Consider the following 111,836-nt stretch of genomic DNA (forward strand, 5'->3'; position numbering starts at 1 on the left):
CGTCAAGATCCTCACCACCCTCGCCCGCCCCGACTCCGGCGCCGCGAGCGTCGCCGGACACGACGTGCTGCGCCACCCCGACCGGGTCCGCCGCGCGATCGGCGTCGTCGCCCAGAAGTCCGGCGCCGACCCGGTCGCCACCGGCCGGGAGAACCTGCTGCTGCAGGGCAGGCTGTACGGGATGCGGGGCGCCGCGGTCCAGCGCCGCGCCGATGAACTGCTGGACCGCTTCGACCTCGCCGACGCGGGGAAGCGGCAGGTCAAGGGGTACTCCGGCGGAATGCAGCGGCGCCTGGACGTGGCGCTCGGCCTGGTCCACCGCCCCGAGGTGCTGTTCCTGGACGAGCCCACCACCGGACTCGACCCCGAGGCACGTACGGCCATGTGGGACGAGATCGCCCGGCTGGCCGGCGACGAGGGCCTGACCATCGTGCTCACCACGCACTACCTGGAGGAGGCCGACCGGCTCGCCGAACGCATCGCGATCGTCGACCGCGGCCGGATCGTCGTCGAGGGCACCCCCGACGAACTCAAGGGCGAACTCCGCGGCGACGCCGTCCACATGGAGCTGCGCACCGACGCGGACCGTGCGGCGGTCACCGCCGCGCTCACCGGACTGCCCGGGGTGTACGAGGTACTGGCCGAGGGCCGACGGGTCAGCGTCCGCGCCGAGGACGGCGCCGCCGCCGTCCCCGTACTGCTTGGCGCCCTGGACCGGGCCGGCGCCACGGTGGCCGCCGCCACCGTCGCCCGCCCCTCTCTCGACGACGTTTATCTGCGCTACGCCGGACGCCGCTTCTCCGAGGCCGAGGCCGCAGACGCCCAGCAGATCCCCGCCACGGTCGCCGCAGGAGGTACCCGATGAGCAGTCCCGGCATCGCCCAGACCTGGTACATGACCCAGCGTCAGCTCATGGCGATCATCAGACAGCCGGTATTCCTGGCGATCTCCCTGGTCCAGCCGGTGATCTGGCTGTTCCTGTTCGGCAACCTCTTCAAGAAGGTCGTCGAGCTCGGCGGCTTCGGCACCACGTCCTATCTGGACTACCTGATCCCCGGCATTGTCGTGATGAGCGCCCTCGGATCGAGCATGTGGGCCGGAATGGGCACCCTGGAGGAGATCGAGCGGGGCACGCTCAACCGCTTCCTGACCACCCCGGTCAGCCGGAACGCGCTGATGAACGCCAACGTCGTGCAGAACGGCATCAGTACCGCCGTCCAGTCGGTCATCATCGTGCTGCTCGGCTGGGCCGCCGGTGCGACGTACCCGGGTGGTGCGGGCGGGCTGCTGATCCTGCTCGTCGCCTCGATCCTGCTCGGTACGGTCTTCGGTGCGCTCTCCAACGCGCTGGGGATGCTGGTCCGCCGGCGTGAGTCGATCATCGGTATCAACACGTTCCTGCTGCTGCCGCTGACCTTTCTCTCGTCCTCGTTCATGGCGCCGAGCCAGATGCCGTCCTGGATGCGTCAGATCGCCGACTTCAACCCGGTCAACTGGGCGATGGTGGCGGGCCGCTCGGCACTGACCGCCGATCCCGACCGGTGGCTGGTGCTCAGCCGCGGGGGAGCACTGCTCGTCCTCGCGGTGGTGGCGGTCTGGCTGTCGACCCGCACCTTCCGCTCCTACCAGAAGTCCGTCTGACGGCGCGTGCGGCCGCGGGGTCAGGAGAGCGCCGCGTCGTGGAACCGGCCCGGGAAGGTCTCCCCGGCCCGGCTCTTCGGCTTCCGGACCGCACGCAGCACCAGAAAGACCAGCAGGCCGAACGGCGACAGCAGAATAGTCAGCACCAGCAGAGGGCTCATCACCAGCGCGGGGACACCCAGCCGACGGCCCTCCAGGAACATCCACTGGCCGAGCAGCAGATCCCACGCGATGACCTGCGCCCAGATCGCCCCCGCCCCGTTCGCCAGCACGGTCAGGTCGCGGAACGTTGTCGATGTCGGGGCTGCGCACGGCAGTCCACAGTTCGGGGAAGACCGGCACGGCCATCATCAGATACACGGCCAGCACCGGCAGGACGGTCAGAGGGGACGCCGCGAGGCGCGCGGTGGGCCGCCAGTGCGGCGCCAGGATCATGAGCAGCCAGAAGGGCGCTGCCAGCCAGAACGAGACCTCGAAGAGTGCACCGGTCATGCCGTGAGCTCCTTCTCGACGGAATCCGTGGTGCGGAATACGGGAATCATGGGGTGCGGGGTTGGCAAGGACGGAAGGGGAGAACGCAGCGTGCGCGTCAGCGAGTTGAGCCGCAGGTCCGGAGTTTCGGTGACGACGATCAAGTTCTACGTACGGGAAGGGCTCCTGCCCCCGGGGGAGTTGACCAGCCCGAACCAGGCGTCCTACGACTCCGGGCACGAGCGCCGGCTGAAGCTGATCCGTGCCCTTCTGGACGTGGGCGGACTCTCGCTCTCCGCGATCAGTGACGTACTCCGGGCGATCGACGACCCCGTGCAGCCGGTGCGCGAGGTGCTGGGCGTGGCGGCGAAGCGGATCACGGCACTGGAGGGCAACGAGCCCGGGCCCGAACTGGACGACGCCCGCGAAGAGGTGGCCGAGCTGCTGGAGCGGCGCGGCTGGCGGGTGGAGGCGCGAAGTCCGGCCGGTGAGGCCCTGGCCGGCGTGCTGGCCGCGCTGCGGCGGGTCGGGCACGGAGGCTTCTGCGAGCTGCTCGACGACTACGCGAGCGCCGCGGAACCGGTCGCCCGGGCCGACCTCGACTACGTGGGACGGCGGGTGGCGCGCGAGGACCTGGTGGAGAGCGTGGTCGTCGGCACAGTGCTGGGCGAGGCGATGTTCAGCGCGCTGCGCCGGCTCGCGCACGTGGACGCGTCGGCCAGGGCGTACGGCGACGAACAGGGGGAGCGGGTCGGGGGCGGGTGAGAGGGACACATCCGACCCGTGGGCGCCCGGGTCACTGTCCGCCGGCACCGCCGCTTCGTATACGGACGACCCCGTCGCGTGCACACCGCCGCCGCACGCCGACGCCCCGGTCACCGTCCAGGGCGGACGGTGACCGGGGCGTGAAAATGCACCACAGGTGCCCGGCCGGGCGGCCTACGCCGCGCTCTCCTGCTCCCGCTCCACCTGCTGGTTCCACTCGCGCTTCACCGAGCGCCACGCGTCGTCGTTCTGGCCGAGGCGCCAGTAACCGGAGATCGACAGCTGCGGCAGCGGGATCTGCCGGTCAAGCCGCAGATGGCGGCGGATCTCCTTCACGAAGCCCGCCTCGCCGTGCACGAACGCCTGCACCCGGCCCACCGGGAACTCCAGGGACTTCACGGCCGCGGTCAGCGCGTCGCCGACCGGGCGGTCGCCACGGTGCAGCCAGGTCAGCTCGACCCCGTCGGCCGTCACGATCTTCTGCTCCTCGGACGCGTCCGCCACCTCGATGTAGGCGTGCGCCACCGCACCCACGGGCATCTGCTCCAGAGCCGCCGCGATCGCCGGCAGGGCGCTCTCGTCACCGGCCAGCAGGTGCCAGTCCGCCGACGCGTCGGGTCCGTAACCGCCGCCGGGACCCAGGAAGGTCACCGGGTCACCCGGAGACGCGCGGAGCGCCCACGGGCCCGCCAGGCCCTCGTCGCCATGGACCACGAAGTCGATCGCCAGCTCCCGGGCGACCGGGTCCCAGGAACGCACCGTGTAGGTACGGGTGGTCGGCCACAGCTCGCGCGGATACTCCTCGCGGATCCGGGCCATGTCGAAAGGGTGCGCGTAGTCGGCGCCCTCGGGCGCGAAGCACAGCTTGACGTAGTGGTCGGTGAACCCGGACAGCGCGAAGCCGGCCAGACCGTCACCGCCGAGCACCACCCGCACCATGTGCGGGGTGATCCGCTCGGTGCGCAGGACCTGGGCCCCCTGCGCCGTGGGTGCCTGCCGCGCCGGTCGTTCTGCCACGAGGTTCTCCCTGCTCCAAATGCTTAGGCTTGCCTAAGTTAGCACCTCAGGTCTGGAGCGTGGAGAGCAGCCGCTGCAGGGCACCGCCCAGTCCCCACTGGTCGGCCAGTGCCTCGAGGGCGGCGGGATCACGCGGCTCGGTGGGCAGCGCGGGATCGAACTCGGGCAGCGGTACGTCACCGGCGACCCGGACCACTGTCGGCGCGACGGCCACGTAGTCCCGCGCCTCGTCGAGCCGCTTGCGCTGCGAAGGTGTCAGCCTGGACGCCGGATCGTCCACCGCGGCCATGATCCCGGCCAGGTCGCCGAAGGTGTCTAGCAGTTTCGCCGCTGTCTTCTCGCCGATGCCGGGGACCCCCGGCAGCCCGTCGCTCGGGTCGCCGCGCAGCAGCGCCAGATCGACATAGCCAGAGCCGTCCACCCCGTACTTCTCGCGCAGCCACGCCTCGTCCGTGAGCTGGAGCGACCCGACACCCTTCAGCGGGTAGAGCACCCGCACCCCGCGGGCGTCGTCGACGAGCTGGTAGAGGTCCCGGTCGCCGGTGACGATGTCCACCGGGCCCGTGGCGAGGCCGGTGAGCGTACCGATCACGTCGTCCGCCTCGTACCCCGCGACACCGACCCGGGCGATGCCGAGCGCGTCGAGCACGTCCTCAATGATCGGGACCTGCGGGGCCAGCGTGTCGGGGGTCTCCTCCTCGTCGGGGAGTCCCTCGGCGGTCTCCACGGCGACGCGGTGTGCCTTGTACGACGGGATCAGCTCCACCCGCCAGTGTGGCCGCCAGTCCGCGTCCATGCAGGCCACCAGCTCGTCCGGCCGGTGGTCCTGGACGAGCCGCCCGATGAAGTCGAGCAGTCCGCGCACGGCGTTGACCGGCGTGCCGTCCGGCGCGCGCACCGAGTCGGGCACGCCGAAGTAGGCGCGGTAATAGAGGGATGAGGTGTCTAGCAAAAGGCACTTCTTGGGCCTGGTCGTCATGGCATCAGCATGCCTGTAGGACGGCCGAGAACGGGAAACGCCCTCACCACATCGAGCAGGGGCGTGTAGGCGCGGCCAGCGGTCAGCCGGACGATCGCGATCCCGTTCCGGCCGACGAACCGGCGGCGGCCCTGGTGCGGCTCGGCGACCGCCGGGTTCTGCAACACATCGACCACCTCGGTAGCGCCCTGGGAGGAGCTCTCGGCGAGGAAGTGGCTGGAGCCACAGACGGCGAAGCCCCCGCCGGGCGCTGGCCAGACGGGGGCAGCGGCCTCGGAGCGGTCGGCTTCATTCTGCTCGCGGGCGACGCAGCCAAGCAACTCGACAACATAGCCGACGCGATCAAGCTCGCGTACAAGATCGCCTCCTCGCCGTTCTCCGCCAAGCTGGACCGGGTCTCCGAGCATCTGCAGATGAAGGACCTCACCGCGGCTGCGCGGGAACTGAAGGGAGAGGTGGTCGCGCGGAAGGCGGACGGTACCCCGGTGGGATCATGCCCACGAGGTTCGGGACGCCCAGAACTGCCTGCTCAACACGATCGGTGACATCAACAAGAAGCTGGCCCATCCCAAGACGGGTGGTGCCGAGCGGGACCTTCTCGTCGCTGGCATCGAGGATGCGCTGGTCGGGGACCTTGGGGGTTTTGCCTTCGGCGACGGCAGCGCGAATGTCGACTTCGGCCTTGGCGATGGCCTGTTGCGCTTCGAAGGCTTTGCCCTCGGCGGCAGCGATCGCTTCGTTCGCGGCGTCCAGGTCGGCGAGGGCCTTGCGGACGTCCGCCGGGAAAACGACGAGGACGCCGCCCCGGGGCCATCGCCCCGGAACGCCGCCCCGCTGCCGTCAGTCGGCCGTCAGTTGCGCCAGTGGATATCGACGCGTTCGGGGTCGATGCCACGCCGCCCCCGAACGCCCGGCTTGACCACGATGTGCTGAAGCGCGGACGACAGCAGGTCGCGTCGTCCGTCGGTGTCGCGCTGCTCCCACGCTTCCGCGAAGGTCATACCGAGGCTCACGTAGTCGACCTCAGGTTCGTCAGGCATGGCCAGCAGCTCACGGCGCTTGGCCTTGAGCTTGCGAAGGTCTGACATGAGCTCAGCCTCGCGCTCGTCGTCGTCCACGTCCGCGAGTTCCGCCGTGGTCGACTTGATGGCCGCTTCGGTCGCGGCGAGTTCGGCGACCTCGCGCACCGTCTCGTGGGCTTCGACGACTTCGAGTTTGCCCACCGTCGCCAGGAAAGTGCGCTCCACGTGCTCCTCGATCCGCTCGGCGACGATGGAGGTTGCCCGTACGCAGCCGGTACCGTCCGAACGGCCGTGGCAGGCGTACCGGGTCACCGGGTTGTGGCCGCCGGTCTTGTTGACCCGCATGGAGCCACCACACGAAGAGCACCGCAGTAGGCCCGACAGTAGCCGGGCACGCCGCTTGCGTTGCCCGCCCGGTGTTTTCGTCGGCGCGAGCAGTGCGCGGAGCCGCAGCACGTCCTCTTCGGGGAGTATCGGCTCCCACACCTGGACCGGCTGGCCGTCGGCGTCGGTGACGACCTTCCCCTTGTGCGTCATGTGGCCGAGCGTCGCCGCCTGCGTGAGGACGATGCGCAGCGACGTCATCGACCACGCCTTGGCCTTGCGCGGGACCGAGCCGACTGCGTTGAGCACATTGGTCGCGTAGTAGACAGACTTGCCGTTCAGCACCAGGTCGGCGGCCTTGCGGACGTACGCGGCTTCGACCGGGGCGACTTCAAGGGCCTTTCCGGCGCCGTCGGGGTTGTCGACGATGCGGTATCCGTACGGTGCCGAGCCTCCCGGCCATCGCTGGGCTTTCACCAGTGCGGCGCGGGCGGCGGTGACGCGGTCGCGGATGGTGGCCGCTTCGAACTCGGCGAACACGCCGAGCAACTGGAGCAGCATGCGACCGGCTGACGTCGTCATGTCGAACGGTTCCGTAGCGGAAACCAGCGACACACCGGCCTTCGCCCACTCCTCGGTGAGTGACGCAAGGTCGGACACGGAGCGCGCCACGCGGTCAATGCGCCAGACCATGACCGTGTCGACGCGACCAGCGGCGACGGCTTCGCGGACCCGGGCAAGGCCGGGGCGGTCGAGGCGGGTCTTGGTGGCCGATACGTCGACGTCCTCGATGATGTCGGCGAGGGCCCATCCTCGTGCGTGGCACGTAGCCTGGATGACTTCTCGCTGGCGCTCGATGGACGTGCTCTCGTCCGTGGCCTTGGAGATCCGGGCGTACCCGATGACTCGCCTCGGCACATGCGCTGCTGTCATGCGGGTGATGGTAACCCGCGGCGACGTGGCGTCGAGGAGCATTAGCCTCACACCCCGATGATGCCGCACCTCACTGACACCGACCCAAAAGTGAACTGCGTCACTGTTTTGTTTGGCTCGTGTAAGTGCGGGCAGGCGCGCCATCGGAGCGGACCACGTCGCCATTTCCACTGCAGCGCGTGCCAAGCGGACCGAATCCGCGCCGCTCCACGGTCTGCCGGAGGGGGTGGCAGACCGTTTTCGGTTCAACGCGTGAGGTGTATGTGTCAAGGCTGCAAGCCGACCATCTGTACAAGGTGTTCGGCAGACGACCCGATCAAGCCGTGCAGAAGCTCGAGAGCGGCACGGACCGCGACGCGCTGCGCGCCGACGGAACGACCGCAGCGGTGATCGACGCCTCGTTCACCGTGGAACCGGGCCAGATCTTCGTCGTGATGGGTCTGTCCGGATCCGGCAAGTCCACGTTGCTGCGGATGCTCAACGGGCTGCTGGACCCCACAGCCGGACGCGTGCTGTTCGACGGCCAGGACCTGACCGCCCTGAGCCCCCGTGAGCTCCGCGCCGTCCGCTCCTCGAAGATCAGCATGGTCTTCCAGCACTTCGCCCTGTTCCCGCACCGGAGCGTCCTGGAGAACGCCGGGTACGGCCTCGAAGTGCAGGGTGTGCCGCGCGCCGAGCGCGAGAAGCGCGCCGCCGAGGCGCTGGAGCTGACCGGCCTCGCCGGCTGGGAGAAGTCCTGGCCCGACGAGCTGTCCGGCGGTATGCAGCAGCGCGTCGGCCTGGCCCGCGCCCTCGCCACCGACGCCGACCTGCTCCTCATGGACGAGTCGTTCAGCGCGCTGGACCCGCTGATCCGCCGCGACATGCAGGACCAGCTGCTCGAACTGCAGAAGCGGCTGAAGAAGACCATCGTCTTCATCACTCACGACCTCAACGAGGCCATGCGCCTCGGCGACCGGATCGCCGTGATGCGGGACGGGAGGATCGTCCAGCTGGGCACCGCCGAGGACATCCTCGTCACCCCCGCCAACGACTACGTCGCCTCCTTCACCCAGGACGTCGACCGCTCCCGGGTGCTGACCGCGGGCGCCGTCATGGCCGAGCCGCACACCGTCATGGGCACCACGGGCGACGACGGCAAGGAACTCCGTACGCCCGACGACGTCCTCAGGGCGGCGCCGGCCACGGTCTCCGAGTCCACGCCGATCATCGAGCTGTTCACGCCGTGCTCGCGCAGTGGTGTCGCGGTCGCCGTGACCGACGCCAACGGCAAGCTCGTCGGGGTCGTACCCCGGTCCCGGCTGCTTGCCGTCCTCGGCGAGCCGATGACCCCCATCGAGCTCCCGCAGGACGCCACGACCACTGCGAAGCAGGACGCCACGACCACTGCGAAGAAGGTGGCCGCCGATGTTTAGGCTCCCGCTCGGTGAATGGGTGAACAGTGCGGTCGACTGGCTGCAGACCCACCTGGCCTGGCTGTTCGACGCGATCAGCTCCGTCGTCGGCGGCATGTTCGACGGCATAGCCGCCGTCCTCTCCGCCCCGGCCCCGCTGCTCTTCGCGGGCATCGTCGCCGTCATCGCCTGGTGGCTGCGCGGTCTGCTCGCGGGTGTTCTCGCCTTCGTGGGCTTCGCGCTCATCGACTCGGTCGAGCTGTGGGACGAAGCGATGGACACCCTCACACTGGTGCTCGTCGCGACCATCGTCACTCTGGCCCTGGCCGTCCCGCTCGGCATCTGGGCGGCGCGCTCCAGGACGGTGTCCGCGGTGACCCGGCCGGTCCTCGACTTCATGCAGACCATGCCCGCCATGGTCTATCTGATCCCCGGCGTCATCTTCTTCGGCGTAGGCGTCGTGCCCGGCATCATCGCCACCATCATCTTCGCGCTGCCCCCGGGCGTCCGGATGACCGAGCTCGGTATCCGCCAGGTCGACGGTGAACTCGTCGAGGCGGCCGAGGCCTTCGGCACCACCTCGCGCAACACCCTGCTGCGGGTGCAGCTGCCGCTCGCCCTGCCCACGATCATGGCGGGCATCAACCAGGTCATCATGCTCGGCCTGTCCATGGTGGTCATCGCCGGCATGGTCGGCGGCGGCGGCCTCGGCGGCTCCGTCTACCGCGCCATCGGCAACGTCGACGTCGGCCTCGGCTTCGAGGCGGGCATCTCCATCGTCATCCTGGCGATGTATCTGGACCGGATGACCAGCGCGCTGGGCCGCGAGGTCTCCCCGCTGGGCCGCCGCGCCCTCGCCAAGGCCCAGTCGGTGGCCGGCGGACTGAAGATCTGGAATTACCGTCCGCAGCCCGCCGTCGCGGTCGTCGGCGTCGTCGTCCTCGCACTCGTCGCCGGTGGCATGGGCATCTTCGGCTCGTCGAAGCAGGACACCGGTGCCGCCACCGACGCATCGAACGTCGGCAAGGGCAAGAAGATCAGCATGGGATACATCCCGTGGGACGAGGGCATCGCCTCCACCTTCCTCTGGAAGGAGCTGCTGGAGCAGCGCGGCTTCGAGGTCGACGTGAAGCAGTACGAGGCCGGCGCGCTCTACACCGGTATGGCGAACGGCCAGATCGACTTCGAGACCGACTCCTGGCTCCCGGTCACCCATGCCACGTACTGGAAGAAGTACCGGGACCGCCTGGAGGACATGGGCTCCTGGTACGGCCCCACCTCCCTGGAGCTGGCCGTCCCCTCGTACGTGAAGGGCGTCGACTCGCTCGACGACCTCAAGGGCAGGGCGTCCGACTTCAAGGGCCGCGTCGTCGGCATCGAGCCGAGCGCCGGTGAGACCGGGCTGCTCAAGGACAAGATCCTGCCAGGGTACGGCCTCGACAAGGAGTACAAGGTCGTCGACGGGTCCACGCCCTCGATGCTCGCCGAGCTGAAGCGCGCGTACGCCAAGAAGGAACCGATCGTCGTCCCGCTCTGGTCGCCGCACTGGGCGTACAACCAGTACGACCTCACCAAGCTCAAGGACCCCAAGAACCTCTGGGGCAAGGGCGACGGCATCCACACCCTGACCCGCAAGGGCTTCTCCGACGACAACCCGCACGTCGGCAGCTGGCTGAAGAACTTCAAGATGACCGAGGACCAGCTCACCGGTCTTGAGGCGAAGATCCAGACGACCGGCAAGGGCAAGGAGCAGGACGCGGTCCGCGCCTGGCTGAAGGAGAACCCGGGCGTCGCCGACAAGTGGACGCCCGTGGCCAAGGCGGCGAAGGGCGCGAGCGGCAAGGACGAGCGCGACCGTACGGTCGAGATGGCCTGGTTCCCCTGGGAGGAGGACATCGCCGCCACGTATCTGTGGAAGGCCGTCCTGGAGGAGCGCGGCTACAAGATCGACCTGAAGCAGTTCGAGGTCGGCCCGATGTACGCCGCGATGTCTCGCGGCCAGCTCGACGTGCAGTTCGACGGCTGGCTGCCGTACACCCAGAAGAATTACTGGAACACGTACGGCTCCCGGCTGACCGACCTCGGATCGTGGTACGGACCGACGTCGCTGGAGATCGCCGTCCCCTCGTACGTCAAGGGCATCGAGTCGTACAAGGACCTCAAGGGCCGCGGTGACGAGTTCAAGAACCGGATCATCGGTATCGAGCCCGGCACCGCCACCATGGCCAACCTGAAGAACAACGTGCTGCCCGCCTACGGCCTCGACAAGGAGTACAAGGTCGTCGACAGCTCCACGCCGTCGATGCTCGCCGAGCTGAAGCGTGCGTACGCCAAGAAGGAGCCGATCGCGGTCATGCTCTGGACGCCGCACTGGGCGTACAACGAGTACGACCTCACGAAGCTGAAGGACCCCAAGAAGGCCTTCGGCAACGGCGACACGATCCGCACGATCGCGAGCAAGGACTTCCCGAAGAACTACCCGCAGCTCACCAAGTGGTTCAAGGACTTCAAGCTCAGCGAGCAGCAGCTGGCCGGACTGGAGAACGAGATCCAGCAGCGCGGTACGGGTCACGAGGAGGAAGCCGTGAAGGCCTGGATGGACAAGAATCCGGGCATCGCCGACACGATGGCTCCCCAGTAAGGAGCCGGAACAGCCGGAACAGCCGGAAGTGTCCGTTCTCAACCAAGTCAGTCGACGGCGAGCGGCTGACTAGGGCGGACTAAGTTCGTTGAGACGGCCGCACCCGGTTCCGCCCACCCGTTTCGGCCCGGTGGCCTGCGACGAGTGGATTCGTTGAGACGGATCCGTATGCGACTCGGTTGGACGAGACGGGACAGGAAGGGGTGGGCGCCGTCATGGGGGCGGGCCCACCCCTTCCGGCTGCCGCGATGTTCATTTACCGGCTGTCCTTGCGCAACCGTGTGCGTAAGGTGCTGGCAGCCGGAAGGATGACGAGTTGGGAGGGAGCTGGACATGGACGACAAGGAATCACTCCGCGTGGGCGCCGCGGTCCGCCGACGGCGCAGATCCCTGGGGCTCACACTGGCCGCGGTCGCGAGCCGCAGCGGCCTGTCCGTGCCGTTCCTCAGCCAGATCGAGAACGAGAGGGCCCGGCCCAGCGCCCGGTCGCTGGACCGGGTTGCCGACGCCCTGGAGACCACCACGGCACGGCTGCGCGCCGCTGCCGACTCGGCGCGCGCCGTCGAGGTGGTCCGGGCGGGCGAGGGGGACGGGGTACGCCGAGTGGTGCGCGGGCGGCATCAGCTCAGCGCGCTGGAGTTCACCGGCGAGATCGACCTCGGCCGGGAGTTCCAGCACCGCAACGACGAGGTGATGTACGTGGTGGACGGCGCCGCGGAGGTGGAGGCGGAGGGGCAGGCCTACCGGCTGGAGCGCGGCGACACGCTGTTCCTGTCAGGTGGGGTACGGCACCGCTGGCGGGCCACGGTGCCGGGGACGCGGCTGCTGCTCGTCGCAGTCGCGGAACACGTCGACGCCACGAACGACCCGAGACGCTGAGACCCGGTGCCCCAACCGCTGCCTGTTCGCCCGCCACGCCGGCCCTGACGGCGTCCCGCACGCTGACCACGGCGAGCAGGCCGCGCTCGGGGCCCGCGGCGCCGACCCTCACCGGGCTTGCTCCGAATCAGGGGCCGGTCTCGGGTGGGACGACGGTGACCTTGACCGGCACCAATCTGACCGGGACGACCGCGGTGAGCTTCGGCGGTACGGCGGCGGCGTCGTTCACGGTGGTTTCCGCCACCCAGGTCACCGCCACCACACCACCCGGAACCGCAGGACCCGTCCAGGTCACGGTCACCACCCCGGGCGGCACCAGTGGCGGCCTCGCGTACTTCTACGTCAACGCGCCGACTCTCACGTCCGCGGCTCCGAGTCAGGGGCCGGTCTCGGGTGGGACCGTGGTGACCTTGACCGGCACCAATCTGACCGGGGCGACCGCGGTGAGCTGCGGAGGCGCGGCGGCGGCGTCGTTCGGGGTGGGCTCCGCCACCCAGATCACCGCTATCACGCCACCCGGAATCGCGGGGCCGGTCCAGGTCACGGTGACCACCCCGGGGGGTACCAGCAACGGTCTCTCCTACTTCTTCCTCAACCCGCCGGCTCTCACCGCGCTTTCTTCCAGTCAGGGGCCGGTCTCGGGTGGGACGACGGTGACCCTGACCGGCACCAACCTGACCGGGACGACCGCGGTGAGCTTCGGAGGCGCGGCGGCAGCGTCGTTCACGGTGGTCTCCGCCACCCAGATCACCGCCACCGCCCCAGCGGGCAGCGGATCGGTGCAGGTCACCGTGACCACCCCGGGCGGCACCAGCAACGGACTCTCCTACACCTATGTCGCGGCGCCGACCCTCACCGCGGTTGCTCCGAGTCAGGGGCCGGTCTCGGGTGGGACGACGGTGACCCTGACCGGCACCAACCTGACCGGGACGACCGCGTGAGCTTCGGCGGTACGGCGGCGTCGTTCACGGTGGTCTCCGCCACCCAGGTCTCCGCCACCACGCAGGCCGGAATCGCGGGGCCGGTCCAGGTCAGGGTCACCACCCCGGGCGGCACCAGCAACGGACTCACCTACAGCCGGATCCAGCCGCCCGGCATCTGACACTTCCGCAAGCTGTCGCACCAGACCACTCCCCGACCCACCTGGGGCGATCCGGTCGCGGCGTTCGGGGATCGTGGTGGCGATGCCCCGACGCCGCAGGATCCGGCGGATCGACCTGCTGGAGTGGGCCTTGTCGGCCAAGACCCGATCCGGTGCCATGCGGAGCCGGCCCGCTTCTGGGAACACGGATCTGGTTCAGGACCGCTTCGAACGCGGTCGTGTCGCTGACGTTTCCGGGCGTGAGCACGATCGACAGCGGCAGGCCGCGGCCGTCCACGCGTTTCCCGTGCTGCCCGCCGCACTCGTCGACGGGCGGTATCTCACGTGGCACGGGCCGTCACTGGCCGCGGCGCCTGCGGCGCTGCGAGCAGCGCTCCGCCGAACAGTCCGCGCAGTGTACGGAGCCCGGTCACGGCCCAGGCCGTCACCAGCAGCACGTACAGCGCGACGGCCAGCCAGGTGAACGCCGTCAGACCGGTGTGCCGGGCCAGCCCCGCGGCGCCCGTGACACATGTGCCGACCGGGAAGGTGAAGCCCCACCAGGTCATGCTGAACGTCATGCCGCCCCGTACCGCGCGCACCACCATCGACACGGCCAGCGCCAGCCACAGGAGCGCGAACCCCATCACCGGCACCCCGTACAGCACGGCGAACGCCCCGAGCGCGGAGGCGTACGGCGCCCCGATCGCGCCCGGCGCCGCATCGGCGAGCTGACCGACCGCGGTCGTCGACTGGCCCAGCGGACCGAGGACCAGGAACAGCGTGGGGGTCAGGGCGAGGGGCAGCGGACCCTGGTGGACGAGCCGCGCGAAGATCAGCGGCAGCATCACCAGCGTCGCCAGCAGGCTCAGTCCGAACATCGCGTAGCAGGCGAGCAGCATCGCCTCCTGCCACTGACCGGAGGGCAGCTCCGGCACCAGCAGCGGGCCGAGTGCCGCGGAGACCATCGGCGCCACCACCGGCAGCAGCCAGACCGGCGACGCGGTCCCGGGCGCCGGACGGTGGCGTACGACCATCAGATACGGGATCGCGACCGCGACGGCCAGGCCGATCGCCGTGCCCGCGCTGTAGAGCACCACGTCCACGGCGAGGGCAGCTCGATGCCCGAGAACATCCCGGCCGACCACCATGGTGGAGCCGCCGACGGCCAGCAGCGCCATCGAGAGGCAGCCGTAGAACGGGGCGACGGCCGGGTCGAGGAGATGGGCGCGGGCCTGGTCGCGGTGGGCGGACCAGTGCCCGGCACGGGCGGCGAGAACCGCGGCGAGCAGCACCGCGGCGAGCGCCCACACCACCGTGCAGGCCGCCCGCAGCCCGGGCACGTGCACGGGAAGCGCCGCGCCCGCGCCGGCCACGATGGCCGTGCCCATGACCGTCGCGTACCAGTTGGGGCCGAGGTACCGCAGAGAAGGAAGCCGCACAGCGGCGGAGTGCGGGGCGCTCGTCTGCGCGCGGGTCTGCGAAAAGATGGCCATGCCACGATCTTTGTTCCGGAGGCCGTCCCCCACCAGGGAGCTTGTCCCTATGAGGCCATAAGCTGGCTTTATGCTCAGCGACGCGCCCGCACCTGTCCTCCTGTCCCACCGGGTCCCCGACCTCGGAGCGCTGGAGCTGCTGCTCGCCGTCGCCCGGCACGGCAGCCTGGGACGCGCGGCACGGGACGTCGGCATCACCCAGCCCGCCGCCAGCAGCCGCATCCGGTCGATGGAGCGACAGCTCGGTGTGGCCCTCCTCGACCGGTCGCCGCGCGGCTCCCGGCTCACCGACGCGGGCGCGCTCGTCACCGACTGGGCGCGCCGGATCGTCGAGGCCGCCGAGGCGTTCGACGTGGGCGCGCAGGCGCTGCGCGACCGGCGCGACTCGCGGCTGCGGGTCGCCGCCTCCATGACCATCGCCGAATATCTGCTGCCGGGCTGGCTGATCGCCCTGCGCGCCGAACGGCCGGACACCGCGGTCTCGCTGCTCGCGGGCAACTCGGCGGCGGTCGCGGAGCGGCTGCTCGCCGGCGAGGCCGACCTCGGTTTCGTGGAGGGGCTGTTCATACCGGAGGGCCTCGACGGCACGGTCATCGCGCACGACCGCCTCGTCGTCGTGGTCGCCCCGTCCCACGCGTGGGCCCGCCGCCGCACACCGCTGACCCCGCAGGAACTGGCCGCGACCCCACTGATCCTGCGCGAGCGCGGCTCCGGCACCCGACAGGTCCTGGACGCGGCACTGGCGGTGCACGGCGGGCTGGCGCAGCCACTGCTCGAACTCTCCTCGACGACAGCGGTGAAGGGCGCGGCGGAGAGCGGTGCGGGACCGTGCGTCCTGAGCGAACTGGCGCTGGGGGAGGAGCTGTCCTCGCGGCGGCTGGTGAAGATCCCGGTGGCGGGGGTACGGCTCCGACGCCAACTGAGGGCGGTCTGGCCTTCGGGGCACCGTCCCACGGGCCCGGCCCGCGACCTGCTCGCGCTGACGGCGCGCGAGGCGTAGTACGGCGCGCGAGGCGTAGTACGGCAGCGGGAGGGGACCGGGGCGTCCTGTTGCCGTCCCGTGCTCGAACACCGGACGGGCCTCCTACGCGTCCGGCGCGGGACCGGCCTGATGCGCGGACGGCCTGATATTCGGTTGGCCCGGCTCCGGCTCCGGCTCCGGGCCAAGATGCGCAGATGAACGTGACCGCGCCTCCCGCAACCGGCGTCCGCCACCACTGGGCCGATCTTCCGGACGTCGTACGCAGCGCCGTTGAGGACATTCTCGGCGCCCGTGTCGTCGACGCGCGGAACCAGAGCGGCGGGTTCTCACCGGGCGTCGCCGCCCGGATCCGGCTCGCCGACGGGCGGCGCGCGTTCGTCAAGGTGGTCAGCGCCGAGGTGAACCCCGGCAGCCCCGACCTGCACCGCGCCGAAGCCCGCATCACCGCCGCTCTCCCGCCCGACGCCCCCGCACCACAGCTGCTGGGCTCGTACGACGACGGAACCCGGGTCGCCCTCGTCCTCCAGGACGTCGGCTACTTCGTCGCGCACTCGCTGATGCCGGACCCGCCGGGGCTGCCGACCTTCCGGGCGTTCCAGGGCGCGCAGGGGGGCGGCGGCACTGGGGTGGCTGCGCGGCAGGCTCGTACGGCGCACGCCGTAGCCCGCCGACCGGCGCACGGTCAGCCCCGCATCGACGCCGCCACCAGCGCCTGCATCACCCGCAAGTCGTCACCCATCTCCGGATGCCACTGCACCCCCAGCACCCACTGCGGCCCCGGGGATTCGATGGCCTCCACCGTGCCGTCCGCCGCGTGGGCCGACGCCACCAGGTCCGGAGCGAGCCGGTCCACGGCCTGGTGGTGGTAGGTCGGTACGGGGGACTCCTCGGGCACGATCGACGCGTACAGCGTTCCCGGAACCGGTGTCACCGGGTGGGCGCCGAAGACTCCGGTCGTGTCCAGCGGGCCGGTGTGGCCGTTCAGGTGCTGGATCAGAGTGCCGCCGAGCGCCACATTGAGCAGCTGCATACCGCGGCAGACGCCGAGCAACGGCGTACCGGACTCCAGCGCGGCTCCGATCAGGGCCAGCTCCCAGGCATCGCGCTCCGGTGCGGGCGGCCCGGTCCGCGGATGCCGGTCGGCTCCGTACCGTACGGGGTCCACATCGGGCCCGCCCGCGATCACCACCGCGTCGAGCCGGGCGACCACCGAAGCCGCGAGGTCCGGATCGTCCGGTGGGAGGAGTACAGCCAGACCGCCCGACTCGCGGACCAGGCGTGCGTAGTCCGCCGGCAGCAGCGTCGCGGGCAGGTCCCAAACGCCCCAGCGCGCCGAAGCCTCCAGATAAGCGCTGATTCCAATCAGCGGATGGTTCATCCGATCCCTCTCTCACACGGCACGCGGAACGCATCGGCACCGTATCCAAAGCTCTTGCGCTACCCATAGGTTTGGATCACCTATCGGCCTGCGAGGAGAGGATCCATCCGTGTCCGACCGAACAGCTCCGCTCGCCGTCGAAGAACTGCGTGTCCTTGTCAGAAGCGCTGAGATCGACACCGTGGTCCTGGCCTTCCCCGACATGCAGGGAAGGCTGCAAGGCAAACGGTTCGCGGCACCCTTCTTCCTCGACGAAGTCATGGAGCACGGAACCGAGGGCTGCAACTACCTCTTGGCCGTGGACACTGACATGAACACCGTCGACGGATTCGCGATGTCCTCCTGGGAGCAGGGCTACGGCGACTTCGCGCTGCACCCCGACCTCACCACCCTGCGTCGGGTTCCCTGGAACCCGGGCACCGCGATGGTCATCGCCGACCTCGCCTGGGAGGACGGTTCACCCGTCGTCGCCTCACCCCGTCAGATTCTCCGCAGACAGCTGAAACGACTCGCGGGCCACGGCTACACGGCGCATGTCGGCACCGAGCTCGAATTCATTGTCTTCAAGGACACCTACGAGCAGGCCTGGGACCGCAACTACCGCGATCTGACTCCGGTCAACCAGTACAACGTCGACTACTCCGTCCTCGGCACCGGCCGCATCGAGCCGCTGCTGCGCCGCATCCGTAACGAAATGGCTGCCGCGGGTCTCACCGTCGAGTCCGCGAAGGGCGAGTGCAACCCCGGGCAACACGAGATCGCGTTCCGTTACGACGAGGCCCTGGTCACCTGTGACCAGCATGCCATCTACAAGACGGGCGCCAAGGAGATCGCCGCCCAGGAGGGCGTCGCGCTCACCTTCATGGCCAAGTTCAACGAGCGCGAAGGCAACTCCTGCCACATCCACCTCTCGCTCCAGTCCATCGACGCGGCCGGGCGCAACGCCATGGCGGGCGAGGACGGCGACATGTCCCCGGTGATGCGCCACTTCCTCGCCGGACAACTGGCCGTCCTGCGCGTTTTCTCCCTCCTCTACGCACCGAACATCAACTCCTACAAACGCTTCCAGCCCGGCTCCTTCGCCCCGACCGCCGTCGCTTGGGGCCACGACAACCGAACCTGCGCGCTCCGTGTCGTCGGCCACGGCCGCTCGATGCGCTTCGAGAACCGGCTGCCCGGCGGCGACGTCAACCCCTACCTCGCCGTTGCCGGAATGATTGCAGCAGGCATCCATGGCATCGAGAACCGTCTCGAACTCCCCGAGCCGTGCGAGAGCAACGCTTACACCGCCGACTACGACCACGTCCCCACCACGCTGCGTGAAGCCGCCGAACTCTGGGGGCGGGGCGAGGTGGCGAAAGCCGCCTTCGGAGAAGAAGTCGTGGCGCACTACCGCAATATGGCGCGCGTCGAATCCAAAGCCTTCGACGCGGCGGTGACCGACTGGGAGCTCCGCAGGGCATTCGAGAGGCTCTGACCGGGCGTATCGCCGGTCCGCGCACTGCCACTTCCCGATCTTCCTCGACAGCCGGCGAAGGATCAACAACGCCAACTTGTCAGTGCGCAGTGATGGACGCCCCGTTTCTTCGAATGTGAATGAGGTAACCGTTGTCGAACGAGCGCCGCATCATCAATCCAGCGACCGAAGAGACCATTGCGACCGTCGTGGACTCGACCTCGTACGAGGTTCATGAGGCAGTCGTCCGAGCCGCGGCCGCGCAGCGCACCTGGGCGGCGGCGGCCCCCGCCGACCGCGCCCGGCTGCTGCGCCGCTTCGCCGTCGTCGTCGACGAAAACCGCGAGGAACTGGCCCGGCTGGAGGTCCGCGAGGCCGGTCACACCCTCGCCAACGCCCGCTGGGAGGCGGGCAACGTCCGCGATCTGCTCGACTTCGCCGCCGGGGGAGTGGAGCGGCTGAGCGGCCGGCAGATCCCGGTCCCCGGCGGCATCGACCTCACTCTGCTCGAACCCCTCGGTGTCGTCGGCGTGATCGCCCCGTGGAACTTCCCCATGCCGATCGCCGCCTGGGGCGCCGCCCCCGCGCTCGCCGCGGGCAACGCCGTCATCCTCAAACCCGCCGAGACCACCCCGCTCACCGCACTGCGGCTCGCCCGACTGGCCGTGGAAGCGGGCCTTCCCGAGCACCTCCTCCAGGTGCTGCCCGGCGCGGGCGACGTAGCGGGCAACGCCCTCGTCGAGCACCCCGGCGTCGCCAAGATCGTCTTCACCGGCTCCACTCGCGTCGGCAAACAGATCATGGCCAGGTGCGCCGCGCGCGTGAAGCGGCTGACCCTCGAACTCGGCGGCAAGAGCCCCAACATCGTCTTCGCCGACGCCGATATCGAGGCCGCCGCGGCCGCCGCCCCCATGGCGTTCCTCGACAATGCGGGCCAGGACTGCTGCGCCCGCACCCGCATCCTCGTCGAACGCTCCGTCCACGACCGCTTCCTCGGACTCCTCGCCCCCGCCGTCGCCTCGGTCGTCGTCGGCGACCCGTCCGACGAGAAGACCCGGATGGGCCCGCTGATCTCCGGGACCCAGCTGGAACGCGTACGGTCGTACGTCCCCGAGGGCGCGAGCGCGATCCGCGGCAGCGCCCCCGAGGGCCCCGGCTTCTGGTTCCCGCCCACCGTGCTGACCGACGCCGACCCGGACTCCCCGGTGGCCACCGAAGAGGTCTTCGGACCGGTCGCGGTCGTCCTGCCCTTCGAGGACGAAGCGGACGCCGTACGACTCGCGAACGCCACCGAGTACGGCCTCGCCGGCTCGCTCTGGACCCGTGACGTCGGCCGCGCGCTGCGCGTATCCCAGGCGGTGCGGGCCGGGAACCTGTCCGTCAACTCCCACTCCAGCGTCCGCTACTGGACCCCGTTCGGCGGCTACAAGCAGTCCGGTCTCGGCCGGGAACTGGGCCCCGACGCCCTCACTGCCTTCACCGAAACCAAGAACGTCTTCATCAGTACGGAGGCCTGAACCCGCATGACCACAGACACCGAGAACATCTGCCGCCGCCTGGTCGGCCGCGCCGCCGTCATCACCGGCGCCGGCAGCGGCATCGGCCTCGCCACCGCCCGCCGCTTGGCATCCGAGGGCGCCCACGTCGTCTGCGCGGACATCGACGAGATCGCGGGCAAGGCCGCGGCCGACGAGGTGGGCGGCCTCTTCGTACGCACCGATGTCACCGACCCCGAACAGGTCGAGGCGCTCTTCAAGGCCGCCTACGACACCTACGGCTCCGTCGACATCGCCTTCAACAACGCGGGCATCTCGCCGCCCGACGACGACTCCATCCTCACCACCGGGCTCGAGGCATGGAAGCGCGTCCAGGACGTCAACCTCACCTCCGTCTACCTCTGTTGCAAGGCCGCCCTGCCCTACATGCGACGGCAGGGCCGCGGCTCGATCATCAACACCGCGTCTTTCGTGGCGATCATGGGGGCGGCCACCAGCCAGATCTCGTACACCGCGTCCAAGGGCGGCGTCCTCGCCATGTCCCGCGAGCTCGGTGTGCAGTTCGCCCGCGAAGGCATCCGGGTCAACGCACTCTGCCCCGGGCCGGTCAACACCCCGCTGCTCCAGGAGCTGTTCGCCAAGGACCCGGAGCGCGCGGCCCGCCGGCTGGTGCACATCCCGATCGGCCGGTTCGCCGAGGCGACGGAGATCGCCGCCGCGGTCGCGTTCCTCGCCAGCGACGACTCCTCGTTCGTCAACGCCACCGACTTCCTCGTCGACGGCGGAATCTCCGGCGCGTACGTCACGCCCGTCTGATCCCGTCCGCTTCGGTGCGGGACGACCGGCCGGGCAGGCGCCCGCGTACGCCTCAAGCAGCCCGCCCGGAGCCCCCGTTGACAGCGGAACTCCAGAGTGGAGGCACGAGCGACGGGACCCCGCCCGGCCGGTATCCGGACGCCGCCGCACCGGGTACCGACCGGTGGTGGGACGGCACGGCATGGACCGCCCGGACACCGCCGCACCGCAGCAGCCGGTCCCGCCCCCGTACATGAACCACGGCAGCTGTGGTGGTGGCGGGGGCGGCGACGCCGGCCCCGACGGGCCGCCGCGCTCTCTCATGGACACCCTCACCCAGGGCATCCGGCCGATCGACGACAGCGAGCCGAGCGGCGGTGTCGGCAGCTCCGTGGCCCCCTGATCCCCGCGCCTCGGCCGGACAGGTCAGAGGAACGACTGCCTTTCGCCCCGGTACGTCGGCACGGTCGCCGTCACCCGGTCGCCCTCGATCAGCTGCAGCTCGTCGAAACGCTCGCACAGCTCACCGGCCTTCGCGTGCCGGAACCACACCTTGTCGCCGATCAGCAGATCGTCGGCCGGGGCGCCGAGCAGCGGCGTCTGCACCTCGCCCGGACCCTCCTGCGGGTCGTAGCGCAGTCCCTCCGGCAGATACGGGACAGGCAGCCGGTCCGCACCCGCGGCCCCCGATGCCGGGTAGCCGCCGCCGAGCACCGTCACCACACCCACGCCGGGCCGCCGCACCACGGGCTGCGCGAACAGCGCCGCCGGGCGGGCGGTGAACGACGTGTAGTTGTCGAACAGCCGCGGTACGTAGAGCCCCGACCCGGCCGCGATCTCGGTCACCGCGGACTCCGCCGCCGTGTGCTGCACGCTGCCCGTACCGCCGCCGTTCACGAACTCCAGGTCCGGCGCCACCGCGCGCACCGCCCGGACCACCTCCGCCCGCCGGGCCGCCAGCTCCTTGCGGGCCGTCGCCTGCATCAGCCGGATCGCCCGGGACCGCAACGGCCGGCCCGCGACCGCGTCCCCGACCCCGGCGATATGCCCCTCGTACGCCATCAGACCGACCAGCCGGAAACCGGGCCTGCGCGCCACCGAGCGCGCCAGCCCCGCCAGCTGGGCGGGGGAGCGCAGCGGCGAACGCCGCGCCCCGATCCTGACCCGGCCGCCGAGCAGCTGCAGCGAGGTGTCCAGCTCCAGACAGACCCGGATCTCCTCCTGGCCACCGGCCCGCGCCGCGTCGATCAGTTCCAGCTGTGCGTGGTCGTCCACCATCACCGTCACCGCGGCGGCGAGCTTCGGGTCGGCGGCCAGCTCGGCGAAGGCGGACCGGTCGGCCGACGGGTAGGCCAGCAGGACGTCGTCGAACCCGGCCCGGGCCAGCCACAGCGACTCGGCCAGCGTGAACGACATGATCCCGGCGAAGCCCGGCCGTGCGAGCACCCGCTCCAGCAGGGTCCGGCAGCGCACCGACTTGCTCGCGACCCGGATCGGCTTTCCCGCCGCCCGGCGGACGAGATCGTCGGCGTTCGCGTCGAAGGCGTCCAGATCGACGACGGCGATCGGGGCGTCGAGGTGGGCGGTGGCCCGGTCGTAGCGGGTCCGGTCGGCGGCACGCGCAGTCATGGCCGCAGCTTGCCAGACGCCACTACCGCTGGGTAGGGGGACGATCTGGGCAGATCCCAAGGGGCTGCGGCGCCCCGCTCCCACCTGACCCCTCCCAGCCCGTAGAGTGACGGGCACGCGGTCACCAACGGGCCTGCCTGTGAAGGTGATCCGCGAGCGGTACGGAACGTGGACCAGGGGGGCGGATGAGTACCGAGGCGCAGCGCGCTCCCGTGCCGCCCCGCCCGACGACGCCACCCCGCCCGGCCGGACCCCCGGACGAACCGGGGCACAGGGCGGAGCCGTCGGCCCCGGCCCTGCCCACCGCGTCCCCGGCCCAGGCGACCCCGGGCCCGAATCCGGCGCAGCATCCCGTTCCGCTGCAGAGCCAGAACCGGAGCCGGACCGAGAACCGGCCCCAGAGCCCGGTCCCGGAGCAGAGGCCCGTGGAGACGACCACCCGGCTCCGTCCCGTGAGCCCGATCGCCGCCCCCACCCCCAGCCCTGCCCCCGCACCCCCTCCGCCCCGCCCCGAGGCGCCGCCCGCCGCGACCCGCCGTCGGCCGGTCGGTGCCGTGGATCTCACACCGCGGCCCGGCGCGATACCGTCCCCGCCGCACCCGGGCGGCCATGTCCCGTACCCCCACGGCCACCGCCCGTACCCCGCTCCCGAGACGCCCACCGAGACCACCACCCGGCTGCGCCCCGTCCCCACCCGTCACCCGGCCAGGTCCGCGGCCGCCGCGGCCTGTGTCGTGCTCGGGCTCGGGCTGATCGGCGGCGCGGTCACCGGGGCCTGTCTCACCAGCGAATCCTCTGCCGATCCCGGCGCCCGTGACCCGTACGTCACCGGCCGCACCGCCTGGCGTGACATCCCCGTGGACACCCTTTTCCCGCGCACCCTCAAGGGCGAAGGCGCGGGTCCCGGCGGTGCGGACCGGGTCTGGACCCGGATCGGCGTCGCCCCGGACAGCGGCTGCACGAGCGGGCTCGACCCCCTGCTCCTCAAGACGCTCCGACCGGTCGGCTGCGAACGGCTGCTGCGAGCCACGTACGCCGATGCCACGTCCAGCAGCGTCACCACGGTCGGCATGGTCTTCACCGAGGGCGGAACCGACGCGATGAGGGCGCTGAGCACCCGCTTCGCCGACCAGCACCTCGACACCCGCACCGACCTCATGCCCCGTACGTACGCCGTCAAGGGCACCGCTGCCGCCGGGTTCGGCGACGGGGAGCGCGCCACCTGGACCGTCCATGTGCTGACCGAGGTGCCGGTCGTCGTGTTCGCCGTCTCCGGCTTCGCCGACGGGCGTACGGTCACCGACCCGCAGCCCGTCGCCAAGGCGCTGGCCGCGGACTCCACGACGGCCGTGGCGCAGGCAGGTCTCGGTCATGAGGCCAAGGGCATCGCCGACCGGATCGAGCGCGGGCTGCGCCGGACCGTCACCGACCTCTCGGAGAAGCCGCGATGAGCAGCCGACGCCGTCACCGCCGCGCACTCGGCGCGGCCTGCGCCGCCACCGCGTTCGCGCTGCTGCCCGCCGTCCCCGCCCGCGCGGACACGATCCGGCCCCAGCAGTGGGGCCTCCAGGCGCTCCACACCGACCGGGTCTGGCAGACCACCAGGGGCAAGGGGATCACCGTCGCCGTCGTCGACACCGGGGTCGACGACAGCCTCCCCGACCTGGCGGGCCAGGTGCTGCCCGGCAAGGACGTGATCGGTTTCGGCGCCCGGCGCGGCGACCGTTCCTGGGCCCGGCACGGCACCGCGATGGCCGGCATCATCGCGGGCCGCGGTCACGGCGTCGGCCGCGGTGACGGGGTGCTCGGCATCGCCCCCGAGGCGAAGATCCTTCCGGTCCGGGTGATCCTCGAAGCCTCCGACCCGTCCCGCGCCAAGGCCCGCGAGTCCCGCGGTACGGCCCTGGCCGACGGCATCCGCTGGGCCGCCGACCACGGCGCCGACGTCATCAACCTCTCCCTCGGCGACGACAGCGAGTCCGCACACCCCGATGGCGGTGAGGACGCCGCCATCCAGTACGCGCTGAAGAAGGGCGCCGTCGTCGTCGCGTCGGCGGGCAACGGGGGCGAGAAGGGCGACCACATCTCGTATCCCGCCGCCTACCCCGGTGTGATCGCGGTCGCCGCCGTCGACCGGTACGGCACGCACGCGGCGTTCTCCACCCGCCGCTGGTATGCCACCGTCAGCGCCCCCGGCGTCGACATCGTCGTCCCGTCCCCCGACCGTCACTACTACATCGAGTGGGGAACCTCGGCCGCCTCCGCGTTCGTCTCCGGCGCGGTCGCGCTGGTCCGGGCCGCCCACCCGGGGCTGTCGCCCGCCCAGGTCAAGACGCTCCTCATGGACACCGCGCGCAACTCACCCGAGGGCGGCCGCGACGACTCCCGGGGCTACGGCATCGTCGACCCGGCCGCCGCGATCAAGGCGGGCGGCACGCTCCGCCCGGCCGGTCTCAAAGCCGATTCGGCCGCGTCCGCCGGCTACAGCAAGCGGTACTTCGGTCCCGGCCCCATCCCGCAGCACAAGGACGGAGCTCCCGCCGGCTGGCTCGCCCCGGTCGCGGGCGGCCTCGGAGCCGTACTGCTGGCGCTGGCCGTACTGCTGTGGCGCGGCAGGAAGCCCTCCGTGCGCCGCTGAAGCAGAGCCGGGGGCGCGCTCACCGCGCCTCGTCGAGCATCCTCACCGCGGCCTTCGCGACCGACTCCACCCGCTCGATGCCCGTCTCCTTCGTCGGCTGCCCGGCGGAGAGCACCGCCACCAGATACGTGTGCCCGTCGGCCTTCACCTGCCCGATGCTGTTGATGTCCCACAGCCCGGTGGCACTCCGCGGCATCCAGCCGTTCTTCAGCGCCCAGTCGCTGCCCGCCGCCGACACCCCCCAGTGCTGGTCGGCCGCCACGTGGCGCATCAGCCCCTGCAGATACGTACGGGAGGACCAGGTCAGCTTCGAATGCGTACCGAACACCGTCTGCAGCAGCTTCAGCTGATCCGCCGACGTCGTCTGCGTCAGCCCCCAGGCGTGGGCGGCGGTCGTGCTTGTCAGGCCGAACCGCTGGTTGGCTGCGTCGAGTCCGGCGGCCCCGCCGATCGCCTGCATCAGCCAGGTCGCGGCGTCGTTGTCGCTGTTCTCGATCATGGTGACGGCCCGGCTGCGCTCGTAGCCGGTGAGCTTCCGCTCGTCGTCCTGGGCCTGCAGCAGCAGTGCCGCGAGGATGTCGACCTTGACGATGCTCGCGGTGGCGTACATCCGCTTCCCGTACACCGCGTCGGCGCCGCTGTCGGTGTCCAGCACCGCGGCCGACATGATGGAGTCACCGGTCAGCGGCGCCACCGCCGCTGCCAGCTCCGCGTCGAGATCCACCTGGGGCTCCTTGCTCGTCACCACCGGGGCCGGCGACGTCGGAGCCAGTGAGTCCGTGGCCGACGACGCGGGCGCCGTCGACGATACGGAGGCCACGGGGCGGGGCGCCGCATCCGAGGACCGGCCCACCGGATACATGCCTCCCGCGGCCGAACCTGCCGTCAGGACCACGGCCGTCATGGCGGCGGACAGCGCGGATGTACGTATTTTCGGTATCGACAGGGGCATGGAGCGGACGCTGGGAAGAGGACCTGGCAGAGGACTGTGGCGCACCTGAGGACATCGTGAGAAACCGCACCGACTACGCTCGCCCTGTGGCGCTGAAGAACATTCCGGATCCCGGTTACTCCGACGACGACGGCACGGCCGACCCCGCACTCTCCGCGGCGCTCGCCGCCTGGGCCGAGGACCGGACGGCCGTCGGCCCGGTCCTTGAAGCGCTCAAGGGAGCCAGGCTCCTGGTCCCCGTCGTCGCAGTCCTCGGAGAGGTGGAGGAGGTCGAGGAGGACAGTCGCGAGGCGCCCGGCAAGGGTGGTGGTGGGCGACGGGTGGGCGGGCTGCGCCGCGAGAAGACGAGCGACATGGCCGTCCCCACCCTCCAGGCCGGTGACCGTCGCGCACTGCCCGCTTTCACCTCCACCGCCTCGCTGGCCCGCTGGGACCCGCAGGCCCGCCCCGTCGCCGTACCCCTGCACCAGGCGCTGCAGGCGGCCGCACACGAGAAGGCGGACACGGTGGTGCTCGACCTCGCCGGTCCTGTGGCGTACGAACTGACCGGTTCCGCGCTGCTCGCCCTTGCCGAGGGCCGTACCAGCGCCGACCCGCTGGACGATCCGGCGGTCACCTCCGCGGTACGGGACGCGGTCGCCGCCGAGCCCGCCGTGCTCCGCGCCCACCTCGTCCCGGGACGGTCGGGCGGCACTCTCGCCCTGGTCCTGGCGCCCGAAGCGGCCCCCGCCGAGACGGCCCGCCGGGTCGCGGAATCGCTCGCCGCCGACGAGGTCCTGCGGGCACGCCTGGTGCGGGGCCTGGACCTTGCGCTGCTTCCGGCCGACATGATCGCGCCCGGTGAGCCCCTCTTCACACGCTGATCACCCGACCGGCCCGACGCGCGCGAACAGCCGCCCCGGCGGTGTGGTCGCGGCGCCGGTGGACCAGCTGACCCACCCCGCCCCGGGGGGTGCGGAGTTCAGCAGGGCGTGACGCGGGGATGCAGTGAGCCCCTGCCCGGACGGGCAGGGGCTCACGGTCGTACGGAGGGGAGGAGAGGGGCGGCGGCTCAGAGCCTGTCGGGTGGCCTTCGATCGGATAGCGGACGCGGTCTGGTGCGTGCGATTCCAAGGCGCCGGAAGGTCCTCGGATGGGGTCTCCCCTGCTCGAACGAAGCTGAGAGCTTGGGGAAGGAGCTACTAGGGCATTTCGTCAACGCGGGAAGCGTGCGTACCAGGGCGTGGCCGCCCGATCAGAGGTCACCCGACAGGCTCTCAGCCGAAGACGGGGCCGGTGTACTTCTCGCCGGGGCCCTGGCCCGGCTCGTCCGGTACCAGCGAGGCCTCGCGGAACGCCAGCTGCAGCGACTTCAGTCCGTCCCGCAGCGGCGCCGCGTGGAACGAGCTGATCTCCGTGGTGCTCGCGTCCAGCAGGCCGGCCAGGGCGTGGACCAGCTTGCGGGCCTCGTCGAGGTCCTTGTGGTCGTCGCCGTCCTCGGTGAGGCCGAGCTTCACGGCGGCCGCGCTCATCAGGTTGACGGCGACCGTCACGATCACCTCGACCGCGGGGACCTCTGCGATGTCGCGGGTCATGTCGTCGAAGCCGGGGGTTTCACTGCTGGGGGTCGCGTCACTCATGCGCCATACGATAGGCCCACGCCGGCACGGCTCCGTCTGCGGGAGTGGGCTGCGGCAGCCGGTTAGCGCCCGCCCTGGGGAGCTGCTAACCTGGTGTAACGACCGGCTGGGCAGCTATGAGCCCGGCCCACAAGTGGAGGCTCCGATCTCCCACCTGACCATCCTCCGGGACGGCAGGTCACCGGTCAGGTGGCGCCCATCGTTCCGTACGGACGATGGAGCCGCCCGATGCGCCCCGCGGTTGACCGCGGCGGTGTTCCGGTTTTCCAGGAGCCCCGCCTGTGTCCCGTCCGGGGCATTTTTCATGCACTGGTGCGGTTGGTCTCACGAAACAGACGTTACGTGGCTGTCTGCCAGGCGGCCGCGTGGTGCTACCGAGGAGGATCCATCAGCGCCGAGCCCCGCATCAACGACCGGATTCGCGTTCCCGAGGTGCGACTTGTCGGTCCCAGCGGCGAGCAGGTCGGGATTGTTCCGCTTGCCAAGGCCCTGGAACTCGCACAGGAGTACGACCTCGACCTGGTCGAGGTGGCGGCGACCGCCCGTCCGCCCGTGTGCAAGCTCATGGACTACGGGAAGTTCAAGTACGAGTCGGCCATGAAGGCCCGTGAGGCGCGCAAGAACCAGGCGCACACGGTCATCAAGGAGATGAAGCTCCGGCCGAAGATCGACCCGCACGACTATGACACCAAGAAGGGTCACGTCGTCCGGTTCCTCAAGCAGGGCGACAAGGTCAAGATCACGATCATGTTCCGTGGTCGTGAGCAGTCCCGCCCCGAGCTGGGCTTCCGTCTGCTCCAGCGTCTCGCTTCGGACGTCGAGGAACTCGGCTTCATCGAGTCGAACCCGAAGCAGGACGGCCGGAACATGATCATGGTTCTGGGCCCGCACAAGAAGAAGACCGAAGCCATGGCCGAGGCCCGTGAGGCCCAGGCCGCCCGCAAGGCGGAGCGTCAGGGTTACACCCCGGACGCCGAGGCTGCTGCGGAAGAGGCTGCCGAGGCTCCGGCCGAAGCGCAGCCCGAGGCTCCGGCCGAAGCGCAGCCCGAGGCTCCGGCCGAAGCGCAGCCCGAGGCTCCGGCCGAAGCGCAGCCCGAGGCTCCGGCCGAGACACCTTCCGAGGCGTGACCTCAGGGGGCGCCATCCAGGCGGCCCCGGGTCCCCTCGGAATCCCCACCAAGATCTGACGCCCCTGCTGTCCGGTGCCTGCACCGCGAGGGGCGCCACTTACGAGGAGAGAACGGCGCGATGCCGAAGAACAAGACGCACAGCGGTGCCAGCAAGCGATTCAAGATCACCGGCTCCGGCAAGGTGCTCCGCGAGAAGGCCGGCAAGCGCCACCTGCTCGAGCACAAGTCGTCCAAGAAGACCCGCTCGCTGACCGGCACGGTCGTCGTGGCTCCGGCCGACGCCAAGAAGATCAAGAAGCTTCTCGGCAAGTGAGGTTCGGCCCCCGGTGAATCCGGGGGCGCGACCTCGATCACACCGGGACCAATTCGTTTCCGGGCCGTGTGAGTCCAACCACGGCCCCGCTACAAGGAGTTAACAAGTGGCACGCGTCAAGCGGGCAGTCAACGCCCACAAGAAGCGCCGGGCAATCCTCGAGGCCGCCAGCGGTTACCGCGGTCAGCGCTCGCGCCTGTACCGCAAGGCCAAGGAGCAGGTCACCCACTCCCTGGTCTACAACTACAACGACCGCAAGAAGCGCAAGGGCGACTTCCGTCAGCTGTGGATCCAGCGCATCAACGCCGCTGCCCGCCAGAACGGCATGACGTACAACCGCCTCATCCAGGGTCTGAAGGCCGCCAACATCGAGGTGGACCGCAAGATCCTGGCCGAGCTCGCGGTCAACGACGCCAACGCGTTCGCCGCTCTCGTCGAGGTTGCCCAGAAGGCCCTCCCGAGTGACGTCAACGCCCCGAAGGCCGCCTGATCCAGGGCACACTTCTTGGCTTTTGAGCCGGACCCGCAGGCGCTCGTCGTCTGCGGGTCCGGTGCGTTGCACCCCTTGTTCCGTACCTCCGCACGCAGAGAGGCCCGCTGCCGACCATGGCCACCCCCGAACTGATCTCCCCGCGGTCGCCGCGCGTCGCCGCCGCCCGGCGCCTCGCCCGGCGTAATTTCCGGGGCAAGGAGCGACGGTTCATCGCCGAGGGGCCGCAGGCCGTGCGCGAGGCCGCCGAACACCGCGGCAGTGATGGCGAGCCGACCCTGCTGGAGCTCTTCGCCACCGTCGAGGCGGCCGAGCGGTACGCCGACATCATCGACGCCGCCCACGCGGCCGGCGCCCGGGTGCACCTCGCGGACGGCGACACGCTCGCCGATGTGTCGCAGACGGTCACCCCACAGGGACTCATCGGCGTCTGCCGGTTCCTCGACTCGCCGTTCGAGTCCGTCCTCGCCGCGAAGCCCACCCTGGTCGCCGTCCTCGCGCACGTACGCGACCCCGGGAACGCCGGTACGGTGCTGCGCTGCGCCGACGCCGCGGGCGCCGACGCCGTCGTCCTCACCGACGCCTCCGTCGACCTGTACAACCCCAAGTCCGTGCGTGCCTCGGTCGGCTCGCTCTTCCATCTGCCGGTCGTCGTGGGCGTACCGGTCGAGCAGGCCATCCAGGGGCTGCGGGACGCGGGCGTACGGATCCTCGCAGCCGACGGCGCGGGCGACGACGACCTCGACGACGAACTCGACGCGGGCACCATGGGCGGTCCCACCGCCTGGGTCTTCGGCAACGAGGCGTGGGGGCTGCCCGAGGAGACCCGGGCGCTGGCCGACGCCGTCGTCCGGGTGCCGATCCACGGCAAGGCGGAGAGCCTCAACCTCGCCACTGCGGCGGCCGTCTGCCTGTACGCCTCCGCCCGCGCCCAGCGCCCCCGCCGTACCGCCGGCTGACCGGCCCCGTGCCCCGCCGACCGGCGCACCGCAGCAGTGCGCCCCCACAGGGTGTCGCTCCGTCACCGACGACTAGTAGGGTGACGAACTCGGGGGCCCACTGCGCCGGTTCGAGAGGTGGGGTACGGGAATATGTCTGTCGGCATGAGCAGGCCGCGCGAGACACACGCGGCCTGCGTGCGCCCCGACCGGGGTCCGGACGGTGAGAGCACCCCGGCCGACGGCGAGGGCAACGGCCCCGCGGACCTCACCGCGGAGGACACCGTCGCATCCGGCATCGACCCGGACGACCTCCCCGACGGACTCGTCATCGCCGACAGGACGGGCCGGGTCATCTGCTTCAACGCGGCGGCCGCCCGGATCACCGCCGTACCCAGGACCGCCGCACTCGGCCGCCCACTGGAGCATGTACTGCCGCTGGAGGACCTCAAGGGCCGACGCTGGTGGGCCCTGACCGATCCGTACGGCGGCCTCGCCACCCGGGTCGGCCAGCCCGAGCGGAACCTGCTGCTCCCCGGCGGCCGCGAGGTCCTGGTCGCCGCCCGGTACGTCCGTGAGTACCCGACCGGTCCGGTACGCCGGCTGGTGATCAGCCTGCGCGGCACCGAGGCCCGTCGCCGCACCGAGCGCAGCCACGCCGAACTGATCGCGATCGTCGCCCACGAACTGCGCTCCCCGCTGACCTCTGTCAAGGGCTTCACCGCGACGCTGCTGGCCAAGTGGGAACGGTTCACCGACGACCAGAAGCGCCTGATGCTGGAGACCGTCGACGCCGACGCCAACCGCGTCACCCGGCTCATCGCCGAGCTGCTCGACATCTCCCGGATCGACTCCGGCCGCCTGGAGCTGCGCCGCCAGCCGGTCGACCTCTCCGCCGCCGTGGAACGCCACATCCAGGCCCTCACCGCGAACGGCCAGGCGCCCGACCGCTTCCTCGTCCGCACCCGGCAGCCGCTGCCCGCAGTGTGGGCCGACCCGGACAAGGTCGACCAGGTCCTCGGCAACCTGCTGGAAAACGCGGTGCGCCACGGCGAGGGAACTGTCACCATCGAACTCGCACCCGCACCCGCGAAGAGCGACGAGAAGGGAACAGCCGTCACCGTGAGCGACGAAGGCCCCGGCATTCCCGAGGAGTCGATGGGCCGCGTCTTCACCCGCTTCTGGCGGGGGAGCAAGCGCGGCGGTACGGGGCTGGGCCTCTACATCGTCAAGGGCATCGTCGAGGCGCACGGCGGCACGATCACGGTCGGCCGCGGCCCCGGCGGCGGCGCAGAATTCCGATTTATTCTGCCCGTGGGGGCTCCGGCCTATCTGAAATAGAAGAGTCTGCGAAGCAATCCGGCAGGGCGGCAGCGGGCGACGGTAGGGCCTGAGCGGCCCGCGGGCTTCCGCCACCCCTCGTGGCCTTTAGACTCGACCTTTGGCACCTTTGCGTCCTCCAGTCGTCGAGCGGGGCCACGGGGGTCCGGGGGTATCCCCCGGTAAGAGCATTACCAGCCAATCGGAAGCACGGGAAGAGATGTCGGCACCGAACAAGTCGTACGACCCAGTCGAGGTCGAGGCACTGAAACCGGAAGAGATCGAGCGCATGCGGGACGAGGCGTTCGCCGCCTTCGCCGCCGCGGGCGACCTCGACGCGCTCGCCCAGGCGAAGACCGCGCACACCGGTGGTACCTCGCCCCTGTCCCTCGCCAACCGGGAGATCGGCGCACTGCCGCCGCAGGCCAAGGCCGAGGCGGGCAAGCGCGTGGGCCAGGCCCGCGGCTCCGTGAGCAAGGCCCTCGCCGCCCGTCAGGCGGAGCTGGAGGCCGAGCGGGACGCCCGTGTGCTGGTCGAGGAGGCGGTGGACGTCACGCTGCCGTACGACCGCACCCCGGCCGGCGCCCGCCACCCCCTGACGACCATCATGGAGCGCGTCGCGGACGTCTTCGTGGCCATGGGCTACGAGGTCGCGGAGGGCCCCGAGGTCGAGGCGGAGTGGTTCAACTTCGACGCCCTGAACTTCGTGCCCGACCACCCGGCCCGGCAGATGCAGGACACCTTCTTCGTCCAGGGCACCACGCCCGACGGGAAGCCGACCACGGGCGACGAGTCCGGGATCGTGCTGCGTACGCACACCTCGCCGGTCCAGGCCCGCACCCTGCTCGACCGCGAGCCGCCCGTCTACGTCGTCTGCCCCGGGCGGGTCTACCGCACCGACGAGCTCGACGCGACGCACACCCCGGTCTTCCACCAGATCGAGCTTCTCGCCGTCGACGAGGGCCTCACTATGGCGGACCTCAAGGGCACCCTCGACCACATGGTCCAGGCGCTCTTCGGCCCGGAGATGAAGACCAGGCTGCGGCCGAACTTCTTCCCGTTCACCGAGCCGTCCGCCGAGATGGACATGGTCTGCTACGTCTGCCGCGGCACGTCCGTCGGCAACCCGGACCGCCCCTGCCGCACCTGCGGCAGCGAGGGCTGGATCGAGCTCGGCGGCTGCGGCATGGTCAACCCCAAGGTGCTCATCGCCTGCGGCGTCGACCCCCAGAAGTACAGCGGATTCGCCTTCGGGTTCGGCATCGAACGGATGCTGATGTTCCGCCACAACGTCGAAGACATGCGAGACATGGTCGAGGGTGACGTCCGGTTCACCCGGCCGTTCGGGATGGAGATCTGATGCGCGTCCCGCTTTCCTGGCTGCGGGAGTACGTCGACCTGCCGGCGACGGAGACCGGCCGTGACGTACAGGCCAAGCTCGTCGCCGTCGGTCTGGAGGTCGAGACCGTCGAGCACATCGGCGCCGGCCTCAAGGGCCCCCTGGTCGTCGGACAGGTACTGACCATCGAGGAGCTGGAGGGCTTCAAGAAGCCCATCCGCTTCTGCACCGTCGACGTCGGCTCCGCCAACGGCACCGGTGAGCCGCAGGAGATCGTCTGCGGAGCCCGTAACTTCGCCGTCGGCGACAAGGTCGTCGTGGTCCTCCCCGGCGCCGTGCTGCCCGGCGACTTCGCGATCGCCGCACGCAAGACGTACGGCCGGACCTCGCACGGCATGATCTGCTCCACCGATGAGCTCGGCATGGGCGACGACGGCACGCACGGCATCATCGTGCTGTCGCCGGAGCACGAGGTCGGCACGGACGCGATCGAGCTGCTCCAGCTCGTCGACGAGGTCCTCGACATCGCCGTCACCCCTGACCGCGGCTACTGCCTCTCGATGCGCGGCGTCGCCCGTGAGACCGCCATCGCGTACGGGCTGCCGCTGCGCGACCCGGCTCTCCTCGACGTGCCCGCGCCGAACGCGTTCGGCTACCCGGTGAAGGTGGCCGACCGGATCGGCTGCGACCGGTTCACCGCGCGCACCGTCGTCGGCCTGGATCCCGAGGCGCGTTCCCCGATCTGGATGCAGCGCCGGCTGCAGAAGGCCGGGATGCGGCCGATCTCGCTCACCGTCGACATCACCAACTACGTGATGCTGGAGCTCGGCCAGCCGCTGCACGCCTACGACCGCACCCGTATCGACGGGCCGATCGGGGTGCGCCGCGCCCAGCAGGGCGAGAAGCTCACCACGCTCGACGGCACGGTCCGCGTCCTGGACGCCGAGGACCTGGTCATCACCGACAACCGCGGGCCGATCGGTCTCGCGGGGGTCATGGGCGGCGCCAACACCGAGATCGCCGACGCCCGGAACGGTGAGAACACCAGCACCGAGGTCGTCATCGAGGCCGCGCACTTCGACGCGATCTCGATCGCCCGGACCGCACGCCGCCACAGGCTGTCCTCCGAGGCGTCCAAGCGCTTCGAGCGCGGCGCCGACCCGCAGGCCGCGGCCGCCGCCGCGCAGCGCACCGTGGACCTGCTGGTGCTGCTCGCGGGCGGCACCGCCGAGGCCGGCGTCACCGAGGTCACGGCTCCGTCCGCGCCCCGCACCATCATGATGCCCGCGGACCACCCCGACCGGGTGGCCGGTGTCGCGTACGGCCGCGAGACCGTCGTACGCCGCCTCCAGCAGGTCGGCTGCGACGTCTACGGGCAGGACGAGCTCCTGGTCACCGCGCCGTCCTGGCGGCCCGACCTGAGCGAGCCGAACGACCTCGCCGAAGAGGTCATCCGGCTGGAGGGGTACGAGAACCTCCCGTCGACACTGCCGACGCCGCCGTCCGGGCGCGGGCTCACCGACCGCCAGCGGCTGCACCGCAGGGTCGGCCGGGCGCTCGCCGGAGCCGGCTATGTCGAGGCGCTGAACTACCCGTTCATCGGCGATGCGGTGCTGGACCAGCTCGGATTCGACGCCGACGACGCCCGCCGCCGTACGGTGAAGCTCGTCAACCCGCTCTCCGACGAGGAGCCGGCGCTGCGCACCACGCTGCTGCCGGGCCTCCTCGGCGCGCTGCGGCGCAACGACGGCCGCGGCAGCCACGACCTGGCGCTCTTCGAGACGGGGCTGGTCTTCCGGCCGACCGGCGAGGAGACCGCGGCCGTACGGCTGCCCGTCGACCACCGTCCCGGCGACGAGCAGATCGCCGGGCTGAACGCCGCGCTGCCGCGTCAGCCGCGCCGCGCGGCGGTCGTCCTCGCGGGCGCCCGCGAGCAGGCCGGCTGGTGGGGCAAGGGCCGCCCGGTGGACTGGGCGGACTCCATCGAGGCCGCCCGTGCCATCGCCCGCGAGGCGGGTGTCGAGCTCACCGTCCGGAACGACCAGCACGCGCCGTGGCACCCCGGCCGCTGCGCCGCGCTGTTCGTCACGGCGAACGACGCGGAGGCCCTCGTCGGGCACGCCGGTGAGCTGCACCCGGGCGTCATCAAGGAGCTCCACCTGCCGGAGCGGACCTGCGCCATGGAGATCGACCTCGACCTCCTGGAGCAGGCCGTCGACGGCGCGCTCCAGGCGCCGCGGATCTCCACCTTCCCGGTGGCGACCCAGGACGTCGCGCTGATCGTCGCGCAGGACGTGCCCGCCGCTGATGTGGAGCAGGCGCTGCGGGAGGGCGCGGGTGAACTCCTCGAATCGCTGCGGCTGTTCGACGTGTTCACCGGCGAGCAGATCGGCGAGGGCAGGAAGTCCCTGGCGTACGCGCTGCGGTTCCGCGCGCCGGACCGCACCCTGACCGTCGACGAGGCCACGGCCGCCCGCGACGCGGCGGTCGCGCTGGCCGCGGAGCGGACGGGCGCGGTGCTGCGCGGCGCGTAGCGCGCCGACGGCGACCGGCCATCGAGGCCGAACCGGCCGCAGAAGGTGAGGAGGGGGCGTATCCGGCTACCGGATACGCCCCCTCCTTCTGTGCTCGCCGAACGGCGGGGGACCGCACGCGGGCCCAGGCCCGGTCCGGGGGAACCCGGTTCCGGTCCGACCCCGCAGCCACCCTCCGATCAGTGGGCAGTGGGTCGTGCGATCCGGCGTCGTCCGCGCTGCCACGGAGTGTCGGGCAGGTCGGCAGAGCGAACGACGCGGGTGCGGGTCGTCAACTGTACGAGGGGGAGCAGACGACCCGGCCGCCTCTTGCGAGGCGACTGATTCAACCGATTCGTACCCCGGCGCACCAGAGTGCGCGGCGGGACGGTTCGGGCATTCCGTTCACACCCCGTGTGAAACGTGCTCCACTGGGGCGACAGGCCTTAGACCGACCGGCAAATGGGGGGTGGGAGAAGGAGCGGGGCTGGGCACGCACATCAATCAGGCCGGGCGTTCCCGCGGACTGTCCCTGCGGTACGAACACACGGCCGTGGCCCGCTGGTTGAAGGGCCAGCGGCCCCGCGGACAGGCGCCCGACCTGATCTGCGAGGTGCTCGGCGACCGGCTGCGCCGACCGGTCTCCCTCGGCGACATCGGCATGGCGACCTGCGGCGGCGGGGGCACGGTCGTGCCGGGCTCGACGCTCACCGGCTTCGTCGAGCGGGCCACCGCGTTGTGGCGCTCGGACGAACAGCAGCGCCCGCACCTCCTCGCCGCGGCCGCCGTCACCGGTACGACAGCAGTGATGCCCGTGTGGGAGTGGGAGAACCCGCCCGAGGACGCCGATGTCTCCCGTGCCGGTCCGACACGCGTCGGCATGGCCGACATAGCGATGCTGCGTGCCGCCCGCGCCCACTACGAACTGATGTACCGCAGGGCCGGCGGCATCGCGACGCGTTCCCGCATCGTCGGCTTCCTCAACGCCGAGACCGCCCCGCTACTGCGCGGCGGCTACAGCGACGCGACCGGCCGCCAGTTGCACCGGGCGACCGGCGGGCTGGTGGCCGTCGCGGGCATCTGCGCGTACGACTCCGACGCGCACGGTCTCGCCCAGCGCTACTTCCACCAGGCGCTGCGGCTGGCCAAGGCGAGCGGGGACCGGGGGCTCGGCGGGTATGTGATCGCCCTGCTGGTCAACCAGTCGCTGTTCCTCGCCGACTACCGGCAGTCCGTCGCCTTCGCGGAGGCGGCGCTGCGGGCGGCGGGACGGCACATCACGCCCGCGCTGGCGGCCGATCTGTACGCGATGCAGGCGAAGGCGTACGCATACCTCGGCGACGGCCACAGCGCCCTGGAGTGCATCCGGCGAGCCGAGTCCGAGGCCGAGCGCATCCGCCCCGGCCATGAACCCGACGAGACGGGGTACGTCGAACCGGGCCTGGTCAATGTGCAGGTGGCGGAGGCCCTGCTCAGCCTCGGCGATCTGCCGGGGGCTCGGGAGCACGCCGCGGCGGCGGTCAGTACCCCGGCGCACGACCGTGGCCGGGTGCACCGGCTGGCCATGCTGACCCATATCGAGCTGCGGCAGGGGGAGGCGGACCGGGCGGCGGGCACGGCCGCGGAGATGGCGGAACGGGCCCGGGGGATGGAGTCGCAACGGCTGCGGGACCGGCTGCGGGCGGTGCGCGAGGATCTGGTCGGGAGCGGCTGCGCCGACGCGGAACAGGCCGCCGAGCTGATCGACGGGGCGTTGCGCGTACCGCTGTGAACGTACGGAACGTACGCCGGGAACGTTCCCCTCCGGCGCTGCTCCTGCTGCCATGTTGCCACCAACGTGTCGGAAGGTGGCAGAACTGTGCAGTGGACGAATCTGAACGAACAAACTGTGTATGAGAACCGCTGGTTCCGGGTCAATCTGGCGGATGTCGTTCTTCCCGACGGCCGTCACCTCGACCACTACCTCGTCCGGCTCCGGGCCGTCGCCGCGGCGACCGTCGTCAACGAGGCCAACGAGGTACTGCTGCTGTGGCGGCACCGGTTCATCACCGACAGCTGGGGCTGGGAGCTCGCCGCCGGTGTGGTCGAGGACGGCGAGGACATCGAGGCAGCGGCCGCCCGGGAGATGGAGGAGGAGACCGGCTGGCGCCCGGGCCCGCTGCGGCCGCTGCTGACCGTGGAGCCGTCGAACGGTCTCACCGACGCCCGGCACCACCTCTACTGGGCCGAGGAGGCGACCTGGACCGGCCCCCCGCAGGACGATTTCGAGTCGTCGCGGCGCGAGTGGATCCCGCTCAAGCTGGTGCCCGACATGATCGCCCGGGGCGAGATCCCGGCCGCCAACATGGTGGCCGGGCTGCTGATGCTCCATCACTTACGGATCGGGTGAGGCGCGCAGCCCACGCGAGCGGGGCCGGCCGGGACATCCCCGGCCGGCCCCGCAGGCGGTACGACACCAGCAGGTCAGGAGTACGGGTAGAAGCCCGAGCCCGTCTTGCGGCCGAGCCGGCCCGCGTCGACCATGCGCTGGAGCAGCGGGGGAGCGGCGTACAGCGGTTCCTTGAACTCGGCGTACATCGAGTCGGCGACCGAGGCCACGGTGTCCAGGCCGATGAGGTCGGAGAGCTTCAGCGGGCCCATCGGGTGGGCGCAGCCCAGCTCCATGCCGTTGTCGATGTCCTCGCGGCTGGCGATACCCGACTCGAACATCCGGATCGCGGAGAGGAGATACGGGATCAGCAGAGCGTTGACGACGAAGCCGGAGCGGTCCTGGGCACGGATCGGATGCTTGCCCAGCACGTCCTGCACCAGTGCCTCGGAGCGCCGGATCGTCTCGTCGGACGTGGTCAGCGCGGGGATCAGCTCGACGAGCTTCTGCACCGGGGCCGGGTTGAAGAAGTGGATGCCGATGACCTGGTCCGGGCGGGAGGTCGCCACAGCCAGCTTCACCAGCGGGATGGAGGAGGTGTTGGAGGCGAGAATCGCGTCCTTCCGGGTCACCACCTGGTCGAGCACCTGGAAGATCTCGGTCTTGACCTGCTCGTTCTCCACGACGGCCTCGATCACGAGATCGCGGTCGGCGAACTCGCCGAGGTCGGTGGTGAAGCTGAGGCGGCCGAGTGTCTCGTCGCGCTCCTCCTCGGTGATCTTGCCGCGTTCGGCGGCCTTCGAGAGGGAGTTGTGGAGCCGGGTGCGACCGATCTCCAGCGCCTCGCCGGTGGTCTCAGCCACCATGACGTCGAGTCCGCTGCGGGCGCACACCTCCGCGATGCCTGCGCCCATTTGGCCACAGCCCACCACTCCGACGCGTGCAATGTCGGCCATAGAGTCCGTCACCTCGTGCCTTTCGCTGGTCTCCGATCGGCGGGCTCCCGTCTGATTCCGGTCCCCGCCTCGCCCCCCCGACGTTACTCCGCGGCCTACGGGTCATGACGGGCCGGGGCGGGCATGCTCTGCGTTACCCCCGATGCCGGGGTGACGGACGAGAGCACAGAGACGGCAGGTGCAACGAAATGCAGCAAATGGCCCGAAGGGGCTTTGTGGCGGGTGCGGCCGGGGTGGTCGCGGGGATGATGGCCTCGGTCGCGGGTGCGGCCGAGGCCATCGCCGTACCGCGGGAAGTGCCGGTTCCGTCCGGGGCGGGTGCGTTGCCCGGGCCGGGTGTGAGCCTCCCGCGCGTCGCCCGGCGCGAGATGCGCGGTATGTGGGTCGCCACCGTCGCCAACATCGACTGGCCCTCGGCGCCCGGCCTGACGGCGGCGGCCCAGCAGGCCGAGCTGATCGCGTACCTCGACGAGGCCGTCGCCCGGCGGCTGAACGCCGTCGTCCTGCAGGTACGGCCGACCGCCGACGCCCTGTGGCCGTCCTCCTACGAGCCGTGGGCCCGGTACCTCACCGGCGTCCAGGGGAAGAACCCCGGCTGGGACCCCCTGGGCACCGCCGTCCGCGAGGCGCACCGCCGCGGCCTGGAACTGCACGCCTGGTTCAACCCGTACCGGGTCGCCAACCACACGGACCCGTCCCGGCTGGTCCCCACCCACCCGGCGCGGCTGCACCCCGACTGGGTCCTGCCGTACGGCGGGAAGCTCTACTACAACCCCGGACTGCCCGAGGTGCGCCGCTTCGTCCAGGACGCCATGCTCGACGCGGTCCGCCGCTACGACATCGACGCCGTCCACTGGGACGACTACTTCTACCCGTACCCGGTCGCCGGACAGGTCTTCGCCGACGACGCCACCTACGCGAAGTACGGCGCGGGCTTCCCGGACAAGGCCGCCTGGCGCCGCGACAACACCGACAAGCTGGTCCGTGAGATGTCCGCGCGGATCAAGAAGATCAAGAAGCACGTCCAGTTCGGGATCAGTCCGTTCGGTGTCTGGCGCAACGCGGGCACCGACCCCCTCGGCTCGAACACCAGGGCAGGGGTGCAGACCTACGACGACCTGCATGCCGACACCCGAGGTTGGGTCAAGAAGGGCTGGATCGACTACATCTGTCCGCAGATCTACTGGAACATCGGCTTCGCCGCCGCCGATTACGCCAAGCTGCTGCCCTGGTGGGACGCGGTGGTACGGGGCACGGGTGTCGACCTCTTCGTCGGCGAGGCGCTCTACAAGGGCGGTGACCCCGCCCAGCCCGCCGCCTGGCAGGACCCGGCCGAGCTCTCGCGCCACATCGACCTCGCCGCCCGCTACGACCAGGTCCGCGGGCATGTCTACTTCTCGGGCAAGGACGTGGTCACCGACCGGGCCGGCATGATGGCGCGCGTCGTGGCGGACCACTACCGCAACAGAGTGCGCCCTCCCCGCTGACCCGAGGGGTCCGAGGCGGAGGGGGCGCACCGAGGGGTGGCGCGGTCGGGGCGGTGCCGTGTGCCCGGGGAACCTACGGGGTCTCCGGGCCCCGGTGCCGGGCCCCGGTGTGCTGGACGATGGTGTCGGGACCTGGCGAAACCAGGTGTTCGTGTCCGTCCTCGGAGCGGACGCGGTACGGGGGAGCGCCCTTGTCCCCGAGCACTTCGACGATCTCTGCGACCCGGTCGTGCTGCCCCACGATCCTGCCGTGCGTCAGCAGCCGGTCGCCCGCGTGTGCCTCCATCTGGAGTGACCTCCTCACGGGTGACGGTCCATGTCGACAAGTCTATGACCGGATCCGTCCGCGCACCGGGCGTACCAGTGACTCTTTTCGGATCGGGCGGGAACCGGGCGCGGCCCCGGCCGCCGTGGCGCGTGCGTCCGGGCCGTCGTGGGCCACGCCGGAGACCCCCTGGCGCCGCGCCCCCGCCCGCTGGGTGGCCGCGATGCAGACGAGCACGGCCACCGCCGCCACCGGTGCGGCCGCCGAGACCTTCTCGCCGAGGAGCAGGAACGACCACACCAGAGTCAGCAGTGGCTGCGCGAGCTGAAGCTGGCTCGCCCGCGGGACCCCGATCTCCGCCATGCCGCGGTACCAGACGTACAGGCCGACGAAGGTGGAACCCGCCGCCACCCAGACCAGGCCGATGACCCCGTGCGTGGTCAGCCGCACCGGCTCGAAGGAGAGCGCGACCGCCGCGCCCGCCACCATCAACGGCGCCGCGAGGACCAGCGCCCAGCCGATCACCTGCCAGCCCGGCATGACCCCGGCCAGCCTGCCGCCCTCGGTGTACCCCGCCGCGCACACCAGCAGCGCACCGAACAGACAGAGATCGCCGGAGGAGAGCGCGCCGCCGCTCTGCTGCACGGTGAACACGATCACCACGGCCGCGCCGGCCAGTGCCGCGATCCAGAAGGTGCGCGGCGGACGCGACCCGGTCCGCAGTGACGAGAGGACCGCCGTGGTCAGCGGCAGCAGCCCCACCACCACGGCCGCGTGCGAGGAGGTGGAGGTCTGCAGGGCCAGCGTGGTCAGCAGCGGGAACCCCACCACCACACCGCCCGCGACGACCGCGAGCCCGCACCGGTGGCGGCGGTCGGGCACCGGGACCCGTCCCGCAAGCAGCACGGAGCCCGCGATCAGTGCGGCGAGCAGGCTGCGCAGGGTCACCAGGGACCAGGGGCCGAAGCTCTCCAGTCCCCAGACCGTGGACGGGAAGGTCAGCGAGAAGGCGACGACGCCGAGCCCGGCGAGCACTGTGCCGCGCCGGTCCGCCGATGGGGCAACCGCTGTCGAAGGGGAGCTAACCGCTATCGATATCTGACGGGTAGCGCTATCCTTTGCTGTCATGCAAGAGCGTAGCAGCGTTGCTGAGCTGGTGAGTTCCCTTCGAGGCGAGCTGAACCGCTACTCGCCTGGTGGGAAGCTGCCGTCCAGCCGGGCACTCGTGGAGCGTTATCGGGTCAGTCCGGTGACCGTCTCCCGGGCGATCGCGCAGCTCGCCGCCGAAGGGCTCGTCGTGACCCGCCCCGGCTCCGGCGCCTTCCGGGCGGAGCCCCGTACCGAGGTGCCCCCGCCCGGTGACACCTCCTGGCAGGAGGTATCCCTCAGCGGCGACGGCGGACCGGAGGTCGTGCCCCGTACCGTCGACGCGTCCGGCGTCCTGGTCACGCTCGCCGCACCGCCGCCCGGCGTCATCGAGCTGAACGGCGGTTACCTCCATCCCTCGCTCCAGCCCGAACGGGCGCTCGCCGCCGCCCTCGCCCGGGCCGGGCGCCGCCCCGGAGCCTGGGGCCGTCCGCCCACCGACGGGCTCACCGAGCTCCGTGCCTGGTTCGCCCGCGAGATCGGACCCTTGCTCACCGCCGCCGACGTACTCATCACCGCGGGCGGCCAGAGCGCCCTGGCCACCGCTCTGCGCGCCCTCGCCCCGCCCGGCGCCCCCGTCCTCGTCGAATCGCCCACCTACCCGGGCATGCTGGCGGCCGCCCGTGCCACCGGACTGCGTCCCGTCCCGGTCCCGGTCGACGCCGACGGGGTCCGCCCCGAACTGCTGGCCGCCGCCTTCCGCGCCACGGGTGCACGTGTCTTCGTCTGTCAGCCGCTCTTCCAGAACCCGACCGGCGCGGTCCTCGCCCCGGACCGCCGGCGTGAGGTCGTCCGGATCGCCCGCGAGGCGGGGGCGTTCGTCGTCGAGGACGACTTCGCCCGCCGCCTCGTCCACGACGACGCGGGCCCGCTGCCCGCGCCGCTCGCCGCCGACGACCCCGACGGCGTCGTCGTCCATGTCTGCTCCCTCACCAAGATCACCTCGCCGAGCCTGCGGGTGGGTGCGCTGGCCGCCCGCGGACCGGTGCTGGAACGGCTGCGGGCCATCCAGATCGTCGACAGCTTCTTCGTCCCGCGCCCGCTCCAGGAAGCCGCGCTCGAACTGGTCGGCTCCCCGGCCTGGGGTCACCATCTGCGTTCCGTGTCGACGGAGTTGAAGAACCGGAGGACCGCCATGACGACCGCCCTGCGGCTCGAACTGCCCGACCTGTCGCTCCCGCACATCCCCGCGGGCGGCGGCAGCCTCTGGCTGCGGCTGCCGGATGCCGAAGCCGGCCCCGACGAGGCGGCGTTGGTCTCGGCCGCCCTGCGCGAGGGCGTCGCGGTCGCGCCGGGCCGTCCGTACTACTGCGCCGAACCCCCGGCCGCCCAGGTGCGGTTGAGCTTCGCCGCGGTCGCCGGGGCGGGCGAGATCGCCGAGGGCGTACGACGGCTGCGCACCGCCTGCGACAAAACCTTCGCCGCCCCCGGCCGCCGCGACCTATCCTCCGGGCATGGCTGACATCCTCCAGGAGCGTTACGAGATCTCGTCCGACCCGGTCCGGCTGGACCCGGCCCGGATCCACCACTGGCTTTCCACCGACGCCTACTGGGCGCTCGGACGTACCCGCGAGAAGCAGGATCTGGCCATCGCCGGATCGCTCAACTTCGGCGTGTACGACACCACTTCAGGGGAGCAGGTCGGCTACGCCCGGGTGGTGACCGACCACGTCACCTTCGCCTGGCTCTGCGATGTGTACGTCGACCGGTCGGCCCGCGGCCACGGGCTCGGCACCCGGCTCGCCGCCGCCGTGCGCGACCACCTCGCCCCGACAGGCATCCGCAGACTCACCCTCGCGACCGATGACGCCCACGGCGTCTATGCGAAGGCCGGGTTCCAGCCGCTCAAGGACCCCGCGAAGTGGATGTACTTCCGGTTCGACCGTCCCGGAGCCGTCTGAAAGTCGCCCTCTTGACCTGGGCGGCGTTCGGCTCCACGATCTCGGCCATGAGTGTTCGAGTCTCGCTCGTCGCCGCGGCGCGCAGCTCTTTCCCGCTCGCCGAGCGCTTCGACGACGACCAGCCGCTCGATCAGGCCGGCTGGCACGAAGTACAGCTCGCCGCACGGGCGTTGGTGCCCCTGGGTGCCGCCGAACTGCGCTACTGCTCGCCGACCGCCCGCAGCCGCGCCACCGGCGAGGCGCTCGGCTTCGCCCCCATGGGCCAGCCCGCCCTGCGCGACTGCGACATGGGCCGCTGGCGCGGCTGGACCCTCTCCGATGTGGCGGCCCGCGAACCCGCCGCGGTGAACGCCTGGCTCGCCGACCCGCGCTCCGCACCGCACGGCGGTGAACCGCTGCTTGCCTTCATCGCGCGGATAGGGGGCTGGCTGGACACCCGGCCGGCCTGCGACGGCTCGATCGTCGCCGTCGCCGAGCCGTCCGTCGTCCGGGCCGCCCTCGTCTACGCGCTGGGGGCGCCGCCCTCGACGTACTGGAACATCGACGTCCGCCCGCTCTCCACGATCACGCTCGTCGGTCTGCCAGGCCGCTGGAGCCTGTGCCTCGAAGCGGGCGCCCGTTGAACCGACGAGCCGTCCCGGCCTGGGGGTGTGCGGCGCCTTCCCGCCAGTCCGACCAGTCGGTACGTTGGGCGCCGACCCCAGGCGTACCCCAGGCGTGAACCGGATGGGTCCGCGCATGGCCGACGACCCGCGCAAGACGGCGCTGATCGAGGTGGTGTACGAGGCGCTGTGACCCGTCGGCGGGCCGGTTTCCCGGCCCGCCGCGAGGTCACTTCACCGTGACGGCGTCACCGGTGGAGACGACCTTCATGGTCGTGGTCGTACCCCTGGAGTTCACCGCGACCAGCGAGGACAGCCGGGTGCTGGACGCGCTCGCGCACGCCCAGCGTCACCAGGCGGCCCGAGGCGAGTACATCACCGCCTTCAACGAGGAGGGCGAGGAGGTAGACATCTCCTTCGCCACCCAGAACTGGCGCAAGGCCGTCCTCGACAAGACCCGGACCGGGCAGTTCGTCCGCAAGCACTTCGAGGCGATGGTCTTTACCGCCCTCGCCGAGGAACTACGCACCGGCGACGTCGCGGTGGTCGGCTCGGAGGAGTACGCCGACTGGTCCGAGCAGCTGCTGGCCTGGGAGGCCGCTCAGGAGACGTTGGGGTCCTACCTGGTGGAGGTCGGCCTGTGCGAGCCGGGCGAGAGTGCCGAGTTCGACGCGAAGTTCTTCCGCCGGCAGCTGGAGGACAAGCTGCGGAATGCTGCCGCGGCGGCGGACGCCGGGTACCCGGAGAACGAGGGCCTGGTCATCGATCAGGAGACGGGCGTCCCGTCGCTGAAGGCGTTTCGGGCTGACGGTCAGCGGCCCTCTGCGAAGCGGCTGGAGCAGGAGATCAAGGCGAGGATGCCGGAGCGTTCCCTGATGGGGATCGTGGCCCGGACCGCGTACTGGGTGGAGTGGTGGCGCCGTTTCGGCCCGCCGTCGGGCAACGAGCCCAAGCTCACTGATCCCTTGGGCCGCTACGTGATCGTCACGTTCGTCAAGGGCACCAACATGGGCCCGTACGAGGCCGCCCGGCACATCCCTGGCGTGAGCGGGCACGAACTGTCGTACGTCGCCAACAAGCACTTCTCTATCGTGCTGCTGAACGAGGCGATCTCCGACCTGGTCAACGCGCACGCCCGCCTGGACATCTCGCAGGCGTGGGGAGATGGGACCGCGGTGGCAGCGGACGGCACCCACATGGACACCTACCTCGACAACCTGCTGTCCGAGACGAGCGTCAGGTACGGCAAGCCGGGCGGCATCGCCTACCACCACGTCTCGGACACCTACATCGCGCTGTTCACGCACTTCATCCCGTGCGGGGTGTGGGAGGCCGTCTACATCATCGAGGGCCTGCTGAAGAACACATCCGAGATGCAGCCGACCACGGTGCACGCGGATACCCAAGGCCAGAGCTTCCCTGTCTTCGCGCTCGCCCATCTGCTGGGCTTCGACTTGATGCCCAGGATCAGGAACTGGAAGGAACTGACCTTCTACCGGCCCTCCAAGCAGAGCGAGTACGTGCACATCGACGCCCTGTTCGGCGAGCCGGGCAGACACGTCATCGACTTCGACCTGATCGAGCCCCAGTTCCGCCACCTGATGCGCGTGGCCGTCTCCGTGCGCGAGGGCGCCATCTCCTCCTCCACGCTGCTCAAGCGCCTGCGCTCCGGGTCGAAGAAGAACGCCACCTACGCCGCCTTCCGCGAGGTCGGCCGCGTGATCCGCACCGTGCAGCTGCTGCGCTACCTCTCGGACGCGCCACTGCGCCGGTGGGTGACCGCGGCGACCAACAAGGTCGAGTCGTTCAACCGGTTCTCCCAGTGGATCGGCTTCGGCAACCGCGGCGTCATCGCGGACAACGACCCCATCGAGCAGGAGAAGACGATGAAGTTCAACGCGCTGCTCACGAACGCGGTGATCTTCCACAACGCCCTGGACATCGCGGAGATCGTCCGTCAGCTGCTGGACGAAGGGTGGGAGATCGACCCGGAGGACCTGGCCCACATCTCGCCGTACCTGACCGAGCACATCAACCGGTTCGGCGAATACTCCACCCACGAACTCGGCATCCAGCCCGACGCCTACGACCCGAAGCTCGACGTCGACTTCACCCCGCTGCGCGACCAGGACCTCACCACCGCCGGCCTCGGCCAGGCCGCCTGAGCCCGCTCCAGAAGAGCCCCCGTGTGCGTGGCCGTACAGAAACGGCACCCACATCCACCCCATATGGCTTCGGCTCCCGCTTCTCGTGGCGCGGGTTCAGGCTCCGGTGGCCCCACCAAATATCTGGTCCGGTCTGACGCCGGAACTACCCGCAAATCTGGTCCAGGCTCGCGCGCAGCTGCTCGACGACGGTGACCGGGGCGATGCCCGGAACATGCAGGACGGGGGTGGTCGGCGTCGGTGAAAAGCCGGTAGGTCCCGTAGCACTCGCTGTTGCTGTCGGAGAGCAGCATTGCAGTGCCCGGGGATTTGACCGTGGCGGTGGCGCTCTCCTCCCACAAGCCGAGGGCGATCCGGACGTCGTCCACGGCTCGCGCATCTGCTACACCTTGGAGGGAGTGCCTCGTAACTTCTGATCAGTGGGCGCGCTCTATGCCTGTTCGAGAGCGTTGCGCAAGGCAATATCGACATGGTCATCGAGGGTCGTGCCGAGCTGGCGCAGCTCGGCACGACGCTCCGCGTCGCCTCGCTCGGCCAGAGTGTTGGCCCACGCTGTCTTTTGCGCGTCGGTGATTCCGGCCGTCTCGTTGAACAGCGCGTACAAGGCGTACCAGCGCACCGCCTCGTTGTCGTCCTCAGACAGCTTCAGGAGGGCCTCGACAACTCTGTCCTCGGTGTGTTCGCGGTCGGCCAGAGCAGGAAGCGCGGCGGCTACCGAGAACCGGACGGGCTGCGCCGCGTGCGTCTGGTAGCTGAGTACCAGGTCGAGGGCCTCCTGGGCGTTGTGGTAACCGAGAGCGGAGATCATCCACCCCAGGATCCAGGGGTCCGGCTCGTCGGGCATCTCCGCCACGATGACCTTGATTGTCTTTGCGGTGAACGGCCGACAGCCCTCGGCGTCGTAGGGGCCCAGCTCGCGCAGGATCCGTGCTCCCAGTTCCCGTTCATCCGGCGACTCGTGTGCCAGCAGACGAGCCGCGCGTTCAAAAACATAAAGGGTCGGCCGGTCCTGCAACGCCTCCAAGGCAGGAAGGGGGTCGTCCTCTGTGTCCTCCATGCTGATCTCATGCAGAGCTTTCACGAACAGCTCGTCGTCGGTGGCTGCCTCGGCGTCATCGATTTCCATGCTGCTTTTCCCCAGGTTTCCGATGAGTTGCATTTTCCTGCAGTCACCAACGGCGAGCCCGTCAAGTACACGGAGTGCATGCGCGGGACTGCCTGTTCCATCAGTTCCGTGAAAGGTACTTCTTTACCCGGTTGTAGTCCGACGTCGGCCCCCTGAAGTAGGGCGGCCGGTAGCCTCCCTTGCGCATAACGCGGTCGACGGCTTTGGCGTCCGTGGTCAGGGTCGCGGCGCGCTTCACCTTGAACGAGCCGATGGCGTCGGAGATCCAGTAGTCCCCGTCGTTGGCCTTGACCGTCGCGTTGACCTGCCAGTTCCCCGCGACCGCGTTGGCGTCCCAGCCCTCGTTCCCGCTCCCGTAGGAGTCGATCCACGACGGGTCGATCTGCATCGTCGCGGTGCACACGGACGTCGTCATGCTGACCTTCTTGCACGACGTACCGAGGTGGTCCACCGGCCCGTAACCGTTGGTCCGGTTGAAGGCGGAGACACTGTTGACCTGCTTCACGCCCGAGTTGTCCTTGATCGTCATGGCGATCGTGAACTTCTTGACGTTCGTGACCCCGACGATCACATTGCTGCCGCCGTTCACGACGGTCCTGGTGACCCGGATGTCGCCGCGCCCCTCCGCGTGTGCGGCCGGCGCCACCACGACCGCGGTGGCCACCGCTCCCACCGCAGCGAGCACGGCAATTCTTCTGCGCATGTCCCACCCCTGTCTCCCCGCCCCGTGGCGGGGGGAGACAGGGTAGCGATCAACCGGATGTCCGCGTTCGGCATGGTGTCCACAGGGGGCGGGGTCCGGACCCCGGGGACCGCGACACACGGCCCCGGGAAGGCGTGCGCCGCGGTGGATCCGGGTGATGCGAACCGGGCCGCGTCGCGGCTCACGCGAGCTCCGTGGGCTCGTCCTGAAGCCCGGACCCGATCTGCTCCCGCAGCTCCAGTCCGTCCGCGTGACCGTGCACCCGGACGGCCAGCTCGGTGGTGGCACGGACCACTTCCTCCGGCTCACCGGCGAGGGCAAGCGTGCATTTCGTCTCGCTGGGGTATTCCCGGCAGTCGGCGACCTTCCGCATGAGGCACCTCCCTGCTCCCTTCCACTCTAGGGCGGTGTGCACGCCAGGGAGGGGGGAGCGGGGAGGCGCCAGTGCGCTCACAGCCGTACGGAACTGTCTGGCTTCGGTCGGTGCGGCTGGTCATTCACCCTTGTGTGCGGCGGCGGCGAGCGTCAGGGCCTCCGCGATGCCGGTCTCCGCGGTGACTTTGTCGATACCGAGCCCGGTCAGCACGCCCTCGCCGCCCTCGCGCTCCAGCAGCGCGAGCAGGATGTGCTCCGTGCCGACGTAGTTGTGCCCCATCCGCAGGGCCTCCCGGAACGTGAGCTCCAGCGACTTGCGTGCCCCGGCGTCGTACGGAATGAGGTCCGGGAGCTCCTCGGCCGCGGGCGGCAGCGCCTCGGTCGCGGCCTGCCGGACGGCGTCCAGCGAGACGCCCTGCGCCTTGATGAACGCCGCGGCGAGCCCGTCCGGCTCGCTGAGCAGCCCCAGCGTCAGATGCTCCGTACGCACCTCGTCGTTGCGTGCGGCGCGGGCCTCGTTCTGTGCTGCCATCACGACGTTCCGCGCCCGCTCGGTGAACCGGCTGAACCCCTGGCTGGGGTCGAGATCCGACGGCTCGCCGGGATCCTTGGCGACAAAGCGCTTCTGGGCCGCCTGCCGGGTGACTCCCATGCTCTTTCCGATCTCCGTCCAGGAGGCTCCCGAGCGGCGCGCCTGATCGACGAAGTGGCCGATCAGGTGGTCGGCCACTTCGCCGAGGTGATCGGCCGCGACGACCGCGCCCGAGAGCTGTTCGAGAGCGTCGGAGTGAACTTTCTTGATGGCTTCGATCAGTTCGTCGAGCCGTACCGGATTCGTCATGCTCACTGGTTTCGCCATGTGTCAACCGTAGGTTGACAGTCATGAAGTGTCAACCATCGGTTGACAGTGCAACGAGGGGGTGGCGACGCTCGGCCCTGTGGGCGGGTCGGTCGGCCCGCTGCTCGGCCAGGTCCAGCCATCGGCCGACCTCGTTCGGCGGGAAATGGCGGATGGCCCGGTCCGTCATCCGCGGGCCCATATGGGCCCAGGCGGGCCGCAGCACGTTCTCCGGGAAGCTGTCCAGGACGGCGTCGAGCCGAGCCGTCACCTCCGCGTCCGCCGCCCCGCGTGGAGCCCGAAGCGCAGGGTGACCAGGTCGAACCGGCGATCGCCACGGGCGGCGCCGTCCCCGGCCGATGACGCCTGTGACCGAGCCGTCGTCCAGGGCCGGCAGGTTGCCGGGATGGAAGTCCTGGTGGACCGCATCGGCCCCGGCCGGCCGGTCGGGGAATTCGGCGCCGACGGACGCGACCCGGCGTTCGAGTGCCGCAGCGCGGCGACCGTGTCCGCGCAGCGGCTCCTGGGCGCAGTAACCGGGGCCGTCGCTCCGCAGATGGAGGCGGAGCGAGGGGAGGTCGACGCGGCCGGTCAGCCGCCCGGTGAGGGACACGTTGAGGGCGAGCGCCTGGTCGAGTCCGTCTTGGTCGAGCCGGTCCATCGTCGTGCCCGGCAGCAGCTCCTGGACTGTGACCACGGCGTGGCCGACCTGGGCGGCCGGCTCGGTCGCGGGGGCCGGGAAACCCGCGGAGCGGAGTGCGTCGACGACGGCGAGCGGGCCGGCCCGGAGCTCGGCGAGCCGGGTGTGCGGCCGGCACTCCAGTACGGACCGGTGACCGTCGAGCCAGGTCACACGGTGCCCCTCCCGGGCATGGGCCCGCCACGACCGGACGGACGCCGGCCCGGGTGTGCGGGGCTGCCGCCATGGACACGGCATCCAGCCGCTCGGCGCATACCCGGCTCCGGTCGGAAGGATTCATCGGGCGATTGTCGCCGCAGATGCCGGCGCGGGTGTCGCCGCAGACCCGAACGGTCCCGTCGGGCGGGCATGGGACGGGAACGAGCGCCCGGCCCCCGCTGACCGATCAGCGAGAGGCCGGGGCGCCAGAGGGTCCCTCGTACGGTCAGAGGACGCCGGAGTCGGCGATGGTGACCTTGGCCCGGGTCTTGCCGCTCTGTGAGCCGTAGCTCTCGATCTTCTTGACCAGGTCCATGCTCTCCTGGCCGTCGACCTCGCCGAAGACGACGTGCTTGCCGTCCAGCCACGACGTCACGATCGTCGTGATGAAGAACTGGGAGCCGTTGGAGTTGGGGCCCGCGTTCGCCATCGACAGCAGTCCGGGCTTGGTGTGCGTGAGCTTGAAGTTCTCGTCGGCGAACTTCTCGCCGTAGATGCTCTTGCCGCCACGGCCGTCACCGCTGGTGAAGTCGCCGCCCTGCAGCATGAAGTCCGGGATGACCCGGTGGAAGGACGAGCCCTTGTAGCCGAAGCCCTTCTCGCCGGTCGCCAGCGCGCGGAAGTTCTCCGCCGTCTTCGGAACCACGTCGTCGAACAGGTTGAACACGATCCGCCCGGCGGACTCGTCATTGATGGTGATGTCGAAAAAAACCTTGGTCGTCATGGATCCATCCTGACATCACCGTGGTCGGCCACCAGCGGACGGGGTGGTCCGAGCGCCGGATCGCCCAGCCGGTCCTCGAACGCGAGTGCGATGCCGCGGGTATCGCCGAGGACCTGCCGACGGCGGGACCGTGGCCACGTACTGCTGAACGGGGACGAGGAGAGGGCGACGAACTCGCCTCCACGGAAAAGGAGTTGACGCACGGCTGAGTGGAGTCCCGCATCGCGGTCGGCGAACGGCGCACCCGTCGACGGAACACTGCCGGCGGTGTACCGCGACGGAAGCGGCGAGTTCGCCCGCGTCCACGGGGCGCGGGACCGGACGGCTCTTGTGCTGCGCCCGGACAGACGACGCCGTCACCCGTTCGGACGGGCGCCTGTTGCCCGGCACGTTCGACGCCGTTCGTATGGCACTGAGCCTGCCGACCGCCGGCCCCGCGCCATGAGTCACCCTGCCCAGGAAGGGTCCGCCGATGCCAAGTGTCACCATCCATCGGCAAAGGCATGGCGCCATGTGCGCTGCCGGGGTCCTGCTGCTCGCCTCCGCGGTCACGACCGGAGGTTCGGTCGTGGTCGAGTTGTCCGACGGGGGACCGTCCGCGGCCGGCGCGACGACGTTGACCTGGAAGCCCTGTGAGGGTGAGGGCCGACAGGGATTCGAGTGCGCAAAGGCGAAGGCGCCACTCGACTACGCCCGTCCCCGGTGGCGCACCATCGACCTGGTGGTGATCAGGCACCGGGCCACCGCTCCCGGGCGGCGGGTCGGATCACTGCTCTTCAACCCCGGGGGGCCCGGCGGCCCGGGAACGGTGGGGCTGCCGGTGCAGTACCACAAGTTCCCCAAGGAACTGCGCGAGCGGTTCGACATCGTCAGTTGGGACCCGCGCGGCGTCGGGCAGAGCACCGCCGTGCAATGTTTTGCCGGTGCGGAAGAGGCCGTCACATGGTTGGCGAATGTTCCCGCCTTTCCGGTCGGCACGAAAGAGCGCAGAACCTTCACTGCGGCCTACGCCGAGCTCGGCCGACGCTGTCAGAAGCGCGTTCCGGAACTGCTGCGTCATGTGTCGACGGCCGAAAGCGCCCGCGACCTCGACCGGTTGCGTCAGGCGCTCGGTGAGCGGCAGTTGAGGTACTGGGGTGTCTCGTACGGAACGTTGCTGGGGGCGACCTACGCAAACCTCTTCCCGTCCAAGGTCGGCCGCCTGGTGCTCGACGGGAACGTCGATCCTCGGGCCTGGGCCGACGACGGCTCGAAGAGCGAGCCGGAACTGAACACCTTCCTGCGGCTGGGGTCCGATCTGGGCTCGGCCGACGCCCTGCGGGAGTTCCTGAGGCTGTGCGGTCGCGCCCCGACGAGCAGCTGCGCCTTCTCCGCAGGAAACCCGGCAGCAACCCGCGCCAAGCTCACCGAGCTGCTGCGGCGCCTCCCGAAAAGGCCCGTGGGGTCCTGGACGTACGCGAAGACCGTCAGCGAGATCCGTGGCGGGCTCTACACGGTCCACCCCGGCTGGGCCGAGACGGCCCAGATGTTGCAGGCCCTCTGGGAGGGCCGCATCCCGGAGGATCCGCCGGAGCCTCCCGTTTCCTTGACGTATCCCGGTTTCGAGCAGACTCTCGGCGTACTGTGCGCGGAAAGCCCCAACCCCCGCGACCCGGCACGCTACGTCGGACTCGACAAGCTGAGCACCGCGCGAGCGGGAGACCTCGGACACTGGTGGGCCTGGGCCAACGAACCGTGCGCAACCTGGCCGGCCCGTGCCGTCAGGAACTACACCGGCCCCTGGAACAGGCACACCGCGAATCCCGTACTCGTCGTCAATGCGACCTACGACCCTGCCACCTCCTATCAGGCAGGCAAGGCGATGGCCCGTGAACTTGCCGACGCCCGTCTGCTCACGCTCAACGGGTACGGTCACACGGCACTGGACAATCCGAGCGGCTGCGTCGGCCGGCATGCGGCCCGCTACTTCCTCAGCGGTGTCCTGCCCCCCGTCGGCGCCACGTGCGAACAGGACGTCCCTCCCTTCGCGACGGAGACCCCGGGCGTCCGCGACGCAAGAGGCGGTACGGGCGCGAAGTGAGCTCCGGAACAAGGTAGGCAACGCAGCCCTTCCCCGGCAGTGCGCCGACGCGCTCCGCGTACGGGGCCACGAGCTCCCGATGAGCGACGGCCGTCGGTGCCGGGGCGCCGAGGTGTGTCACCCGCAGGGCGGGCCCGGACTCAGTTGTCTGTTCCGGCCGCCCTGCGGCGACGACGGCTGTCCGACGACCGGATCTAATGCCCCTCCCGGCAAGCTTTGCCCCGTCGCAAACATTGCCGGTCACGGCACTAGGACCGACGACGGGGCTTGCCCCGCTTGCCGGCCTTGGGACCGCCGGAGCCGCTCCGCGGGCTCTTGCCGGCCGGCTTCCCGGCCGTGGACTTTCGCTGCGCGCCGCCTGTGTCAGGGCGCTTCGGCTGTGCCGGGGTGGGGTTGCGCCCGCGCGAGCTGTTGACGGTCCGCCCGCGGACGATCCCGATGAAGTCCTCCACCAGGTCGGTGGTTTCTTCCTCCGGCCACGACAGCGCGACGCGCGACTCGGGGGCGTCCGTGAGCGGCCGGTACGTGAGGTCCTTGCGGTGGTGCAGGCGTGCGAGTGACTGAGGGACGACGAGGAGGCCCACCCCTGCCGCCACCAGCTCGATGGCGTCCGCCGTCGTGGCCGGACGCTCGATCGCGGGCCGGCCCGGCGGACGCTCCCAGTCGAGGGTGTCGTCGAGGGGGTGCAGCACGACGTCGTCGGCCAGATCCGCTCCGGACACCTCGTCGACCGTCGCCACGATGTGGTCCTTCGGGACCACGACCACCGTCGTCTCGGTGTAGAGGGGGATCGCGCTGAGGTCCGTCCGGTCGATCGGCAACCGCACGAAACCTGCGTCGGCGCCGCCGCTCCGCAACAGGTCGGATGCTTCGGCGGCGGCCACCGCGACGAGAGTCAGTGGGATGTCGGGCAGCCGCTCGTTCCAGATGCGCACCCACTTGGTCGGCGTCACGCCTGGGACGTATGCGAGCCGGAACGAGAGGGGTGCATCGGGGCCTGTCACTCCGCCAGGTTACCGGTCGTGGTCGGAGGTATCGCACATGCTCGCTACTCTTGACTCCATGACGTCGCACCAGACCACCCAGACGATGAAGCCCGCAACTGCGGCAAAGAAGCTGGGTGTGTACCTCGAGGCCACCCCCGCCGAGTTCCAGGAGGGTGTCGTCTCGCGCAGCGAGCTCAATGCGCTGCAGGCCGATCCGCCCGAGTGGCTGCAGGAACTGCGGCGCAACGGACCGCACCCCCGCCCGGTGGTCGCGGCGAAGCTGGGCGTCTCCATCGCGGGTCTCGCACGTGGCGGGGTCACGGACGCCCTCACCACGGAGCAGATCGACGCGCTGAAGAAGGACCTCCCCGAGTGGCTGCAGAAGGAGCGCGCCACCCAGGCCGAGGTCCGGAAGGAAGCGGCGCGCATCAAGGAGAAGAACGCGGAGCGAGCCGGTCAGCCGCAGCGACCGAGCTCCTGACCCGCTTCTCTCGAAGTTCGGACTCGACGACGCTGTCGGTGGTCCCCACCCAACCGGGATGAGGACCACCGACAGCGTCGTTTCTGTGAGCGCCGCGTCCGTGGGGCAGGGCTGACGCTCCACAGGGCGGCTGCGCGACGATGCCGGTCGGCGCGCGGCCGCCGGCGTTCGGACCGATGGCTTCACGCTCACCCGGCGGCCCGGAGACGACTGCCGAAAACGGGTGGCAGGCAGTGATGTGCCCCACATGGTTTGTGCGCCCGTGACCGATGATCCGAATGTGCTCATTCAGGGGCCCGCCCGCGGCACCCACGTCACTGAGTGTGCCGGCTCGCGGCGGGTGGACGACCATGGCTGATCAGGCGGTGGGGCGGTCCGAATCCACCGCGGAATGACTGTTCTCCCGGACCTGTGCGGCCGCCCCGGTAGTTTTGCCGCAGTGATGTTCCTGACCGGTTTCGCCGCGCTCGCCGTGGTGCCCACCTTGCCGGCGGCCGCCCGGGATCTGCATGACGTGTCGCTCTACCCGCTGGTGGCGGGCTGCTTCGTGGCCGCGAGCGTGCTGGGCGGTGGTTGGGCGGACCGCGCCGGGGCGCGCCGACCGCCGGCAGCGGGCGTGGCACTGGCGGTGGCCACCCTGCTGATCCCGGCCACCAGCATTTCCCTGTGGCAGCTCGCGGCCGGACGCTTCCCTCCCCGGAGACCTGCTCGCGAGGCCGGGCGCTGTTCAGCTCAGGTGCACCGGCAGTGAGTCCACCCCGTACACGACCGACAACTTACGGAACTCCAGTTCCTCCGGCCGCACCGCAAGGCGCAATTCCGGAAAACGGGCTACCAACTTGGGGAAGGCCGCGCGGAGTTCCATCTTGCCGAGTTCGGCGCCGATGCAGCGGTGGATGCCGTGTCCGAACGCCAGGTGGGACGAGGCGGGTGGGCGGGCCGGGTCGAACGTGTCCATCCCGGGGCCGAGACGCGGGTCGCGGTCGGCGGCGCTGAGGGAGACGATGACGATGTCGCCGCCGGATATGCGTACGCCGCCGACCTCCATGTCCTCGCGGGCGAAGCGCGGAAAGGCCGTCTGGACGACCGTGAGGTGGCGCAGGAGTTCGTCGACGAAGGGGGCGGCGACCGCGGCCGGGTCGTCGGCGTTGCGCATCGCCGTGAAGTGCTTGCGGTCCTGGAGCATGACCAGAGTGCCGAGGGCGAGCATGCTCGCGGTCGTTTCCAGACCGCCGGTGAGGACGCCGTCGGCGAGGCCGGTGAGTTCCTCGTCGGTGACGCTGTCGCCGTGTTCGCGGATGAGCATGCCGAGCAGACCGTCGCCGGGGTTGCGGCGCTGCTGTTCGACCAGGCCGTGCAGGTACTCCCTGGACTGGGAGATCGCGCCGAAGGATGCGCCGACGCCGCCGAGAACATCGAAGCGGGCGACCGAGAACTGCTGGAAGGCGTCCCGTTCCTCGTAGGGAACGCCGAGGAGCTCGCAGATGACCAGGGCCGGGACCGGCAACGCGAAGTGCTCGACGAAGTCGACCCGCCCGTCGGTGTCTGCGGCCTTTGCCAGTTCGGCCAGGCATTCCTCGGCGATCGCGTGGATACGGGGCGTCAGGCGGCTGAGGCGGCGCATCGTGAACTCGGGGGTGAGCAGCCGGCGCAGGCGTGTGTGGTCGGGCGGGTCGCAGAAGCCCAGGCCGCCTGGCTGATGGTTCTCGGTGACACTCGTGTGGTTGACGAGGTTGGCGAAGTCGTTGCTGAAGGCGCGGGCGTCGCCGAGGACCTGCTTCGCCTCGTCGTAACCGGAGACCAGCCAGACCGTCATGCCGGGTATGGGCAGCCGACTGACCGGCTCCCGGTCGCGCAGCGCGCCGATCTCCGGGACGGGGTCGAGGCCGTCCCGGCGCAGCGGCAGCAGCGCGGCGTCGGGCAGCTTCGAGAGAATGGAGAGGTCGAGGCCACGGCCCTTCCTCCGAAGCCGGGAGAAATAGAGACGGGTCGCCCACGTCGCTATTGCGGAACGTGCGGAAGGTATGGACATGTACTCGTGCTCGCATCTGTGAGGTGGGACGGACGAGGCCGGTGCCGGTAACCGGTGCGGGGAGCCCAGCAGGAGGGTATGCCCTGCCGGTCCGGAGGCCGGTAACCCCCAGTGCGGTGCCGCCGGCCAGGTACACGTCAGGGTCTGTATACGGCGGCCGAGCGGCGCTCGTTCCCGTACGGGGCCGACGTGGTGTGTCCTCACCCTTCCCGGGGTTACTCCACGATCAGGACGATCTTGCCGGTGGTGCGGCCGGTCTCGCCCAGCGCGTGGGCCTTGGCCGCGTCCGCGAGGGGAAGGGTGGCCTCGATGTGGGCGCGGAGAGAGCCGGCCTCGACGAGTTCGGCGATGGCGCTCATGCCCGCGTGGTCGGACTCGACCAGGAGGGTCTCGACGCGGATGCCCAGCTCGGCGGCGCTCGCCGCCTCCTGGGGTGAGCCACCGCTCAGGAGGGAGACGAGGGTGCCGCCGCGGCGGAGGACGTCGAGGGAGCGGGCGCGGGTCTCGCCGGAGAGGGGGTCGAGGACCATGTCGATGTCCTGGACGGCATCGGCGAAGTCGACGGTGCGGTAGTCGATGACTTCGTCCGCACCGAGCCCGCGTACGAAGTCGTGCTTGGGCGCGCTCGCGGTGCCGATGACATACGCGCCGCGGGACTTGGCGATCTGGACGGCGAGGTGGCCCACGCCGCCGGCGGCGGCGTGGATGAGGACCCGCTGGCCGGGCCGGACTCCGGCGGTGTCGACGAGTGCCTGGTAGGCGGTGAGAGCGGCGAGGGGGAGTGCTCCGGCCTGGACGTGATCGATGCCGGCCGGCTTGTGGGCGAAGGCGCGGGCGGGGCCGGTCACGTACTCGGCGTGGGAGCCGGCACCGTACGGGTAGGGCAGCATGCCGAAGACTTCGTCGCCCGGCTTGAAGAGAGTGACCCCGTGACCGACGGCCTCGACGACCCCCGAGACGTCCCAGCCGAGCACGAGCGGAAGCCGGTCGAGGAACAGGCCGTTCGCCCGGTGCTTCCAGTCGGTGGGGTTGACGCCGGCGGCACGGACGGCGACCAGGATCTGGCTCGGGCCCGGGACGGGCCTGGGAAGCCGAACTTCCCTGAGCACGTCCGGGGTTCCGTGAATGTCCTGGCTGATCGCGCGCATGGTGGCCTGGTTCGTGTCGTTCGTCATGGGTCCAGCGTGACGGGCTTCGCCGTTCCGTACCGTGGCATGATTGCCATCTTTCGACAGGATCCTGCCATGGGAAACGTGCACCGTGTCGTCGTGCTGGCCCTGGACGGGGTGTACCCGTTCGAACTGGGCATTCCGAGCCGGGTCTTCGGGGCCGCGGAGGGCCGGTACGAGGTCCTCACCTGCACCGTCGACGGCCGCTCGGTGCATACCAACTCCGACTTCTCGGTCGGTGTCGAGCACGGCCCGGAGATTCTGGGCACGGCCGACACCGTCGTCCTCCCGCCCTTCGACACCTCCCGCATCACGCGGGAGGCGCCCGCGGCCGTTGCGGCGGCCCTCGGGTCCATGGCACCCGGCACCCGCATCGTGTCGATCTGCACGGGCGCCTTCGTGCTCGCGGCCACCGGGATGCTCGACCACCGGCCGGCCACCACGCACTGGGCGCTCGCGGAGGTCTTCCGTGACTGGTTCCCGCAGGTGGAACTGGATCCGGACGTCCTGTTCATCGACGACGGGGACGTGCTGACCTCCGCGGGCGCCGCCTCCGGGGTCGATGTCTGCCTGCATCTCGTGCGCAAGGACCACGGCAGCAAGGTCGCCAACCGGGTGGCACGTATGTGTGTCGTCCCACCCTGGAGGGACGGGGGACAGGCGCAGTACATCGAGCGGCCCGTGCCCGAGCCGTCCGCCAACGGAACGGCCGCCACCCGCCAGTGGGCCCTGGAACACCTCCATGAGCCCCTGAGCCTGGCGGAGCTGGCCGACCGCGCCCGGATGAGCCTGCGCACCTTCGCCCGCCGTTTCGACGAAGAGGTGGGCATGAGCCCGGGCAGGTGGCTCATCCAGCAGCGAGTCGGGCGTGCGCGCCAGCTGCTCGAATCGAGTGACCTGTCGGTGGACGAGATCGCCGGACAGGTCGGCTTCGCCACGGGTACCTCGCTGCGCCAGCACCTGCACGCCGCGATCGGCGTGTCACCCCTCGCCTACCGGCGCACCTTCCGGGGCGCGCCGCGCGCAGGGGACTGAAGCCATGTCCCGGTCTGTCCCACCAGGTGTGCCATGGGCGGCCGCATGGTGCGGCAGATGTTCAGGGCGTGCGCGCCCGGCGGGTGCGAGGCGGGAGGGATCAGTGGGTGAGGACCGCCCGGTGGTGTGACCAGTCGCTGCCGTCCGCCTGCCGGAGCATGAAGCCGGCGACGCCCTGCTGGTCCTGCCGCCGATGCGGCCGTGCGAGGGGACGTCGAGGCACGCCTCGCTGGTGCAGGGAACCGCTGTGGGCGTCATGTCTGTACGACGGGGGAACCGGACGGTGCGCGGGCGGCAGCCTTCCCGCCGATTCGGGAGTCCTGGTGGCCACACCGGCGCGCAGGTGTGTCAAGGGCCGTGGCTATCAGGTGGCGGCGGCCATCGCCCCCGCGTGTGCCGTCGTCATTCGCCTCGCCAGATGTTGTCGAAGGCCGCATCCTCGATGGCTCGCCGTTGCCGTACGGCCTCCAGCTCCATCAACGCGTCATTGACGGCGGCCAGCACGGTTACCACCGCGTCGTCGGCCGTGCCCGGGAAGTCCCCGGTCCGCTCGTCCCGGATCCCGATGGCTGCCGCGAGGGCGGCGAGGACGGGCTCGTCCGATGTCCAGCGGTTCGCCGCCTCGCGGCGGGCGGGCGAATCGACCAGCACCGTCCGACCGCTCCGGAAGGGCATCCCGCGACGGGGCTGCCGAGTGAGCTGCCCCTCCGCCTCGAGTGCGGCCAGATAGGCGGCGGACAGGCCGCGACCTCTGCGCCACAGCCAGTCGTCGACCGATTCGTACGGCGCCTCTCGGATCAGCGACGCCGCAGCCTCGTCCAGCAGGCGATCGGCTATGGGGGGCCGGAGGCCCGGCACGATCTGATCGCCGTCCAGTCTGATGGCCTCGGAACCGAGGAGGTCGATCATCTCGGCTCCCGCGAGCGCGAGCGACAGGTCGCCCTGCTCGACAGGGCGACCGGGCGCCATGTCCATGACGGCGATCGAGAGGTCCCGCGGTGTGGTCATGAAGGGCTCCACGTCAGAGGCATCGGTGTAGCGATGCGTCGCCGAGCAGCTGGTCCGGCACCCGGTGTGACGCCGGGCGCCAAGGCCGGCTGCCGTTGTCGGTGGCCGCGGCGATCGCCGAGCGGATTTGCTGCGCGTAGCCGGCGGGCGGGAAGCCCGGCCGGTGCTGTCCATCGGGATCGGATCACTGATCGTGTGGTCGGTGGATGGGGAAAGGACCTTCCTGCCCGTCGCCGAGCATTCCCGATATCGAGCTTACGGAGCGAGGGCGGCAGCTGCATCCTGCGTCGGCCCCACCATGCTGCCCTGACCGCCGACTGAAGCTCCGGCCGCGCCGGCCCGAGTGCTGAGTCGGCAGCTGGAGCGCTGGGTCACATCTCGGTTCCGCAATGCCACACCGTGGGTGACCTCGGTCAGTCGTTGGCCGTGTGCCTGCGGTGATGCAGGTCAGGGATGTGCGTCGCTGAGTTGCGGGTGCAGGCGTGCGGCACGCTCTCCGGCCTCAGCCCAGTGTGATCCAGGCGGCGACCGGCAGGTGGTCGCTGCCGGTGGCGGGCAAGGTGTGGATGTGGGTGACGGTTGCCGAGCGGGCCATGACCTGGTCGATCCGGGCCAGCGGGAAGGCGGCGGGGTAGCTGAAGGCGAAGCCGCGTTCCGCTACGTTCATCCGTGAGGTCAGCGGGGCCAGCCCACGGTCGTCGACCGTGCTGTTGAGGTCGCCCAGCAGGATCACCGTTGTCAGCTTCTCGGCGGCGACGGCCTTGCCCAGCAGGCCGGCGCTCTCGTCGCGCCAGGAGGATGCGAGGCCGCTCGCCCGGACGCGGACCGAGGGCAGGTGCGCGACGTACACCGCGATCTCGCCGTGCGGCGTGTGGACCACGGTCCGCAGCCCGCGACTCCAGGCCTCCGCGATCCCCTGGGGTTTGATGTCCACCAGCCGGGTGTCGGTCAGCGGATGCTTCGACCAGAGTCCGACGCTGCCCCGGACCGCGTGGTACGGGTAGTCCGAGGCGAGGGTCTTCTCGTAGACCAGCAGTGCCGGGGGCGCCAGCTCCTCCAGTGCGATGAGATCGGGCTCGGCGTCGGCCAGGGCGCGGGCCGTGCCTGGCGGGTCGGTGTTCTCGTCGCTGACGTTGTGTTGCACCACGACCAGGTCGTGCCCGCCGGGCTTCGCCCCAGGCAGGAGCAGCCCGCCGAAGAGGTATATCCAGGCCGCCACGGGCATCAGCAGGGCCACCAGCGCGGTGGCCGAACGGCGCAGCAGCGCCACTCCGAGCAGCACCACGACCACCAGGCCGAGCCAGGGCAGGAATGCTTCCAGCAGACTGCCCAGGCGGCCCACGGAGTTGGGGACGGCCCGGTGGAACGCCAGCAGCACGGCCGTCAGTACCGCGAGCACAACAAGCACCCGCCCGCGCGTCCAGGTCGACCGGCCCCGCGCATCCTCGCCCGGAGTCCAGCGCCCCGCCCGGCGTCGTGCCCACCGAGGCACTGCTGCCTTGACCGTCGACGTCGCACCGCTGTCCGCCCGCGCCTGCTCCACCATGGCTTCCCATCCACTTGACCTTGCCCCCCAAGACGAGCCACCGGGTGAATCAGTTTCTGTTGTCCGCGGCACAGTGTGCCCCGGGCGGTGCAGGTGGCGGACCATTGGCAGTGTGTGGCACAACCTGAGCGAAGCCGCCGAGCGGAGCGTCGCCCGGCACCGCGGCTTCCTGCGCGTCCTGGGCGGGCTACGACTGGGGGCAGCCACACATCGCCGCGTGCCGACCCGCGAGGGCTTTGCATAAACCTGCGGCGATGCGTATAGTCATGCCATCGACGAGGAGGATTCCGATGGCGGTACGTGCAGCAGTGGCAGGGGCGAGCGGGTATGCCGGCGGGGAGCTGCTCCGTCTGCTGCTCGTTCACCCCGAGGTGGAGATCGGTGCTCTCACCGGCAATACCAACGCCGGCCAGAAGCTCGGCGCGCTGCAACCGCATCTGCGGCCGCTCGCCGACCGGGTGCTCCAGCCGACCACGCCCGAGGTCCTCGCCGGGCACGACGTCGTTTTTCTCGCCCTGCCGCACGGGCAGTCCGCCGCCGTCGCCGAGCAGCTCGGTGACGAGGTGCTCGTCGTCGACATGGGCGCCGACTTCCGGCTGAAGGACGCCGGTGACTGGGAGAAGTTCTACGGGTCGCCGCACGCCGGGACCTGGCCCTACGGTCTGCCCGAGCTTCCCGGTGCCCGTGCCGCGTTGGCGGGTTCCAAGCGGATCGCGGTGCCCGGCTGCTACCCGACGGCCGTCTCCCTCGCGCTGTTCCCGGCGTACGCGGCCCAGCTCGTCGAGCCCGAGGCCGTCGTCGTCGCCGCGTCCGGTACCTCCGGGGCGGGCAAGGCGGCCAAGCCGCACCTGCTCGGCTCCGACGTGATGGGCAACATGTCTCCGTACGGCGTCGGCGGTGTCCACCGGCACACGCCCGAGATGATCCAGAACCTCAGCGCCGCTGCCGGTGAGCCGGTCACGGTTTCCTTCACGCCGACCCTCGCGCCCATGCCCCGCGGCATCCTCGCCACGTGCAGCGCGAAGGCGAAGCCGGGCGTGAGCGCCGAGTCCGTACGTACCGCCTATGACAAGGCCTTCGCGGACGAGCCGTTCGTCGACCTTCTTCCCGAGGGACAGTGGCCCGCCACCGCGTCCGTGTACGGCTCCAACGCCGTGCAGATCCAGGTCGCGTACGACGAGGCAGCCGGCCGGGTCGTCGTCATCAGCGCCATCGACAACCTTGCCAAGGGCACCGCGGGCGGCGCCCTGCAGAGCATGAACATCGCCCTCGGACTTCCCGAGGACACAGGTCTTTCCACGATCGGAGTGGCACCGTGAGCGTCACGGCAGCACAGGGGTTCTCGGCGGCGGGCATCTCCGCGGGAATCAAGGAGAGCGGTAACCCGGACCTGGCCCTCGTGGTCAACAACGGCCCGCGTCGCGCCGCCGCGGGAGTCTTCACCTCCAACCGCGTCAAGGCCGCCCCCGTCCTCTGGTCGGAGCAGGTCCTGGGGGGTGGCGAGGTCACCGCCGTCGTCCTCAACTCCGGAGGTGCCAACGCCTGTACGGGCCCGCAGGGCTTCCAGGACACGCACGCCACCGCCGAGAAGGCCGCCGAGGTCCTCATCGGTCACAGCGCCGGTGAGATCGCCGTCGCCTCGACCGGGCTGATCGGCACGCTGCTCCCGATGGACAAGCTGCTGCCCGGCATCGAGACCGCCGCCGCGGCGCTCAGCGAGCACGGCGGCGAGAAGGCCGCCATCGCCATCAAGACCACGGACACGGTCCACAAGACCGCCGTCGCGGGCGGCGAGGGCTGGACCGTCGGCGGCATGGCCAAGGGCGCGGGCATGCTCGCACCGGGGCTCGCCACGATGCTGGTCGTCCTCACCACCGACGCCGACGTCGACGCCGCCGGTCTCGACTCCGCGCTGCGCGCCGCGACCCGCACCACCTTCGACCGGGTCGACTCCGACGGCTGCATGTCGACGAACGACACCGTGCTGCTGCTGGCCTCCGGGGCCAGCGGGATCACCCCGGAGCAGGGCGAGTTCGCGGAGGCCGTACGGGTCGTCTGCGCCGACCTGGCCCGGCAGCTGATCGGCGACGCCGAGGGCGCCTCCAAGGACATCCGGATCGAGGTCGTCAACGCGGCGACCGAGGACGACGCCGTCGAGGTGGGCCGATCCATCGCGCGCAACAACCTCCTCAAGTGCGCCATCCACGGAGAGGACCCCAACTGGGGCCGGGTCCTCTCCGCGATCGGCACGACGAAGGCCGCCTTCGAACCCGACCAGCTCAATGTCGCCATCAACGGCGTCTGGGTCTGCAAGAACGGCGGGGTCGGCGAGGACCGCGACCTCGTCGACATGCGCTACCGCGAGGTGAAGATCACCGCCGACCTCGCCGCAGGCACCGAGTCGGCCGTCATCTGGGCCAACGACCTCACCGCGGACTACGTCCACGAGAACAGCGCGTACAGCTCATGAGCGCCGCGAGGAAGCACACCGCACTGCCGAAGGCGCAGATCCTCATCGAGGCGCTGCCCTGGCTGACCCGGCACAACGGCAAGACCGTCGTCATCAAGTTCGGCGGCAACGCCATGATCGACGAGGAGTTGAAGGCGGCCTTTGCGCAGGACGTCGTCTTCCTGCGGCAGGCCGGCCTCAAGCCCGTCGTCGTGCACGGCGGCGGCCCGCAGATCAGCGCCCAGCTCGACAAGCAGGGCCTGGTCAGCGAGTTCAAGGCCGGGCTGCGTGTCACCACGCCCGAGGCGATGGACGTCGTACGGATGGTGCTGGCCGGACAGGTCCAGCGCGAGCTGGTCGGCCTGCTCAACCAGCACGGCCCGCTCGCCGTCGGCATGACCGGTGAGGACGCGCACACCATCACCGCCACCCAGCACCGGCCCACCATCGAGGGCGAGCTCGTCGACATCGGCCGGGTCGGCGAGATCACCGCCATCGACACCGGGGCCATCCAGGCGCTGCTGGACGACGGCCGGATCCCGGTCGTCTCCTCCATCGCCCGCTCCGCCGACGACAACCACGTCTACAACGTCAACGCCGACACCGCGGCCGCCGCACTCGCCGCCGCACTGAACGCCGAGACGCTGATGGTCCTCACCGACGTCGAGGGTCTCTACGAGGACTGGCCCAACAGCGACGACGTGATCAGCCGGCTCACCGCCGGCGAGCTGGAGAAGCTGCTGCCGGAGCTGTCCAGCGGCATGGTGCCGAAGATGCAAGGCTGTCTGCACGCTGTGCGCAACGGCGTCGAGACCGCCCGTGTCATCGACGGCCGGGTCCAGCACTCGATCCTGCTGGAGATCTTCACCGACGAAGGAATCGGCACGATGGTCGTGCCCGACGCACAGCCAGGAACGGTCGCACAGTCAGGGACGGAGGGGGAAGCATGACCAACGCCGAGCTTTCACAGCGGTGGCAGGGCTCGCTCATGGACAACTACGGCACCCCGCAGCTCTCCCTGGTCCGCGGCGAAGGCGCCCGCGTGTGGGACGCCGACGGCACCGAGTACCTCGACTTCGTCGGCGGCATCGCGGTGAACGCGCTGGGCCACGCCCACCCCGCCGTCGTCGAGGCCGTCTCCGCCCAGATCGCCTCCCTCGGCCATGTCTCCAACCTCTTCATCGCCGAACCGCCCGTCGCCCTCGCCGAGCGGCTCCTGCACCTTTTCGGACGGACCGGCCGGGTCTACTTCTCCAACTCGGGCGCCGAGGCCAACGAGGCCGCCTTCAAGATCGGCCGGCTGACCGGGCGGATCCATATGGTCGCCACCGACGGCGGCTTCCACGGCCGGACCATGGGGGCCCTCGCCCTCACCGGCCAGCCCGGGAAGCGCGAGCCGTTCCTCCCGCTGCCCGGCGACGTCACACATGTCCCGTACGGAGATGCGGAAGCCCTCCGCGCCGCAGTGACCACCGAGACCGCGCTGGTGATCATCGAACCCGTCCAGGGCGAGAACGGTGTGGTCGTCCCGCCCAAGGGCTACCTGGAGGCCGCCCGGGAGATCACCCGGGCCACCGGCACCCTGCTCGTTCTCGACGAGGTGCAGACCGGTATCGGCCGGTGCGGCCACTGGTTCGAGCACCAGGCCCACCAGAGCATCGAGCCCGACATCGTCACCCTCGCCAAGGGCCTGGGCGGCGGGCTGCCGATCGGCGCCACCGTCGCCTTCGGTGCCACGGCCGGCCTGCTGAAGCCCGGTCAGCACGGCACGACGTTCGGCGGCAACCCGATCGCCTGCGCTGCCGGTCTCGCCGTGCTGGACACCCTTGCCGCCGATGGCGCCCTGGATCGGGTGAAGCGGCTCGGCGAGCGGATCCGGGAGGGTGTCGAGGGGCTGGGGCACCCGTTGGTCTCCCACGTCCGCGGCTCCGGACTGCTCCTGGGTATCGTGCTCACCGAGCCCGTCGCACCTCAGGTGCAGCAGGCGGCTCAGGGAGCCGGACTCCTGGTGAACGCGCCCGCCCCCGATATCGTGCGGCTGATGCCGCCGCTGATCATCGGTGACGCGGAGGTGGACGCGTTCCTCGAGGCACTGCCCGGCGCTCTCGGCGCAGCACACGGGGACGGACCATCCGGAGAGAAGCGCTCCGGAGAATGAGGCGACGACGATGACCGAGGCGCAGGAATCCGAGTACGGCGGGCAGTCCGTGCCGCAGACCCGCACGGCACGCCACCGCCGGATCGTGGACATCCTGAACCGGCTGCCGGTGCGCTCGCAGAGCCAGCTGGCCAAGCTCCTCGCCGACGACGGGCTGAGCGTCACCCAGGCGACGCTCTCCCGCGATCTGGACGAGCTGGGCGCGGTGAAGATCCGTAACACCGGCGGCGAGCTGATCTACGCGGTGCCGAGCGAGGGCGGTTTCCGTACCCCGCAGGCGCCGCTCGGCGAGTCCGCCAAGGAGGAGCGGATGCGGCGCCTCTCCGCCGAACTGCTCATTTCGGCGGAGGCGTCGGCCAACCTCGTGGTGCTGCGTACGCCTCCGGGCGCGGCCCAGTTCCTGGCCTCGGCCATCGACCAGGCCGAGCTGCAGGACATCCTCGGCACGATCGCGGGCGACGACACGTTGATGCTGATCAGCCGTGACCCGGCGGGCGGTCAGGCACTCGCCGACCATCTGCTGCGGCTGGCGCAGAACGGCCGCTGAGAGCCTGTCGGGTGACCTTCGATCGGAAAGCGTGCGTGCCAGGGCGTGGCCGCCCGATCAGAGGTCACCCGACAGGCTCTGAGCCCGCGCGGGCTTTTCCTTCCGGATCGGGACGGACCCTGAGGGCCCGGGCCGACCCGGGAGAGGGGCCCTGGGCGTCCGGATCAGTAACGGGTGATCGCGGTCGGGCCCGAAAGCGTCCCGATCGCGATGTGCGGCCGGCGGTCCGGGTCCGCCCAGGCGAGGATCCGGTCCATCGCGGCCGCCGGTACGGAGACGCAGCCGGCGGTCGCCCCGTCCCCGTTCACATGCAGAAATATGCCCGCACCCCGCCCGCGTACCGGCCGGTCGTAGTTGAATCCGACCACCAGTGCGCGGGCGTACTGCGTCCCGTACGCGATCAGGTGCTCGGCCTCGCCTGCCCGGCAGTCGGCGGGCAGCGGCTCCACCCAGCGGTTGTAGCGGGACGCCTCGTTGTCCTGGCACCACCACGACCGGTCGCTGACCCGGCGGTACGCGTAGGCGGTCCCGGCCGGGGCCGCCTTGATCCCGAAGGCGTACGGCAGGTCGTACAGACCCGTGGGTGTGGTGTTCGTCCCCTGGACCCGCTGCTTCCCCTCGGTCAGCCCCTTCGCCCCGAACCGGGCCGACGCGGACCCCATCCGTACCCACGTCCCGGACCGCAGGTTCCACCAGCTCACGGTCCCCGTGGTGGATACGGTGCCGGGGGCCTCGGCGGTGATCAGTTGCGTGCCGCCGCCCGTGTCGGCCATCCGCTCCGGTAGCGGCGGCGTGGCGGCGGGCCGCGCCGCCACCGAACCCACGAGGGCGAGCAGAACCGAACCGGTCACCAGTGATATGCGCATGTCCCGGACCGTAGGCGCGACTGAACCGGTCTGCCCCCGGGCCTGGTCCGTACGGACCAATGCCCGACGGCTCATCCCGCGGCGGGCATGCCAGGCAGCGGGAGCGGCAGTCCCGGAAGGCCGTCGATGCTGGTGGCGACGTGCTCCTTCTTCTCGAAGTACTCGCTGAGCGAGGCGTCGTCCTCGCGGGCGAAGCGCTGGGCGTGGAGCGGCCGGTCCTCGTCGTAGGACATGAAAGGCACGGCGAATCCGCAGGTGTCCCGGATCAGCTCGGCCGTCACCACGATGATCGCGCGCGGCCCGTGCGGTGTGGGGTCGACGCCGGGGAAGTGGGCGAGCAGGCCGGTGAACCGCGGGTCGTCGCGGAAGACGGGCTCGCCGCGGCCGTGCACCCGCACGATGTTCGGTGGTCCCTGGAAGGCGCACCACATGAGGGTGATGCGGCCGTTCTCGCGGAGATGCGCCACGGTCTCCGCATTGCTCCCGGCGAAGTCCAGATAAGCCACGGTCCGCTCGTCGACGACCGCGAAGGAGCCGCTGACGCCCTTGGGGGAGAGATTGACCGTGCCGTTTCCGTCGAGGGGCGCGGTCGCCGTGAAGAAGATGTGCTGCTCTTCGATGAAGGTCCTGAGCCGTCCGTCGATATGTTCGTATGTCTTTCCCATGAGGCGATTATTGTCGCCAATGCGGCGCCCGGCGGGGGCATTTCAGCCGGTGGGACGCCGCTGGCGGACCGTCGCGCGGAGGTGGGCTCGCAACAGCCGCTCGGCCGCCACACGCAGCGCACGCGGTCGGTCCGCCCCGGTCCTGACGAGCAGCCACTCGTGCGGTATCCGGTCGGCGTCCGGCAGCAGAGCCTGCGTCACCGCCCGGACGACGGCGGGTGACGGGTCGTTGAGGAGGGGCCGCAGCTGCTCGTACCGCACCGCGTCGAGCGCGCGCAGGCCGGTGACGGCGTGGACGCGGACTGCGGGCACAGGGTGCGTCACCAGTGACCACAGCGCCGGGGCGTCCTCCCTGGTGCCGCACTCGCCGAGCCCGGCGGGGGCCGCGGGGCGGGCGGCCGGGTCGGCGCACATCGACCGGTAGAGGGGGAGCGGATCGATGCCGCCCTGCCGCAGTACATAGCGGGCACAGGCCCGTACGACCCTGGACCGGTCGGCGAGGAACACCGCCGCCTCGCCCTGCCGCCCAGCCCGCCGCAGCGCGGTGACACCGGCGGACCGTACCTGGGGCGACCGCGCCGACAGCAGGGGGCTCAGCACCTCGTCGTACGCCCCGTCCCGCATCCCCGCGATCGCGGCCTCCGCACACAGTGTCTGGATGCGCACATCGTCCGAGGCGGCGGCTGCAGTGCGGGCCAGCGTTGCCGGGGCGAGGAGACCGCGATCGACCGCGATGCGGTACGCGAACCGGCGTGTGGCCCGGTCCTCGCTCGTGAGCAGCGCCGCGACGTCCTCGGCGGGCCCTTCGCGCAATGCACGGTCCAGCCGTTCGCGGGCGAACTCGCCCTGATCGCGCCTGGACAGCCGCAGCACCAGCGCAGTCAGCGGCGGCAGCTGCCGGCCGGGAATCTCCGAGAACAGTGCCCGAGCCCGGTTGCGCACCGGGCCGGCCCAGTCCGCGCAGCGCACGACCAGGAGCGGCCGCAGAGCCGGGGAGCGGGCGGCCCACTCGAGTGCCGCCTCCCGGATCCGGCCGTCCGGATGGCACAGCGCGACGGCGAGCAACGGCTCGTCCGGAGGCGTCCTGGACCAATTCACCGAGGGCAGCGGAGCGTCCCAGCTCCAGCGCAGTCTCCGACCGCCGGCCCAGTCGTGCGACGGGAGCAGCCCCGGCGTCTTCCACGCCAGGACCCGTACCCCGAGATCGAGGGCCGTCCAGGCCTCGGCCGACGAGGTGTCCAGCGCTTCCCGGAGCGGTATGCCCCGGGCCAGCCGTTCAGCGGCCTCGTAGTCGCTGCTCATCACGTGCCTCCACCAGGTATGCGGAGGCCGATCGTAGAGGGCCGCACGGTGTCCGGGCCCGGCATTTACGGTCCGGGATCGAGCGTTCGGGTGAGCCGTTCACCAGCAGCTTTGACAAATCATACGGAGGACTGCATAGTTATGCCCACCAGCCGCGCCGTCGTCACCGGCCGGAAGTCCAGCGAGTCGCTGTACGACTTCAACCTCGCCACCTACGACTCGGGCGACACGTTCGACCAGTCCAAGGCACAGGGCTTCATCGAGATCTTCGGCCTCTCGTCGAAGATTGCCGCGAAGCGCGATCTGCAGGCATAGCCTGACGCCGATCTGGCCTGACGCCGACCCGTTTACGTCACCGCCTCCCCGTTCCTCCACGGCGGGGAGGCCGTCGCACATCCACCCCCTTGCAATTCCGAGGAGCACGCAGTGAGCAACGGCACCGGCAACAGCGACGTACGCCTCTGGGGCGGCCGTTTCGCCGACGGCCCGGCCGAGGCGCTGGCCAAGCTGTCCGCCTCCGTCCACTTCGACTGGCGGCTTGCGCCGTACGACATCGCCGGCTCCCGCGCCCACGCGCGTGTCCTCAACAAGGCGGCCCTGCTCACCGCGGACGAACTGGCCCGCATGATCGCCGGTCTCGACCAGCTCGAAGCCGATGTCGCCGACGGCTCCTTCACCGGCACCATCGCCGACGAGGACGTCCACACCGCGCTGGAGCGCGGCCTGCTGGAGAGCCTCGGCAAGGACCTCGGCGGCAAGCTGCGCGCCGGCCGGTCCCGCAACGACCAGGTCGCCACGCTCTTCCGGATGTACCTGCGCGACCACGCCCGGATCATCGGCGGTCTGATCGCCGAGCTCCAGGACGCCCTGGTCGGTCTCGCCGAGGCGCATGCGGACGTCGCCATGCCGGGCCGTACGCATCTGCAGCACGCCCAGCCCGTCCTCTTCGCCCACCACGTCCTGGCCCATGTGCAGTCCCTGTCCCGGGACGCCGAGCGGCTGCGGCAGTGGGACGAGCGCACGGCCGTCTCCCCGTACGGCTCCGGCGCACTCGCCGGTTCGTCCCTGGGGCTCGACCCGGAGGCGGTCGCCGCCGACCTCGGCTTCGAGCACGGTTCCGTCGCCAACTCCATCGACGGCACGGCCTCCCGCGACTTCGTCGCCGAGTTCGCGTTCATCACGGCGATGATCGGCGTCAACCTCTCCCGGATCGCGGAGGAGGTCATCATCTGGAACACGAAGGAGTTCTCCTTCGTCACCCTGCACGACGCCTTCTCCACCGGCTCGTCGATCATGCCGCAGAAGAAGAACCCGGACATCGCCGAGCTGGCCCGCGGCAAGTCCGGTCGGCTCATCGGCAACCTGACGGGCCTGATGGCCACGTTGAAGGCCCTCCCGCTCGCGTACAACCGCGACCTCCAGGAGGACAAGGAACCGGTCTTCGACTCCTGCGACCAGCTCGAGGTCCTGCTGCCCGCCTTCACCGGCATGATGGCCACGCTCACCGTCAACCGCGAGCGGATGGAGGAGCTCGCACCGGCCGGCTTCTCGCTCGCCACGGACATCGCCGAGTGGCTGGTCAAGCAGGGCGTCCCGTTCCGTGTCGCGCACGAGGTCGCGGGGGAGTGCGTCAAGGAGTGCGAGCAGCAGGGCATCGAACTCGACGAACTCACCGACGCGCAGTTCGCGAAGATCTCCGAGCACCTCACCCCCGAGGTCCGCACGGTCCTCAACGTGCCGGGCGCGCTGGCCTCCCGCAACGGGCGCGGCGGTACGGCCCCGTCGGCCGTCGCTGCCCAGCTCACCGAGGTCAAGGCCGACCTCGCCGTCCAGCACGCATGGGCGACCGCGAAGAGCTGACAGCAGCCCGGGCACAGGCGACGAGGCGGGGAGCGGTCGTGCGCTCCCCGCCTGGTCGCGTCCGCACGCAGGGGCGACCGAACGGCGACGCGGGGATCCGGGGTGTGGCGGACCGCCACGTCACCGTGGTGACGGTGAGGACGCCGACACCCGCACTCGCCGGGCCGGTCTGCTCCCGCGGGTGCTCATCCGGCTGAAACTCCCGGACGAGATGGAAGCCGACCTGACGGCCGGCCGCGACCGGGTCTGCGCAGGTCCGAGGGGCGAGGTCCTGGCCGGACCGGCCCGCTCCCGGCCGGCGAGGGCCCGATCGGCCGAATCCCGCGGCTGGACGCGCGTGAATCCGGCTGCGTTACGTTGGCGGGGAGCACCCCATCGACGAGGAGCCCGCGATGCCCTTCGGACGCCTGGCCTCGGCCACGACCCCGACCGCCCATATCGGGCTCGGCCTGGCCGCGGTCGGCAGGCCCGGCTACATCAATCTCCACCGCGACCGGGACCTGCCCGAGGACCGGAGCGTCGACGCCCTGCGCGAGCGCACCCATGAACTGCTCGACGCTGCCTACGCCCAAGGCGTCCGCTACTTCGACGCCGCCCGCTCCTACGGCCGCTCCGAGGAGTTCCTCGGCGCCTGGCTGGCCGCCCGTCCCGAGGTACGTGATGTCGTCATCGGCAGCAAGTGGGGCTACACCTACACCGCCGACTGGAACATCGACGCCGAGGCGCACGAGGTCAAGGACCACAGCCTCGCCACGTTCGAGCGGCAGCGTGCCGAGACCGAGGCACTGCTCGGCGACCGGCTCGACCTTTACCAGATCCACTCCGTGACCGCCGACAGCCCGGCCCTCACCGACAAGGAACTCCACGCGCGGCTCGCCGAACTCGCGGCCCACGGAGTCAGCGCCGGACTCTCCACCAGCGGCCCCGCCCAGGCGGACGCCATCCGTGCCGCGCTCACCGTCAGGGTCGACGGCGAACCCCTCTTCCGTACCGTCCAGGCCACCTTCAACGCCCTGGAGACCTCGGCCGGTCCTGCGCTCGCCGAGGCGCACGAGGCCGGGCTGACCGTGATCGTCAAGGAAGCCATGGCCAACGGACGCCTCGCCGGAACGGATGCCCCCGCGATCGTCCAGGAGATCGCGGCCGAGGCGGGCCTCGGAAGCGACGCGGTCGCGCTCGCGCTGGTGCTGCACCAGCCGTGGGCCGGCGTCGTGCTCTCCGGTGCGGCGACGGTCACCCAGCTCGCCGGCAACCTGCACGCCCCGCTCCTCGGCCTCGACGAGGAGCGGCGGTCCCAGCTCGACGCGCTGGTCGAGGAGCCCGAGGCGTACTGGCGCCACCGCGCCGCGCTGCCCTGGAGCTGACAGCCGGCGCACCTGCCGATTCCTTGATCACCGGCCGTGCTGTCACATCGGCGCCGTTCCATGCGTCAATGCTGTGACGGCACGCGACGGAGGAATGGGTCTGTGGACGAGAACGAGTTTCTGGCAGCACGCTTCGAGGAGAACCGGACCCATCTGAAGGCCGTGGCCTACCGGATGCTCGGCTCGCTGAGCGAGGCGGAGGACGCCGTCCAGGAAGCGTGGATCCGGCTCAGCCGCTCCGACGACCGGCAGATCGACAACCTGGGCGGCTGGCTGACCACGGTCGTCGGCCGGGTCTGCCTGGACATGCTGCGCTCCCGCCGGTCCCGGCGGGAGGAGCCGCTGCAGGCACAGAAACCCGACGGGCACACCTCCGATCCGGTCCTCGGCCCGCAGCCCGGCAGTGACCCCGAACAGCAGGCGCTGATCGCCGACTCGGTCGGGCTCGCGCTGCTCGTGGTGCTGGAGACGCTGGACCCCGCGGAGCGGCTGGCGTTCGTGCTGCACGACATGTTCGCGGTGCCGTTCGACGAGATCGGGCGCATTGTGGACCGCACCCCGGCCGCGGCCCGCCAGCTCGCCAGCCGGGCGCGCCGCCGGGTCCAGGGCGTGGAACCGGCGCCCGACCCCGATCTCAACCGCAGGCGCGAGGTCGTTGAGGCGTTCCTGGCCGCCGCCCGGGGCGGCGACTTCGACGCACTCGTCGCCGTGCTCGACCCGGACGTGGTGGCACGGTCCGACGGCGGCGCGGGTGGCGTGGGTGCCCCGTCGCTGGTGCGCGGGGCTGCGTCGGTGGCCCGCCAGGCGATGATGTTCGCGCCGTTCGTCCGGTCCTCGCAGATGGCTCTCGTCGACGGGGCCCTCGCGGTCATCTCGACCCGCGAGGGACAGCGGTTCTCGGTCATGCGGTTCACGATCGAGCGGGGCAGGGTCACCGAGCTGTATGTGATCAACGACCCGGCCCGGCTTCCGGAGCTGGATCTGACCGTGCTCAACGACTGAGACCGACCGGCAATTGGGGGCGGCGTCACGGGGCTGGGGCACGCACCTCGCGGCGTTGTCGTCCATCACCATGGCTCCGCCATGGCTCAATCCTCCGCCCTGCGATGCACGCACACCAGCCCCGCTCCTTCACCCACCCCCCCTTGCCGGTCGGTCTGAGAAGGGCCGGGGGCGGACCGGGGCTCAGTTCTCGTCCCGGTCCGCCGCCCACTGGGCGAGCGCGTCGAAGTCGGCGCGCTCCAGCCCGATCCGCGGATCGATCTGGAGCAGCAGCGACCGGCCCGGCCCCTGTCGGTCGATCCACGCCCGGTCCCGCTCGGATATCTCGTCGTCGACCCACGCGAACGGCCGCCCGGCCGTGTACTCCACGACGTACTGCGTCTTCCAGAGCGTCCCGTCCGGCGCGCTGCCGTGCATCGCCGGCCAGTCGATGTACGGCAGCGGCGGCAGTCCGAGATGCGGGCCGATCCACTCGTTGGCCTCGTTCTCCCAGGTTGTCGCCCAGACCAGGGTGTAGCGGTCGGTGAGCGCCAGCAGCTCCGCCCCGTGCGCCGGGTTGAGCAGGACGGGCAGTGCGGGCCCCTCGGTCCACCCCGTCGGCCGCATCCGGTGTCTCGTATATCCGTCGGGGGTGTGACGGCGTGACAGTGCCGCCTACGGATTGAGCGGACTTATGCGGGCATGAGACATGTCCGGCCGAGCTTCGCGGACGCTGGGGGGACCTCCCGTCTCGCGACGGATGAGTGTCCGTTAAAGAGGATGGAAGGCGCGTGGCCGGACCCGGCACAATGACCGGATGATCGGCAACCGGATCACATATCGCAAGGCGGACGGCGTCCGTATACCCGGAACCTGGCGTCACGCCTTCATTTGCAACGGTGGGACGTTCTTCCTCACGGACCTAGTCATCTACGCCGACGGGCTCATCGACTGCTGGGGCCTGGTCACCATCGATGAGTTCGAGCAGAAGCTACGCTCCGGCTGGGTGGCCACCGACCTCCCGGAGGGCGCCGAGGCGTCGGCCCACGGCCTGGCCTCGTGGCGCTTCGGCGAGCCGCGCACATGGCTCACCCCAGAGCTGCTGCTCGCCGAGGTGCGGGACACCATCGACGAGCTGAACGGTCGCCCCGATTCGACCGCCCGGTGCCTGGCCGCCGTCGACGTGTTTCTCGCCGACCGAACCGAGGAGAACCGAGCCGCCGCTCTCGCCGCCTACCTGGCCATCCCCGAGACCCAGCGCCACTACGCGCTCGGCGATATGGACCGTAAGGACTGGCCGCTCCAAGTGCTGGTGGCCGGGCCGGGGGGCGTGCCGGAGCGCTGGTCCGACGAGGTCGTCTCCCAGGAGGTGTACGACGAGGCTGTCACCTACTTCGAGGAGCGCGCCCGGCTGATCGCCGAACGGCCCTCCCGGGTTCCTGCGGACGGACCGGCGACGCCGCACGCACCGGCGATCCACCTGTACCACTCGTACCCGCGGCAGCGTGTCGAGGACCCCGGCAAGGTGGCTCTGCGCAGCGACTACCCCACGCCCATCGACATCAACGGCATCACCTACTCGTCCGTCACCCACGCCTATTGGGCCTTGTCAGTCGCCGATTCCACGGCGCAAGCCGCCATCGCAGTGGCGGATACCTCATACGCCGCCCGCAAGCTGGCCGCCGACGCCACTCAACGCGAGGGCTGGGAACACGCCCGCAGTGCCGTCATGATCACACTCCTGCGCGCCAAGTACGCCCAGCACCCAGACCTGGCAGAGATCCTTCTCGCAACCGACGACGCCACCCTCATCTACGACGATGCAGGCTCCGCCTTCTGGGGCGACAACGCCGGCCGCGGCCGCAACTGGATCGGCCGTCTGCTCGAACTTGTCCGCTCCGAACTACACGCGCAGCGTGCCGGAATCATGTAACGGATGGCGCCTCGGTTCTTGGAACTCCTAACGGAATGCCCCTCGCTGGGGTCGGCTCTTCGGCATAGGGAGTTGTCGGGCAGCATGGGGCGATGAACTCGAATCCGCCGGTGCCCCGTGAGGTGAAGGTCATCGATACGGCCTCACTGCTCAGGCTGGAGGAGCGGGCGGGTGAGCTCAGCCTCAACCAGTGGTTGGACCCAGGGTGGGTGATGGCGAACGCGGCGCCCGATGGTGCCCACTACCTATGGCCGGCCCTGTGGAACAGCTCGTCCCATCGCCCAGCCCTTCCGGGTCAGTTGCGGTGCGAGCTGTTGATCACGCTGCGTGCGGGAGACCATGTGATGAGCCTGCTGGATATTCTTCCCGACGACTTCACCCCGCTGCCGAGGGTGACTTCGCGAGACGAAGGCATGCGGGTCAGCCGACTCTTGGACCGTGTTCGTTCGGTCAGGGAATGGCTACTGCGGGAAGGTGAAGGCTCCTCAGGCCGCCTGTGACAGGCGGCGCCAGCACGGAGTTCTTACTGGTCCGTCGCGATGCGGGCCCGCACCGTGAGCGTGCGGACGCTCCCACCGTCTTGGAGGGCTGCGCGGAGGCGCTGGATTTCGTCGTGCTGTTCGGAAAGCCGGGACAGCGCCAGCGTTTTGAACTCGGACGCCTCCGACGCCTCCTCCTTCATTCGGGAGAGCCGCCCCTTCAAGCTGGATACCTCGGCTTTGAGGCGGTCGATCCGGGCGAGGCGGGCGTCCGGCTCGCCGGTCGCCTCTCGGGCCCTGCCCACCCGGTTCTCGAACTCTTCTTTGATGTGGGGGTAGGTGCGGTACAGCGTCGCCCCGGGGGACAGCGGCGAGGATGCTGAGGGACTTGATGTCGCACCGAAGGCCCTCCGGGATCTCCCCGGCCAAGAGCTGATTCATGGCGGCCTTCAAACGACTCTCCGCGTTGGCGTGGCGGTCATTGGGCACTGGATGTCTCCTCAGTGGCTACGGCGGTGTCGATGGATTCCACGATCCGCATGGAGCGCTCATAGGTCTGCTGGGCGCGTTGACGCTCCGGCGGGGACAGCCGGGGGTTTCCGAGGAAGACAGTTCGGGTGTTCTCGGCGTGGTCGGCCCACGCTTTCCGGTGCTGAGGGTGATGGGTCGCTTGGGGGCAGCGAGCGGAGTCGCACATGCCGAGCAGAGGCTCGCTGGCATGAGGAGTGCCGGCCATGGTGAGGCATAGGGCCTTGGCAGGGTCGGTGAACCAGCAGTAGTTCGCCACGCCGATGTGAAGGGTCTTCGCCTTGGTCTTGAGGAGTTTCTCCACGCGACGGTCGTCGGCGACGGTGGCGGGGCCGGGGTCGTGTCCGGCGAGGGACAGATCCACGCTCTGGAAAGCGGCGACCAGGTCGCGTGCGCCTCGGCCGGAGGGCAGGATGCCTTGCTGATAGTCGTGGTAGGCGGCGACCGTGAGCCGGGCGTGTTCGACTTCCTCTTCGGCCTGGACCTCGGCTAGGAACGCGGCCTGATGGCCGCCCGGCCGGGCTAACGGTGGAGTCGGGTATTGGAACTCTCGTAATACCTCTGCCTGAAAGGGGCATAGGCCCCGGAAGGGGCAGGGTTGGATCGGGCGCCTCACGGCCTACGATGCAGCCCATGACGATCACGTATGAGTGGCGCGGTGATTTCGACAATGCCGCCGTCAACGCGCTCCACGCGGAGGCGTTCGGTCACGGTCAGGGGAACATCGATTGGCAGACACGAGTGCAGCGGCACAGCCTCGGGTGGGTCTGTGCCCGAAATGACGGCAGGCTCGTAGGGTTTGTCAACGTCGCCTGGGACGGTGGCGTCCATGCCTTCGTTCTCGACACGATGGTCGCCCAGGACATGCGCAAGACCGGTGTCGGGACCGAACTCGTGACGGCCGCGGCGCAAGGCGCCCGTGCAGCGGACTGCGAATGGCTCCACGTTGACTTTGAAGAGCATTTGCGTCCTTTCTACTTCGACGCGTGCGGCTTCAGGCCGACGGACGCAGGACTCCTCGCCCTGCGCTAGATCACGCTTGCTCCGCAGTCGTCCGGCGGCTGACCTCGGCCGCGTAGGCGGCCCAGTCTCCGGCGGCGGCCCGCTGCCATTTGACGGCGACGGTGATGTCGATGCCGAGGGTGCGGGCGAGGACCGCGGCGGGCAGCTCGGTGGCGAGCTGGAACAGCGCGGTCGAGCGGGTCTCCGCGAGCCGGATGCCGAGTTTGCGGAGCCGTTCGCCCATGGCCCAGGCACTGATCGGGCGGCCGGGCTGGCCTCCGGGGAAGAGCCAGGGTGAGTCTGTCCGGCCGAGGACGGCATGGCTGCGACGAACCGCGACCTGTTGGAGGGCCAGTTCAGCGACGGGTGCGGGAAGCTCGACCGGGACGGCGCCGAGGCGGATACGGACCGCTCCGTTGGTCTCCTCGATGTGGTCGACGGTGAGCCGGGAGATCGCAGCGGGCCACTGGGCGTAGAGGAGCAACAGCAGGCCGGCAAGGCGGTCTTCGGGCTTGAGGGTGTCCTCGTGCAGCAGGCGGCGGGTGGTGGCCCAGCGGGCTTCGTCGTTCATCGGCTGGGAGGGGCCGTTCCATCGCTCGGCCGGGAAGCTGAGATCACGGGTGATCTTCTGAGAGAGAGCCCAGCGCACGAAGTGGCCTGCCTCCTGGCGAAGGCGGACGTCGTCGCTGGTCATCCACCGCTCAAGGTCGAAGAGGTCGTTCAGGGCTCCGGGCGGCATGGGTGCCTCCAGCGGAGGCCGGAACAGGTTCACCAGCACGAAGTCGCTGTCGCGGGCCTCGCGGCGCGGCCGCGGCCGCGCTCGCCCTGTCCTTCGGCAGGCACTACATTGCGGACCGCCGGGTGCCGGGCCACGGCGTCCTGGAGAAGCTCGCCGACAAGACCGGCAAGGCCAACTTCTACCGACTGGCCGACTTCGGCATGAACGGCGCCTTCCACCTCGACATTCTCTGCACCAAGTCGGCCTTCGCTGTTGCCCGATGAACGCTCGCCCTGGCAAGAATGCGAGTTCCTGGGCCGCTATCTGTTCAACATCAAGGCCAGCGGCCCCGGCCAGGGCCTGCGCCCCTTCCGGGACCCGGACGCCGTCGAAGACGACGAAGGCTGACGGCCGGCACACCACCCCTTCCGGGCACGAGCTCAAGCGGGCGGCGTGACCGGGGACCGCAGGCCGAGCCACTGCTCGGCGTCCCAGGCCTGGAACCGCTCTACCTCGGTGAACCCCAGCTTTGCCGCGAGGCGCATCGAGCCGACGTTGGCGGTCTGGGTGGTGAGCACCACCGGCTCGCCGGGAAGGACGCCGTCGAACCAGCCGAGCGCCGCCGCGCACGCCTCGGCGGCGTACCCGAATCCCCACGCCCGCGGCAGGATCAGGTAGCCGAGATCGGCCTTCCCCGCGGCAGCCGGGCGACGGTGCCCCGTTGCTCTCCTGAGCAGGATCTGGCCGATCATCGCCCCGTCGAGATCAACGACGAAACTCCCGGGCCACCGCTCGGGCGCCCCGGGCATCTCGCGCTCAAGCTCGTCACGCGGCCGGGGGCCGCCGAGGTAGGTGTGCACCTCTGGCGACGCCAGCAGCTCGATGAACGCCGCACGGTCCCGGGCCTCGGACTCGCGGAGCACGAGCCGCTCGGTCTTGATCGGGGCAGGTGGCCAGGTGACGGCTCCTAGTTCAGTCATGGCGGGCAATCTATCGCCCGCCCGCAAACGCGCCTCCGCGTCGAGGGAAACGACATCAAGGACGAGGACGTTGCTCGGCTTCCACTTCGCCCCGCGCTTCCGTGACCTGGCCGACCAACGGTTCTGGCGCGCAGACCTGCCTGAGGTGGACGGCCGGTCCGCTGGCTCCTGCAGCGCATCGGCTCCAGGGGTTTCGCGGAGCTGAAGACAGCGGGGATGAACGGGATGTACTTGAGTGATCAGGCCCTGCATCAGACTGCGTTGTTGGTGTCCGCTCTCCTGATCACCCTTGTGTGAGAGGGGGCTTTTGGTGAGGAACCACGGGAAGCCCGAGGGAGACGGGGCCGTTTTGCTCGAAGCGGCGGGCCTGGTCACGCTTGCTTCTCAGGAAGGTGAGGGTGAGGTCGAGTCCATCGATCTCACCCCGCCAGTCCTCTGCGATGGCGCGTTTGCGGCGGGAGGAGGTCCTCCTCCAGTTCCTCCAGGCGGGGCAGCATCTTCGGGTTGACGCTCAGCATCGGGCAGCGGACGCCCCGTTGACTGAACGAACAGCGGGGATTGGGCAGTTCAGGGGGCGGATGCGGCCTGCGGTCGCTACGGTCACCGGTCGTGATGGACGAAGTTCCCGAGCGGAATCTGGCGACGTTGGTGGTGCCTCGGTGGGGCAGGCTGGTCGAGACCGGCGATCGGTACGAGCCGTATCGGCTCGTCGATCCCGGCGGTGTGACCGTGGAAGCGGTCGCCATCTACTTCCAGGAGTTACTGGCGGCCGGAAAGGCCCCGTCGACGGTCCGCTCCTACGGGATGGATGTGCTGCGGTGGTGGCGATTCCTGCAGGCAGTAGGCATTTCTTGGGACCGAGCGACCCGGGCAGAGGCCAGGGACTTCAGCCGCTGGATTCAGCTGACAGTCAAACCAAGGCGAGCGAAGAATTCGGCTCGGCCGTCGGCGAAGGCGGCCAAGGCCCCGAACCCTGTGACGGGGAAGCCGTCAGTCGGGCCCGGCTACGCCCCGACCACCGTCGCGCACAGCGAGACGGTGTTACGACGCTTCTACGACATCCACCGCGACGCGGGGACCGGCCCGCTGCTCAACCCGTTCCCGTTGGACCTGTCCCGTCGCAACAGCCGCCCGCACGCGCACCACAATCCGATGGACGGCTGGAAGCCGGAGCGAGTGGGACGCTACCGGCCCAGCATTCCGCAGCGGATCCCGCGCTCGATCTCCGACGAGTGGTTCAACGCGCTGTTCGCCGCGCTGCCTTCCCACCGCGATCGGGCCCTGGTCGCGTTCTGGATCTCCACCGGAGTACGCGCCTCGGAGCTGATCGGCATCCGACAGCGCGATATCGACCCCGGGCAGCAGTTGATCAGCGTGGTGCGCAAGGGCACGCGGGCGGTGCAGCAAGTGCCGGCGTCGGCAGACGCGTTCGTGTGGTTGCGCCTCTATCAGCAGGAGGTACACGGTCATCTTCCACGCGGTCGTACGCAGCCGGTGTGGTGGACGCGCAGACGTCCGTTACGGCCGCTGACCTATCACGGTGCCCACCGGATGTTCGAGCGGGTCAATGCCTCGCTCGGCGCCGACTGGACCCTTCACGATCTGCGGCACAGCGCGGCTGCCCGCATGGTGCGCGACCCGAACTTGACGTTGGCCGACGTGCAATGGGTGCTCGGACATACACATTTGTCCGCCACGGAGCTATATCTGACGCCACGCAAAGACGAGGTCGTGGCCGGGGTGCTGGCCCATCACGCGCGTCTGGCCCGTGGGTACAGCCAGCCGGTGCCGTCGCCTCCGGCGCCGGGCTACAACCCGGCGTCGCTGGACGTCTTGTTCGGCCGGTCGTCGTGACCGCCGTCGCCAAGCACGTGACCCGCAGGCCGCTGGAGGTCATGAACGCGACGGCAGAGCAGGCCCGGGCCAGGAACAGCCAGCTGCGGACACGCTTTCCGGCCCGGCCGGCCGAGCCCTGGTGGCCGCACACCGCACAGCCGTCGGAGGAGACGCTGCAGCGGCTGACGGCGCCACCGTTTCTCCCGACGGTCAATAGCACTCGAGCCGGTCGTCGACGCGGAGTGGCCAAGCTGCTGCGCTGGCTGTCGAGCGAGCCCGGGGAGACCTGGCAGCAGCGGTGGGTGGCCAGCGGAGCGGAGGACCTCCCCGGAGCCGCCTGGGCGGATCTTCCGCTGCGGTGGCTGCGCGAGCGCGGATCGTCGACGTCGTATGACGGCGATGACCTGTCTTCAGGACTGCTCATGCTGATCTGCGGAGACGTCATCCGTCCCGGTCTTCCATGGATGCTCACCCGCACGCATCGGTATCTCGCCTCGGTCATGGCCGAGGTGCGCGACCCCGACGGGTTCGCGCACCTGCGCCAGCTGGCCGAGTCCGGGCCGGCGAGTTCACGCAAGGACGCCCAGATCGCCGCGACACGCATCGCAACCCTGCTGGCCTGCAAGGGAGGGCTGGTCCGCGACATCACAGTCGGCGACTGCGTGGGACTCGTCGACGCCCAGCGCCAGGCGCATGCCCGCGGCGGCCAGAAGAAGGTCGACTTCTACCTGCGGCTGCGGGCCCTGGGGATCTTCCCCGAGGACGCGTCGGCAACGATCCGCGCATTCGGGCTCGCCCTGGGCCAGTTGAGCATCGAGGAACTGGTCGACCGCTATCGGCTCCAGTGCCAGCCGGTCCGCGACCCGATCGTCGACTACCTGCGGGAGCGGCAGCCTTCGCTGGACTTCGCCAGCCTGGACGCAATCTCGCGCACGCTCTCGGGCCTGTTCTGGGCCCGGATCGAGGCCCTGGTGCCGGGCACCGAATCGCTGCGGCTGCCGCCGGAAGTGGCTCGCAAGTGGAAAGAAGACTTGAAGGTCAAGAAGCGCACCATCACAGGACCCGATGGGAAGAGCTTCGAGGTCTCCAGCCCGCGGCTCAATGCTAAGGACGAGCTCATGCGAGGCCGGGCGTTCTACCTCGACATCGCGCAGTGGGCGGCTGAGGAACCAGCCCGCTGGGGTCCGTGGTCTGTGCCTTGTCCGATCCGCGATGACGAGATTCACAAGGCGAAGGAGCGCAAGCGGCGCAAGGCCCGGATGGACCAGCGCACCCGTGAACGGCTGCCGGTCCTACCCGTTCTGACCAGCACCGCCGACCGTCGGCGACGTGCGGCCGCCGACCTGCTCCAGGCGGCGAAGAACACCGAGCCCGGGGCCTTGATCCCCGGCACCGACGGGGCACTGCGCAGGGCCTTTGTTTCCAAGGCAGCGGGCCACCTCACCTGGGGCGAAGAGACATCCAGCGGACGACGGCGGAACCTGTCCTATGAGGAAGAGGAGGCGTTTTGGGCGTTCGCCACGATCGAGGTCCTCCGCCTGACCGGCATCCGTAACGAGGAACTCCTGGAGCTGACGCATCACAGCGTCACCCAGTACCGGCTCCCGTCCACTGACGAAGTCGTACCGCTCGCGGCGATCGGTGCCGCGCTGCGCGTCGGCGGCCGGTTCGTCTTCGAGACGCGCCATCCGCAGGCGCGTGCCTGGGAGGCCTGGAACCCGTCGAACGCATCCGACATCACCGACGCAGCCGGCCGTGCCCTGCAGGTATGGCACGAGGTCGAGGCCGTCGCTGACGACGTAGTCACCTTCACCGGGACGACGGCTGACCCCAACGGCGCCGTGCTGCGCGTCGACCGCGCCAGCCTTCGCTTCCTGGATGTCGTGACGCTCGATGCTTTCCTCGCCGAGGCGGGTTTCGAGATCGAGGCCCGGTATGGCGACTGGCATCGCGGACCCGTCACTGCAACCAGCCAGGAGATCATCACGATCGCTCGCCGGCCTGTGGACGATGGCGACATGCAACCGGCGGGCTCAAGAGCGTGATCGGCCACGGGCGCGGGCCAGGTCGCGGTGCCTGGTCGATGCTCTCGGGGCTGGGCCATCAGCTGCAGGAGCCGATCATCGTGGTGCGGGCCGCGGGAAGTCGCGTCACGGATGCCGTCCCGGCAGCCGCGGCCCGGAGGTGAACGATTTCCTCGTGCTGGGCGACGAGGCGGGCGAGAGCCTGGGTGCGGAAGTCTGTGAGTTCCTCGACTGTGCCTTGCGAGCGGGTGATCCGCTCCTTCAGCGTGGCGATCTCCCCCTTGAGTCGCGTGATCTGGGCGTCCCGGGGATCTGGAGCTTGTCCGGCTTGTTGCAGCGAGGCGAGGCGGTGCTCGAACTCTTCTCGCAGGTGGGCGTAGGGGCGGTTGCCGTAGAAGGCGGTGCGGTCCACGGCGGATTCGCGGGCGAGGGTCTTGATGTCGCAGGTGCCGCCGGGCGGGATCTCGCCGCGTAGGAGGCGGTCCATGGCGGCCCGGATGCGGTTCTCGTTCTCGGTCCGTTGTGCTGCGGTGATCCTCATGCGGAGTCCTCGTCGGATGGGTCGGTGGCGGCTGCGTCGATCTCGGCGACGACCCGAAGCGCCCGGGCGTAGTCGTACTGCAGGCGGGCGTGTTCGGTCCTGCGCGTCTTGCCCAGGTCGCCGAGGAACGTCTTGGTGCGTTCGGCGTGCTCGGCCCAGACAGGCCGGTGGGAGGGGTGGTGGGTGGCCTGCGGGCAGCGGGCGGAGTCACACATCCCGACCAGTGGCCGGTCGGCGGTGGGGGTGCCGGCGAGTTTGAGGCAGAGCGCGCGGGAGGGGTCGGTGAACCAGCAGAAGTTCGCCGGGCCAAGGTGCAGGGTCTTGGCACGCTTGGTCAGCAGGTTCAGCACATCCCGGTCACTGCGCTGGGTCCTGGGCGCCGGTGCTGCGGCCGGTTCGAGCTTCTCGTCGACGCCGGCGAAGAACTCGGTGAGGCTGCGGGCGCCGGGGCCGGCGGGCAGGATGCCCTGCTGGTAGTTGCGGAACTCGGCCAGGACCAGGTCCAGGTTGCGGTCGCTCTCGTACTTGTTGACCTCGGCCAGCAGTTCGGCCTGGGCCCCGCCGGGGCGCGATAACGGTGGAGTCGGGTATTGGAACTGTCCGAATGCCTGCAGTTCGGAGCCGTGGTGCGTCTCCTGATTGGGCATCAGTGGCCATGCGGGGTGGGGGGCATTGCTCAGACCTGTTCGAAGTGGAACGCCTTGATGAAGCAGTCGCGGGGCTGGGTGACTGCGAAGAGGATGCACTCCACGAGCGAGTGCGCTGTGAGGGCCTCCTTGGAGTCGCGCGGGGTGGTTTCCCACTCCTCGTTGAGCGGGTCGGCGTTGTCGAAGTCGGGCGGGTAGAGCGATATCACCCGGACTCCTTGGGGTCGCAGGCGCTTGGAGAGGATCTCGGTGAACCCTGCCTGGGCGCGCTTGGCTGCGTAGAAGGCGTCGTGGGCGTCCGACCGGTGGTGGCCCGGTGTTCCGCATGCGGAGACCATCGTCACGACGTCGGGTTTATCCGAGTTGAGCAGGAGAGGAAGGAAGTTCTTCACGGTCAGGACCGTGCCGGTGGCACCGGAGGCGATGGTGTCGACGACATCGGCGTCCGTTGCGGATAGCAGGTCCGGCCCTTCGAGGTAGCGGGAGCCGTTGTTGATGAGCACGTCGACACGGTCTGTGTGTCGCGCGACGGAGGAGGCGAAGTCGCGGATGGAGGCGGGGTCCGTCAGGTCGCAGGTGAAGGCATGCACTCGCTGATGGCCACGATCGCGAATCTCGTCGCGGACACGTTCGGCGGCATCGAGACTGCGAGCGGAGAGGAAGACCTCGGCGCCGAGGTCCGCGAGCCGGATCGCCAGGGTTCGCCCGAAGTCGCGGCCGGCGGCTGTGATGACGACGCGATGGTTGTCGAATCTCATGGTGTCGCTCCTGGTTCGTCGATCGGTTGTTGCGGTGCGGTGCGGCGGCTGACGTCGGCGGCGTAGGCGGCCCAGTCTCCGGCTGATGCCTGCTGCCACTGGACGGCGACTTTGATGTGGACGCCGAGCATCCGGGCGAGGATCGCCGCGGGGAGTTCGGTGGCGAGGGTGAACAGCGCGGTGGAGCGGTCCTGTTTGGGCCGGATGCCGATCTTGTGGAGGCGCTGGCCGATCCGGTCGTCGCCGAGTGGACGTCCTGGTTGTCCCCCTGGGAACAGCCAGGGAGTGTCCTGCGGGGTACCGATCTTGGCTTTGCCGCGGCGGGTCGCGATGAGTTCACGGACCAAGCCGGCCAGCGGTGCGGGGAGGACGATCGGCGAAGTGCCGAACGTGATGGCGACGGTGTCGTCGTTGATCTGGACGTCGTCGACGGTGAGTTGGCTGATGGTGGCGATCTTCTGGGCGTAGAGGATCAGCAGCAGTCCGGCGACGCGGTCCGGGGTGGGCAGCGTGTCATCATTGAGTCGGCGTAGGGGCCGAAGATCGCCAGGAACTGCGCGTCCGTCATGTGTCGTTCCTGATCGGCGAAATAGCGCTGCAATCGCAGCAGGTTGGGTAGGTGCCGGGGGGTGAACACGGCGAGCGGGCATAACAGGCAGACCCAGGGACGGGCTGGGCAGGCGGTTCCGGCCGGGGCGTGGGGGCTGTTGTACAGTCCGGCGCAAGAGGCGACGAATACGTTCTGATCGCCGGCCAGTAGCCGCTGGATAGCATCGCCGTCGAGTCCGGCGTCCGCAACGAGGCGGGGAAAGTCGGCAGTAAACCGGGCTGCGTCTTGGCTGGTGGCGATCACCGGCGGCGCGGCCTTGCGGCGGATGTCCCGCTGAGCTTCCTCGATGAGTCCCTCGATGGCCTCTACACAGCAGGCCCGTGGCGGGGCCGGTGTGTGTGAAGTCGGGTACGGACAGGGTGTCGATACCGTCGGGCACGGCGCCGGTCAGCATGGCCAGCCGGAGGTTGTAGACGAGTGCCGTGTACCCGGATGGGAACAGGGCGTCGCGAATCTCCAGGACTGTGGTTGTGATCGCCCGAGAAGCTCCGGGAATCATCGCGCGGATCGTGCGAACCGGCACGGGGCCAGCTCGACGGATCGTCCAGGCGAGATTGTCCCGGGTGATGCCGTGGGCGATCGGGTCGGCTCCGCGTTCAGCGGATTCCAGAGCCTTGAGGTGGTCCTGCCAGGCGGTGTCGATGGCGGTGCGGGCGGCTTGATCGATGCGCCGCCATTCCGCGTCGCTGTAGGGCCGATGAGGGGTGGACCCGACCTGCTGGTTGATCGGCCTTCCTTCGAGGTGGGCTTGGATGCCGGTGTGGAGGGTGCCGCCGTCGGCGAGGAAGCCATTGAGGGTGATGCGGCTGTGCCGCTCGAATGTGAACCCGAACTCCAGCCAATAGGGCGTGAGTTGTGTCGCAGTGAGACCGGAGAGAGTGCCGGTGAAACCGGTGTCGTGCAGGTAGCGGGCGAGGTGCCTGGCACACCGGACGGCGTGCCGGGCTTCGCGTTAGGTGCGGATCGGGCCGTTGGGATGGGCGGCTGCAGTAAGTCCTCGGGCTAGGTCGCCGGCCAGTACCGAGTCGGGCAGCTCGTGGAGTGTGCCGAGGTAGGGCCGCTGACCCGGGAGCGTGTACTGAACGGCGAGCGGCTGTCGGATTTCAGCGGGCATCGGTGTCCTGGAATTCTGCGTCGGCTTCCCGGCGGGCGGCCGGGTCGGGGTCGGCGTCCTCGTATGCCTGGCGGAAAATCCGCTGGGTGTCCAGGAGATGGAGGTACACCTGGGTGGTGGCGACGCTGGCATGGCCGAGGAGGTGCCGCAGGATCAGCAGGGGATCGGCCTTGGTGAGGTAGAGAGCCATGGCGTTGTCATCGCCGGCGTCGAGGACCAGGCGGGCGAGAGCACGCAGTCCGCGTTCAACGATGCCCTGGAGAAGCGCGACTCGGTGGTCGTCCGGGAGATCCCGCATCAGCCCGTACGTGTGGCGGGTGTCGGTGACGTCCCCAACGTGCCATGTGACGGAGTCCGGTGGCTCCTCGATGGACGGGTAGTAGGTGTGACTGGGCTTGAAGGCGAAGCCGGCCTTGAACGCGTCGCACAGCGAGTCGTGATCCCGGTCGTCGAGCAGCATGGAAACCGGGCGGGTGGTGGCGGGCGGTGGGCCGATAGGCGTCCAGGCATAGTGGCGGACGGTCGACACGGCGCGGAAGCCGACGGCGAGGAGAGCGTCCAGCATCGGTCCGGCCTGTGCCTCGGCGGTGAGATAGCGGCGCTCCGGCACCGGACCGGTGCCCGCATGGAGGCCGCGGCTGTTGCGGGCCCAGCGGACCCAGTGGGGCAGGAACTCTACGTGTGGCCCGGTCATGCCCCGTACGGCTGCGAACTCGGTAGCTCCCACGGCCTCCGCCCAGCCTGCGCCGACGAGCCGGGTCTCCGTCTCCAGCAGTTGGACATTCAGCGCCCAGTTCAGCAAGTTCCCGTGGTCCTCGCGGATGTCGGCCAAGCCGCGCGGGTGTGGGCCGCGCACCTCGGCAAGACGGTTCAGCTCCCGCTGCCTGTGGTAGTGATAGCCCAGCCGCCGTATGCGTAGGCCTCTTGACGGTGCCACCGAGCCCGCTATGTCGTCGAGCTTGGCTATGAGCAGCGTCCGTTCCGGCCCGACGGCCGCGAAGCCGGCGTTACGCAGCGGCTCGTCCATAGGGATCGGGTCGTGGCTGTACGCCCGCCACTCGGCCGGCTCGCATCGCGTAGCGAATGCCTCCTGCTGTCGGCGGATGAGCCCGGTGATCTCCATCGGGTCGGTTCCGTCGGCCAAGGGGGAGTGTCGAACCGTGCCGTGCGTGCCGTAGTGGGTCCGAATCACCGACCCGTCCCGCTCGACCACGGCCCCCACCGGCGCCCGCCCCGGAACATGCCCTCGCACTTGCTCGTCATACGCCGCCAGCAGCGCGTCCACCCCATCCGTCAAGCCCTTGGCCGGGCACATCCCGGTCCATGGCCATGGCGATTATCGGGACGATCGCCGTCGCCGACCACTCGTTAACTGCCGTCCAGAGGAGCTGACGAGTGAGACAGCGAGACGGGATCAAACCGCACGGATAAGCGGATCGTCGATGTCGATCAGCAGCAGCGGCTTCATGGCGCCATGATCCCGCCTCCTGGCGGGGAGAGGCGACGCATTATTCGATGAGACATTCTTGTCTCATATGGGTTAGTGTCGTCTCATGACTCTCGACCGTGAGCAGGTGCTGCGCAGCGCGGCCGCTCTGCTGACCCGTAAATCGACCGCCACCATGGACGAGGTCGCCCGGGCGGCAGGCATCGGGCGCGCCACCCTGCACCGGCACTTCGCCGGACGGGACGCCCTGGTCAGAGCATTGGAGAACCTGGGGATCCAGGAGTTCGAAGCGGCCCTGGACGCCGCCGCGCTCGACGAGGGAACCTCGGAGGAGGCGCTGCGCCGGCTGATCGCGGCCGTTGAACCGAGCGCCGGACTGCTGTCCTTCCTCGTCACGGAGAACCAGCTCTTCGAGGGCGAAGAGGTGAACGACGGCTGGAACCGGACGGACGCACGAGTCTCCGCCTTCTTCCGGCGCGGTCAGGAGCGCGGCGAGTTCAGGATCGACCTGACCCCGGCCTGGCTGACCGAGGCCCTCTACGGACTCGTCTCCACCGGTGCCTGGGCTGTCCAGGTGGGCCGGGTTGCCGGACAGGACTTCCAGTACATGATCGTCGAGTTGCTGCTCGGCGGAGCACGCCGGAGCGTGGAGCAATGACCAGCATCGACCAGCACGAGGAGACGTCGGACGAGTTGCGCCGCCCCGGGCGGTGGATCGCGCTGGCCGTCCTCGTCCTCGCCGTGCTGCTGGTGGCCGTCGACGCCACGGTCCTCGGTCTGGCGACACCGTTCCTCACCGAGGATCTCCAGCCGACCGGCACCCAGCTCCTCTGGATCGGCGATGTCTACTCGTTCGTCATCGCCGGACTGCTGGTCTCCATGGGCAGCCTCGGTGACCGCATCGGCCGCAAGAAGCTGCTGCTGAGCGGCGCCACCGCGTTCGGTGCGGTCTCCGTGCTGAACGCGTACGCGAGCAGCCCCGAGATGATGATCCTGGCGCGGGCGCTGCTCGGGGTCGCCGGCGCCACCCTGATGCCGTCCACCCTCGCCCTGATCCGCAACCTCTTCAACGACCCGCGCGAGCGCAGCTTCGCCATCGGCATCTGGGGGGCCATGGCATCGGCGGGCGCGGCCGTGGGTCCCGTCGTCGGAGGATTCCTGCTCCAGCATTTCTGGTGGGGCTCGGTCTTCCTGATCAATCTGCCGGTGATGGTGGTCCTCGTGGTCGTCGGCATCCGCATGATCCCGGAGTCGAAGAACCCGGCGCCCGGCCCCTGGGACCTGGTCAGTGTCGCGCTCTCCCTGATCGGCATGATCGGTGTCGTGTACGCGATCAAGGAGCTGGCCGCGCACGGGGCGAGCTGGGAGGTCGCGGTCTCCGGCATCGGCGGTGCGGGCGCGCTGTACTGGTTCGTCCACAGGCAGCTGAAGCTCCCCGATCCGCTGCTGGACATGCGGCTCTTCCACCACCGGGGCTTCTCGGGCGCGGTCCTCGCCGACCTGCTCACCATCCTCGGCCTGTCCGGGCTCGTCTTCTTCCTCTCCCAGTTCCTGCAACTGGTCCAGGGACGCGGACCGCTGGAGGCCGGGCTCGCCGAACTGCCCGCGGCCGTCGGCGCGGTTGCCTGCGGTCTGATCGCAGGCATGACCGCCCGCCGCTTCTCGGTCCGGTCCGTGGTCTCCGCCGGACTGGCGGCGGTCGGCGTCGCACTCGCCGCCGTCACCTTCGTCCAGCAGGAGACCGGCTATCCGCTGATCGGTCTGTTACTGCTGGTCGTCGGCATCGGCGCGGGCTTCGCCTTCACCGTGACCTCCGACGTGATCCTCTCCAGCGTCCCGAAGGAGCACGCGGGCTCCGCGTCCGCGGTCTCCGAGACGGCGTACGAGCTCGGCGCGGCCCTGGGTATCGCTCTGCTCGGCTCCATCGTCACCGGCGTCTACCAGGACTTCGTCACCCCGAACGGCGTCCCGGCCGAGACCGCCGCGGCCGCCCACGAGTCACTGGGCGGCGCGGTCGAAGCGGCCCACGGCCTGCCGGAGGCGCAGGGGAACGCCCTGGTCTCCGCGGCGCAGGACGCGTTCGTCGACGGGCTGCACATCGCCGCGGGCATCGGCGCTGTGGTCCTGCTGGCGACGGCCGTCGCCTCCTGGTTCCTGCTGCGCGGCCAGGCGCTGGAGGAGGAGATCGAACACCCTTAGACCGACCGGCAAATGGGGGGCGGCGTCATGGGGCTGGGGCACGCACCTCGCGGCGTTGTCGTCAATCACCATGGCTCCGCCATGGCTCAATCCTCCGCCTTGCGATGTGCGCACCCCAGCCCCGCTCCTTCACCCACCCCCCCCATTTGCCGGTCGGTCTTAGCGGCGTCCTGGACCCCTCCTTCCACGGCCATTCGGGTTGTCCCGACATACGGAAGGGCCCGTACCGCCGAACGCGGTACGGGCCCTTCCACACGTCCGGTCAGGCGGCCTTCGCCTTCGTCGCATACATGTCGACGTACTCCTGGCCCGACAGCCGCATCACCTCGGCCATCACGGAGTCCGTCACCGCCCGCAGGACATAGCGGTCGCGGTCCATGCCCTCGTACCGGGAGAACTCCATCTGCTCGCCGAAGCGGACCGTCACCTTGCCGGGACGGGGCAGACCGGCACCACCGGGCTGCAGCTTGTCCGTGCCGATCATCGCGAACGGCACCACCGGCGCGCCCGTCATCAGCGTCAGCCGGGCGATGCCCGTACGACCGCGGTAGAGGCGGCCGTCGGGGGAGCGGGTGCCCTCCGGGTAGATGGCGAACGCCTTGCCCTCCTCCAGCACCCGACGGCCCGTCATCAGCGCCGCGACACCGCCGCGTCCGCCGTCCCGGTCCACCGGGATCATGCCGCAGCCGGTGAAGAACCAGGCCATCAGCCGGCCCTTGAGGCCCTTGCCCGTCACGTACTCGTCCTTGCCGATGTAGAACACCGGCCGGTCGCAGCAGATCGGCATGATCATCGAGTCGATGAACGTCAGATGGTTGCCCGCGAGGATCACCGGACCGTCGCCCGGAATGTTCTCCACGCCCTCCACCTGGGGGCGGAACATCAGGCGCAAGATCGGTCCGAGCACTGCCTTGATGAGTGCGTGTCGGGACAACGGTTCCTCCGGTGTAGTGGCCGGGCCGGCCGAGGCGCGGGATCGTGACGGTCCATGCAGGTGAGGACGATACTCGCGGGTACTCGCTGATCGCACATCGGGTTCATCGAGTCGACACGCAGTGTTGATGTGTGTTTCCGCCATGTTCGTCCATGAGCTGCCGTCCCGACGGTGTGGCTGCCTACGATCGGGCCTCGGTCGACGGTGCCACACATCACATGCGAGGGAGCATTCATGACAGAGCGTGCGCAGGCGAACCCCGGTCGTCGAACCGTCCTGGGAGCGGGAGCGGCCGTACTCGGCACGGCCGCGCTCGGACTTTCCGGCACGGCGGACGCCGCCGAGCGGTCCGGCGGCCACGGCGGCGACCACGGCAGCCGGCTGGACCTTCCCGTGCCGACCGTCATCGGCCACCGCGGCACGAGCGGCTACCGGCCCGAGCACACCATTGGCTCGTACCAGCTGGCCCTCGACATGGGCGCGCACATCATCGAGCAGGACCTGGTCCCCACCAAGGACGGCCATCTCGTCTGCCGCCACGAGAACGACATCACCGCCACCACCGATGTATCGGCCCACCCCGAGTTCGCCGGCCGCAGGACCACCAAGAAGATCGACGGGGTCTCCCTGACCGGCTGGTTCACCGAGGACTTCACCCTCGCAGAGCTGAAGACGCTGCGCGCCAAGGAGCGCATCCCGGGCAACCGCCAGAAGAACACCGTCTACGACGGCCGCTGGGAGGTCCCCACCTTCGAAGAAGTGCTCCAGTGGGCCGACCGCGAGGGCCGCAGGCGCGGCAAGCAGATATGGCTGTACGTCGAGACCAAGCACCCCACCTACTTCCGCGGCCTCGGGCTCGGCCTGGAGGAGCCGCTCGCCAAGCTGCTGCGCCGCTACAACCGCCACCGCACGCAGTCGCCGCTGATCCTCCAGTCCTTCGAACCCAGCAGCATCCAGCGGCTGTCGAAGCTCGTCGCCTCGCCGCGCGTCGTCCTGCTCTCCGGCGCCGGATCGCGGCCCTGGGACTTCGTCGCGACCGGCGACCCGCGCACGGTCGACGACCTCGTGACCCCCGCGGGGCTGAAGTGGATGGCGTCCTTCGCGCAGGGCATCGGCCCCACGCTGGACCTGATCATTCCCAAGGACGCGTCGGGCCGGCTCACCACGCCGACCTCCCTCGTGCAGGACGCGCACGAGGAGGGCCTGATCCTGCACCCGTACACGATGCGCAACGAGAACTCCTTCCTGCCCGCCGACTTCCGTCGCGGCACCGACCCCAACGCGTACGGCGACGCCTTCGGCGCGTTCCGGACGTACTTCGCGACCGGTATCGACGGGATCTTCTCCGACAACCCGGACACCGCTCTGCTCGCCGCCGAGGACTTCACGAAGAACTGACACATCGCCCCGCGTCAGCACCCGGCCGGCCATGCCCCGGTCGGGTGATGCGCCCCGCGGACGGCAACCGCCCGTCCGCGGGGCGCGTCAAGGTGAGGCATGACGCTTCCCGCAGACGCCCCCGCCGCCGTCGTGCGCGCCCTGTACCCCCTCGTCAGCGCCGAGGCGACGGCCGAGGCCGGCAGCGCGGCAGCGGGCGCGGCCGTCGAACCTGCCGATCTCGAACAGACCGTCTGGGTGCGGCTGCTGGAACTGCTCGCGGACCGGACACCGCCGGCCGACCCGGCCCGCTGGGTCCGCGACACCGTACGGGAGGAGGCACGCCGCGCCCGCCGTACCGCGCGGCGCGAACGTCCGTACGCCGATGGGACCGTCCCGGATCCGGCCGACTGCCCCGAGCGGTCCGCGGTCGGCGCCGACGAACGCCGCGCGCTGCACGCCGCGGTGGAGCGGCTGCCCGGACGGTGCGCGAGCCTATTGGCGGCGATGCTCGCCCCGACCGATTTCACGTACAAGGAAATCGCAGGGAAGTTGGGTATGTCACAAGGCAGTTTGGGGCCGATCCGTTCCCGATGCCTTGGATGTCTGCGCAGAATGCTCGCGGCGGAGGTTGTCGTTCCTGAACTGCGGGGATAGGAGCAGGGGACAACCGGTGGACCAGGTGAGCGGGAGGCATGCACACATGGGCATGAGTGTGATCATCTCGGCGGCGACCGCGGAGGACGCCGAACAGATACTGAAGCTCCAGTACCTCTGTTTTCAGAGCGAGGCGGAGCTCTACGGGAATTACCGCATCGACCCGCTGGTGCAGACCCTCGACTCGGTCCGTGACGAAGTGACCGCGAACCTGGTGTTCGTGGCACGGCTCGGTGACGAAGTCGTCGGCTCGGTACGCGGATCCACCGATCCGGACGGCACCGGAGAGATAGGGAAGCTCTGTGTGCACCCCCGGCTCCAGGGGCACGGGCTCGGCGCCCGGCTGCTGAACGCCGCGGAGTCCGCACTCGCCGACCAGCGGTCGGCCACCCGGTTCCGGCTGCACACCGGGCACCGCAGCGAGACCAATCTGCGGCTCTACCGGCGAGCGGGTTACGCCCCCGTGGGCAGCGCCACCGGTCAGGACGGTGTCCGGCTGATCCTTCTGGAGAAGGACGTCGCCGAACAGGCCTACGTCGCCAGCGCCTAGGGGGCCGGGCGTTACGCGCTCCTCGCGCGACGCAGCCAGATCATCCCGGTGACCGGCAGGATCACCGGGATGAACAGGTAGTCCCTGCCGAGGTACGACCAGACGGTGGCGTCGGCGAAGGCGGACGGCTCGACCAGCGTCCACGTACCGACGATCAGTACGCCCGCGAGCTCGGCGGCGCAGCACACCAGCGCCGTCCTGCGCGCCTTCTCGCCGCCGCGCACCAGCGAGTACGTGATGAAGCCGTACACCAGCGCGGCGACGGCCGACAGCACATAGGCGAGCGGTGCCCTGCCGAAGTCCAGGATCATCTGGACGATCGCGCGGGAGGCGGCGGCCACGGTGAACACCCCGTAGAACCAGACCAGTACGCGGCCCGGTCCGGTGCCCAGCTGGAAGCCGGTCTTCTCGCCGGCGGCGCGGCGGTCGGTGTCGGTCACGTCAGCTTCCCCAGATGTCGTAGAGCCGTACTTCCAGGACGGCCAGTACGACCGCGCCCGCCGCCACCGTCACCGAACCCCACCGGGTCCGCTCGGTCAGCGACAGGAAACCCGCTGCGGGCACGGCCGCGAAGGCGCCGATCAGATAACAGATGAAGATCGTCATGCCCTGCTCCGGCCGCTCGCCCCGGGCCAGCAGCACGATGCCCACCACCAACTGGGCCAGCGCCAGCAGCGACACCACGGCCATTCCGATGAAGTGCCAGTCCTTGGTCGGCTGGTCCCGGTAGGCGGCGAAACCGCACCAGGCGGCGAGGGCGAGCGCGGCCACGGTGACCGCGACCGTCAGGGCGACAAGCATGAGGCGAGGGTATTACGGACCGGACGGCGTCCCGCGTGCGCCCCCGTGCCCGGGCCGGCCGGTGCGGATGCGCGTGCAGATCCGCGCCCGGGCGCTGCTTCCGACGGCAGGGATCAAGGCGGTGGCCTTGGCCACAACGCAGGACAGGTGCGGGCCGCTCGCCGATGGGTTCCGACCGCCCCGTCGCCGTATCGTCGCAGGTCACGGTCGGTGTCACCGGGATCGCGGCCGTCCGATGGGGCGGTCCATGGACTGACCAGAAGTGTCCGCTATTCGGACACGCGGGCTTGGTGGAACGTGACGTCTGTTTTACTTGCGCCATGACCACGACGAGCAGCCGCATCCTTGCGACCGAGGCGATCACCACGCCCGGTGCTCGTTGTATGTGTCGAATGCGCGCCTTCTGAGGGCCCCCGCCTGAGCCTCGCGCCCCGAAGCGAGACCGAGCCCCTGCCGTCCGCACCCAGCGGAACGAGCCTGCCCCCGCATGCGCTGCCCCCGGTCACCCGCCGCCCGCAGCCCTGCCGAGACCCACGGGCCCGAACATCCGAGTCCGAACAGTCTCATCAGACGAACGCCCCGTGCCCGGCGGACACCGCGCCGTGCACTCGACAGTGACGGAAACCCTGTGATCACCACTACGGGCCTCACGAAGGTCTACCAGTCGCGCGACCGTGAGGTCACCGCCCTGGACGGCGTCGACCTGCACGTCCGCGAGGGCGAGGTGTACGGCGTCATCGGACAGAGCGGCGCCGGCAAATCCTCCCTGATCCGCTGCATCAACCTGCTCGAACGCCCCACCTCCGGCTCCGTGACCGTGGCCGGCCAGGACCTCACCGCCCTCGCGGGCCGGGGCCGCCGGGCCGGCAAGGGGCTGCGCGAGGCGCGCAGCCGCATCGGCATGGTCTTCCAGCACTTCAACCTGCTGGCCTCGCGCAACGTCCAGGACAACATCGAGCTGCCGCTCGAGATCCTGGGCGTCCAGGGCCGGGAGCGCACCCGCAAGGCCCTCGAACTCCTCGACCTGGTCGGCCTCGCCGACAAGGCGAAGGCGTACCCCGGCCAGCTCTCCGGCGGTCAGAAGCAGCGCGTCGGCATCGCCCGCGCCCTCGCCGGGGATCCCAAGGTGCTGCTCTCCGACGAGGCGACCTCCGCCCTCGACCCCGAGACCACCCGCTCCATCCTGCAGCTGCTGCGCGACCTCAACCAGCAGCTCGGCCTGACCGTCCTGCTGATCACGCACGAGATGGACGTCGTCAAGACGATCTGCGACTCGGCCGCGCTCATGCAGAAGGGACGCATCGTCGAGTCCGGCACCGTCGGCGAACTGCTCGCCACCCCCGGCTCCGAACTGGCCCACGAGCTGTTCCCGGTCGGGGGTACGGCCTCCGGCCCCGACCGCACAGTCGTCGACGTCACCTTCCACGGCGAGGCGGCGTCCCAGCCGGTGATCTCCCAGCTCTCCCGTACGTACAACATCGACATCTCGATCCTGGGCGCAGCGATGGACACCGTCGGCGGCAACCAGATCGGCCGGATGCGGATCGAGCTGCCCGGCCGCTTCGAGGAGAACGTCGTACCCATCGGCTTCCTGCGCGAGCAGGGCCTGCAGGCCGAGGTCGTGGACACGGCCCCCGCCGACATCCCCGTACAGACTCCCGCCCCGCTCGCCCAGACCCCGCTCGCCAAGGAGGTGGCCAAGTGACCTGGTCCGAAATGCAGCCGCTGCTGTCCCAGGGAACCGTCGACACCCTCTACATGGTGCTGTGGTCCGCGCTCGTCACCGTCCTCGTCGGACTGCCCCTCGGCGTGCTGCTGGTCCTCACCGACAAGGGCGGACTGCTCCAGAGCACCGTGGTGAACAAGGCCATCGGCGTGATCGTGAACATTGGCCGCTCGCTGCCGTTCATCATCCTGCTGATCGCCCTGATCCCCTTCACCACCTGGGTCGTCGGCACCTTCATCGGCCCGACCGCGATGATCGTGCCGCTCGCCGTCGGCGCCATCCCGTTCTTCGCCCGGCTCGTCGAGACATCGATCCGCGAGGTCGACCACGGGCTCGTCGAGGCCGTCCAGTCGATGGGCGGATCCATCCCGACGATCGTCCGCAAGGTCCTGTTGCCGCAGGCCCTGCCGTCGCTCGTCTCCGGGATCACCACCACCGTCATCGTGCTCATCGGGTACTCCGCGATGGCCGGCGCGGTCGGTGGCGAAGGACTCGGCTCCAAGGCCGTCACCTACGGATTCCAGCGCTTCGACAACCGGTTCATGCTCATCACCGTCGCGCTGCTCATCGTCATCGTGACCGCGGTCCAGCTGATCGGCGACATCGCCGTACGCCTGCTGGCCCGCAGGGGCCGCACCGCCTCCTGAGACTTTCTCTCCGCTCACAAGCCCGAACTCCTTGTCCGGGCGCACCACCCTCACCACCAGAAAGAGGCACTTTTCGTGCGTAAGAACATCAAGATCACCGCAGCTGCCGCCGCCACCGCCGCCCTCGCCTTCGGCCTCACCGCGTGCGGTACGTCGTCCGATCCGGCCTCCAAGAGCGAGACCGGCGCGAAGGCCGACACCTCCAAGGCGCTCGTCGTCGCCGCGTCCCCGACGCCGCACGCCGACATCCTGAACTTCGTCAAGAAGAACCTGGCGGCCAAGGCGGGCCTCAAGCTCGAGGTCAAGGAGTTCACGGACTACGTCCTGCCGAACACCGCCACCGAGAACGGCCAGGTCGACGCCAACTTCTTCCAGCACCAGCCGTACCTCGACGACTTCAACAAGAAGAACAACACCCACATCGTCGCGGTCGCCAATGTGCACCTGGAGCCGCTCGGCCTCTACTCCAACAAGGTCAAGGACCTGAAGGACATCAAGGCCGGCCAGACCATCGCCGTACCGAACGACACCACCAACGAGGGCCGTGCCCTTCAGCTCCTCGCCGCGAACGGCCTGATCACCGTCAAGGACGGCGTCGGCACCAACGCCAAGATCAGCGACATCACGGACAAGAAGGGCCTGAAGTTCAAGGAGCTGGAGGCCGCAACCGTCCCCCGCGCCCTGAACGATGTCGACGCCGCCGTCATCAACGGCAACTACGCCATCGAGGCCAAGCTCAAGCCCTCCAAGGACGCCCTCGTGCTGGAGATGGCGGACGGCAACCCGTACGCCAACATCCTCGCCGTGAAGGAGGGCAACGAGAAGGACGCCCGCGTCCAGAAGCTCGTGAAGCTCCTCCACTCCGACGAGGTCAAGAAGTTCATCGAGGACACCTACCGGGGCGCGGTCATCCCCGCCTTCGGTGCCCTCGGCAACTCCTGACACCCGTACCGCACCTGCGTGGCCGAGCCCCGCGCACCCCACCGGGGTGCGCGGGGCTCCGCCGTGCGGACCCGGCCATGCGCAAGGTCCGTCCCATGCTGCATGCTGTGCCTTTACACGGTCTTCGGCATGGAGCTGCGCATGACTTCCACCTTTCCGTCCATCTCCATCAGCACGGATCGGTTGGTGCTGCGCCCCTTCGACATGGCCGACGTTCCCGCGTATGTCGAGATGATGAACGACGAACTCGTCACCGCCTGGACCGAGGCACCCCACCCCTACACCCAGGTCGACGCCGAACGCTGGGTCCGCAGGATCGCTCCTGCACAGCGAACGGGCGGCGACGGCATCGTCTTCGCCGTCACCGAATTCCTCACCCAGCGCCTCGTCGGCTCGGTGAGGCTGCGGAACACCGACTGGCGCACCCTCGCCACCGAGGCCGCCTACATCACGGCCCCCTGGGCCCGCGGCGAGGGATACGCCACCGAGTCCGTCCTCGCCGTCGCCCAGTGGCTCTTCCGCGACCAGGGCTTCGAACGCATAGAACTGCGCACCGCCGCCGATAACACCGCCTCCCAGCAGGTCGCCCAGAAGCTCGGCTGCATCAGCGAGGGCGTCCTGCGCAACGCCCGGATAGCGCGCACTCAGACCGAGGACGGCGGCTGGACCGACATCAGGACCGACCTGATCGTCTGGGGCCTGCTCCCCGAGGACCTCGACGGAGTCGCCGAGCAGCTGGCCGACGCGGGCGGCTACGGCACCTACAGCGACTGGAACTGACGCCGGGGACCGCACCGGTACAGACCGGTCGGGGACCGGATAGTCTCACCCTGCCCGCCCTCTCGTGGGCAGCCCACCTGCGACGACTCCAGGAGACTGACGACAGATGGCCGACCGGGTCACGGTGATCGGCTGGGACGGCTCGCCACTGACCGCGGTGGCCACGGCCGCGCTCTCGGCCGCCACCCTCGTCGCGGGCGCCGCCCACCACCTCGCTCTCCCCGAAGTTCCGGCAGCAGCCGAACGGATCCGCCTCGGCTCCATCGACCTGGCCGCCCGCAGGATCGCCGGCCACCGCGGCACCGCCGTGGTCCTCGCCGACGGCGACCCCGGCTTCTTCGGGGTCGTACGCAACCTCCGCGCACCCGAACACGGCCTGGAAGTCGAAGTCGTGCCCGCCGTGTCGGCCGTGGCCACCGCGTTCGCCCGCGCCGGAATGCCCTGGGAGGACGCCCAGATTGTCGTCGCCCACCCCCGCACCCTGCGCCGCGCCGTCAACGTCTGCCGCGCCCACCACAAGGTCGCCGTCCTCACCTCGCCCGGTGCGGGACCCGCCGAACTCGCCCTGCTCCTCGACGGCGTCCACCGCACCTTCGTCATCTGCGAGGAACTCGGCACCGCACGCGAACAGGTCACCGTCCTGACCTCCGACAAGGCCGCGGACCACGTCTGGCGCGACCCGAACGTGGTGATCGTCATCGGCGGCGGACCCGAACAGCAGACCACCGGTGCCTGGATCTCGGGCCGCCACCCCCACGGCGCACGGGGCTGGGCGCTGCCCTCCGACACCTGTCCGGACAGCGCCACCGACCCCGAGGGCGAGTCCCCCGGGCTGCGCGCCGCCCAACTCGCCCGCCTCGGCCCGCGTACCGGCGACCTCGTCTGGGACATCGGCTCCGGCAGCGGCGCCCTCTCCGTGGATGCGGCGCGGTTCGGTGCGGCGGTCCTGGCGGTCGACAGCGACCCGGACGCCTGCGCCCGAACGGCCGCCGCTGCCCGCGTCTTCGGTGTACAGCTCCAGGTCGTCCAGGGCCGCGCACCCCATGTGCTGGAGCGGCTGCCCGAGCCGGATGTCGTACGGATCGGGGGCGGCGGCGTCCCCGTCGTCACCGCCGTCGCCGACCGCCGGCCCGAACGGATCGTCACCCACGCCTCGACCCGCGACGAGGCCGAAGCACTCGGCGCCGCACTCACCGGGAACTACACGGTCGAGTGCGCACTCCTCCAGTCCGTCGAACTCGACACGTCCGCATGGGCGGAGCGCGAACGCTCGGTTGTGTTTCTGCTCTCGGCAGTGCGATCGGACCTCGCCCCGTGACCCGGCCGGTGTACTCCGCGAGGTAGGCTGGCCGATCGTTGCACCGCACCTGGACGTTCGTCGGTTCGTTCGTCAATGTCAGGAAAAGGGGACCGTTTTGGGCCTCGTTGTGGTACGGCAAACCCCGGGGGACGCGCAACGTGGCGCAGCCCACAGCGAGCCGTGGCAGAACTGCCTGTCGCGGCGGCGAACGGCCGCGAGAATGATGCACGTCCGCGTCCGATTCGTGCCGCGCGGCGAGCCCGCTCGTTCTTCATGACGAGCACCGGCGTGCCGTGTTCGGGCGTCCCGGGCGAAGGGCCGAAGGAGCACTGACGATGGGCGAGGGGTACGCATGAGTGACACCGGCCAGATCCCGGGCGAGGGACTGCCGGAGAACGCAGGCATGGTGGAGCAACCGGGCATCCCCGCCCCGGGTGCGTACACCTTCCTCGATCCCTCCGAGCATGTGTCCGAGGACGACGACCTTCTGCTGATGCCGAGCCCGCAGGGCGCGTGGAGCGACCAGCAGGTGGCCCCTGCCCCCGGTCAGCCGACGGACGGCGGAGCCGTGCAGGCGCAGGCACCCATGGCCGAGCAGGCCGCCTACCAGGCGCAGCCGCAGGGCCGGCCCGCCATGCAGGCCGTACAGGCCCAGGGACCCGTGCAGGTCCAGGCGCCGGACCCGGCGGTGTACGCCGTGCAGCAGGCGGTGGCCGGAGCGATGACCGGGACCGGGCAGGGCACGCACGAGTCCGGCGGCCGCGACTCGGGTGTCGTCGACCTCAATGGCGTACGTATGCCGGCCCAGGCCCCCGCTCCCGCACAGGCTGCGGTGGCGCAGGCCGCCGCCCCCGTACGCCGACCGCTGCACCGCGGCCCGGCCTCGGGCGAGTCGACCCTGTCCTACGGCGGGACGCCGACCGGTGGAGTGGTCCGTTCGCTCGCCGACCGAGGACCGGCGGGCGCGCCGCAGACCCCGATGCCCGCACGGCACGCGGGACCGCCCACCACCGGTCCCGAGTACTTCGACCAGCCGGGCACCGAAGCGGCTGTGCTGCCGGGCCCGCAGCTCGGCGAGATCCTGCCGCAGGGCGGGAGCCCGTGGGCGGCCCATGCGCCGGAGCAGGTCGCGGCGCCCGTGGCCGCGGAACCCGTCGCAGAAGCGGTCGTTCCGGAGTTCGTCGAGCCCGCCCCGGTGGCCGAACCGGCTGCAGAGGCGGTCGCCGTGCCGGCTGCGGCCGAGGTTCCGTTCGAGCCGTCCGCGGAGGCCCCCGCTCCGGTGGAGACGCCGGTGGAAGCAGCGCCCGCAGGCCAGTTCGTGCCGGTGGAGGGGTCGGTGCCGACCACCCCGCATCTGGCCCCGACGCCGGTCGCGGAGCCGGTCGTGGCATTCGAGCCCGCGCCCGAACCCCAGCCCGAGCGCGTGGCGATCGTCGTCGAGCCCGCACCCGCCCCGGTCATCGAGACCGCCGAGACCGTCCATCCGGTCGAGGCGGTCGAAGCACCGGCCCCCGAGCCGGTCGCCGTCCAGGAGCCGGTTGCGGCCCCCGAGCCGGTCGCCGTCCGGGAGCCGGTTGCGGCCCCCGAGCCGGTCGTCGCCCCCGAGCCTGTCACCGCTCCGGAGGAGCCCGCCCCCGCCCCCGTCCTTGTGGCCGAGGCTGCGCCCGAGACGGTGACGGCTCCCGAACCGGAGCCCGAAACCGGCCCCGAGGTCATCGAGACCCCGGACCTCACGGCCCCCGTGGCCGACGCGGCCCCCGCAGTTGCCGCCGAGCCCGCAGAGGTCTCCGGGCACACGGAGCCGGCCGACACGGAGCCCGTTGCGGACGAGCAGCCCATCGAACCGGTCCAGGCCGCCGCCGCGGCGGAGCCCGAGGCCGCGGAGGCCGCGGCGGAGACCCCGGCTCCCGCCTCCGCACCCGCCCCCGGCTACGACGACGCCGAGCGCGAAGCCGTGCTCCGGGTGATGCGCGAACGCCGCGACATCCGCAACGGCTTCCGCAGCGACCCCATCCCGCACGAGGTCCTGCTCCGCGTCCTCGAAGCCGCGCACACGGCGCCCAGCGTCGGCCACTCGCAGCCCTGGGACTTCGTCGTCATCCGCTCGGCGGAGACCCGCCGCTCCATGCACGAACTGGCGCAGCGTCAGCGTGACGCCTACGCCAAGTCGCTGCCCAAGGGCCGGGCCAAGCAGTTCAAGGAACTGAAGATCGAGGCGATCCTCGAGACCCCGGTCAACATCGTCGTCACCGCCGACCCCACCCGCGGCGGCCGCCACACGCTCGGCCGGCACACCCAGCCGCAGATGGCCCCGTACTCCTCGGCGCTCGCCGTCGAGAACCTGTGGCTCGCCGCTCGCGCGGAGGGCCTCGGCGTCGGCTGGGTCAGCTTCTTCGACGAGCGCGAGATGGTCCGCGCCCTGGGCCTGCCCGAGCACCTCGAAGTCGTCGCGTACCTCTGTGTCGGTTACGTCGACGAGTTCCCCGAGGAGCCCGAACTGATGCAGGCGGGCTGGTCCAAGCGCCGCCCGCTGTCCTGGGTCGTCCACGAGGAGACGTACGGCCGCCGCGCCCTGCCCGGCGAGGAACCGCACGACCTGCTGCAGGAGACCATCTCCAACATCCGCCCGCTGGATGCCAAGGCGCTCGGCGAGGCCTGGGAACGCCAGAAGCGGATGACCAAGCCGGCCGGTGCGCTCGGCATGCTGGAGATCATCTCCGCACAGCTCTCGGGCCTCTCCCGGATGTGCCCGCCGCCCATCCCGGAGCCCGCGGCCGTCGCGATCTTCGCCGGGGACCACGGGGTGCACGCCCAGGGCGTCACCGCGTGGCCGCAGGAGGTCACCGGCCAGATGGTCGCCAACTTCCTCGGCGGCGGCGCGGTCTGCAACGCGTTCGCGTCCCAGGTCGGCGCCGAAGTGTGCGTGGTCGACGTCGGCGTCGCCACGGAGCTGCCCGCGACACCCGGCCTGCTGCCCCGCAAGGTACGCGCCGGCACGGCCGACTTCACCACCGGCCCCGCCCTCACCCGCGAGGAGGTCCTCTCGGCCATCGAGGTCGGCATCGAGACCGCCCGCGACCTGGTCGCGGCGGGCAACAAGGGCCTGCTCACCGGTGAGATGGGCATCGCCAATACCACCGCGTCCGCCGCACTGATCTGCGTGTACACCGGCATGGACCCGGCCGAGGTGACCGGTCGCGGCACCGGCATCAACGACGAGATGCACGCCCGCAAGGTCGACGTGGTCCGCCGGGCCCTCGAACTGCACCAGCCCGACCCGGCCGACCCGATCGGTGTACTCGCCGCGGTCGGCGGCCTGGAGCACGCCGCGATGGCAGGCTTCCTGCTCGGCGGCGCCTCGCTCCGTACACCCGTCATCCTGGACGGCGTCAGCGCGGGCGCCGCGGCCCTGGTCGCCCGGGCGATCGCCCCCGAGGCCCTCGCCGCATGCATCGCCGGCCACCGCAGCGCCGAGCCCGGCCACGTAGCCGCGCTCAACAAGCTGGGTCTGCGCCCGCTGGTCGACCTCGACCTCCGCCTCGGCGAAGGAACGGGTGCGCTGCTGGCGCTCCCGATCGTGCAGAGCGCGGCGCGGGCGATGCACGAGGTGGCGACGTTCAACTCGGCAGGCGTCACCGAGAAGTAGCGCTCGGCCGTGCTCGGCCCGGCCGGCGTCCGAGGCGCTCGGCCGGGCTGAGCCACGGTTTCGGGGCAGGGGCAGGGGCAGGGGCAGGGGCAGGGGCAGGGGCAGGGGCAGGGGCAGGGGCAGGCAGGGGACAGCTCCGCGCAGTGGCCTCCACCCGCCCCACCGGCCCGCCCCGCGCCCCGACACACCCCGTATCGTGGACCCACGCCCCGCAAAACCGCACGTCACAGCCGCTCCACCGCCGCAGCGGCCCGCACCCCGCATTGCACGAGGAGCCCGCACCGCCATGGCCGAGCACGCCGATCACCCCGCGTACCCCGTCGGACTGCGCCTGAGCGGGCGCCGCGTCGTCGTCGTCGGCGGCGGTCAGGTCGCGCAGCGCCGCCTCCCCGCGCTCATCGCGGCGGGTGCCGACATCACCCTCGTATCGCCGTCCGCGACTCCGTCCGTCGAGGCGATGGCCGACGCCGGTGAGATCCGCTGGGAGCGCCGCCGGTACGAGGACGGGGACCTGACCGACACCTGGTACGCGCTCATCGCCTCCGACGACGCCGCCGCGAACGACGCCGCGTCCGCCGAGGCCGAGCGCACCCGCACCTGGTGCGTGCGCAGCGACAACGCTGACGTGGCCACCGCCTGGACGCCGGCCACCGGTCGCAGCGAGGGCGTGACCGTCGCCGTCCTCTCCACCGACGCCCAGGGCCGCGACCCGCGCCACTCCGCCGCCGTCCGCGACGCCATCGTCGAGGGCCTGCGCGACGGCACGCTCGCCGCCCCGCACCACCGCACCCGCCCCGCCCCCGGTGTCTCCCTGGTCGGCGGCGGCCCCGGCGACCCCGACCTGATCACCGTGCGCGGCCGTCGCCTCCTCGCCGAGGCCGATGTCGTCATCGCCGACCGGCTCGGCCCGCGCGACCTGCTCGACGAACTGCCGCCGCACGTCGAGGTGATCGACGCGGCGAAGATCCCGTACGGCCGTTTCATGGCGCAGGAGGCGATCAACCAGGCGCTCATCGAGCACGCCAAGGCGGGCAAGGCCGTCGTCCGGCTCAAGGGCGGCGACCCGTTCGTCTTCGGCCGGGGCATGGAGGAGGCGCAGGCGCTCGCCGCCGAGGGCATCCCGTGCACCGTCGTCCCCGGCATCTCCAGCTCGATCTCCGTACCCGGCGCGGCCGGAATCCCCGTCACCCACCGCGGGGTGGCCCACGAGTTCACCGTTGTCAGCGGTCATGTCGCCCCCGACGACGAGCGTTCGCTGGTCGACTGGGCAGCGCTCGCGCAGCTGCGCGGCACCCTCGTGCTGCTGATGGCCGTCGACAAGATCGGCGCCATCGCAAAGGCCCTCATCGCCCACGGCAAGTCCCCGGACACACCGGTCGCCCTGGTCCAGGAGGGCACCACGGCATCCCAGCGCCGCGTCGATGCGACCCTCGCGACCGTCGGTGAACGGGCCGTCGCCGAAGAGGTGCGGCCCCCGGCCGTGATCGTCATCGGCGATGTCGTCGCGGTCGGTACGGACACCGCCCCGCACCCCACCGAGTAACCAGCGGTAACGGATCTTTTTCCAAGCCGTTGGCACCACACACCGGACAAGGCAGTATCAACCTGTGGCAGATCTCATCACCGTCGACGACCCCGACGACCCTCGCCTGCGCGACTACACGGGCCTGACCGACGTCGAACTCCGGCGCAGGCGGGAGCCGGCCGAAGGACTCTTCATCGCCGAGGGCGAGAAGGTGATCAGACGCGCCCGGCACGCCGGGTACGAGATGCGCTCGATGCTGCTCTCCGCAAAGTGGGTCGATGTGATGCGCGACGTCATCGACGAGGTTCCGGCCCCGGTGTACGCGGTCAGCCCGGAGCTCGCCGAACGCGTCACCGGCTACCACGTGCACCGCGGCGCGCTCGCCTCCATGCAGCGCAAGCCGCTGCCGACGGCCGAGGAGCTGCTGGCGACGACCCGCCGCGTCGTCGTCATGGAGGCGGTCAACGACCCCACCAACATCGGCGCGGTGTTGCCTTTGGGTCTACAAGAAGGTGCTGCTCGGCGCGTCGCCGTGTTCGAGGATATCGTCGATCATGCCAACCTGGGTGCTGCCTTCAGGAACGCCGCTGCCCTCGGCGTCGACGCGGTCCTCCTCACCCCGCGCTGTGCCGATGCTCTCTACCGTAGGTCCGTGAAGGTCTCGATGGGGGCCGTCTTCCAGGTGCCGTGGACTCGCCTGGAGTCCTGGCCGAAGGACGTCGAGGTCCTGCGCTCCGAAGGCTTCACGGTCGCCGCACTCTGCTTGAGCGGCCGAGCGATCACCCTCGACGAACTCGCCGCGCGGAACGACGAGAAACTCGCCCTGGTCTTCGGCACGGAAGGCGCCGGCCTCACCCCCGGGACCCTAGCCGCAGTCGACGAGCACGTCCGCATCCCGATGGACGCCGGTGTCGACTCCCTCAACGTGGCGGCCGCCTCGGCTGTGGCCTTCTACGCGACCCGGCCGCGAGTAGCCTGAACCCGGCGTACGGGCCGACTCGTCTGCCGCTGGACTTCGGTGGCGCCCTTGTCGTCGGGGTCGACGAGCTCGGAGCAGTAGCCGTTGCTGAACCGCGTGACTTCGCCGACGCGGAGGTTCCACCGTTCCGCGAAGCGCCCGGCCGTACTGCGGGGGTCGGCGTCGTCGGCCGGGCCCAGCCGCAGCGCGTCCAGCAGCGCGCACCACGAGGTGCGGCCGCGCTCCAGGGCGGCGACAAAAGAGTACGGCCGGCCGGGGATGAGCTGATCCGCGCTGCGTCCGTGCCCGTACACATGGCAGAACAGACGCTCGTCACTGGTGGGAGCATCGGGGCGGAGCCAGTTGGAGACGTCGACCGCGAGGGGCAAGACCTGGATGGGCGCGCAGTCTACCTGCGCTGATGGATACGTTCAGCGGGTTTTCCCAGCTCGGTGTCCAGGCGGCAGACTGGGGTTCCGGTCCGGCTCTGTCCCGCCGGTTCCGTCCCGCCGTACGAGGAAGCCGCTGACGCCCGTGAATGACGATCCCCTTGCCCCGCCCCCGGGTGTACCGACAGGCGTCGTGTCCCCGGGCCCGATGCCCCCGGACAACGCAGACGACGACGCTTTCGGGATCGACGCCTTCACTCTCGACGACCGGCTGAGGCTCTTCCACTTCGCGGCCGCCGAGAAGCGTCACGAGTACCTGTGGCTGCTGCGCGCCTTCGACCGGGGTCGGGCCAACTACCAGGTGCTGCTGCACGTTTCCGACGCGGCCACCTTGGTGGGCAGGCTGGCGGCGGACCATCCCGGGGCGGCGGCCGTCGGCGACGTACAACCGCTGCTGGACGCGCTCGCCGAGTGGCGGGTGCTCGACCGCAGTTACGACGGGACGCGGGCGGCGAACCTGGCGGAGTACCGAAACCGGCACTACGTGTACCAGTTCACCCAGGCCGGATACCGGGCCTACCGGGCGGTGGAGGACGTACTCGGCGCGGCCCTGGAGGACGCGCAGCTCTCGCGGCTCGTCTTCCCGGACATCCTCGCAGACCTGGCCGCGCTCGCCGAGGCGAACGACGCGGGCGACGCCGAGGAGGTCTACCGCAAGCTGGGCCGTCTGGACTCCGTGCTGAACGAGATGGCGCAGCGGGCTGCCCGCTTCTACCTGATGCTCGGTGACCTGGCGCGGACCAACGACACCCGCCCTGAGGTGTTCCTCGCGCACAAGGACGCGCTGCTCTCGCACATGCGGGAGTTCACCGCTGAACTGGGACGCTACGCCCCACTGTTGGCCGAGGCCGTGGAGAAGGCGGCGGTGAGTGGGGTGGACCGCATGATCGAGTACGCCGCGGAGGCCGACGAGCGGCTCTTCAGGACCCCGGCGGCGCGGCTGGAGGACTGGCGGCAGCGGTGGGCCGGGATCGTGCACTGGTTCGGGGAGCGGGAGCACAGTGAGGCCGAGCGGCTGCAGGATGCGACAGTCACCGCGATCCGCTCGGTGCTCGCGCTGCTGAGGCGGGTGACCGAGGCGCGGCGCGGGGGAGTCAGCCGGGAGAGTCAACTGCGGCATCTGGCCCAGTGGTTCACCTCGTGTGTCAGCGACGACGACGCGCATGCCCTGTTCCAGGCGGTGTTCGGGCTGGGATCGCCCCGGCACATCGCCGTCCCGTATCCGGATCCCGAGCTGATTCCTGGGCGTACGTCGTGGTGGGAGGCGGAGCCGGTGGAGCTGGCCCGCACCCTGGTGCAGTCGGGCCGCGCCCCCTCGCTCAAGGGGCCCGGCCGGATCGAGCGCAACGACGCCGAGCGGGCCCGGCTGCGGGCCGCGCAGGTCGAGGAGCAGGCCGAACGCAGGGAAGCGGCCGCCGCCCTGGCCCGCGATGGCGCCTACGGTCGGGTCCTGGACGAGGCCGAGACCCGTGCGCTGCTCTCCCTGATGGACGTGGCGCTGGCCACGCGGGTGCCGGTCACCCGGAATATCGCGGGGCAGACGGCCTCCGGCTCGGCGCACGGGGTGCGGCTCACGCTCGTCCCGACGGGGCCCGGCGAGGCGTTCACCACGGTGCGGACCGTGCGCGGGCACCTGCACCTGGACGGGCTGCGCCTGGAGGTCACCGGATGAGCACCCGCGTGGCCGAGCATGTCTCGGCCCTGGAACTGGCCGATTACCAAAAAGCCGTACGGCTCGTGCTGCGGCACCCGCTGATAACCACGGTGTACCCGGACAGCGGCGCGCTGGCGACCGTGCGGCGCTGGGCCGACCAGCTGCGTACCGATCTGATGGAGGTGCTCGGCTACCGGCTGATCACCACCGCCGACACCGCCCGCCTTCAGCGCGCCCAGGACCAGCTCGACGCCACCCGGCCCGCGCTCAGCCGGTCCGGTCGCCCCTTCGACCGGCGCCGCTACGCCTACCTCGCCCTCACCCTGGCCGCTCTCGGCCGGCACGGTGCCCAGGCCGCGCTCGGGGAGCTCGCCGACGCGGTGGCTGCGGATGCGGCCCGCATCGACGGACTCGGCCTGGACACCGCCCGTAAACACGACCGGGACGCCTTCGTCGACGCCGTCACCTGGCTCACCGAACGCGGCGCGCTGCGCCTGGCCGACGGCTCGGCCACCTCCTGGGCCACCGACCCGGAGCGGGCCGAGGCCCTCTACGACATCGACCGGGAGGTGCTCACTGCCGTCCACCAGCCCACCCGCGTCCTCCAGCACGTCGCCTCGGTGACTGTGCTGCTTGACTCGGCGGGTGCGCGGAGCCTGTCCGAGGGGCGCCGGGCGCAGCGGCTGTCCGCGGCCAGGCGGGCGAGGCGCCTGGTCCTGGAGTACCCGGTCGCCTACTACGCCGACTCGGACCCCGAGCTGGCCGGCCAGCTGCGTGCCCCCGCGCTTGCCGAGGACCTCACTCGCCTCACCGGCCTCACTGTGGAGCGGCGTGCGGAGGGCATCGCCCTGGTGGACACCTCGGGGCGCCTGTCCGATACGCGGTTCCCCGGCGGCGGCACCGTCGCGCAGGCCGCGCTGCTGCTCGGGGCGCGGATCAGTCAGGTCGCGGCGCGCACCGGACGGCACGCGCCCGAGCTGCTGCCCGCGCCGAGCGCCGCGGAGCGCCTTGCGGACCGGGCCGGCCGTATCGACCTGGCGCTTCCCGCGCAGGGAGTGTTCGCCGATGCCGCCACGGACGGTGGCGGGGAGGAGGCGGGCGCCGGAGGGAGCGCCGACACCGCCGCTGCCCAGGCCCGCTACCCGTTCGTCACCATCTCCTGGCTACGCGCACGGACCAAGGACATCACCGAGCAGTACGGTGCAGGGTTCGCCGCCGAGCTGCGCGGGGACACCGACCGGCTCCTCGAACAGGTCCTGGATCTGCTGGCCGCCATGTCGCTCGTCGTGCGGGTGGAGGGCGGTGTCCTCGCACTGCCGCTGCTGGCCCGCTACCGCGGGGTGACGGCCGAGGTGAAGACGCGCACCCGTCCCCGTGCCCCCGAAGCAGCGGCCCCTGCCGCCCTCTTCCCCGCCGACGATGTGAAGGACCACGCTTAAGTGAGTACTCCGCCCACCGACCTCCAGCCCCGATTCGTACCCACCCGCGCCGGGATCGTCAACCTGTGGGACTACCGCGACGAGGAGTTCTCCTTCGCCGGCGGCTGGCTGGTGCTGCGCGGGCCCAACGGATCGGGCAAGACCAAGGCCCTCGAAGTCCTCTTCCCGTTCGTTCTGGACGGGCGGATCGATCCCAAGCGGCTCAACCCGTTCGCTGCCGAGGATCGCACCATGAAGTCCAACCTGCTCTTCCGCGGGCAGGAGGGCGCCCTTGGCTACGTATGGATCGAGTTCACCCACCGGGCGACCGGACAGGTGGTCACCTGCGGCATCGGCCTGCACGCCCAACGGCACCGGGACACCCCTGCCCGCTGGCATTTCGTTGCCGACGGCCGCATCGGCGAGGACTTCTCGCTGCTCACCGACGACGACCGGCCGCTGACGAAGAAGCAGCTGGCCGCCGAACTCGCCCCGCTCGGCGCGGAACCGATCGCCTCGGCCACCGACTACCGGGCCGCTGTCGACCAGCGGCTGTTCGGCCTCGGCCGGGAGCGCTACGAACAGCTGCTCACCCTCATCCTCACGCTGCGCCGACCGCAGCTGGCCAAGAACCTCGACCCGGTCAGGCTCTCCGACACCCTCACCGAGGGTCTGCGCCCGCTGGACGAGGACCTGATCGGCGAGGCCGCCCGCTCCTTCGACGACATGGAGTCCGTTCAGCGAACCCTGGAAGGTCTGGTCGCCGCCGACGAGGCCACTGGGTCATTTCTCGCCGCCTACTCGACGTACCTGCGGGTCAACGCCCGGGTCGCCGCCGACCGGCTCAGCGCACGGCGGGCCGAGAGCACGGAACGCGAGCGCGCCCACGCCGCGGCGGAAACGGAACTCGACGAGGCCCGCGAGAGGCGGGCGGCGGCCGGCACCCGAGCCGACGAGGCCGAGGCGGCGCTCGGCGCGCTGCGCGCCCGCCTGGAGCAGCTGCGATCCTCGGCCGCCTACCAGGCCGTCGAGCAACTCGCCGACCTGGAACGCCTGGTACGCACCTGCGAGCAGACCGCCCGGCAGGCCACCTCTGAGCGCGAACGGCGCACCGCCGCCACCGGTCGGGCCCGCGCCGAGGCCGAACGCGCCGGGCAACTGGCCGCCGAACTCGCCACCGCCGTCAGTACCTCGGCCGCCGCCCTCGCCGACCACGCACACCGCGCCGGTATCGCCTGGAGCGCCGCCGACGCCGCCCCCTCCGTGCTCACCGAACGCGCCTCGGCCCGCGCCGCTGCCCGCCACGAAGGCGTACGGGTGGTCCGGGCCGCCGGAGGGCACCTGAGGGACGCTGAGCGGACCCGCCAGGCGGCCCGCGCCGGACAGGAGCGTGCCCAGGAAGCGGCCTGGGCCGCCGAGCAGGAAGAACAGACGGCACAGGCCGCGCTCACCGCCGCGCACCAGCAACTGCGGGAGCAGCACGGGCGGTGGACCGGCCAGTACGGCGGACTGCTCCCCGAGGACGCTGCGGACCGCCTCGAGACAGTCCTCGACGCGGCCGCCGAGCCGGACGGCGCGGGAGCCGGTACCCCCGCACTCACCGACCTGTTCACCGAGGCCACTGCCCCCGCCGTGCAAGACCTGCGCGACCGCCTGGCCGCCCTGCGCACCCAGCGCGAGGCGCTTGAGGACCACCGGGCCAAGACCGGGGCCGAACGGACACGGATCGCCGCCGAGCACGACGACGCCCCGCCTGGCGCCCGCGGCCGCACCACTGACCGGGAAGGCCTGGAAGGCGCCCTGCCCCTGTGGCGCCTGGTCGACTTCGCCGACGGCCTCGACGACGCGGGGCGCGCAGGCGTGGAAGCGGCCCTGGAGGCGTCCGGCCTGCTCGACGCGCTTGTCACCGCCGAGGACCACCCTCAAGCCGCCGGTGACGGGT

The 111,836-nt window shown here is 70.4% G+C and carries 108 protein-coding genes and 6 pseudogenes (2 of these 114 only partly in view); 71 read left to right on the top strand and 43 right to left on the bottom strand.

Going from position 1 to position 111,836, the window contains the following annotated elements; all coding sequences use genetic code 11:
- Together ACWD6R_RS02345 and ACWD6R_RS02350 are read left to right on the top strand one after the other, a co-directional pair.
- Window positions 1–865: the 3' portion of an ATP-binding cassette domain-containing protein gene (locus tag ACWD6R_RS02345; protein WP_451816957.1), read on the top strand. 149 nt of this gene lie to the left of the window's left edge; only the last 865 of its 1,014 coding nucleotides appear in the window; the start codon falls outside the window, past its left edge; its stop codon occupies window positions 863–865.
- Window positions 862–1,641 (top strand): ABC transporter permease, encoded by a 780-nt coding sequence (locus tag ACWD6R_RS02350; protein ID WP_451816958.1) that lies wholly within the window; start codon window positions 862–864, stop codon window positions 1,639–1,641. The genes ACWD6R_RS02345 and ACWD6R_RS02350 overlap by 4 nt, the downstream gene beginning before the upstream one ends.
- A gap of 20 nt (window positions 1,642–1,661) precedes the next feature.
- Here ACWD6R_RS02350 and ACWD6R_RS02355 read toward each other — a convergent pair.
- Window positions 1,662–2,133: pseudogene (locus ACWD6R_RS02355) on the bottom strand (ABA4-like family protein).
- 90 nt (window positions 2,134–2,223) lie between these two features.
- Between ACWD6R_RS02355 and ACWD6R_RS02360 the strand changes: the two are divergent.
- Window positions 2,224–2,877: a MerR family transcriptional regulator gene (locus ACWD6R_RS02360; RefSeq protein ID WP_451816959.1), complete on the top strand. Its 654-nt coding sequence runs from the start codon at window positions 2,224–2,226 to the stop codon at window positions 2,875–2,877.
- 174 nt (window positions 2,878–3,051) lie between these two features.
- On the opposite strand, the gene ACWD6R_RS02365 is transcribed toward ACWD6R_RS02360, so the two are convergent.
- From ACWD6R_RS02365 to ACWD6R_RS02375, 3 genes are read right to left on the bottom strand one after another with little or no spacing between them, the layout of a single operon-like run.
- Window positions 3,052–3,894 (bottom strand): siderophore-interacting protein, encoded by an 843-nt coding sequence (locus ACWD6R_RS02365; protein WP_451816960.1) that lies wholly within the window; start codon window positions 3,892–3,894, stop codon window positions 3,052–3,054.
- Window positions 3,895–3,940: 46 nt separating this feature from the next.
- The gene (locus tag ACWD6R_RS02370; protein WP_451816961.1) at window positions 3,941–4,873 is read right to left on the bottom strand and encodes a 5'-3' exonuclease; all 933 of its coding nucleotides are present in this window, start codon (window positions 4,871–4,873) and stop codon (window positions 3,941–3,943) included.
- Window positions 4,870–5,040 (bottom strand): hypothetical protein, encoded by a 171-nt coding sequence (locus ACWD6R_RS02375; protein ID WP_451816962.1) that lies wholly within the window; start codon window positions 5,038–5,040, stop codon window positions 4,870–4,872. The genes ACWD6R_RS02370 and ACWD6R_RS02375 overlap by 4 nt, the downstream gene beginning before the upstream one ends.
- 45 nt (window positions 5,041–5,085) lie before the next feature.
- Here ACWD6R_RS02375 and ACWD6R_RS02380 point away from each other — a divergent pair, with 45 nt between their 5' ends.
- Window positions 5,086–5,418, top strand: coding sequence for a polymorphic toxin type 28 domain-containing protein (locus tag ACWD6R_RS02380; protein WP_451816963.1), 333 nt, complete (start codon window positions 5,086–5,088; stop codon window positions 5,416–5,418).
- On the top strand, window positions 5,411–5,806 hold the full coding sequence (locus ACWD6R_RS02385; protein WP_451817068.1) for a hypothetical protein: 396 nt from the start codon (window positions 5,411–5,413) through the stop codon (window positions 5,804–5,806). The genes ACWD6R_RS02380 and ACWD6R_RS02385 overlap by 8 nt, the downstream gene beginning before the upstream one ends.
- Here the strand turns inward: ACWD6R_RS02385 and ACWD6R_RS02390 are convergent.
- Complete coding sequence (locus tag ACWD6R_RS02390; RefSeq protein WP_451816964.1) at window positions 5,725–7,152, bottom strand: recombinase family protein; 1,428 nt, start codon at window positions 7,150–7,152, stop codon at window positions 5,725–5,727. The genes ACWD6R_RS02385 and ACWD6R_RS02390 overlap by 82 nt on opposite strands.
- A gap of 323 nt (window positions 7,153–7,475) precedes the next feature.
- Between ACWD6R_RS02390 and ACWD6R_RS02395 the strand changes: the two genes are divergently transcribed.
- From ACWD6R_RS02395 to ACWD6R_RS02410, 4 genes and pseudogenes are all read left to right on the top strand, one after another.
- Window positions 7,476–8,567: a quaternary amine ABC transporter ATP-binding protein gene (locus ACWD6R_RS02395; protein ID WP_451816965.1), complete on the top strand. Its 1,092-nt coding sequence runs from the start codon at window positions 7,476–7,478 to the stop codon at window positions 8,565–8,567.
- On the top strand, window positions 8,560–11,187 hold the full coding sequence (locus ACWD6R_RS02400; RefSeq protein ID WP_451816966.1) for an ABC transporter permease/substrate binding protein: 2,628 nt from the start codon (window positions 8,560–8,562) through the stop codon (window positions 11,185–11,187). The genes ACWD6R_RS02395 and ACWD6R_RS02400 overlap by 8 nt, the downstream gene beginning before the upstream one ends.
- Window positions 11,188–11,520: 333 nt before the next feature.
- Window positions 11,521–12,066 (top strand): helix-turn-helix domain-containing protein, encoded by a 546-nt coding sequence (locus ACWD6R_RS02405; protein WP_451816967.1) that lies wholly within the window; start codon window positions 11,521–11,523, stop codon window positions 12,064–12,066.
- A 155-nt stretch (window positions 12,067–12,221) separates the two neighbouring features.
- A pseudogene (locus tag ACWD6R_RS02410) lies at window positions 12,222–13,168 on the top strand (IPT/TIG domain-containing protein).
- A 45-nt stretch (window positions 13,169–13,213) separates the two neighbouring features.
- On the opposite strand, the pseudogene ACWD6R_RS02415 reads toward ACWD6R_RS02410, so the two are convergent.
- Together ACWD6R_RS02415 and ACWD6R_RS02420 are read right to left on the bottom strand one after the other, a co-directional pair.
- Window positions 13,214–13,442: pseudogene (locus ACWD6R_RS02415) on the bottom strand (transposase); the annotation flags it as partial.
- A gap of 46 nt (window positions 13,443–13,488) precedes the next feature.
- The gene (locus ACWD6R_RS02420) at window positions 13,489–14,643 is read right to left on the bottom strand and encodes a TDT family transporter (protein WP_451816968.1); all 1,155 of its coding nucleotides are present in this window, start codon (window positions 14,641–14,643) and stop codon (window positions 13,489–13,491) included.
- A gap of 70 nt (window positions 14,644–14,713) precedes the next feature.
- Between ACWD6R_RS02420 and ACWD6R_RS02425 the strand changes: the two genes are divergently transcribed.
- Window positions 14,714–15,643, top strand: a complete 930-nt coding sequence (locus tag ACWD6R_RS02425; RefSeq protein ID WP_451816969.1) for a LysR family transcriptional regulator — start codon at window positions 14,714–14,716, stop codon at window positions 15,641–15,643.
- Between the two features lie 308 nt (window positions 15,644–15,951).
- Here the strand turns inward: ACWD6R_RS02425 and ACWD6R_RS02430 are convergent, their stop codons facing one another.
- Both ACWD6R_RS02430 and ACWD6R_RS02435 read right to left on the bottom strand, forming a co-directional pair.
- On the bottom strand, window positions 15,952–16,305 hold the full coding sequence (locus ACWD6R_RS02430; RefSeq protein ID WP_451816970.1) for a hypothetical protein: 354 nt from the start codon (window positions 16,303–16,305) through the stop codon (window positions 15,952–15,954).
- 2 nt (window positions 16,306–16,307) lie between these two features.
- Window positions 16,308–17,003: a gamma-glutamyl-gamma-aminobutyrate hydrolase family protein gene (locus tag ACWD6R_RS02435; RefSeq protein ID WP_451816971.1), complete on the bottom strand. Its 696-nt coding sequence runs from the start codon at window positions 17,001–17,003 to the stop codon at window positions 16,308–16,310.
- A 109-nt stretch (window positions 17,004–17,112) separates the two neighbouring features.
- Between ACWD6R_RS02435 and ACWD6R_RS02440 the strand changes: the two genes are divergently transcribed.
- The 5 genes from ACWD6R_RS02440 to ACWD6R_RS02460 all read left to right on the top strand — a co-directional run bounded on the left by ACWD6R_RS02440 (window position 17,113) and on the right by ACWD6R_RS02460 (window position 21,153).
- A complete protein-coding gene (locus ACWD6R_RS02440; protein WP_451816972.1) occupies window positions 17,113–18,480 on the top strand; it encodes a glutamine synthetase family protein in 1,368 nt (455 codons plus the stop codon).
- A gap of 131 nt (window positions 18,481–18,611) precedes the next feature.
- Entirely contained in the window at window positions 18,612–19,976 is a 1,365-nt protein-coding gene (locus ACWD6R_RS02445; RefSeq protein WP_451816973.1) for an aldehyde dehydrogenase family protein, read from the top strand.
- A gap of 6 nt (window positions 19,977–19,982) precedes the next feature.
- Complete coding sequence (locus ACWD6R_RS02450) at window positions 19,983–20,771, top strand: 3-oxoacyl-ACP reductase (RefSeq protein WP_451816974.1); 789 nt, start codon at window positions 19,983–19,985, stop codon at window positions 20,769–20,771.
- 14 nt (window positions 20,772–20,785) lie between these two features.
- Window positions 20,786–21,007 carry a DUF2510 domain-containing protein gene (locus tag ACWD6R_RS02455; protein ID WP_451816975.1) on the top strand — a complete coding sequence of 74 codons (222 nt, stop codon included), beginning with the start codon at window positions 20,786–20,788 and terminating at the stop codon, window positions 21,005–21,007.
- Complete coding sequence (locus ACWD6R_RS02460) at window positions 20,953–21,153, top strand: hypothetical protein (protein ID WP_451817073.1); 201 nt, start codon at window positions 20,953–20,955, stop codon at window positions 21,151–21,153. The genes ACWD6R_RS02455 and ACWD6R_RS02460 overlap by 55 nt, the downstream gene beginning before the upstream one ends.
- Before the next feature lie 23 nt (window positions 21,154–21,176).
- Here the strand turns inward: ACWD6R_RS02460 and ACWD6R_RS02465 are convergent, their stop codons facing one another.
- Window positions 21,177–22,379, bottom strand: a complete 1,203-nt coding sequence (locus ACWD6R_RS02465) for an amino acid deaminase/aldolase (protein ID WP_451816976.1) — start codon at window positions 22,377–22,379, stop codon at window positions 21,177–21,179.
- 554 nt (window positions 22,380–22,933) lie between these two features.
- Here ACWD6R_RS02465 and ACWD6R_RS02470 point away from each other — a divergent pair.
- Both ACWD6R_RS02470 and mycP read left to right on the top strand, forming a co-directional pair.
- Window positions 22,934–23,830 carry a hypothetical protein gene (locus ACWD6R_RS02470; protein WP_451817069.1) on the top strand — a complete coding sequence of 299 codons (897 nt, stop codon included), beginning with the start codon at window positions 22,934–22,936 and terminating at the stop codon, window positions 23,828–23,830.
- Window positions 23,827–25,017, top strand: coding sequence for a type VII secretion-associated serine protease mycosin (gene mycP, locus ACWD6R_RS02475; RefSeq protein WP_451816977.1), 1,191 nt, complete (start codon window positions 23,827–23,829; stop codon window positions 25,015–25,017). Before ACWD6R_RS02470 ends, mycP begins: the two co-directional genes overlap by 4 nt.
- 19 nt (window positions 25,018–25,036) lie before the next feature.
- On the opposite strand, the gene ACWD6R_RS02480 is transcribed toward mycP, so the two are convergent.
- Entirely contained in the window at window positions 25,037–25,741 is a 705-nt protein-coding gene (locus ACWD6R_RS02480; RefSeq protein WP_451816978.1) for a serine hydrolase, read from the bottom strand.
- A 10-nt stretch (window positions 25,742–25,751) separates the two neighbouring features.
- Between ACWD6R_RS02480 and ACWD6R_RS02485 the strand changes: the two genes are divergently transcribed.
- Together ACWD6R_RS02485 and ACWD6R_RS02490 are read left to right on the top strand one after the other, a co-directional pair.
- Window positions 25,752–26,018, top strand: coding sequence for a hypothetical protein (locus tag ACWD6R_RS02485; RefSeq protein ID WP_451816979.1), 267 nt, complete (start codon window positions 25,752–25,754; stop codon window positions 26,016–26,018).
- A 37-nt stretch (window positions 26,019–26,055) separates the two neighbouring features.
- The gene (locus ACWD6R_RS02490; protein WP_451816980.1) at window positions 26,056–26,832 is read left to right on the top strand and encodes an SseB family protein; all 777 of its coding nucleotides are present in this window, start codon (window positions 26,056–26,058) and stop codon (window positions 26,830–26,832) included.
- 393 nt (window positions 26,833–27,225) lie between these two features.
- On the opposite strand, the gene ACWD6R_RS02495 is transcribed toward ACWD6R_RS02490, so the two are convergent.
- Window positions 27,226–27,588 (bottom strand): DUF1844 domain-containing protein, encoded by a 363-nt coding sequence (locus tag ACWD6R_RS02495; RefSeq protein ID WP_451816981.1) that lies wholly within the window; start codon window positions 27,586–27,588, stop codon window positions 27,226–27,228.
- A gap of 342 nt (window positions 27,589–27,930) precedes the next feature.
- Between ACWD6R_RS02495 and infC the strand changes: the two genes are divergently transcribed.
- The 9 genes from infC (at window position 27,931) to ACWD6R_RS02540 (ending at window position 38,020) form a co-directional block, all read left to right on the top strand.
- Window positions 27,931–28,716: a translation initiation factor IF-3 gene (gene infC, locus ACWD6R_RS02500; RefSeq protein ID WP_451816982.1), complete on the top strand. Its 786-nt coding sequence runs from the start codon at window positions 27,931–27,933 to the stop codon at window positions 28,714–28,716.
- 120 nt (window positions 28,717–28,836) lie between these two features.
- The gene (gene rpmI / locus ACWD6R_RS02505; RefSeq protein ID WP_030918579.1) at window positions 28,837–29,031 is read left to right on the top strand and encodes a 50S ribosomal protein L35; all 195 of its coding nucleotides are present in this window, start codon (window positions 28,837–28,839) and stop codon (window positions 29,029–29,031) included.
- Between the two features lie 106 nt (window positions 29,032–29,137).
- Complete coding sequence (gene rplT, locus ACWD6R_RS02510; RefSeq protein WP_003970214.1) at window positions 29,138–29,521, top strand: 50S ribosomal protein L20; 384 nt, start codon at window positions 29,138–29,140, stop codon at window positions 29,519–29,521.
- A 116-nt stretch (window positions 29,522–29,637) separates the two neighbouring features.
- Entirely contained in the window at window positions 29,638–30,480 is an 843-nt protein-coding gene (locus tag ACWD6R_RS02515; RefSeq protein WP_451816983.1) for a TrmH family RNA methyltransferase, read from the top strand.
- A 132-nt stretch (window positions 30,481–30,612) separates the two neighbouring features.
- Window positions 30,613–31,800: an ATP-binding protein gene (locus ACWD6R_RS02520; RefSeq protein WP_451816984.1), complete on the top strand. Its 1,188-nt coding sequence runs from the start codon at window positions 30,613–30,615 to the stop codon at window positions 31,798–31,800.
- A 199-nt stretch (window positions 31,801–31,999) separates the two neighbouring features.
- Complete coding sequence (gene pheS / locus ACWD6R_RS02525) at window positions 32,000–33,139, top strand: phenylalanine--tRNA ligase subunit alpha (RefSeq protein ID WP_451816985.1); 1,140 nt, start codon at window positions 32,000–32,002, stop codon at window positions 33,137–33,139.
- Entirely contained in the window at window positions 33,139–35,652 is a 2,514-nt protein-coding gene (pheT, locus tag ACWD6R_RS02530; protein ID WP_451816986.1) for a phenylalanine--tRNA ligase subunit beta, read from the top strand. Before pheS ends, pheT begins: the two co-directional genes overlap by 1 nt.
- 448 nt (window positions 35,653–36,100) lie before the next feature.
- Window positions 36,101–37,402 (top strand): transcriptional regulator, encoded by a 1,302-nt coding sequence (locus ACWD6R_RS02535; protein WP_451816987.1) that lies wholly within the window; start codon window positions 36,101–36,103, stop codon window positions 37,400–37,402.
- A gap of 87 nt (window positions 37,403–37,489) precedes the next feature.
- Complete coding sequence (locus ACWD6R_RS02540) at window positions 37,490–38,020, top strand: NUDIX hydrolase (RefSeq protein ID WP_266987746.1); 531 nt, start codon at window positions 37,490–37,492, stop codon at window positions 38,018–38,020.
- Between the two features lie 74 nt (window positions 38,021–38,094).
- Here ACWD6R_RS02540 and ACWD6R_RS02545 read toward each other — a convergent pair whose 3' ends face one another.
- A complete protein-coding gene (locus tag ACWD6R_RS02545) occupies window positions 38,095–38,955 on the bottom strand; it encodes a 3-hydroxybutyryl-CoA dehydrogenase (RefSeq protein ID WP_451816988.1) in 861 nt (286 codons plus the stop codon).
- 188 nt (window positions 38,956–39,143) lie between these two features.
- Between ACWD6R_RS02545 and ACWD6R_RS02550 the strand changes: the two genes are divergently transcribed.
- A complete protein-coding gene (locus ACWD6R_RS02550; RefSeq protein WP_451816989.1) occupies window positions 39,144–40,442 on the top strand; it encodes a glycoside hydrolase family 10 protein in 1,299 nt (432 codons plus the stop codon).
- 73 nt (window positions 40,443–40,515) lie between these two features.
- On the opposite strand, the gene ACWD6R_RS02555 is transcribed toward ACWD6R_RS02550, so the two are convergent.
- Window positions 40,516–40,728 carry a DUF1918 domain-containing protein gene (locus tag ACWD6R_RS02555; RefSeq protein WP_393300453.1) on the bottom strand — a complete coding sequence of 71 codons (213 nt, stop codon included), beginning with the start codon at window positions 40,726–40,728 and terminating at the stop codon, window positions 40,516–40,518.
- Window positions 40,729–40,770: 42 nt separating this feature from the next.
- On the bottom strand, window positions 40,771–41,835 hold the full coding sequence (locus ACWD6R_RS02560; RefSeq protein ID WP_451816990.1) for a DMT family transporter: 1,065 nt from the start codon (window positions 41,833–41,835) through the stop codon (window positions 40,771–40,773).
- On the opposite strand from ACWD6R_RS02560, the gene ACWD6R_RS02565 reads away from it, so the two are divergent.
- From ACWD6R_RS02565 to ACWD6R_RS02580, 4 genes are all read left to right on the top strand, one after another.
- Entirely contained in the window at window positions 41,834–43,315 is a 1,482-nt protein-coding gene (locus tag ACWD6R_RS02565) for an aminotransferase-like domain-containing protein (RefSeq protein ID WP_451816991.1), read from the top strand. The two genes, ACWD6R_RS02560 and ACWD6R_RS02565, sit on opposite strands and share 2 nt — an antisense overlap.
- A complete protein-coding gene (locus ACWD6R_RS02570; RefSeq protein WP_451816992.1) occupies window positions 43,308–43,754 on the top strand; it encodes a GNAT family N-acetyltransferase in 447 nt (148 codons plus the stop codon). The genes ACWD6R_RS02565 and ACWD6R_RS02570 overlap by 8 nt, the downstream gene beginning before the upstream one ends.
- A 47-nt stretch (window positions 43,755–43,801) precedes the next feature.
- Window positions 43,802–44,377: a histidine phosphatase family protein gene (locus ACWD6R_RS02575; protein WP_451816993.1), complete on the top strand. Its 576-nt coding sequence runs from the start codon at window positions 43,802–43,804 to the stop codon at window positions 44,375–44,377.
- A gap of 218 nt (window positions 44,378–44,595) precedes the next feature.
- Entirely contained in the window at window positions 44,596–46,521 is a 1,926-nt protein-coding gene (locus ACWD6R_RS02580; protein ID WP_451816994.1) for a transposase, read from the top strand.
- A 430-nt stretch (window positions 46,522–46,951) separates the two neighbouring features.
- Here ACWD6R_RS02580 and ACWD6R_RS02585 read toward each other — a convergent pair whose 3' ends face one another.
- From ACWD6R_RS02585 to ACWD6R_RS02610, 6 genes are all read right to left on the bottom strand, one after another.
- The gene (locus tag ACWD6R_RS02585; RefSeq protein ID WP_451816995.1) at window positions 46,952–47,647 is read right to left on the bottom strand and encodes a HEAT repeat domain-containing protein; all 696 of its coding nucleotides are present in this window, start codon (window positions 47,645–47,647) and stop codon (window positions 46,952–46,954) included.
- 100 nt (window positions 47,648–47,747) lie between these two features.
- On the bottom strand, window positions 47,748–48,350 hold the full coding sequence (locus tag ACWD6R_RS02590) for a hypothetical protein (protein WP_451816996.1): 603 nt from the start codon (window positions 48,348–48,350) through the stop codon (window positions 47,748–47,750).
- Between the two features lie 181 nt (window positions 48,351–48,531).
- Entirely contained in the window at window positions 48,532–48,723 is a 192-nt protein-coding gene (locus tag ACWD6R_RS02595) for a DUF1059 domain-containing protein (RefSeq protein ID WP_358859860.1), read from the bottom strand.
- A 120-nt stretch (window positions 48,724–48,843) separates the two neighbouring features.
- Window positions 48,844–49,584: a Clp protease N-terminal domain-containing protein gene (locus tag ACWD6R_RS02600; protein ID WP_451816997.1), complete on the bottom strand. Its 741-nt coding sequence runs from the start codon at window positions 49,582–49,584 to the stop codon at window positions 48,844–48,846.
- Between the two features lie 31 nt (window positions 49,585–49,615).
- On the bottom strand, window positions 49,616–50,416 hold the full coding sequence (locus ACWD6R_RS02605) for a phosphotransferase (RefSeq protein WP_451816998.1): 801 nt from the start codon (window positions 50,414–50,416) through the stop codon (window positions 49,616–49,618).
- Window positions 50,417–50,687: 271 nt separating this feature from the next.
- Window positions 50,688–51,185 (bottom strand): peptidylprolyl isomerase, encoded by a 498-nt coding sequence (locus tag ACWD6R_RS02610; protein WP_451816999.1) that lies wholly within the window; start codon window positions 51,183–51,185, stop codon window positions 50,688–50,690.
- 20 nt (window positions 51,186–51,205) lie between these two features.
- Between ACWD6R_RS02610 and ACWD6R_RS02615 the strand changes: the two genes are divergently transcribed.
- Together ACWD6R_RS02615 and ACWD6R_RS02620 are read left to right on the top strand one after the other, a co-directional pair.
- Complete coding sequence (locus ACWD6R_RS02615; protein ID WP_451817000.1) at window positions 51,206–51,394, top strand: hypothetical protein; 189 nt, start codon at window positions 51,206–51,208, stop codon at window positions 51,392–51,394.
- Between the two features lie 302 nt (window positions 51,395–51,696).
- Entirely contained in the window at window positions 51,697–53,265 is a 1,569-nt protein-coding gene (locus tag ACWD6R_RS02620; protein WP_451817001.1) for an alpha/beta hydrolase, read from the top strand.
- 248 nt (window positions 53,266–53,513) lie between these two features.
- On the opposite strand, the gene ACWD6R_RS02625 is transcribed toward ACWD6R_RS02620, so the two are convergent.
- The gene (locus tag ACWD6R_RS02625) at window positions 53,514–54,269 is read right to left on the bottom strand and encodes a LysR family substrate-binding domain-containing protein (protein ID WP_451817002.1); all 756 of its coding nucleotides are present in this window, start codon (window positions 54,267–54,269) and stop codon (window positions 53,514–53,516) included.
- 58 nt (window positions 54,270–54,327) lie between these two features.
- Here ACWD6R_RS02625 and ACWD6R_RS02630 point away from each other — a divergent pair, with 58 nt between their 5' ends.
- Window positions 54,328–54,732 (top strand): DUF5997 family protein, encoded by a 405-nt coding sequence (locus ACWD6R_RS02630; RefSeq protein WP_451817003.1) that lies wholly within the window; start codon window positions 54,328–54,330, stop codon window positions 54,730–54,732.
- 395 nt (window positions 54,733–55,127) lie between these two features.
- Window positions 55,128–55,423, top strand: a pseudogene (locus ACWD6R_RS02635) (MFS transporter); the annotation flags it as partial.
- Between the two features lie 36 nt (window positions 55,424–55,459).
- Here ACWD6R_RS02635 and ACWD6R_RS02640 read toward each other — a convergent pair.
- Both ACWD6R_RS02640 and ACWD6R_RS02645 read right to left on the bottom strand, forming a co-directional pair.
- Entirely contained in the window at window positions 55,460–56,764 is a 1,305-nt protein-coding gene (locus tag ACWD6R_RS02640; protein WP_451817004.1) for a cytochrome P450, read from the bottom strand.
- 215 nt (window positions 56,765–56,979) lie between these two features.
- Window positions 56,980–57,912, bottom strand: coding sequence for an NADP-dependent oxidoreductase (locus ACWD6R_RS02645; protein ID WP_451817070.1), 933 nt, complete (start codon window positions 57,910–57,912; stop codon window positions 56,980–56,982).
- Window positions 57,913–58,008: 96 nt separating this feature from the next.
- Between ACWD6R_RS02645 and ACWD6R_RS02650 the strand changes: the two genes are divergently transcribed.
- A complete protein-coding gene (locus tag ACWD6R_RS02650) occupies window positions 58,009–58,968 on the top strand; it encodes a GlxA family transcriptional regulator (RefSeq protein ID WP_451817005.1) in 960 nt (319 codons plus the stop codon).
- A gap of 402 nt (window positions 58,969–59,370) precedes the next feature.
- Here the strand turns inward: ACWD6R_RS02650 and ACWD6R_RS02655 are convergent, their stop codons facing one another.
- Entirely contained in the window at window positions 59,371–59,976 is a 606-nt protein-coding gene (locus tag ACWD6R_RS02655; protein WP_451817006.1) for a GOLPH3/VPS74 family protein, read from the bottom strand.
- 502 nt (window positions 59,977–60,478) lie between these two features.
- Window positions 60,479–61,522 carry an endonuclease/exonuclease/phosphatase family protein gene (locus ACWD6R_RS02660; RefSeq protein WP_451817007.1) on the bottom strand — a complete coding sequence of 348 codons (1,044 nt, stop codon included), beginning with the start codon at window positions 61,520–61,522 and terminating at the stop codon, window positions 60,479–60,481.
- Window positions 61,523–61,812: 290 nt separating this feature from the next.
- Between ACWD6R_RS02660 and argC the strand changes: the two genes are divergently transcribed.
- Genes argC through ACWD6R_RS02685 form a run of 5 tightly spaced genes read left to right on the top strand, consistent with a single transcriptional unit; the run spans window position 61,813 to window position 66,676 of the window.
- Window positions 61,813–62,841 (top strand): N-acetyl-gamma-glutamyl-phosphate reductase, encoded by a 1,029-nt coding sequence (argC, locus tag ACWD6R_RS02665; protein ID WP_451817008.1) that lies wholly within the window; start codon window positions 61,813–61,815, stop codon window positions 62,839–62,841.
- Complete coding sequence (gene argJ / locus ACWD6R_RS02670) at window positions 62,838–63,992, top strand: bifunctional glutamate N-acetyltransferase/amino-acid acetyltransferase ArgJ (protein ID WP_451817009.1); 1,155 nt, start codon at window positions 62,838–62,840, stop codon at window positions 63,990–63,992. The genes argC and argJ overlap by 4 nt, the downstream gene beginning before the upstream one ends.
- Entirely contained in the window at window positions 63,989–64,921 is a 933-nt protein-coding gene (gene argB, locus ACWD6R_RS02675) for an acetylglutamate kinase (protein ID WP_451817010.1), read from the top strand. The genes argJ and argB overlap by 4 nt, the downstream gene beginning before the upstream one ends.
- Entirely contained in the window at window positions 64,918–66,129 is a 1,212-nt protein-coding gene (locus tag ACWD6R_RS02680) for an acetylornithine transaminase (protein WP_451817011.1), read from the top strand. Before argB ends, ACWD6R_RS02680 begins: the two co-directional genes overlap by 4 nt.
- A gap of 10 nt (window positions 66,130–66,139) precedes the next feature.
- The gene (locus tag ACWD6R_RS02685) at window positions 66,140–66,676 is read left to right on the top strand and encodes an arginine repressor (RefSeq protein WP_037698928.1); all 537 of its coding nucleotides are present in this window, start codon (window positions 66,140–66,142) and stop codon (window positions 66,674–66,676) included.
- Between the two features lie 164 nt (window positions 66,677–66,840).
- Here ACWD6R_RS02685 and ACWD6R_RS02690 read toward each other — a convergent pair whose 3' ends face one another.
- The 3 genes from ACWD6R_RS02690 to ACWD6R_RS02700 all read right to left on the bottom strand — a co-directional run bounded on the left by ACWD6R_RS02690 (window position 66,841) and on the right by ACWD6R_RS02700 (window position 69,509).
- Entirely contained in the window at window positions 66,841–67,542 is a 702-nt protein-coding gene (locus ACWD6R_RS02690) for a L,D-transpeptidase family protein (protein ID WP_451817012.1), read from the bottom strand.
- A 71-nt stretch (window positions 67,543–67,613) separates the two neighbouring features.
- Window positions 67,614–68,207, bottom strand: a complete 594-nt coding sequence (locus ACWD6R_RS02695) for a pyridoxamine 5'-phosphate oxidase family protein (RefSeq protein ID WP_451817013.1) — start codon at window positions 68,205–68,207, stop codon at window positions 67,614–67,616.
- A 42-nt stretch (window positions 68,208–68,249) separates the two neighbouring features.
- Entirely contained in the window at window positions 68,250–69,509 is a 1,260-nt protein-coding gene (locus tag ACWD6R_RS02700) for a hypothetical protein (RefSeq protein ID WP_451817014.1), read from the bottom strand.
- Between the two features lie 153 nt (window positions 69,510–69,662).
- On the opposite strand from ACWD6R_RS02700, the pseudogene ACWD6R_RS02705 reads away from it, so the two are divergent.
- From ACWD6R_RS02705 to ACWD6R_RS02720, 4 genes and pseudogenes are all read left to right on the top strand, one after another.
- Window positions 69,663–69,824: pseudogene (locus ACWD6R_RS02705) on the top strand (argininosuccinate synthase); the annotation flags it as partial.
- A 111-nt stretch (window positions 69,825–69,935) separates the two neighbouring features.
- Entirely contained in the window at window positions 69,936–71,369 is a 1,434-nt protein-coding gene (argH, locus tag ACWD6R_RS02710) for an argininosuccinate lyase (RefSeq protein WP_451817015.1), read from the top strand.
- Window positions 71,370–71,761: 392 nt separating this feature from the next.
- Window positions 71,762–72,733 (top strand): aldo/keto reductase, encoded by a 972-nt coding sequence (locus tag ACWD6R_RS02715; RefSeq protein WP_451817016.1) that lies wholly within the window; start codon window positions 71,762–71,764, stop codon window positions 72,731–72,733.
- 102 nt (window positions 72,734–72,835) lie between these two features.
- Window positions 72,836–73,735 carry a sigma-70 family RNA polymerase sigma factor gene (locus ACWD6R_RS02720; RefSeq protein ID WP_451817017.1) on the top strand — a complete coding sequence of 300 codons (900 nt, stop codon included), beginning with the start codon at window positions 72,836–72,838 and terminating at the stop codon, window positions 73,733–73,735.
- 183 nt (window positions 73,736–73,918) lie between these two features.
- Here ACWD6R_RS02720 and ACWD6R_RS02725 read toward each other — a convergent pair whose 3' ends face one another.
- Window positions 73,919–74,383, bottom strand: a complete 465-nt coding sequence (locus ACWD6R_RS02725; RefSeq protein WP_451817071.1) for a hypothetical protein — start codon at window positions 74,381–74,383, stop codon at window positions 73,919–73,921.
- A gap of 148 nt (window positions 74,384–74,531) precedes the next feature.
- On the opposite strand from ACWD6R_RS02725, the gene ACWD6R_RS02730 reads away from it, so the two are divergent.
- Together ACWD6R_RS02730 and ACWD6R_RS02735 are read left to right on the top strand one after the other, a co-directional pair.
- A complete protein-coding gene (locus ACWD6R_RS02730; RefSeq protein ID WP_451817018.1) occupies window positions 74,532–75,647 on the top strand; it encodes an NADAR family protein in 1,116 nt (371 codons plus the stop codon).
- Between the two features lie 92 nt (window positions 75,648–75,739).
- Entirely contained in the window at window positions 75,740–76,147 is a 408-nt protein-coding gene (locus ACWD6R_RS02735) for a hypothetical protein (RefSeq protein ID WP_451817019.1), read from the top strand.
- Between the two features lie 23 nt (window positions 76,148–76,170).
- Here ACWD6R_RS02735 and ACWD6R_RS02740 read toward each other — a convergent pair whose 3' ends face one another.
- On the bottom strand, window positions 76,171–76,431 hold the full coding sequence (locus ACWD6R_RS02740; protein WP_451817020.1) for a hypothetical protein: 261 nt from the start codon (window positions 76,429–76,431) through the stop codon (window positions 76,171–76,173).
- Between the two features lie 173 nt (window positions 76,432–76,604).
- Window positions 76,605–77,018, bottom strand: a complete 414-nt coding sequence (locus ACWD6R_RS02745; RefSeq protein ID WP_451817021.1) for a hypothetical protein — start codon at window positions 77,016–77,018, stop codon at window positions 76,605–76,607.
- 269 nt (window positions 77,019–77,287) lie between these two features.
- Between ACWD6R_RS02745 and ACWD6R_RS02750 the strand changes: the two genes are divergently transcribed.
- Window positions 77,288–77,686 (top strand): GNAT family N-acetyltransferase, encoded by a 399-nt coding sequence (locus ACWD6R_RS02750; protein WP_451817022.1) that lies wholly within the window; start codon window positions 77,288–77,290, stop codon window positions 77,684–77,686.
- Between the two features lies 1 nt (window position 77,687).
- Here ACWD6R_RS02750 and ACWD6R_RS02755 read toward each other — a convergent pair whose 3' ends face one another.
- Complete coding sequence (locus ACWD6R_RS02755; protein ID WP_451817023.1) at window positions 77,688–78,395, bottom strand: hypothetical protein; 708 nt, start codon at window positions 78,393–78,395, stop codon at window positions 77,688–77,690.
- 122 nt (window positions 78,396–78,517) lie between these two features.
- Between ACWD6R_RS02755 and ACWD6R_RS02760 the strand changes: the two genes are divergently transcribed.
- On the top strand, window positions 78,518–78,658 hold the full coding sequence (locus ACWD6R_RS02760) for a hypothetical protein (RefSeq protein ID WP_451817024.1): 141 nt from the start codon (window positions 78,518–78,520) through the stop codon (window positions 78,656–78,658).
- A complete protein-coding gene (locus ACWD6R_RS02765; protein ID WP_451817025.1) occupies window positions 78,648–78,782 on the top strand; it encodes a hypothetical protein in 135 nt (44 codons plus the stop codon). The genes ACWD6R_RS02760 and ACWD6R_RS02765 overlap by 11 nt, the downstream gene beginning before the upstream one ends.
- Window positions 78,783–78,814: 32 nt before the next feature.
- Here ACWD6R_RS02765 and ACWD6R_RS02770 read toward each other — a convergent pair whose 3' ends face one another.
- Window positions 78,815–79,354, bottom strand: a complete 540-nt coding sequence (locus ACWD6R_RS02770) for a GNAT family N-acetyltransferase (protein WP_451817026.1) — start codon at window positions 79,352–79,354, stop codon at window positions 78,815–78,817.
- 612 nt (window positions 79,355–79,966) lie between these two features.
- Here ACWD6R_RS02770 and ACWD6R_RS02775 point away from each other — a divergent pair.
- The gene (locus ACWD6R_RS02775) at window positions 79,967–81,208 is read left to right on the top strand and encodes a tyrosine-type recombinase/integrase (protein ID WP_451817027.1); all 1,242 of its coding nucleotides are present in this window, start codon (window positions 79,967–79,969) and stop codon (window positions 81,206–81,208) included.
- Window positions 81,205–83,235 (top strand): hypothetical protein, encoded by a 2,031-nt coding sequence (locus tag ACWD6R_RS02780; RefSeq protein WP_451817028.1) that lies wholly within the window; start codon window positions 81,205–81,207, stop codon window positions 83,233–83,235. Before ACWD6R_RS02775 ends, ACWD6R_RS02780 begins: the two co-directional genes overlap by 4 nt.
- A gap of 58 nt (window positions 83,236–83,293) precedes the next feature.
- On the opposite strand, the gene ACWD6R_RS02785 is transcribed toward ACWD6R_RS02780, so the two are convergent.
- Genes ACWD6R_RS02785 through ACWD6R_RS02800 form a run of 4 tightly spaced genes read right to left on the bottom strand, consistent with a single transcriptional unit; the run spans window position 83,294 to window position 85,810 of the window.
- Window positions 83,294–83,755: a hypothetical protein gene (locus ACWD6R_RS02785; protein ID WP_451817029.1), complete on the bottom strand. Its 462-nt coding sequence runs from the start codon at window positions 83,753–83,755 to the stop codon at window positions 83,294–83,296.
- A complete protein-coding gene (locus ACWD6R_RS02790) occupies window positions 83,752–84,402 on the bottom strand; it encodes a hypothetical protein (protein WP_451817030.1) in 651 nt (216 codons plus the stop codon). The genes ACWD6R_RS02785 and ACWD6R_RS02790 overlap by 4 nt, the downstream gene beginning before the upstream one ends.
- A gap of 29 nt (window positions 84,403–84,431) precedes the next feature.
- On the bottom strand, window positions 84,432–85,160 hold the full coding sequence (locus ACWD6R_RS02795; protein ID WP_451817031.1) for an SDR family oxidoreductase: 729 nt from the start codon (window positions 85,158–85,160) through the stop codon (window positions 84,432–84,434).
- Window positions 85,157–85,810 (bottom strand): hypothetical protein, encoded by a 654-nt coding sequence (locus ACWD6R_RS02800; protein ID WP_451817032.1) that lies wholly within the window; start codon window positions 85,808–85,810, stop codon window positions 85,157–85,159. The genes ACWD6R_RS02795 and ACWD6R_RS02800 overlap by 4 nt, the downstream gene beginning before the upstream one ends.
- Before the next feature lie 531 nt (window positions 85,811–86,341).
- On the opposite strand from ACWD6R_RS02800, the gene ACWD6R_RS02805 reads away from it, so the two are divergent.
- Complete coding sequence (locus ACWD6R_RS02805; RefSeq protein ID WP_451817033.1) at window positions 86,342–86,776, top strand: hypothetical protein; 435 nt, start codon at window positions 86,342–86,344, stop codon at window positions 86,774–86,776.
- A 97-nt stretch (window positions 86,777–86,873) separates the two neighbouring features.
- Here the strand turns inward: ACWD6R_RS02805 and ACWD6R_RS02810 are convergent, their stop codons facing one another.
- Window positions 86,874–88,028, bottom strand: a complete 1,155-nt coding sequence (locus ACWD6R_RS02810; protein WP_451817034.1) for a DUF2716 domain-containing protein — start codon at window positions 88,026–88,028, stop codon at window positions 86,874–86,876.
- Between the two features lie 409 nt (window positions 88,029–88,437).
- Here ACWD6R_RS02810 and ACWD6R_RS02815 point away from each other — a divergent pair, with 409 nt between their 5' ends.
- Together ACWD6R_RS02815 and ACWD6R_RS02820 are read left to right on the top strand one after the other, a co-directional pair.
- Window positions 88,438–88,989: a TetR/AcrR family transcriptional regulator gene (locus ACWD6R_RS02815; RefSeq protein WP_451817035.1), complete on the top strand. Its 552-nt coding sequence runs from the start codon at window positions 88,438–88,440 to the stop codon at window positions 88,987–88,989.
- A complete protein-coding gene (locus ACWD6R_RS02820; RefSeq protein ID WP_451817036.1) occupies window positions 88,986–90,530 on the top strand; it encodes an MFS transporter in 1,545 nt (514 codons plus the stop codon). Before ACWD6R_RS02815 ends, ACWD6R_RS02820 begins: the two co-directional genes overlap by 4 nt.
- Window positions 90,531–90,792: 262 nt before the next feature.
- Here the strand turns inward: ACWD6R_RS02820 and ACWD6R_RS02825 are convergent, their stop codons facing one another.
- Window positions 90,793–91,464, bottom strand: coding sequence for a lysophospholipid acyltransferase family protein (locus ACWD6R_RS02825; RefSeq protein WP_266987816.1), 672 nt, complete (start codon window positions 91,462–91,464; stop codon window positions 90,793–90,795).
- 234 nt (window positions 91,465–91,698) lie between these two features.
- Between ACWD6R_RS02825 and ACWD6R_RS02830 the strand changes: the two genes are divergently transcribed.
- The 3 genes from ACWD6R_RS02830 (at window position 91,699) to ACWD6R_RS02840 (ending at window position 94,048) form a co-directional block, all read left to right on the top strand.
- A complete protein-coding gene (locus ACWD6R_RS02830) occupies window positions 91,699–92,862 on the top strand; it encodes a glycerophosphodiester phosphodiesterase (RefSeq protein ID WP_451817037.1) in 1,164 nt (387 codons plus the stop codon).
- 99 nt (window positions 92,863–92,961) lie between these two features.
- The gene (locus tag ACWD6R_RS02835; RefSeq protein ID WP_451817038.1) at window positions 92,962–93,498 is read left to right on the top strand and encodes a sigma-70 family RNA polymerase sigma factor; all 537 of its coding nucleotides are present in this window, start codon (window positions 92,962–92,964) and stop codon (window positions 93,496–93,498) included.
- Window positions 93,499–93,544: 46 nt separating this feature from the next.
- Entirely contained in the window at window positions 93,545–94,048 is a 504-nt protein-coding gene (locus tag ACWD6R_RS02840; protein ID WP_366132902.1) for a GNAT family N-acetyltransferase, read from the top strand.
- 11 nt (window positions 94,049–94,059) lie between these two features.
- On the opposite strand, the gene ACWD6R_RS02845 is transcribed toward ACWD6R_RS02840, so the two are convergent.
- The gene (locus ACWD6R_RS02845) at window positions 94,060–94,488 is read right to left on the bottom strand and encodes a hypothetical protein (RefSeq protein ID WP_451817039.1); all 429 of its coding nucleotides are present in this window, start codon (window positions 94,486–94,488) and stop codon (window positions 94,060–94,062) included.
- 1 nt (window position 94,489) lies between these two features.
- Complete coding sequence (locus ACWD6R_RS02850) at window positions 94,490–94,849, bottom strand: hypothetical protein (protein ID WP_451817040.1); 360 nt, start codon at window positions 94,847–94,849, stop codon at window positions 94,490–94,492.
- Window positions 94,850–95,477: 628 nt separating this feature from the next.
- Between ACWD6R_RS02850 and ACWD6R_RS02855 the strand changes: the two genes are divergently transcribed.
- From ACWD6R_RS02855 to ACWD6R_RS02890, 8 genes are all read left to right on the top strand, one after another.
- The gene (locus tag ACWD6R_RS02855; protein ID WP_451817041.1) at window positions 95,478–96,554 is read left to right on the top strand and encodes a methionine ABC transporter ATP-binding protein; all 1,077 of its coding nucleotides are present in this window, start codon (window positions 95,478–95,480) and stop codon (window positions 96,552–96,554) included.
- Window positions 96,551–97,222, top strand: coding sequence for a methionine ABC transporter permease (locus tag ACWD6R_RS02860; RefSeq protein WP_451817042.1), 672 nt, complete (start codon window positions 96,551–96,553; stop codon window positions 97,220–97,222). The genes ACWD6R_RS02855 and ACWD6R_RS02860 overlap by 4 nt, the downstream gene beginning before the upstream one ends.
- 75 nt (window positions 97,223–97,297) lie before the next feature.
- A complete protein-coding gene (locus tag ACWD6R_RS02865) occupies window positions 97,298–98,164 on the top strand; it encodes a MetQ/NlpA family ABC transporter substrate-binding protein (RefSeq protein ID WP_451817043.1) in 867 nt (288 codons plus the stop codon).
- A gap of 102 nt (window positions 98,165–98,266) precedes the next feature.
- Window positions 98,267–98,944: a GNAT family N-acetyltransferase gene (locus tag ACWD6R_RS02870; RefSeq protein WP_266987834.1), complete on the top strand. Its 678-nt coding sequence runs from the start codon at window positions 98,267–98,269 to the stop codon at window positions 98,942–98,944.
- A gap of 106 nt (window positions 98,945–99,050) precedes the next feature.
- Window positions 99,051–100,262, top strand: a complete 1,212-nt coding sequence (gene cbiE / locus ACWD6R_RS02875) for a precorrin-6y C5,15-methyltransferase (decarboxylating) subunit CbiE (protein ID WP_451817044.1) — start codon at window positions 99,051–99,053, stop codon at window positions 100,260–100,262.
- Between the two features lie 334 nt (window positions 100,263–100,596).
- On the top strand, window positions 100,597–103,890 hold the full coding sequence (gene cobT, locus ACWD6R_RS02880) for a nicotinate-nucleotide--dimethylbenzimidazole phosphoribosyltransferase (RefSeq protein WP_451817045.1): 3,294 nt from the start codon (window positions 100,597–100,599) through the stop codon (window positions 103,888–103,890).
- 286 nt (window positions 103,891–104,176) lie between these two features.
- Window positions 104,177–105,433: a uroporphyrinogen-III C-methyltransferase gene (gene cobA / locus ACWD6R_RS02885; protein ID WP_451817046.1), complete on the top strand. Its 1,257-nt coding sequence runs from the start codon at window positions 104,177–104,179 to the stop codon at window positions 105,431–105,433.
- A gap of 64 nt (window positions 105,434–105,497) precedes the next feature.
- A complete protein-coding gene (locus tag ACWD6R_RS02890) occupies window positions 105,498–106,394 on the top strand; it encodes a TrmH family RNA methyltransferase (protein ID WP_451817047.1) in 897 nt (298 codons plus the stop codon).
- 161 nt (window positions 106,395–106,555) lie between these two features.
- Here the strand turns inward: ACWD6R_RS02890 and ACWD6R_RS02895 are convergent.
- A pseudogene (locus ACWD6R_RS02895) lies at window positions 106,556–106,762 on the bottom strand (NF041680 family putative transposase); the annotation flags it as partial.
- Between the two features lie 145 nt (window positions 106,763–106,907).
- Here ACWD6R_RS02895 and ACWD6R_RS02900 point away from each other — a divergent pair.
- The 3 genes in view from ACWD6R_RS02900 to ACWD6R_RS02910 are tightly spaced (each overlapping or abutting the next) and all read left to right on the top strand, a layout consistent with a single transcriptional unit that may run on beyond the window.
- Window positions 106,908–108,494 carry a TIGR02677 family protein gene (locus ACWD6R_RS02900; protein ID WP_451817048.1) on the top strand — a complete coding sequence of 529 codons (1,587 nt, stop codon included), beginning with the start codon at window positions 106,908–106,910 and terminating at the stop codon, window positions 108,492–108,494.
- Window positions 108,491–109,915, top strand: a complete 1,425-nt coding sequence (locus tag ACWD6R_RS02905; protein ID WP_451817049.1) for a TIGR02678 family protein — start codon at window positions 108,491–108,493, stop codon at window positions 109,913–109,915. Before ACWD6R_RS02900 ends, ACWD6R_RS02905 begins: the two co-directional genes overlap by 4 nt.
- A protein-coding gene (locus tag ACWD6R_RS02910) for a TIGR02680 family protein (protein WP_451817050.1) crosses the window boundary here: on the top strand, window positions 109,916–111,836 show its 5' portion. The gene runs 2,171 nt beyond the window's last position; 1,921 of the gene's 4,092 nt are visible here — the first part of the coding sequence; it begins with the start codon at window positions 109,916–109,918; its stop codon lies off the right edge, out of view.

The sequence above is a fragment of the Streptomyces sp. NPDC005151 genome, assembly GCF_053599875.1.

Excerpts from the sequence above, each read along its gene's own strand:
- ACWD6R_RS02350 (WP_451816958.1), top strand. The coding sequence starts at position 862 with ATGAGCAGTCCCGGCATCGCCCAGACCTGGTACATGACCCAGCGTCAG.
- ACWD6R_RS02370 (WP_451816961.1), bottom strand. The coding sequence starts at position 4,873 with ATGACGACCAGGCCCAAGAAGTGCCTTTTGCTAGACACCTCATCCCTC.
- ACWD6R_RS02390 (WP_451816964.1), bottom strand. The coding sequence starts at position 7,152 with ATGACAGCAGCGCATGTGCCGAGGCGAGTCATCGGGTACGCCCGGATC.
- ACWD6R_RS02400 (WP_451816966.1), top strand. The coding sequence starts at position 8,560 with ATGTTTAGGCTCCCGCTCGGTGAATGGGTGAACAGTGCGGTCGACTGG.
- ACWD6R_RS02405 (WP_451816967.1), top strand. The coding sequence starts at position 11,521 with ATGGACGACAAGGAATCACTCCGCGTGGGCGCCGCGGTCCGCCGACGG.
- ACWD6R_RS02420 (WP_451816968.1), bottom strand. The coding sequence starts at position 14,643 with ATGGCCATCTTTTCGCAGACCCGCGCGCAGACGAGCGCCCCGCACTCC.
- ACWD6R_RS02425 (WP_451816969.1), top strand. The coding sequence starts at position 14,714 with ATGCTCAGCGACGCGCCCGCACCTGTCCTCCTGTCCCACCGGGTCCCC.
- ACWD6R_RS02435 (WP_451816971.1), bottom strand. The coding sequence starts at position 17,003 with ATGAACCATCCGCTGATTGGAATCAGCGCTTATCTGGAGGCTTCGGCG.
- ACWD6R_RS02450 (WP_451816974.1), top strand. The coding sequence starts at position 19,983 with ATGACCACAGACACCGAGAACATCTGCCGCCGCCTGGTCGGCCGCGCC.
- ACWD6R_RS02460 (WP_451817073.1), top strand. The coding sequence starts at position 20,953 with ATGGACCGCCCGGACACCGCCGCACCGCAGCAGCCGGTCCCGCCCCCG.
- ACWD6R_RS02465 (WP_451816976.1), bottom strand. The coding sequence starts at position 22,379 with ATGACTGCGCGTGCCGCCGACCGGACCCGCTACGACCGGGCCACCGCC.
- mycP (WP_451816977.1), top strand. The coding sequence starts at position 23,827 with ATGAGCAGCCGACGCCGTCACCGCCGCGCACTCGGCGCGGCCTGCGCC.
- ACWD6R_RS02495 (WP_451816981.1), bottom strand. The coding sequence starts at position 27,588 with ATGAGTGACGCGACCCCCAGCAGTGAAACCCCCGGCTTCGACGACATG.
- rpmI (WP_030918579.1), top strand. The coding sequence starts at position 28,837 with ATGCCGAAGAACAAGACGCACAGCGGTGCCAGCAAGCGATTCAAGATC.
- ACWD6R_RS02515 (WP_451816983.1), top strand. The coding sequence starts at position 29,638 with ATGGCCACCCCCGAACTGATCTCCCCGCGGTCGCCGCGCGTCGCCGCC.
- ACWD6R_RS02520 (WP_451816984.1), top strand. The coding sequence starts at position 30,613 with ATGTCTGTCGGCATGAGCAGGCCGCGCGAGACACACGCGGCCTGCGTG.
- pheS (WP_451816985.1), top strand. The coding sequence starts at position 32,000 with ATGTCGGCACCGAACAAGTCGTACGACCCAGTCGAGGTCGAGGCACTG.
- pheT (WP_451816986.1), top strand. The coding sequence starts at position 33,139 with ATGCGCGTCCCGCTTTCCTGGCTGCGGGAGTACGTCGACCTGCCGGCG.
- ACWD6R_RS02545 (WP_451816988.1), bottom strand. The coding sequence starts at position 38,955 with ATGGCCGACATTGCACGCGTCGGAGTGGTGGGCTGTGGCCAAATGGGC.
- ACWD6R_RS02550 (WP_451816989.1), top strand. The coding sequence starts at position 39,144 with ATGCAGCAAATGGCCCGAAGGGGCTTTGTGGCGGGTGCGGCCGGGGTG.
- ACWD6R_RS02555 (WP_393300453.1), bottom strand. The coding sequence starts at position 40,728 with ATGGAGGCACACGCGGGCGACCGGCTGCTGACGCACGGCAGGATCGTG.
- ACWD6R_RS02565 (WP_451816991.1), top strand. The coding sequence starts at position 41,834 with ATGCAAGAGCGTAGCAGCGTTGCTGAGCTGGTGAGTTCCCTTCGAGGC.
- ACWD6R_RS02560 (WP_451816990.1), bottom strand. The coding sequence starts at position 41,835 with ATGACAGCAAAGGATAGCGCTACCCGTCAGATATCGATAGCGGTTAGC.
- ACWD6R_RS02570 (WP_451816992.1), top strand. The coding sequence starts at position 43,308 with ATGGCTGACATCCTCCAGGAGCGTTACGAGATCTCGTCCGACCCGGTC.
- ACWD6R_RS02575 (WP_451816993.1), top strand. The coding sequence starts at position 43,802 with ATGAGTGTTCGAGTCTCGCTCGTCGCCGCGGCGCGCAGCTCTTTCCCG.
- ACWD6R_RS02585 (WP_451816995.1), bottom strand. The coding sequence starts at position 47,647 with ATGGAAATCGATGACGCCGAGGCAGCCACCGACGACGAGCTGTTCGTG.
- ACWD6R_RS02590 (WP_451816996.1), bottom strand. The coding sequence starts at position 48,350 with ATGCGCAGAAGAATTGCCGTGCTCGCTGCGGTGGGAGCGGTGGCCACC.
- ACWD6R_RS02595 (WP_358859860.1), bottom strand. The coding sequence starts at position 48,723 with ATGCGGAAGGTCGCCGACTGCCGGGAATACCCCAGCGAGACGAAATGC.
- ACWD6R_RS02600 (WP_451816997.1), bottom strand. The coding sequence starts at position 49,584 with ATGGCGAAACCAGTGAGCATGACGAATCCGGTACGGCTCGACGAACTG.
- ACWD6R_RS02610 (WP_451816999.1), bottom strand. The coding sequence starts at position 51,185 with ATGACGACCAAGGTTTTTTTCGACATCACCATCAATGACGAGTCCGCC.
- ACWD6R_RS02620 (WP_451817001.1), top strand. The coding sequence starts at position 51,697 with ATGTGCGCTGCCGGGGTCCTGCTGCTCGCCTCCGCGGTCACGACCGGA.
- ACWD6R_RS02630 (WP_451817003.1), top strand. The coding sequence starts at position 54,328 with ATGACGTCGCACCAGACCACCCAGACGATGAAGCCCGCAACTGCGGCA.
- ACWD6R_RS02640 (WP_451817004.1), bottom strand. The coding sequence starts at position 56,764 with ATGTCCATACCTTCCGCACGTTCCGCAATAGCGACGTGGGCGACCCGT.
- ACWD6R_RS02645 (WP_451817070.1), bottom strand. The coding sequence starts at position 57,912 with ATGCGCGCGATCAGCCAGGACATTCACGGAACCCCGGACGTGCTCAGG.
- ACWD6R_RS02650 (WP_451817005.1), top strand. The coding sequence starts at position 58,009 with ATGGGAAACGTGCACCGTGTCGTCGTGCTGGCCCTGGACGGGGTGTAC.
- ACWD6R_RS02655 (WP_451817006.1), bottom strand. The coding sequence starts at position 59,976 with ATGACCACACCGCGGGACCTCTCGATCGCCGTCATGGACATGGCGCCC.
- ACWD6R_RS02660 (WP_451817007.1), bottom strand. The coding sequence starts at position 61,522 with ATGGTGGAGCAGGCGCGGGCGGACAGCGGTGCGACGTCGACGGTCAAG.
- argC (WP_451817008.1), top strand. The coding sequence starts at position 61,813 with ATGGCGGTACGTGCAGCAGTGGCAGGGGCGAGCGGGTATGCCGGCGGG.
- argB (WP_451817010.1), top strand. The coding sequence starts at position 63,989 with ATGAGCGCCGCGAGGAAGCACACCGCACTGCCGAAGGCGCAGATCCTC.
- ACWD6R_RS02680 (WP_451817011.1), top strand. The coding sequence starts at position 64,918 with ATGACCAACGCCGAGCTTTCACAGCGGTGGCAGGGCTCGCTCATGGAC.
- ACWD6R_RS02685 (WP_037698928.1), top strand. The coding sequence starts at position 66,140 with ATGACCGAGGCGCAGGAATCCGAGTACGGCGGGCAGTCCGTGCCGCAG.
- ACWD6R_RS02690 (WP_451817012.1), bottom strand. The coding sequence starts at position 67,542 with ATGCGCATATCACTGGTGACCGGTTCGGTTCTGCTCGCCCTCGTGGGT.
- ACWD6R_RS02695 (WP_451817013.1), bottom strand. The coding sequence starts at position 68,207 with ATGGGAAAGACATACGAACATATCGACGGACGGCTCAGGACCTTCATC.
- ACWD6R_RS02700 (WP_451817014.1), bottom strand. The coding sequence starts at position 69,509 with ATGAGCAGCGACTACGAGGCCGCTGAACGGCTGGCCCGGGGCATACCG.
- ACWD6R_RS02715 (WP_451817016.1), top strand. The coding sequence starts at position 71,762 with ATGCCCTTCGGACGCCTGGCCTCGGCCACGACCCCGACCGCCCATATC.
- ACWD6R_RS02730 (WP_451817018.1), top strand. The coding sequence starts at position 74,532 with ATGATCGGCAACCGGATCACATATCGCAAGGCGGACGGCGTCCGTATA.
- ACWD6R_RS02735 (WP_451817019.1), top strand. The coding sequence starts at position 75,740 with ATGAACTCGAATCCGCCGGTGCCCCGTGAGGTGAAGGTCATCGATACG.
- ACWD6R_RS02750 (WP_451817022.1), top strand. The coding sequence starts at position 77,288 with ATGACGATCACGTATGAGTGGCGCGGTGATTTCGACAATGCCGCCGTC.
- ACWD6R_RS02755 (WP_451817023.1), bottom strand. The coding sequence starts at position 78,395 with ATGCCGCCCGGAGCCCTGAACGACCTCTTCGACCTTGAGCGGTGGATG.
- ACWD6R_RS02770 (WP_451817026.1), bottom strand. The coding sequence starts at position 79,354 with ATGACTGAACTAGGAGCCGTCACCTGGCCACCTGCCCCGATCAAGACC.
- ACWD6R_RS02775 (WP_451817027.1), top strand. The coding sequence starts at position 79,967 with ATGGACGAAGTTCCCGAGCGGAATCTGGCGACGTTGGTGGTGCCTCGG.
- ACWD6R_RS02785 (WP_451817029.1), bottom strand. The coding sequence starts at position 83,755 with ATGAGGATCACCGCAGCACAACGGACCGAGAACGAGAACCGCATCCGG.
- ACWD6R_RS02790 (WP_451817030.1), bottom strand. The coding sequence starts at position 84,402 with ATGCCCAATCAGGAGACGCACCACGGCTCCGAACTGCAGGCATTCGGA.
- ACWD6R_RS02795 (WP_451817031.1), bottom strand. The coding sequence starts at position 85,160 with ATGAGATTCGACAACCATCGCGTCGTCATCACAGCCGCCGGCCGCGAC.
- ACWD6R_RS02800 (WP_451817032.1), bottom strand. The coding sequence starts at position 85,810 with ATGCCCGCTCGCCGTGTTCACCCCCCGGCACCTACCCAACCTGCTGCG.
- ACWD6R_RS02815 (WP_451817035.1), top strand. The coding sequence starts at position 88,438 with ATGACTCTCGACCGTGAGCAGGTGCTGCGCAGCGCGGCCGCTCTGCTG.
- ACWD6R_RS02820 (WP_451817036.1), top strand. The coding sequence starts at position 88,986 with ATGACCAGCATCGACCAGCACGAGGAGACGTCGGACGAGTTGCGCCGC.
- ACWD6R_RS02830 (WP_451817037.1), top strand. The coding sequence starts at position 91,699 with ATGACAGAGCGTGCGCAGGCGAACCCCGGTCGTCGAACCGTCCTGGGA.
- ACWD6R_RS02835 (WP_451817038.1), top strand. The coding sequence starts at position 92,962 with ATGACGCTTCCCGCAGACGCCCCCGCCGCCGTCGTGCGCGCCCTGTAC.
- ACWD6R_RS02840 (WP_366132902.1), top strand. The coding sequence starts at position 93,545 with ATGGGCATGAGTGTGATCATCTCGGCGGCGACCGCGGAGGACGCCGAA.
- ACWD6R_RS02850 (WP_451817040.1), bottom strand. The coding sequence starts at position 94,849 with ATGCTTGTCGCCCTGACGGTCGCGGTCACCGTGGCCGCGCTCGCCCTC.
- ACWD6R_RS02870 (WP_266987834.1), top strand. The coding sequence starts at position 98,267 with ATGCTGTGCCTTTACACGGTCTTCGGCATGGAGCTGCGCATGACTTCC.
- cbiE (WP_451817044.1), top strand. The coding sequence starts at position 99,051 with ATGGCCGACCGGGTCACGGTGATCGGCTGGGACGGCTCGCCACTGACC.
- cobT (WP_451817045.1), top strand. The coding sequence starts at position 100,597 with ATGAGTGACACCGGCCAGATCCCGGGCGAGGGACTGCCGGAGAACGCA.
- cobA (WP_451817046.1), top strand. The coding sequence starts at position 104,177 with ATGGCCGAGCACGCCGATCACCCCGCGTACCCCGTCGGACTGCGCCTG.
- ACWD6R_RS02905 (WP_451817049.1), top strand. The coding sequence starts at position 108,491 with ATGAGCACCCGCGTGGCCGAGCATGTCTCGGCCCTGGAACTGGCCGAT.